At 62.6% G+C, this 112899-nt stretch carries 109 protein-coding genes and 3 pseudogenes (2 of these 112 cut by a window edge); 69 read left to right on the top strand and 43 right to left on the bottom strand.

Annotation, left to right across the window (positions count from 1 at the left end):
• Both AC1DPX_RS23010 and AC1DPX_RS23005 read right to left on the bottom strand, forming a co-directional pair.
• On the bottom strand, positions 1 to 1207 hold the start of the coding sequence (locus AC1DPX_RS23010; protein WP_477239739.1) for an RHS repeat-associated core domain-containing protein. Its footprint begins 4844 nt before the window's first position; 1207 of the gene's 6051 nt are visible here — the first part of the coding sequence; its start codon is at positions 1205 to 1207; its stop codon lies off the left edge, out of view.
• A gap of 423 nt (positions 1208 to 1630) precedes the next feature.
• Complete coding sequence (locus AC1DPX_RS23005; protein WP_477239738.1) at positions 1631 to 2263, bottom strand: MarR family winged helix-turn-helix transcriptional regulator; 633 nt, start codon at positions 2261 to 2263, stop codon at positions 1631 to 1633.
• 118 nt (positions 2264 to 2381) lie between these two features.
• On the opposite strand from AC1DPX_RS23005, the gene AC1DPX_RS23000 reads away from it, so the two are divergent.
• Positions 2382 to 3911: an MDR family MFS transporter gene (locus AC1DPX_RS23000; protein WP_477239737.1), complete on the top strand. Its 1530-nt coding sequence runs from the start codon at positions 2382 to 2384 to the stop codon at positions 3909 to 3911.
• Between the two features lie 97 nt (positions 3912 to 4008).
• On the opposite strand, the gene AC1DPX_RS22995 is transcribed toward AC1DPX_RS23000, so the two are convergent.
• Entirely contained in the window at positions 4009 to 5331 is a 1323-nt protein-coding gene (locus AC1DPX_RS22995) for an MFS transporter (RefSeq protein WP_202355908.1), read from the bottom strand.
• A 214-nt stretch (positions 5332 to 5545) separates the two neighbouring features.
• On the opposite strand from AC1DPX_RS22995, the gene cyoA reads away from it, so the two are divergent.
• From cyoA to AC1DPX_RS22950, 9 genes are all read left to right on the top strand, one after another.
• A complete protein-coding gene (cyoA, locus tag AC1DPX_RS22990) occupies positions 5546 to 6727 on the top strand; it encodes a ubiquinol oxidase subunit II (protein WP_477239736.1) in 1182 nt (393 codons plus the stop codon).
• Positions 6728 to 6737: 10 nt separating this feature from the next.
• Positions 6738 to 8741 carry a cytochrome o ubiquinol oxidase subunit I gene (gene cyoB, locus AC1DPX_RS22985; protein WP_477239735.1) on the top strand — a complete coding sequence of 668 codons (2004 nt, stop codon included), beginning with the start codon at positions 6738 to 6740 and terminating at the stop codon, positions 8739 to 8741.
• Between the two features lie 2 nt (positions 8742 to 8743).
• Positions 8744 to 9370, top strand: a complete 627-nt coding sequence (gene cyoC, locus AC1DPX_RS22980) for a cytochrome o ubiquinol oxidase subunit III (protein WP_477239734.1) — start codon at positions 8744 to 8746, stop codon at positions 9368 to 9370.
• Positions 9367 to 9744, top strand: a complete 378-nt coding sequence (locus AC1DPX_RS22975) for a cytochrome o ubiquinol oxidase subunit IV (protein WP_202355904.1) — start codon at positions 9367 to 9369, stop codon at positions 9742 to 9744. The genes cyoC and AC1DPX_RS22975 overlap by 4 nt, the downstream gene beginning before the upstream one ends.
• Positions 9741 to 10559 (top strand): SURF1 family protein, encoded by an 819-nt coding sequence (locus AC1DPX_RS22970; protein ID WP_477239733.1) that lies wholly within the window; start codon positions 9741 to 9743, stop codon positions 10557 to 10559. Before AC1DPX_RS22975 ends, AC1DPX_RS22970 begins: the two co-directional genes overlap by 4 nt.
• Positions 10556 to 11905 (top strand): ATP-binding protein, encoded by a 1350-nt coding sequence (locus AC1DPX_RS22965; protein WP_477239732.1) that lies wholly within the window; start codon positions 10556 to 10558, stop codon positions 11903 to 11905. Before AC1DPX_RS22970 ends, AC1DPX_RS22965 begins: the two co-directional genes overlap by 4 nt.
• Positions 11895 to 12431, top strand: coding sequence for a response regulator transcription factor (locus AC1DPX_RS22960; RefSeq protein ID WP_477239731.1), 537 nt, complete (start codon positions 11895 to 11897; stop codon positions 12429 to 12431). The genes AC1DPX_RS22965 and AC1DPX_RS22960 overlap by 11 nt, the downstream gene beginning before the upstream one ends.
• Before the next feature lie 301 nt (positions 12432 to 12732).
• Entirely contained in the window at positions 12733 to 13269 is a 537-nt protein-coding gene (locus AC1DPX_RS22955; protein WP_477239832.1) for a cysteine hydrolase family protein, read from the top strand.
• Between the two features lie 108 nt (positions 13270 to 13377).
• A complete protein-coding gene (locus tag AC1DPX_RS22950; RefSeq protein ID WP_477239831.1) occupies positions 13378 to 14640 on the top strand; it encodes a DUF763 domain-containing protein in 1263 nt (420 codons plus the stop codon).
• Positions 14641 to 14659: 19 nt separating this feature from the next.
• Here AC1DPX_RS22950 and AC1DPX_RS22945 read toward each other — a convergent pair whose 3' ends face one another.
• On the bottom strand, positions 14660 to 14860 hold the full coding sequence (locus AC1DPX_RS22945) for a KTSC domain-containing protein (protein ID WP_202355899.1): 201 nt from the start codon (positions 14858 to 14860) through the stop codon (positions 14660 to 14662).
• 137 nt (positions 14861 to 14997) lie between these two features.
• Here AC1DPX_RS22945 and AC1DPX_RS22940 point away from each other — a divergent pair, with 137 nt between their 5' ends.
• On the top strand, positions 14998 to 15612 hold the full coding sequence (locus AC1DPX_RS22940) for an alpha-ketoglutarate-dependent dioxygenase AlkB (protein ID WP_477239730.1): 615 nt from the start codon (positions 14998 to 15000) through the stop codon (positions 15610 to 15612).
• Between the two features lie 22 nt (positions 15613 to 15634).
• Here AC1DPX_RS22940 and AC1DPX_RS22935 read toward each other — a convergent pair whose 3' ends face one another.
• On the bottom strand, positions 15635 to 16420 hold the full coding sequence (locus tag AC1DPX_RS22935; RefSeq protein ID WP_477239729.1) for an SDR family NAD(P)-dependent oxidoreductase: 786 nt from the start codon (positions 16418 to 16420) through the stop codon (positions 15635 to 15637).
• Between the two features lie 101 nt (positions 16421 to 16521).
• On the opposite strand from AC1DPX_RS22935, the gene uxuA reads away from it, so the two are divergent.
• Positions 16522 to 17706 carry a mannonate dehydratase gene (uxuA, locus tag AC1DPX_RS22930; protein ID WP_477239728.1) on the top strand — a complete coding sequence of 395 codons (1185 nt, stop codon included), beginning with the start codon at positions 16522 to 16524 and terminating at the stop codon, positions 17704 to 17706.
• 12 nt (positions 17707 to 17718) lie between these two features.
• On the opposite strand, the gene AC1DPX_RS22925 is transcribed toward uxuA, so the two are convergent.
• Both AC1DPX_RS22925 and AC1DPX_RS22920 read right to left on the bottom strand, forming a co-directional pair.
• The gene (locus AC1DPX_RS22925; protein WP_477239727.1) at positions 17719 to 18576 is read right to left on the bottom strand and encodes a sigma-70 family RNA polymerase sigma factor; all 858 of its coding nucleotides are present in this window, start codon (positions 18574 to 18576) and stop codon (positions 17719 to 17721) included.
• Complete coding sequence (locus AC1DPX_RS22920) at positions 18576 to 19052, bottom strand: carboxymuconolactone decarboxylase family protein (protein WP_477239726.1); 477 nt, start codon at positions 19050 to 19052, stop codon at positions 18576 to 18578. The genes AC1DPX_RS22925 and AC1DPX_RS22920 overlap by 1 nt, the downstream gene beginning before the upstream one ends.
• Positions 19053 to 19335: 283 nt before the next feature.
• Here AC1DPX_RS22920 and AC1DPX_RS22915 point away from each other — a divergent pair, with 283 nt between their 5' ends.
• Positions 19336 to 20775, top strand: a complete 1440-nt coding sequence (locus tag AC1DPX_RS22915; RefSeq protein WP_202355893.1) for an FAD-binding oxidoreductase — start codon at positions 19336 to 19338, stop codon at positions 20773 to 20775.
• Between the two features lie 123 nt (positions 20776 to 20898).
• On the opposite strand, the gene AC1DPX_RS22910 is transcribed toward AC1DPX_RS22915, so the two are convergent.
• Genes AC1DPX_RS22910 through AC1DPX_RS22895 form a run of 4 tightly spaced genes read right to left on the bottom strand, consistent with a single transcriptional unit; the run spans position 20899 to position 24567 of the window.
• The gene (locus AC1DPX_RS22910) at positions 20899 to 21666 is read right to left on the bottom strand and encodes an N-formylglutamate amidohydrolase (RefSeq protein ID WP_477239725.1); all 768 of its coding nucleotides are present in this window, start codon (positions 21664 to 21666) and stop codon (positions 20899 to 20901) included.
• Entirely contained in the window at positions 21666 to 22988 is a 1323-nt protein-coding gene (locus AC1DPX_RS22905; RefSeq protein ID WP_477239724.1) for a type I glutamate--ammonia ligase, read from the bottom strand. The genes AC1DPX_RS22910 and AC1DPX_RS22905 overlap by 1 nt, the downstream gene beginning before the upstream one ends.
• Entirely contained in the window at positions 22985 to 23632 is a 648-nt protein-coding gene (locus AC1DPX_RS22900; RefSeq protein WP_202355890.1) for a cysteine hydrolase family protein, read from the bottom strand. Before AC1DPX_RS22900 ends, AC1DPX_RS22905 begins: the two co-directional genes overlap by 4 nt.
• Positions 23629 to 24567 carry a MurR/RpiR family transcriptional regulator gene (locus AC1DPX_RS22895; RefSeq protein WP_202355889.1) on the bottom strand — a complete coding sequence of 313 codons (939 nt, stop codon included), beginning with the start codon at positions 24565 to 24567 and terminating at the stop codon, positions 23629 to 23631. Before AC1DPX_RS22895 ends, AC1DPX_RS22900 begins: the two co-directional genes overlap by 4 nt.
• A 77-nt stretch (positions 24568 to 24644) precedes the next feature.
• Between AC1DPX_RS22895 and AC1DPX_RS22890 the strand changes: the two genes are divergently transcribed.
• A complete protein-coding gene (locus tag AC1DPX_RS22890) occupies positions 24645 to 24857 on the top strand; it encodes a hypothetical protein (protein ID WP_202355888.1) in 213 nt (70 codons plus the stop codon).
• Here AC1DPX_RS22890 and AC1DPX_RS22885 read toward each other — a convergent pair.
• Positions 24844 to 25095, bottom strand: a complete 252-nt coding sequence (locus AC1DPX_RS22885; protein ID WP_477239723.1) for a hypothetical protein — start codon at positions 25093 to 25095, stop codon at positions 24844 to 24846. The two genes, AC1DPX_RS22890 and AC1DPX_RS22885, sit on opposite strands and share 14 nt — an antisense overlap.
• A gap of 31 nt (positions 25096 to 25126) precedes the next feature.
• On the opposite strand from AC1DPX_RS22885, the gene AC1DPX_RS22880 reads away from it, so the two are divergent.
• Positions 25127 to 26146 (top strand): isopenicillin N synthase family dioxygenase, encoded by a 1020-nt coding sequence (locus AC1DPX_RS22880; RefSeq protein ID WP_477239722.1) that lies wholly within the window; start codon positions 25127 to 25129, stop codon positions 26144 to 26146.
• An 84-nt stretch (positions 26147 to 26230) separates the two neighbouring features.
• Here the strand turns inward: AC1DPX_RS22880 and AC1DPX_RS22875 are convergent, their stop codons facing one another.
• Positions 26231 to 26383, bottom strand: coding sequence for a hypothetical protein (locus AC1DPX_RS22875; protein ID WP_202355885.1), 153 nt, complete (start codon positions 26381 to 26383; stop codon positions 26231 to 26233).
• A 62-nt stretch (positions 26384 to 26445) separates the two neighbouring features.
• Between AC1DPX_RS22875 and AC1DPX_RS22870 the strand changes: the two genes are divergently transcribed.
• A complete protein-coding gene (locus tag AC1DPX_RS22870) occupies positions 26446 to 27135 on the top strand; it encodes an SDR family NAD(P)-dependent oxidoreductase (RefSeq protein WP_477239721.1) in 690 nt (229 codons plus the stop codon).
• Positions 27136 to 27547: 412 nt separating this feature from the next.
• Positions 27548 to 27799, top strand: a complete 252-nt coding sequence (locus tag AC1DPX_RS22865; RefSeq protein WP_032929020.1) for a DUF768 domain-containing protein — start codon at positions 27548 to 27550, stop codon at positions 27797 to 27799.
• Positions 27800 to 27857: 58 nt separating this feature from the next.
• Here the strand turns inward: AC1DPX_RS22865 and AC1DPX_RS22860 are convergent, their stop codons facing one another.
• Positions 27858 to 28994: a DmpA family aminopeptidase gene (locus AC1DPX_RS22860; RefSeq protein ID WP_477239720.1), complete on the bottom strand. Its 1137-nt coding sequence runs from the start codon at positions 28992 to 28994 to the stop codon at positions 27858 to 27860.
• Positions 28995 to 28996: 2 nt separating this feature from the next.
• The gene (gene xseA, locus AC1DPX_RS22855) at positions 28997 to 30562 is read right to left on the bottom strand and encodes an exodeoxyribonuclease VII large subunit (protein ID WP_202355882.1); all 1566 of its coding nucleotides are present in this window, start codon (positions 30560 to 30562) and stop codon (positions 28997 to 28999) included.
• A 156-nt stretch (positions 30563 to 30718) separates the two neighbouring features.
• Here xseA and AC1DPX_RS22850 point away from each other — a divergent pair, with 156 nt between their 5' ends.
• Positions 30719 to 32908, top strand: coding sequence for a bifunctional diguanylate cyclase/phosphodiesterase (locus tag AC1DPX_RS22850; protein WP_477239719.1), 2190 nt, complete (start codon positions 30719 to 30721; stop codon positions 32906 to 32908).
• 7 nt (positions 32909 to 32915) lie between these two features.
• Here the strand turns inward: AC1DPX_RS22850 and AC1DPX_RS22845 are convergent, their stop codons facing one another.
• Positions 32916 to 33872 (bottom strand): LysR substrate-binding domain-containing protein, encoded by a 957-nt coding sequence (locus AC1DPX_RS22845; RefSeq protein WP_202355880.1) that lies wholly within the window; start codon positions 33870 to 33872, stop codon positions 32916 to 32918.
• Positions 33873 to 34049: 177 nt separating this feature from the next.
• Between AC1DPX_RS22845 and AC1DPX_RS22840 the strand changes: the two genes are divergently transcribed.
• Positions 34050 to 34340, top strand: coding sequence for a DUF1127 domain-containing protein (locus tag AC1DPX_RS22840; RefSeq protein ID WP_202355879.1), 291 nt, complete (start codon positions 34050 to 34052; stop codon positions 34338 to 34340).
• A 173-nt stretch (positions 34341 to 34513) separates the two neighbouring features.
• On the opposite strand, the gene AC1DPX_RS22835 is transcribed toward AC1DPX_RS22840, so the two are convergent.
• The 4 genes from AC1DPX_RS22835 to AC1DPX_RS22820 all read right to left on the bottom strand — a co-directional run bounded on the left by AC1DPX_RS22835 (position 34514) and on the right by AC1DPX_RS22820 (position 38551).
• Positions 34514 to 35530 carry a DUF937 domain-containing protein gene (locus AC1DPX_RS22835; RefSeq protein WP_477239718.1) on the bottom strand — a complete coding sequence of 339 codons (1017 nt, stop codon included), beginning with the start codon at positions 35528 to 35530 and terminating at the stop codon, positions 34514 to 34516.
• A gap of 90 nt (positions 35531 to 35620) precedes the next feature.
• Positions 35621 to 36994, bottom strand: a complete 1374-nt coding sequence (locus tag AC1DPX_RS22830; protein WP_477239717.1) for a glutamate--cysteine ligase — start codon at positions 36992 to 36994, stop codon at positions 35621 to 35623.
• A 143-nt stretch (positions 36995 to 37137) separates the two neighbouring features.
• Complete coding sequence (locus AC1DPX_RS22825) at positions 37138 to 37872, bottom strand: 16S rRNA (uracil(1498)-N(3))-methyltransferase (protein ID WP_477239716.1); 735 nt, start codon at positions 37870 to 37872, stop codon at positions 37138 to 37140.
• Positions 37873 to 37903: 31 nt separating this feature from the next.
• A complete protein-coding gene (locus AC1DPX_RS22820) occupies positions 37904 to 38551 on the bottom strand; it encodes a hypothetical protein (RefSeq protein WP_477239715.1) in 648 nt (215 codons plus the stop codon).
• Positions 38552 to 38639: 88 nt separating this feature from the next.
• Here AC1DPX_RS22820 and AC1DPX_RS22815 point away from each other — a divergent pair, with 88 nt between their 5' ends.
• Together AC1DPX_RS22815 and AC1DPX_RS22810 are read left to right on the top strand one after the other, a co-directional pair.
• A complete protein-coding gene (locus tag AC1DPX_RS22815) occupies positions 38640 to 39338 on the top strand; it encodes a type 1 glutamine amidotransferase (protein WP_477239830.1) in 699 nt (232 codons plus the stop codon).
• 291 nt (positions 39339 to 39629) lie between these two features.
• Complete coding sequence (locus tag AC1DPX_RS22810) at positions 39630 to 39761, top strand: hypothetical protein (protein WP_257784452.1); 132 nt, start codon at positions 39630 to 39632, stop codon at positions 39759 to 39761.
• Between the two features lie 42 nt (positions 39762 to 39803).
• On the opposite strand, the gene AC1DPX_RS22805 is transcribed toward AC1DPX_RS22810, so the two are convergent.
• From AC1DPX_RS22805 to AC1DPX_RS22795, 3 genes are read right to left on the bottom strand one after another with little or no spacing between them, the layout of a single operon-like run.
• Positions 39804 to 40571, bottom strand: a complete 768-nt coding sequence (locus tag AC1DPX_RS22805; RefSeq protein ID WP_477239714.1) for a metallophosphoesterase — start codon at positions 40569 to 40571, stop codon at positions 39804 to 39806.
• Between the two features lie 37 nt (positions 40572 to 40608).
• Positions 40609 to 41745: an alpha-hydroxy acid oxidase gene (locus AC1DPX_RS22800; protein WP_477239713.1), complete on the bottom strand. Its 1137-nt coding sequence runs from the start codon at positions 41743 to 41745 to the stop codon at positions 40609 to 40611.
• A gap of 24 nt (positions 41746 to 41769) precedes the next feature.
• Positions 41770 to 42573, bottom strand: coding sequence for a FadR/GntR family transcriptional regulator (locus AC1DPX_RS22795; RefSeq protein WP_010914418.1), 804 nt, complete (start codon positions 42571 to 42573; stop codon positions 41770 to 41772).
• 224 nt (positions 42574 to 42797) lie between these two features.
• On the opposite strand from AC1DPX_RS22795, the gene AC1DPX_RS22790 reads away from it, so the two are divergent.
• The 5 genes from AC1DPX_RS22790 to glcF all read left to right on the top strand — a co-directional run bounded on the left by AC1DPX_RS22790 (position 42798) and on the right by glcF (position 48862).
• A complete protein-coding gene (locus AC1DPX_RS22790; RefSeq protein WP_477239712.1) occupies positions 42798 to 44120 on the top strand; it encodes a DUF3422 family protein in 1323 nt (440 codons plus the stop codon).
• Positions 44121 to 44245: 125 nt separating this feature from the next.
• Positions 44246 to 45742 carry an FAD-linked oxidase C-terminal domain-containing protein gene (locus AC1DPX_RS22785; RefSeq protein WP_202355870.1) on the top strand — a complete coding sequence of 499 codons (1497 nt, stop codon included), beginning with the start codon at positions 44246 to 44248 and terminating at the stop codon, positions 45740 to 45742.
• A 4-nt stretch (positions 45743 to 45746) separates the two neighbouring features.
• Positions 45747 to 46331: an ASCH domain-containing protein gene (locus AC1DPX_RS22780; protein WP_477239711.1), complete on the top strand. Its 585-nt coding sequence runs from the start codon at positions 45747 to 45749 to the stop codon at positions 46329 to 46331.
• Complete coding sequence (locus tag AC1DPX_RS22775) at positions 46328 to 47533, top strand: FAD-binding protein (protein ID WP_477239710.1); 1206 nt, start codon at positions 46328 to 46330, stop codon at positions 47531 to 47533. The genes AC1DPX_RS22780 and AC1DPX_RS22775 overlap by 4 nt, the downstream gene beginning before the upstream one ends.
• Before the next feature lie 9 nt (positions 47534 to 47542).
• Positions 47543 to 48862 (top strand): glycolate oxidase subunit GlcF, encoded by a 1320-nt coding sequence (gene glcF / locus AC1DPX_RS22770; RefSeq protein WP_477239709.1) that lies wholly within the window; start codon positions 47543 to 47545, stop codon positions 48860 to 48862.
• A gap of 182 nt (positions 48863 to 49044) precedes the next feature.
• Here the strand turns inward: glcF and AC1DPX_RS22765 are convergent, their stop codons facing one another.
• Positions 49045 to 49965, bottom strand: a complete 921-nt coding sequence (locus tag AC1DPX_RS22765) for a bifunctional 5,10-methylenetetrahydrofolate dehydrogenase/5,10-methenyltetrahydrofolate cyclohydrolase (protein WP_202355866.1) — start codon at positions 49963 to 49965, stop codon at positions 49045 to 49047.
• Positions 49966 to 50230: 265 nt separating this feature from the next.
• Positions 50231 to 50971 carry a L,D-transpeptidase gene (locus AC1DPX_RS22760; RefSeq protein WP_202355865.1) on the bottom strand — a complete coding sequence of 247 codons (741 nt, stop codon included), beginning with the start codon at positions 50969 to 50971 and terminating at the stop codon, positions 50231 to 50233.
• A gap of 215 nt (positions 50972 to 51186) precedes the next feature.
• Between AC1DPX_RS22760 and AC1DPX_RS22755 the strand changes: the two genes are divergently transcribed.
• Positions 51187 to 51825 carry a DNA-3-methyladenine glycosylase I gene (locus AC1DPX_RS22755; RefSeq protein ID WP_095786844.1) on the top strand — a complete coding sequence of 213 codons (639 nt, stop codon included), beginning with the start codon at positions 51187 to 51189 and terminating at the stop codon, positions 51823 to 51825.
• A 3-nt stretch (positions 51826 to 51828) separates the two neighbouring features.
• Here the strand turns inward: AC1DPX_RS22755 and AC1DPX_RS22750 are convergent, their stop codons facing one another.
• On the bottom strand, positions 51829 to 52218 hold the full coding sequence (locus AC1DPX_RS22750) for a hypothetical protein (protein WP_477239708.1): 390 nt from the start codon (positions 52216 to 52218) through the stop codon (positions 51829 to 51831).
• A gap of 47 nt (positions 52219 to 52265) precedes the next feature.
• Positions 52266 to 52517, bottom strand: a complete 252-nt coding sequence (locus AC1DPX_RS22745) for a hypothetical protein (RefSeq protein WP_477239707.1) — start codon at positions 52515 to 52517, stop codon at positions 52266 to 52268.
• 248 nt (positions 52518 to 52765) lie between these two features.
• Between AC1DPX_RS22745 and hisS the strand changes: the two genes are divergently transcribed.
• The 5 genes from hisS (at position 52766) to AC1DPX_RS22720 (ending at position 59173) form a co-directional block, all read left to right on the top strand.
• Complete coding sequence (gene hisS / locus AC1DPX_RS22740; protein WP_477239706.1) at positions 52766 to 54262, top strand: histidine--tRNA ligase; 1497 nt, start codon at positions 52766 to 52768, stop codon at positions 54260 to 54262.
• A gap of 11 nt (positions 54263 to 54273) precedes the next feature.
• On the top strand, positions 54274 to 55395 hold the full coding sequence (locus AC1DPX_RS22735) for an ATP phosphoribosyltransferase regulatory subunit (protein ID WP_477239705.1): 1122 nt from the start codon (positions 54274 to 54276) through the stop codon (positions 55393 to 55395).
• Entirely contained in the window at positions 55392 to 56090 is a 699-nt protein-coding gene (gene hisG / locus AC1DPX_RS22730; RefSeq protein ID WP_477239704.1) for an ATP phosphoribosyltransferase, read from the top strand. The genes AC1DPX_RS22735 and hisG overlap by 4 nt, the downstream gene beginning before the upstream one ends.
• Positions 56091 to 56229: 139 nt before the next feature.
• Positions 56230 to 58002: an AMP-binding protein gene (locus AC1DPX_RS22725; RefSeq protein WP_477239703.1), complete on the top strand. Its 1773-nt coding sequence runs from the start codon at positions 56230 to 56232 to the stop codon at positions 58000 to 58002.
• A gap of 67 nt (positions 58003 to 58069) precedes the next feature.
• Positions 58070 to 59173, top strand: coding sequence for a calcium:cation antiporter (locus tag AC1DPX_RS22720; protein WP_202355858.1), 1104 nt, complete (start codon positions 58070 to 58072; stop codon positions 59171 to 59173).
• A gap of 46 nt (positions 59174 to 59219) precedes the next feature.
• On the opposite strand, the gene AC1DPX_RS22715 is transcribed toward AC1DPX_RS22720, so the two are convergent.
• Entirely contained in the window at positions 59220 to 60128 is a 909-nt protein-coding gene (locus AC1DPX_RS22715) for a LysR family transcriptional regulator (protein WP_477239702.1), read from the bottom strand.
• A gap of 99 nt (positions 60129 to 60227) precedes the next feature.
• Between AC1DPX_RS22715 and AC1DPX_RS22710 the strand changes: the two genes are divergently transcribed.
• Positions 60228 to 60752 carry a hypothetical protein gene (locus AC1DPX_RS22710; protein WP_202355856.1) on the top strand — a complete coding sequence of 175 codons (525 nt, stop codon included), beginning with the start codon at positions 60228 to 60230 and terminating at the stop codon, positions 60750 to 60752.
• 44 nt (positions 60753 to 60796) lie between these two features.
• Here AC1DPX_RS22710 and AC1DPX_RS22705 read toward each other — a convergent pair whose 3' ends face one another.
• Entirely contained in the window at positions 60797 to 61471 is a 675-nt protein-coding gene (locus AC1DPX_RS22705) for a TetR/AcrR family transcriptional regulator (RefSeq protein WP_477239701.1), read from the bottom strand.
• A gap of 103 nt (positions 61472 to 61574) precedes the next feature.
• Positions 61575 to 62519 carry a nucleoside hydrolase gene (locus AC1DPX_RS22700; RefSeq protein WP_477239700.1) on the bottom strand — a complete coding sequence of 315 codons (945 nt, stop codon included), beginning with the start codon at positions 62517 to 62519 and terminating at the stop codon, positions 61575 to 61577.
• Positions 62520 to 62622: 103 nt separating this feature from the next.
• Here AC1DPX_RS22700 and AC1DPX_RS22695 point away from each other — a divergent pair, with 103 nt between their 5' ends.
• The 4 genes from AC1DPX_RS22695 to AC1DPX_RS22680 are packed head-to-tail and all read left to right on the top strand — an operon-like array spanning position 62623 to position 66327.
• On the top strand, positions 62623 to 63636 hold the full coding sequence (locus AC1DPX_RS22695) for an isopenicillin N synthase family dioxygenase (protein ID WP_477239699.1): 1014 nt from the start codon (positions 62623 to 62625) through the stop codon (positions 63634 to 63636).
• Positions 63637 to 63667: 31 nt separating this feature from the next.
• On the top strand, positions 63668 to 64525 hold the full coding sequence (locus AC1DPX_RS22690) for an ABC transporter substrate-binding protein (RefSeq protein WP_477239698.1): 858 nt from the start codon (positions 63668 to 63670) through the stop codon (positions 64523 to 64525).
• 57 nt (positions 64526 to 64582) lie between these two features.
• A complete protein-coding gene (locus tag AC1DPX_RS22685; protein WP_477239697.1) occupies positions 64583 to 65524 on the top strand; it encodes an amino acid ABC transporter permease in 942 nt (313 codons plus the stop codon).
• Positions 65525 to 65574: 50 nt separating this feature from the next.
• Complete coding sequence (locus tag AC1DPX_RS22680) at positions 65575 to 66327, top strand: amino acid ABC transporter ATP-binding protein (protein ID WP_477239829.1); 753 nt, start codon at positions 65575 to 65577, stop codon at positions 66325 to 66327.
• Between the two features lie 9 nt (positions 66328 to 66336).
• Here AC1DPX_RS22680 and AC1DPX_RS22675 read toward each other — a convergent pair whose 3' ends face one another.
• On the bottom strand, positions 66337 to 67245 hold the full coding sequence (locus AC1DPX_RS22675) for a hydrogen peroxide-inducible genes activator (protein ID WP_477239696.1): 909 nt from the start codon (positions 67243 to 67245) through the stop codon (positions 66337 to 66339).
• Positions 67246 to 67398: 153 nt separating this feature from the next.
• Here AC1DPX_RS22675 and katG point away from each other — a divergent pair, with 153 nt between their 5' ends.
• Positions 67399 to 69597 carry a catalase/peroxidase HPI gene (katG, locus tag AC1DPX_RS22670; protein WP_477239695.1) on the top strand — a complete coding sequence of 733 codons (2199 nt, stop codon included), beginning with the start codon at positions 67399 to 67401 and terminating at the stop codon, positions 69595 to 69597.
• Positions 69598 to 69668: 71 nt separating this feature from the next.
• On the opposite strand, the gene AC1DPX_RS22665 is transcribed toward katG, so the two are convergent.
• Entirely contained in the window at positions 69669 to 70346 is a 678-nt protein-coding gene (locus AC1DPX_RS22665) for an MIP family channel protein (protein ID WP_477239694.1), read from the bottom strand.
• A 302-nt stretch (positions 70347 to 70648) separates the two neighbouring features.
• Here AC1DPX_RS22665 and AC1DPX_RS22660 point away from each other — a divergent pair, with 302 nt between their 5' ends.
• The 7 genes from AC1DPX_RS22660 (at position 70649) to AC1DPX_RS22630 (ending at position 77552) form a co-directional block, all read left to right on the top strand.
• Positions 70649 to 71938 carry an RsmB/NOP family class I SAM-dependent RNA methyltransferase gene (locus tag AC1DPX_RS22660; RefSeq protein WP_477239693.1) on the top strand — a complete coding sequence of 430 codons (1290 nt, stop codon included), beginning with the start codon at positions 70649 to 70651 and terminating at the stop codon, positions 71936 to 71938.
• Between the two features lie 74 nt (positions 71939 to 72012).
• Positions 72013 to 72471, top strand: a complete 459-nt coding sequence (locus tag AC1DPX_RS22655) for a TspO/MBR family protein (RefSeq protein WP_477239692.1) — start codon at positions 72013 to 72015, stop codon at positions 72469 to 72471.
• Positions 72472 to 72567: 96 nt separating this feature from the next.
• Entirely contained in the window at positions 72568 to 73026 is a 459-nt protein-coding gene (locus tag AC1DPX_RS22650; protein ID WP_023686843.1) for a PaaI family thioesterase, read from the top strand.
• Positions 73026 to 73691, top strand: a complete 666-nt coding sequence (locus AC1DPX_RS22645; RefSeq protein ID WP_477239691.1) for a 5'-methylthioadenosine/S-adenosylhomocysteine nucleosidase — start codon at positions 73026 to 73028, stop codon at positions 73689 to 73691. The genes AC1DPX_RS22650 and AC1DPX_RS22645 overlap by 1 nt, the downstream gene beginning before the upstream one ends.
• Positions 73692 to 73746: 55 nt before the next feature.
• Positions 73747 to 75309, top strand: coding sequence for a glutamine-hydrolyzing GMP synthase (gene guaA / locus AC1DPX_RS22640; RefSeq protein ID WP_202355845.1), 1563 nt, complete (start codon positions 73747 to 73749; stop codon positions 75307 to 75309).
• 292 nt (positions 75310 to 75601) lie between these two features.
• A complete protein-coding gene (locus AC1DPX_RS22635; RefSeq protein ID WP_477239690.1) occupies positions 75602 to 76858 on the top strand; it encodes a tyrosine-type recombinase/integrase in 1257 nt (418 codons plus the stop codon).
• 175 nt (positions 76859 to 77033) lie between these two features.
• Positions 77034 to 77552: a hypothetical protein gene (locus AC1DPX_RS22630; RefSeq protein WP_477239689.1), complete on the top strand. Its 519-nt coding sequence runs from the start codon at positions 77034 to 77036 to the stop codon at positions 77550 to 77552.
• Between the two features lie 383 nt (positions 77553 to 77935).
• Here the strand turns inward: AC1DPX_RS22630 and AC1DPX_RS22625 are convergent, their stop codons facing one another.
• Positions 77936 to 78208 (bottom strand): helix-turn-helix transcriptional regulator, encoded by a 273-nt coding sequence (locus AC1DPX_RS22625; protein WP_477239828.1) that lies wholly within the window; start codon positions 78206 to 78208, stop codon positions 77936 to 77938.
• Between the two features lie 543 nt (positions 78209 to 78751).
• Between AC1DPX_RS22625 and AC1DPX_RS22620 the strand changes: the two genes are divergently transcribed.
• Entirely contained in the window at positions 78752 to 79762 is a 1011-nt protein-coding gene (locus AC1DPX_RS22620) for a hypothetical protein (protein WP_477239688.1), read from the top strand.
• 8 nt (positions 79763 to 79770) lie between these two features.
• On the opposite strand, the gene AC1DPX_RS22615 is transcribed toward AC1DPX_RS22620, so the two are convergent.
• Entirely contained in the window at positions 79771 to 80430 is a 660-nt protein-coding gene (locus AC1DPX_RS22615) for a DUF2971 domain-containing protein (RefSeq protein WP_477239687.1), read from the bottom strand.
• 109 nt (positions 80431 to 80539) lie between these two features.
• Here AC1DPX_RS22615 and AC1DPX_RS22610 point away from each other — a divergent pair, with 109 nt between their 5' ends.
• Positions 80540 to 80956: a hypothetical protein gene (locus AC1DPX_RS22610; RefSeq protein WP_477239686.1), complete on the top strand. Its 417-nt coding sequence runs from the start codon at positions 80540 to 80542 to the stop codon at positions 80954 to 80956.
• A 103-nt stretch (positions 80957 to 81059) separates the two neighbouring features.
• Here the strand turns inward: AC1DPX_RS22610 and AC1DPX_RS22605 are convergent.
• Positions 81060 to 81427, bottom strand: a pseudogene (locus tag AC1DPX_RS22605) (SOS response-associated peptidase family protein).
• 259 nt (positions 81428 to 81686) lie between these two features.
• Between AC1DPX_RS22605 and AC1DPX_RS22600 the strand changes: the two are divergent.
• The 6 genes and pseudogenes from AC1DPX_RS22600 to mgrA all read left to right on the top strand — a co-directional run bounded on the left by AC1DPX_RS22600 (position 81687) and on the right by mgrA (position 88786).
• A pseudogene (locus tag AC1DPX_RS22600) lies at positions 81687 to 82603 on the top strand (ArdC family protein).
• A 182-nt stretch (positions 82604 to 82785) separates the two neighbouring features.
• Positions 82786 to 83592, top strand: a pseudogene (locus AC1DPX_RS22595) (ParB/RepB/Spo0J family partition protein); the annotation flags it as partial.
• A 204-nt stretch (positions 83593 to 83796) separates the two neighbouring features.
• Positions 83797 to 84879, top strand: coding sequence for a substrate-binding domain-containing protein (locus AC1DPX_RS22590; RefSeq protein WP_477239685.1), 1083 nt, complete (start codon positions 83797 to 83799; stop codon positions 84877 to 84879).
• Positions 84876 to 86429 (top strand): sugar ABC transporter ATP-binding protein, encoded by a 1554-nt coding sequence (locus AC1DPX_RS22585; protein WP_477239684.1) that lies wholly within the window; start codon positions 84876 to 84878, stop codon positions 86427 to 86429. The genes AC1DPX_RS22590 and AC1DPX_RS22585 overlap by 4 nt, the downstream gene beginning before the upstream one ends.
• An 84-nt stretch (positions 86430 to 86513) precedes the next feature.
• On the top strand, positions 86514 to 87707 hold the full coding sequence (locus AC1DPX_RS22580; protein ID WP_477239683.1) for a sugar ABC transporter permease: 1194 nt from the start codon (positions 86514 to 86516) through the stop codon (positions 87705 to 87707).
• A gap of 50 nt (positions 87708 to 87757) precedes the next feature.
• On the top strand, positions 87758 to 88786 hold the full coding sequence (gene mgrA / locus AC1DPX_RS22575; RefSeq protein ID WP_477239682.1) for an L-glyceraldehyde 3-phosphate reductase: 1029 nt from the start codon (positions 87758 to 87760) through the stop codon (positions 88784 to 88786).
• Positions 88787 to 88902: 116 nt separating this feature from the next.
• Here mgrA and AC1DPX_RS22570 read toward each other — a convergent pair whose 3' ends face one another.
• Together AC1DPX_RS22570 and AC1DPX_RS22565 are read right to left on the bottom strand one after the other, a co-directional pair.
• Positions 88903 to 89136 carry a DUF6894 family protein gene (locus AC1DPX_RS22570; RefSeq protein WP_477239681.1) on the bottom strand — a complete coding sequence of 78 codons (234 nt, stop codon included), beginning with the start codon at positions 89134 to 89136 and terminating at the stop codon, positions 88903 to 88905.
• Between the two features lie 4 nt (positions 89137 to 89140).
• Entirely contained in the window at positions 89141 to 89827 is a 687-nt protein-coding gene (locus tag AC1DPX_RS22565) for a GntR family transcriptional regulator (protein WP_477239680.1), read from the bottom strand.
• A gap of 161 nt (positions 89828 to 89988) precedes the next feature.
• On the opposite strand from AC1DPX_RS22565, the gene AC1DPX_RS22560 reads away from it, so the two are divergent.
• The 3 genes from AC1DPX_RS22560 (at position 89989) to AC1DPX_RS22550 (ending at position 92945) form a co-directional block, all read left to right on the top strand.
• Entirely contained in the window at positions 89989 to 90966 is a 978-nt protein-coding gene (locus AC1DPX_RS22560) for an ABC transporter substrate-binding protein (RefSeq protein WP_477239679.1), read from the top strand.
• A gap of 78 nt (positions 90967 to 91044) precedes the next feature.
• On the top strand, positions 91045 to 92178 hold the full coding sequence (locus AC1DPX_RS22555; RefSeq protein ID WP_477239678.1) for an ABC transporter permease: 1134 nt from the start codon (positions 91045 to 91047) through the stop codon (positions 92176 to 92178).
• The gene (locus tag AC1DPX_RS22550) at positions 92175 to 92945 is read left to right on the top strand and encodes an ATP-binding cassette domain-containing protein (RefSeq protein ID WP_477239677.1); all 771 of its coding nucleotides are present in this window, start codon (positions 92175 to 92177) and stop codon (positions 92943 to 92945) included. Before AC1DPX_RS22555 ends, AC1DPX_RS22550 begins: the two co-directional genes overlap by 4 nt.
• 44 nt (positions 92946 to 92989) lie before the next feature.
• Here the strand turns inward: AC1DPX_RS22550 and AC1DPX_RS22545 are convergent, their stop codons facing one another.
• Entirely contained in the window at positions 92990 to 93967 is a 978-nt protein-coding gene (locus AC1DPX_RS22545; RefSeq protein WP_477239676.1) for a quinone oxidoreductase family protein, read from the bottom strand.
• 22 nt (positions 93968 to 93989) lie between these two features.
• Positions 93990 to 94442 carry a RidA family protein gene (locus tag AC1DPX_RS22540; protein ID WP_477239675.1) on the bottom strand — a complete coding sequence of 151 codons (453 nt, stop codon included), beginning with the start codon at positions 94440 to 94442 and terminating at the stop codon, positions 93990 to 93992.
• 125 nt (positions 94443 to 94567) lie between these two features.
• Here AC1DPX_RS22540 and AC1DPX_RS22535 point away from each other — a divergent pair, with 125 nt between their 5' ends.
• From AC1DPX_RS22535 to AC1DPX_RS22515, 5 genes are all read left to right on the top strand, one after another.
• Complete coding sequence (locus tag AC1DPX_RS22535; protein ID WP_477239827.1) at positions 94568 to 95500, top strand: LysR family transcriptional regulator; 933 nt, start codon at positions 94568 to 94570, stop codon at positions 95498 to 95500.
• 313 nt (positions 95501 to 95813) lie between these two features.
• On the top strand, positions 95814 to 97751 hold the full coding sequence (locus AC1DPX_RS22530) for a branched-chain amino acid ABC transporter ATP-binding protein/permease (protein WP_477239674.1): 1938 nt from the start codon (positions 95814 to 95816) through the stop codon (positions 97749 to 97751).
• Positions 97744 to 98958 (top strand): ABC transporter substrate-binding protein, encoded by a 1215-nt coding sequence (locus AC1DPX_RS22525; RefSeq protein WP_477239673.1) that lies wholly within the window; start codon positions 97744 to 97746, stop codon positions 98956 to 98958. The genes AC1DPX_RS22530 and AC1DPX_RS22525 overlap by 8 nt, the downstream gene beginning before the upstream one ends.
• Before the next feature lie 10 nt (positions 98959 to 98968).
• Positions 98969 to 99691 (top strand): ABC transporter ATP-binding protein, encoded by a 723-nt coding sequence (locus tag AC1DPX_RS22520; protein ID WP_477239672.1) that lies wholly within the window; start codon positions 98969 to 98971, stop codon positions 99689 to 99691.
• A 9-nt stretch (positions 99692 to 99700) separates the two neighbouring features.
• On the top strand, positions 99701 to 100588 hold the full coding sequence (locus AC1DPX_RS22515) for a branched-chain amino acid ABC transporter permease (protein WP_477239671.1): 888 nt from the start codon (positions 99701 to 99703) through the stop codon (positions 100586 to 100588).
• An 89-nt stretch (positions 100589 to 100677) separates the two neighbouring features.
• Here AC1DPX_RS22515 and AC1DPX_RS22510 read toward each other — a convergent pair whose 3' ends face one another.
• Complete coding sequence (locus AC1DPX_RS22510; protein ID WP_477239670.1) at positions 100678 to 101235, bottom strand: helix-turn-helix domain-containing protein; 558 nt, start codon at positions 101233 to 101235, stop codon at positions 100678 to 100680.
• 418 nt (positions 101236 to 101653) lie between these two features.
• Between AC1DPX_RS22510 and AC1DPX_RS22505 the strand changes: the two genes are divergently transcribed.
• The 5 genes from AC1DPX_RS22505 to AC1DPX_RS22485 are packed head-to-tail and all read left to right on the top strand — an operon-like array spanning position 101654 to position 107562.
• A complete protein-coding gene (locus AC1DPX_RS22505) occupies positions 101654 to 102355 on the top strand; it encodes a type 1 glutamine amidotransferase (protein WP_477239669.1) in 702 nt (233 codons plus the stop codon).
• 21 nt (positions 102356 to 102376) lie between these two features.
• Complete coding sequence (locus tag AC1DPX_RS22500) at positions 102377 to 103459, top strand: ABC transporter ATP-binding protein (RefSeq protein ID WP_477239668.1); 1083 nt, start codon at positions 102377 to 102379, stop codon at positions 103457 to 103459.
• Positions 103414 to 104583, top strand: coding sequence for an ABC transporter substrate-binding protein (locus tag AC1DPX_RS22495; RefSeq protein ID WP_477239667.1), 1170 nt, complete (start codon positions 103414 to 103416; stop codon positions 104581 to 104583). Before AC1DPX_RS22500 ends, AC1DPX_RS22495 begins: the two co-directional genes overlap by 46 nt.
• Before the next feature lie 36 nt (positions 104584 to 104619).
• Positions 104620 to 106380: an ABC transporter permease subunit gene (locus AC1DPX_RS22490; protein ID WP_477239666.1), complete on the top strand. Its 1761-nt coding sequence runs from the start codon at positions 104620 to 104622 to the stop codon at positions 106378 to 106380.
• A gap of 54 nt (positions 106381 to 106434) precedes the next feature.
• Positions 106435 to 107562: a M24 family metallopeptidase gene (locus AC1DPX_RS22485; RefSeq protein WP_477239665.1), complete on the top strand. Its 1128-nt coding sequence runs from the start codon at positions 106435 to 106437 to the stop codon at positions 107560 to 107562.
• Between the two features lie 475 nt (positions 107563 to 108037).
• Here the strand turns inward: AC1DPX_RS22485 and AC1DPX_RS22480 are convergent, their stop codons facing one another.
• The 3 genes from AC1DPX_RS22480 to AC1DPX_RS22470 are packed head-to-tail and all read right to left on the bottom strand — an operon-like array spanning position 108038 to position 110838.
• Entirely contained in the window at positions 108038 to 108760 is a 723-nt protein-coding gene (locus AC1DPX_RS22480) for a ribonuclease activity regulator RraA (RefSeq protein ID WP_477239664.1), read from the bottom strand.
• A gap of 17 nt (positions 108761 to 108777) precedes the next feature.
• Complete coding sequence (locus AC1DPX_RS22475; RefSeq protein ID WP_477239663.1) at positions 108778 to 109563, bottom strand: SDR family oxidoreductase; 786 nt, start codon at positions 109561 to 109563, stop codon at positions 108778 to 108780.
• A gap of 30 nt (positions 109564 to 109593) precedes the next feature.
• Positions 109594 to 110838 carry a pyridoxal phosphate-dependent aminotransferase gene (locus AC1DPX_RS22470; protein ID WP_477239662.1) on the bottom strand — a complete coding sequence of 415 codons (1245 nt, stop codon included), beginning with the start codon at positions 110836 to 110838 and terminating at the stop codon, positions 109594 to 109596.
• 121 nt (positions 110839 to 110959) lie between these two features.
• Between AC1DPX_RS22470 and AC1DPX_RS22465 the strand changes: the two genes are divergently transcribed.
• From AC1DPX_RS22465 to AC1DPX_RS22455, 3 genes are all read left to right on the top strand, one after another.
• Complete coding sequence (locus AC1DPX_RS22465; RefSeq protein ID WP_477239661.1) at positions 110960 to 111817, top strand: LysR substrate-binding domain-containing protein; 858 nt, start codon at positions 110960 to 110962, stop codon at positions 111815 to 111817.
• A gap of 129 nt (positions 111818 to 111946) precedes the next feature.
• Entirely contained in the window at positions 111947 to 112426 is a 480-nt protein-coding gene (locus AC1DPX_RS22460; RefSeq protein ID WP_477239660.1) for a nuclear transport factor 2 family protein, read from the top strand.
• A 301-nt stretch (positions 112427 to 112727) separates the two neighbouring features.
• Positions 112728 to 112899, top strand: partial view of a TetR/AcrR family transcriptional regulator gene (locus AC1DPX_RS22455; protein WP_477239659.1) — the 5' end (the start) only. Its footprint extends 452 nt past the window's final position; only the first 172 of its 624 coding nucleotides appear in the window; its start codon is at positions 112728 to 112730; its stop codon lies off the right edge, out of view.

Here is a 112899-nt window from a genome sequence, read left to right as displayed (position 1 = left end):
GCTTGTAGGCGCCGCGCAGTGTTCCGCTCACTTTGACCGAGATCGTCTTGATGCGCTGGCTGGTCTCGGAGATATCGCGGCCATTGCCCATCAGGATCAGGTCGGGCCGCGTCTCATAGTAGAAGGTAATGCTGGTTCCGTTGTAGGTGACGGCCGCCGGATAGCACGTCGGGCTGGCCGGGCAGCTATAGCTGTAGGTGACGGTATTGCCGTTGGTGTCGGTCACCGAGGTCAGCAGCCACCGATAGTTCATGGCAAGATCATAGGCCGGTGTGCCGGCGGTGGGCGTCAAATTGGCAACCGCCGCCACCGAGCGGAAGGTCGAGACCGTGCCATCCCGGTCCGTCACCTTCCATTCATTGGTGGCGCTGTTCAACGCGATGCGGCGGTAGCTCTCATTCTCGGTCGCATGCGTGCCGCCGGTCGCGCAGGAGGGCGAGACCATGCCGGCAGTGCAGGCCACCATCGCCTGGCCGTCGAGCAGATAGATGTCGTTGGCGTCATAGGCAGGCATGCCATAGCCGGGTGTCGCCCGCTCGATGACGTCAAAACCGTCGAGACCCCAGCCATAACCGAGCCAGCCCTGATAGAGACCGCCGGTCTTGGTCTTGCGCGAGGAATTGTAGTTCAGCGCGATCTGCGGCTCGATGCCGTGGAAGGTGGGAACGTCGATGCCGATGGCATAGCCGAGATTGCCGTTGCCGGCGGCCTTTGGCAGATCCACCTTCGGCGTGCCGATCGCCTCGGGATCGCCGCTGTCGGTCGTCGTGGCCGCTGCCGCCATTGCCTGCGCCGCCGGCTCCTCGGGGGCGGCTTCGGTTTCGCTGGTCTTGGCCGCCTTGCCGGTTGCCTTCGTCGCGGCGGCAGTCTTGGTGCCATCTGGAGTGCTGGTGCCGTCGGCAGCTTTGGCATCGGCCGGCTTGGCGCCGACCTTGGCGGCGGCATCCGGGCCGCCGGTCGCAGATGAACCATTTTCGGTCGACTGCGAAGAACTGGGTGGGTTGCCCGCGGCCTGTCCGCCGGCTCCCAGCGCCGCTCCACCATTGCCGTAACCGGCGGCGGAGTTTCCTGCAGTCGCGGAAGAGCTTTGGCTCTCCTGCGCAAGTGCTGCAATCCCCGCGCTTTCTCTAATATAAGAGACAGCAGAAATATCCGCGCCAACGACACTCGCGGCAAGCACTGCCGCGCCAACAAGCAACCGTTTCATGAGTCCCCCGAGCCAAGTTGCTTATCGTTACTCACCTTTCATTTAGCCGATACGACAGGCTCTCGTCGCAGAGCCAATATCCACAGACATATTTTTGGAGGAGACAAAAGAACACTGCGCAAGGACAGTGAATGCTGGACGGATCGAGCATCTTTCGAATGATGCGATCCACGGTGCTGCATCGCCGGCATGGAAAGGTGGCGGAGAATTCATGGTGTCGAGGCACTGTACTCGGCATTAGCCGAGGGTGGGCACGAACAACTCTTCAACGGCTCCATCGCTTCGGGAGACGATGATCCATGCGCGCGTCAAAGGGTAGCGTGGTCATATGCGCCTCGAGCAATCGCGCGGCCGCTGCGATGTCCTGTCGTGCGCTTCATCGGTTCATGCAAGCTTCGGCTGGCGGTCGAAACAACCGGGCGCCTATACCGGTTCCGTCTCGTCCATCATCTGTTTGACGGCATCGGCGGCCCTGCTCATCCCCGCTTCGTCGATCGCCCAGCCGGCGAAGCGTTCCAGCAGGCGAGCGAACTCCACCAGTTCCTGCTCATCCCATTGCGCCAGCGCCCCGGCGAAAATCCGCCATTTGGTCTGGCGCACCGCCATCACCAGGCGCTCGCTCTTGGCGGTGGGTTTGAGACAAATGCGTCGGGCATCGAGCTGCGAGGCGACGCGGAAGGCGTAGCCACGCTCGACGAGGTCGGCCGAAATGCGGCTGGCGCGGGAGGGGTCGATCCCCATGCGCTCGGCGATGACGCCGACCGTCACCTCGTCCCTTGGGGTGTCGCCGACGACCGCGCTGAGCGCGATGATCGCGTCGAGATGGCTCACTTCCAGCGAGGGATCGATGCGCGCCAGAATCAAACGACCGAAATCCCTGCGCTGGACCGAACGGCGCACCTTGCTCATCACCGCATCGATGGCGGCGACGGCGTCGGCGGCCGCTTCGGACATGCCATTGCTGCGCGCCAGATCGGCAAGGTCCTGATCGCCATGCGTTTGGTGCAGGGCGGAAAATCGGTCGGGCTTGCCCGGCTCGGCATCGCTGCTTCTCATATTACAGCGCGCTAACAAAAATACATGCCGATGTCAATTGCATGCTGGTAGCATATATTTGATATTGACATATATCTGCCACTGGCACATAAACCGCGCCCAGCCTGCGGAGATCCCCATGACTCTCGACTCGACCCTTCCGGATGCGGCGCCCGCGGAGGCGGAAGCCAGGCCCGACCTTACGACGCTGATCGTCTATTCCGGTGCGCTGATCGCCATGTTCATGGCCACCATCGACATGCAGATCGTCGTCACGGCCTTGCCCACCATTGCCGGCGAACTCGGCAATCTGCATCTGTTCGGCTGGGTCGGCGCCGCCTATCTGCTGTCGACCGCCGCCGTCGCGCCCTTCTACGGCAAGCTCGGCGACATGTACGGCCGCAAGAACGTGGTGTTGACGGCGATCGCCCTGTTTCTGGTGGGTTCGCTGGTCTGCGGCATGGCCTGGTCGATGGAGAGCCTGATCGCGGCGCGCGTCCTGCAAGGCATCGGCGGCGGCGGCCTGATGGTCTCGGCCTTCGCCATGATCGGCGAACTGTTCGGGCCGCGCGACCGTGCCAAATACCAGGGTTACAGTTCGGCGGTGTTCGCGCTGTCGTCGGTCCTCGGGCCCTTGGCCGGGGGCTACATCACCAGCCTGTTCGGCTGGCGCTGGGTGTTCCTGGTCAATCTGCCGGTTGGCATCGTCGTGCTGGCGATCCTGGCATTCGCCATGCGCAGCCGGTTCAACGAGAAGCGGCATAGCATCGACTATCTGGGCGGCTTGCTTTTAGCCATCGGCACCACGGCAATCGTCTATTGGGGCTATCATCTGCTCGACCCCGCCGGGCCGGACTTGCTCACTTTCGCGCTGCCTGTCGTCGCGCTGGTGGCAATCGCCGCGTTCATCCTGGTCGAGCGGCGCGCCGAGGAGCCGATCGTGCCCTTGCGGCTGTTCGGCTCCTCGACGGTGCGCATCGTCTCGGGCGTGTCGGTGGTCGCCGGATCGGTGACGCTCGGCATGTTCTTCTATTTCGCGCTCTATATGCAGACGCTGACGGGGCTCAGTCCGGCCGAAGTCGGCTTCCTGTTCCTGCCGGCTTCCCTGACCTCGATGGTCATCTCTATCGTGGCCGGGCGGGTGATTGCCGCGACCGGCCGCTACAAATGGATGCCGGTGGTGGCGATGGGCATCGGCGGGCTGCTGATGATTGGCTTTGTCTTCATCAATTCGCACACGCCGATCTGGGTGCTGGCGGTGATGATGGGCCTGTTCGGCATCAGCATGGGCCTGCAGTTCCAGGTGCTGATCGTGGCGATCCAGGCGGCAGCACCCCTGCAGGATATCGGCGCGGTGACGTCGCTGATCACCCAGGCGCGGACCATCGGCGCGTCGCTGGGACTGGCGCTGAACGGCGCGGTGATGACCTGGGCCCTGAACGGGCAGACTTCGGAGCTTCCCGCCGATGCCGCCGCCCTGCTGCCGGAGGGCCTGACCGGGCTGAACCCGCATCTGGCGTCAAGCCTGCCGGCCGCGATCCGCGACGTGGTGCTCGCCCACTATTCCAGTGGTTTCAACGTGATGTTCATCTGGGTGGCGGCGCTCTATTTCGTCGCCATGGCGCTGACGCTTCTGCTGGAGGATGTCCAGATCCCGAAGCGGGGCTAGAGCAGTTCCAGGAAATGCGCGCGGCGCTTTCCCTTGGAAATTGCGTCAAATCAAAGAGTCGGAGCATTTCACCGTTTCCATGAAGCGGTGAAATGCTTTAGTCGGCCAGATGGTCGGCGGCCGGGCGGCGCCCGTCGATCCACAGCGCAAGCAATGTGCAGGCGGCACCTGACAGCAGATAGGCGCCGGCGGCGATGAGGCCGAAATTGCCGGCGAGCAGCAGGGCGGCGAGCGGCGCGAAGCCGGCGCCGAACATCCATGCCAGATCCGAGGTGATCGCCGAGCCGGTATAGCGATGCCGCCGGGAAAAGCTCGAGGCGACGACGCCCGACGATTGTCCGAAGCTGAGCCCCAGCAGGATGAAGCCCAGCACCATGAACAGCGCCTCTCCGACGGCGCCGCCGTCCAGAAGCTGCGGGGCAAAGCCGCTGAACGTCGCGATGGCGATCGCCGAACCGCCGAGCAGCGCACGGCGTCCGACGCGATCGGCCAGCGGGCCAGACGCAACGATGGCCGCGATACCGAACAGCGCGCTCACCGCCTCGATCATCAGGAAGCGCGCCGGCCCCTCATTGGTGAACAGGAACACCCAGGAAAGCGGAAACACCGTCACCATGTGGAACAGGGCGAAGCTCGCCAGCGGCGCGAAGGCGCCGATGACGACGTTGCGGCCCTCTGCCCGGATCGTGTCCCTTATGCGTGTCGGTTGCAGGTCGCCGCTCTCGTAAAGTTTCGAGAATTCAGGCGTGACGACAATGCGCAGCCGGGCGAACAGGGCCACGACATTGATGGCGAAGGCAACGAAGAAGGGATAGCGCCAGCCCCAGGAGAAGAAGTCGTCCGCCGACAGATTGGCAACGAAGAAGGCGAAAAGGGAACTCGCCACGATGAGGCCGATCGGCGCCCCGAGTTGCGGGATCATGGCATAGAAGCCGCGCCGGTTCTGCGGCGCGTTCAGCGCCAGCAGCGAGGGCAGTCCGTCCCATGTTCCGCCGAGCGCCAGCCCTTGGCCGATACGGGCAAGCGCCAAGAGCCACACCGCGATCGCACCGATGTCGCCATAGGCCGGCAGGAACGCAATGGCGACGGTCGACGTGCCGAGCAGGAACAGCGCGATCGTCAGTTTCGCGCCGCGGCCATAGGCGCGATCGATGGCCATGAACAGCACGGAGCCGAACGGCCGCGCGACGAAGGCCAGCGCGAAGATGCAGAAGGAATAGAGCGTGCCGACGAGCGGGTCGTGCGTCGGAAACACCAGCTTGGGAAACACGATGACCGACGCGATCGCATAGACGAAGAAGTCGAAGAATTCCGACGTCCTGCCGACGATCACGCCGACCGCGATATCGCCGGCGCTGACCTGGCCATGATGCGAGCCGATCAGCTCGCTGTTGGTTTCGGCAGTCGAAGTCTGAGCCATCTTATCCGTCGCCACCGCGTGGAATGAACTGTCCAGGACCCAATTCTGGGGATTCCCCAAGGGTTCCATTGTGCACTGCACACTGCGCCAAAGCCATGCCGGCTGGGCATTGGACAAATTGTCCAATGTTACCACAGCGTCGCGAGCAGTAGCCCTTGATCGATACCGCACTGCAACATGAATGGTTGCCGCGGTCCATCGAGGGCAGCGTTTGATGAAACGATTTGGAGCCTTGCTTCTGTTCCCCCTGGCCGGGCTGTTGAGCGGCTGCGATCTGGTCGTGCTGGCACCCGCCGGCGATGTCGCGGCCCAGCAGCGCGACCTGCTGGTGGTCTCGACCCTGTTGATGCTGGTCATCATCATCCCGGTCATGGCGCTGACCGTCTTTTTCGCCTGGCGCTATCGGCAGTCCAACGCCGCGGCGACCTATGCGCCGGACTGGGATCATTCGACGAAGCTGGAACTAGTGATCTGGGCGGCGCCGCTGCTGATCATCATCTGCCTCGGCGCGCTGACCTGGCTCGGCACGCATCTGCTCGACCCCTATCGCCGGATCGATCGCATCGAGCCCGGCCAGCCGGTCACTGAAGCGCACAAGCCGCTGCGGGTCGAGGTCGTGGCGCTCGATTGGAAATGGCTGTTCATCTATCCGGACTACGGCATCGCCTCGGTCAACGAACTGGCGGCGCCGGTCAACCAGCCGATCGACTTCCGCATCACCTCGTCGGCGGTGATGAATTCCTTCTACATCCCAGCCCTTGCCGGGCAGATCTATGCCATGCCGGCGATGGAGACGAAGCTGCACGCCGTCATCAACCGGCCGGGCACCTATAGCGGCTTCTCGGCCAATTACAGCGGCGCTGGTTTTTCCGGCATGCGCTTTGCCTTCCACGGCCTGTCCGGCCAGGCCTTCGACCAGTGGGTGGCGCAGGCCAGGAGCGCGACGGCGACGCTCAGCCGCGACAACTATCTCGAACTTGAAAAGCCGAGCGAGAACGAGCCGGTCCGCCACTATGCCTCCGTCGATCCCGACCTCTATGGCGCCATCCTCAACCTGTGCGTCGAGCGCGGCAAGATGTGCATGAACGAGATGATGTCGATCGACGCCAAGGGCGGCCTCGGTCTTGCGGGCGTGCGCAACACGCTGCCGCTGCAATACGACAAGCTCGCCCGGCGCGGCGCGGTGTTCGGCAACGATCCGTCCTACGTCGCCAGCATCTGCACGGCGGAGGAGGCGGCTGCCGCCGCGCGCGCGGCCAGCGCTGCCGCGCCGACCGATTGGCCGGCCAAAAATCTTTCCCCGCTGCGCGGAGCAGGGCTGCTCAGGCCCGGCACCGAGAGCCGTCGCGCCGAGGCGGATACGCCGTCGCTCGGCCTGCTGCGGCAAGAATTGTGAGTGACAGAAGATGCCCGATACGCTGACCAAATTCATCTTCGGCCGCCTCACCTTGGACTCGCTGCCGCTGCACGAACCGATCGTCGTGGCCACCTTCGTCGCGGTGGCTCTCGGCGGCATCGCCCTTCTCGCCGCCATCACCTATTTCAAGCTGTGGACCTATCTCTGGCGGGAGTGGTTCACCAGCGTCGACCACAAGAAGATCGGCATCATGTACATGGTGCTTGGCCTGGTCATGCTGCTGCGCGGGTTCTCCGACGCCATCATGATGCGCCTGCAGCAGGCCATCGCCTTCAACGGCTCGGAGGGCTATCTCAATTCGCATCACTACGACCAGATCTTCACCGCGCATGGTGTGATCATGATCTTCTTCGTGGCGATGCCCTTCGTCACCGGGCTGATGAACTTCGTCGTGCCGCTGCAGATCGGCGCGCGCGATGTGTCGTTCCCCTTCCTCAACAATTTCAGCTTTTGGATGACGGTCGGCGGCGCCATCCTGGTCATGGCCTCGCTGTTCGTCGGCGAATTCGCCCGCACCGGCTGGCTCGCCTATCCGCCGCTCTCCGGCATCGGCTACAGTCCCGATGTCGGCGTCGATTATTACATATGGGCGCTGCAGGTGGCGGGCGTCGGCACGACGCTGTCGGGCATCAACCTGATCTGCACCATCATCAAGATGCGCGCGCCCGGCATGACGATGATGCGCATGCCGGTCTTCACCTGGACGTCGCTCTGCACCAACGTGCTGATCGTCGCTTCCTTCCCGGTGCTGACGGCGGTGCTCTCGCTCCTGGCGCTCGACCGCTATGTCGGCACCAACTTCTTCACCAACGACTTCGGCGGCAACCCGATGATGTATGTGAACCTCATCTGGATTTGGGGTCACCCGGAAGTCTACATCCTGATCCTGCCGCTGTTCGGCGTCTTCTCCGAGGTCACCTCGACCTTCTCCGGCAAGCGCCTGTTCGGCTACACCTCGATGGTCTACGCCACGGTGGTCATCACCATCCTGTCCTACCTCGTCTGGCTGCACCACTTCTTCACCATGGGCTCCGGCGCCAGCGTCAATTCCTTCTTCGGCATCACCACGATGATCATCTCGATCCCGACGGGAGCGAAGATATTCAACTGGCTGTTCACCATGTATCGCGGCCGCATCCGTTTCGAACTGCCGATGATGTGGACAATGGCCTTCATGCTGACCTTCACCGTCGGCGGCATGACCGGCGTGCTGCTCGCCGTGCCGCCGGCGGACTTCGTGCTGCACAACAGCCTGTTCCTGATCGCGCATTTCCACAACGTCATCATCGGCGGCGTGCTGTTCGGCCTGTTCGCCGGCATTGCCTATTGGTGGCCCAAGGCCTTCGGCTTCAAGCTCGATCCGTTCTGGGGCAAGGTGTCGTTCTGGTGCTGGGTGGTCGGCTTCTGGTTCGCCTTCATGCCGCTCTACATACTCGGCCTGATGGGCGTGACGCGCCGCATGCGCGTCTTCGACGACCCTTCGCTGCAGATATGGTTCGTCATCGCCGCCTTCGGCGCGGTGCTGATCGCTGCCGGCATCGGCGCCTTCCTGATCCAGATCTTCGTCTCCATCCGCAAGCGCGAGGCCTTGACCGATCCGACCGGCGATCCCTGGGACGGCCGCACGCTCGAATGGTCGACCTCTTCGCCGCCGCCCGCCTATAACTTCGCCTTCACGCCGGTCGTGCGCGACAACGATGCCTGGTGGGACATGAAGAAGGCCGGCTACGTCAGGCCGCTTTCCGGCTTCAAGCCGATCCATATGCCTGAAAACACCGGAACCGGCGTCATCCTGGCGGCCTTCAGCGTGGCGCTCGGTTTCGGCCTGATCTGGTACATCTGGTGGCTGGCCGCGCTGAGCTTCGTCTGCCTCATCGCCACCGCGATCGGTCACACCTTCAACTATATCAGAGACTTCCACATTCCGGCTGCCGAGGTCACGCAGACGGAGGAGGCTAGGACGACGCTCCTCGCCGCCCAGGCTAGGGTATGAGCATGGCTACGACAGCAATCACGGCCGGCCCTGAGCCGGTCTTCCACCTGGAGGAAGAGCACGTGCACGCTGAAGGCAGCAGCACCATGCTCGGCTTCTGGCTCTATCTGATGAGCGACTGCCTGATCTTCGCCATGCTGTTCGCGGCCTATGGCGTGCTCGGCGGCAATTACGCGGCTGGACCCGCGCCGAAGGACCTGTTCGATCTCGACCTGGTGGCGATCAACACCACCATGCTGCTCCTCTCCTCGATCACCTATGGCTTTGCCATGCTGACCATGGACAAGGGCCGCGTCGCGGCGACGCAAGCCTGGCTTGCCGTAACCGGGCTGTTCGGCCTGGCCTTCCTGTCGATCGAACTCTACGAATTCACGCACATGATCCATGAAGGCGCCACGCCGCAGCGCAGCGCCTTTCTGTCGTCCTTCTTCACCCTGGTCGGCACGCACGGCCTGCATGTCACTTTCGGCATCGTCTGGCTGGTGACGCTGATGACGCAGGTCGCGCGGTTCGGCCTCACCGAGGCCAATCGCCGCCGGCTGATGTGCCTCTCGATGTTCTGGCATTTCCTCGACGTCGTCTGGATCGGCGTTTTCACCTTCGTCTATCTGATGGGGATGTTGCGATGAGCACTCATGATCACGCCGAAGGTCACGGCCACGCCCATGGCGGCGCGGCGCACGGATCGTTAAAGGGCTATCTGACCGGCTTCGTCCTGTCGGTGATCCTGACCGCCATCCCGTTCTGGCTGGTGATGAGCGGCGCCATCGACAACAAGCAGGTCACGGCCATCGTCATCATGGCCTTCGCGGTGGTGCAGATCGTCGTCCACATGGTCTTCTTCCTGCATATGAACACTGCCTCGGAAGGCGGATGGTCGATGCTGGCGCTGATCTTCACACTGATCCTGGTCGTCATCGTGCTGACCGGCTCGCTCTGGGTGATGTACCACCTCAACGCCAACATGATGCCGGGACTGCACGACATGCGCGAGATGCCATGAGCCCGGCGCCGGGCGCGGGGAGGGCTACTGTCGAAGCCCGGATCGGGCAGGCCGGCATTGATCTGTCCGCCGCGCCAGGAAAGGACGCCGACAGGTCGCCCGCGTCACGGCTTTTCCTCGTATTGCTCGGCCTCCTCGGCGTGCTGGTGTTTGTCGGGCTCGGCATCTGGCAGCTGGAAAGGCGGGTCTGGAAGCTCGACCTGATCGCCCGCGTCGAGCAGCGCGTTCATGCTCCCGTTGTCGATGCGCCCGGCCAAGTGGACTGGAGCGGCATGACCGCAGCCAGTAATGAATACCGCCATGTGCGACTGGCTGGGCAATTTCTGAGCGGCAAGAACACTCTGGTGCAGGCGGTGACGGAGCTTGGCGGCGGCTATTGGATGCTGACGCCGATGCGAACCGATCGCGGCTTCATCGCGCTGGTCAATCGCGGCTTCATTCCCCAGGAGCGCAAGCCCGAGTTCGAACAGGAGAGCGGCGGCTTCGGTTCGTCGACCGTCATTGACGGGCTGTTGCGCATGAGCGAGCCGGGTGGCGGCTTCCTGCGCAACAACGATGCGGCGGGCAACCGCTGGTATTCGCGCGACGTCGCCGCCATCGCCTCCACGCGCGGCCTGACGGACGTCGCCCCCTATTTCGTCGATGCGGAGGCATCCGGCGTTGACGGCTGGCCGCGCGGTGGCCTGACCGTCGTGACGTTCCGCAACAGCCACCTCGTCTATGCTTTGACCTGGTTCACGCTCGCTGCGATGCTTGCCGCGGCCCTGGCCGCGCCGATGATCGGCCGCCGCGGGCGGCGAGGACCGGCACGATGAGCGCCCCGACGCAAACGCTTCGCAACGACAAATCCTTCGCGGTATCCCTTGCGGGCAACGGCGGCACGGTCTCGGATCCCGACGCGGCGAACAGGAAGAACCTGCTTCTGCTCATCCAGCTGCGTTGGCTAGCGGTGGCGGGCCAGGTGCTCACCATTCTGGTGACGGAATACTGGTTCGATATCCCGCTGCCGCTGGCGGAGATGGCCGGCGTGGTGCTTTTCCTGGTCGGGCTGAACATCTTCAGCCTGCTCGCTTCGCGCGGCCAGCGCTCGATCAGCAATGCGCAGCTGTTCGTCGCGCTCATATTCGACATGGCGGCGCTGACCACCCAGCTTTACCTGAGCGGCGGTGCCTCGAACCCGTTCGTGTCGCTCTATCTCCTGCAGATCACCCTTGGCGCCGCGCTCTTGACACCCTGGTCCACCTGGATCCTGGTCGCCGCCGCGTCGGCCTGCTTCGTCTTCCTCACCTTCCAGTTCCAGCCGATCGCCATTCCGCATCACGGCGGCAGCGACCTTTTGGCCCTGCATATCAGGGGCATGTTCATCTGCTTCGTGCTGGCGGCCGGCCTGATTGTCATTTTCATGACGCGCATCAACCGAAATCTGCGCGAGCGTGACGCCTATCTCGCCGATCTGCGCCAGCACTCGGCAGAGGAGGACCACATCGTGCGGATGGGCCTGCTGGCGTCGGGCGCGGCACATGAACTGGGAACGCCGCTGTCGACCATCTCGGTCATCCTGTCCGACTGGCGCCAGATGCGCAGCGTCACCCGTAATCGCGAACTGGCCGGGGACGTGGCCGAAATGCAGGCGCAGATCGAACGCTGCAAAAGCATCGTGTCGGGCATCCTGATGTCATCGGGCCAAGCGCGGGGCGAGGGCACTATCCGCACCAGCATCCGCCATTTCCTCGACGATCTGGTCCAGGAGTGGCGTGTCAGCCGCCAGCCGCTCAATCTCGAGTACGAGAACGATTTCGAACCCGACGAGCAGATCGTCTCCGACACGGCGCTTAAGCAGGTCATCTTCAACGTCTTCGACAATGCGCTGGAGGCATCGCAGACTTGGGTCGGCGTCACCGCCGAGCGGCAGGACGACAAACTGGTGATTTCCGTGCGCGACCGCGGGGCGGGTTTTGACGAAGGTATTCTGGCGGCGCTCGGCCAGCCCTATATGTCGAGCAAGGGACGGCCTGGCGGCGGCCTAGGCCTTTTCCTCGTCGTCAACGTGGTTCGAAAGCTGGGAGGCGACTTTTCGGCGCGCAACATGGAGCAGGGCGCCTGTGTTACGCTCTCGCTGCCGCTCGCGGCGCTGACCGATGGAGATGATCATGAAGCCTGATCGATCCCTGTTTATCGTCGAGGACGACGCCACCTTCGCCAAGACGCTGAAGCGCTCCTTTGAAAAGCGCGACTACGACGTCGTGGTCTGCCACGGCAGGGAAGAATTGCTCCGCGCCCTCGAAACGACTGTTCCGGCCTACGCGGTCGTTGATCTCAAGCTTGGCGCCGGCGGCTCGGGGCTGGAATGCGTGAAGCTGCTCAGCGCGCGCGATGCTTCGATGAGGATCGTCGTGCTGACCGGCTTCGCAAGCATCGCCACGGCGGTCGAAGCGATCAAGCTTGGCGCCTGTCACTATTTGGCCAAGCCCGCCAACACCGATGACATCGAAATCGCCTTCGGCCGGACCGAGGGCGATGTTTCGGTTTCGGTCAGCAACCGGCCCACCTCGATCAAGAATCTCGAATGGGAGCGTATCCACGAGACGCTTGTCGAGACCGGTTTCAACATCTCCGAAACCGCGCGCCGGCTTGGCCTGCATCGGCGCACTCTGGCCCGCAAGCTCGAAAAACGCGTGGTGAGATAGCCAGGGTTCGGCGCGCGAAGCCGCAATGTCGGCGGGGGGTTCCACCATCGCTCCTTGGCATCATGACGCGGCAGGTCTGTTCCGCAGCCAACCCTCGGCGGCAGCCCTGAAAAATGCAACCCACGACCTCTCCGATGGTACTCCCTTCACCGCAGCGGAGCGTCGGCCGGTTGCGTCAGTCACCGCGGCCCAATCAGGAACGAGTCCCGGCTTGTGACGTTCCCGTGTCATGTCGGTGCCTGGCTTGGCATATGGGCCGTTGGGTCACGGGTGCATGCATGTCTGCGTGGATATGTAGCGGCTGTTTGCCGAACCGTCACCGTGGGCGACACCCTGGATCACGCGTGTCCTCCCTCGGATTGAGAGGCTGGTCGAAGCGCGGGCAAAACAGACGGTCTTCACGCGTTTCGTGCCCGCGCAGAAACCGGGGCGGGGTGTTGGCACATGGAAGCGCTACTATGAGCGCTGGGCCTCGATGGCGATCGACAATATCGGCCCGGAAATGGTCGAGCTGCTGCCGTCATTGGCCGCCTGCTGTCCCCCGGCGGCGGTCATCGACAAGCATATTTATTCGCCCTGGTTTGAAGGCCGTCTTCGAGCCTTCCTGATGGAACACGAGATCGATACGCTGGTCGTCACCGGAGGTGAAACCGACGTGTGCGTCCTGGCAACGGTGCTTGGCGCCATCGATTTTGGCTATCGTGTCGTTCTGGTCACGGACGCGCTGTGCAGTTCTTCCGATGCGACTCATGACGCGCTGCTCACCGTCTATCACCAACGTTTCGCGCAGCAGGTCGAAACGGTCGAGATGGAGACGGTTCTTTCGAACTGGACTTGATGTCACCAGGCGCCGAGGAGGCAAAGGCATCAGGTGCTTCTTCGCGCGAGCTGGGATACCTATCTGTCGAGACAAGACAGACACCAGACACCGGAACAGGCAACCGAATTGGCGCAACGATCGGGCAGTGCTGATCTTCCACTTCACGGCGGGCGCGTGCCGAAATGGCTGGGCGACCGCATGACGCGCCTTGGCGCGGTCATGTGCGAGGCGATCATCCATCATTATGGCCGCAACGAATTGCTGCGGCGGCTGGCGCATCCGTTTTGGTTCCAGTCGTTTGGCGCCGTCATGGGCATGGACTGGCACTCGTCCGGCATCACGACCAGCGTCGTCGGCGCCTTGAAACGCGGTCTGGCGCCGCTGTCGGGCGAACTCGGCATTCACGTCTGCGGCGGCCGCGGCGCGCATTCGCGCAAGACCCCGCATGAGCTTGCCGCTATCGGCGAGCGCATCGGCTTCGACGGGGAGCGCCTGGCAACCGTCAGCCGGCTTGTCGCCAAGGTGGACAGCGCCGCCGTTCAGGATGGCTTCGACCTCTATCTGCACGGCTTCATCGTCGCCGATGACGGCGACTGGGTGGTGGTGCAGCAAGGCATGAACGGCGACAGCAAGGTGGCGCGCCGCTACCATTGGCTGTCCGAAGGTCTGAAGAGTTTCGTCGATCAGCCGCACGCCGCCATCGAGGGCGCCAATCAGGGCGAGATCGTCAACCTGACCGACCGCCGCGCCGAGGCCTCGCGCCAGGGACAGCTGGACCTGCTTCAGGACCTTGGCCCGGACCGCATCCTGCGCGAATTCGCTGCCCTGGATGCCGGCAAGGCAACGGCTCCGGAGCAACCGCTGCTGCCGCATCTGGTGATGCCGGCCCACCATGATGTCCGCGAAAGCGATGTCGTCATGCGCCGCCTGCATGGCAACATGGCGGCGGCCGCCGAACGCGGTCCGGCGGATTTCTCCGAGCTTCTGCTCGTTCCCGGCGTTGGCGCGCGCACGGTGCGCGCATTGGCCCTCGTTGCCGAAGTGGTGCACGGCGCGCCGTGCCGTTTTTCCGATCCGGGCCGGTTCTCACTCGCCCATGGTGGCAAGGACAGGCACCCTTTCCCCGTTCCGCTCAAGGTCTATGACGAGACGATCGGCGTGCTGAAGTCCGCGGTGCAGAAAGCCAGGCTCGGCCGCGAAGGGGAAATCGGCGCGTTGAAGCGGCTCGACGATCAGTCGCGGCAGGTCGAGCGATACGTCACCGGACCCAGCCTGAAGGAAATCGTCGCCGGAGAATTCGACCAGTCGCACCTGCTTGGCGGCCGCAGTGTCTTTGGCTGGGAACCGGCGTCGGACCAGGCGCCGGCGGAGTCGGGCAAGAAAGCATGAAAGGCCGCCGACCTCCGCGTCATGCCACGCGGCGGTAGCTGTAGTGATCGCGGATGAATGCATTGAAGAAGCGGCCTTTCGAGGCAGCCTTCCTGAAAGCGGCATAGGTTGCCGGGGAAACGTCCGCATAGTCATAGTGATGGCCGCTCGGCACGAACCAGACGGAAAGGGTTCTGGTCGCGGGATCGTATTGGGTGTTTCGGATCGCGGTCGATGGCATGTTGGCAACCTGACTGCTCAGCCAGATAAATCCGCCAGAAATGGTCCGGTTCCCTGCCTTAGCGACCGCACGATCTGCCGCGCAAGCAAGCGCGGCTCGATATTGCCTTACCGTTCAGCCTTCACCATCTAGGCGGAATGTCGCACCTCAAACCGAAAACAACCGGCAGCACCTTGGCATTCCAGCATGATCTGTTTGGTGATCCCGAGGATTTGCCCGAAGGTTTTGCCTATCAGCCCGGATTGATCACCCCGCAGGAAGAGACCGAGCTCGCCCGGCAGCTTGAGGGACTGCCGTTCCAGGCGTTCGACTTCCATGGCCATCTGGCGAACCGGCGCGTCGTCGGGTTCGGTCTGCGCTATGATTATGACCGCCGCCAAGTGGTGGAGGCGGCGCCGATCCCCGACTTCCTGCTGTCCGTGCGCGAGAAGGTCGCGGCCTTTGCGCGCCGGCCTGTCGAGGCTTTCGCGCAGGTGCTGATCAATGAATACCAGCCGGGCGCCGGTATCGGCTGGCATCGCGACAAGCCTCATTTCGAAGACGTCGCCGGCGTTTCGCTGCTTGCGCCCTGCAGCTTCCGCCTGCGGCGAAACAGCGGCGACAAATGGGAGCGCCGGACCGTCGTCGTCGAGCCCAGGTCAGCCTATCTCATGACCGGGCCTTCGCGCACGGAGTGGGAGCACAGCATCCCGCCGCTCGCCGAGCATCGCTACTCGATCACCTTGCGGACGCTGCGCTCTCGAAATCCCTGAGGTCGAGCCGATCGCCTAGGCTCTACTTCACGCCGATGCCGGCGGTCAGGCCGCCGTCGATCTTGTAGTCGGCGCCGGTGCAGAAGCCGGCCTTGGACGAGCACAGGAAAGCGATGAGTTCGGCCACTTCCTCCGGCTCGCCGATGCGACCGAGCGGATGGGCCGCGCCAAAGCGTCTGTAGGCCTCCTCGACATCGGCATCGCTGCCACCGTCGCCGCGCGCGGCCTTCTCCAGGATCGGCGTGCGGATCGAGCCCGGGCTGACCGAATTCACTCGGATGCCTGATGCCGCATAGTCGAGCGCCAGCGAGCGTGTCAGCGTATGGATCGCACCCTTGGTCGTGGCATAGGCGGCGACGTTCTGCTGGCAGGCGAAGCCTTGCACCGAAGCGACGTTGACGATGGCGCCGCCGCCGCGCTTGATCATTTCCGGGATGCCGAAATGCGCGGTCAGGTAGATCGATCCGACATTGACCGTCATCGCCCGGTTCCAGGTTTCCCAGTCGGTCGTCGTCGCGGTTCCGTAGGGATGCACCGCGGCGGAATTGACGATGACGTCGATGCCGCCGAATTTCGCGACGCCGGCCGCGACCGCGTCGCGAACCTGATCGGAAACGGACACGTCTACCGTTTGCACCAATGCATCCGCTCCGGCCTTGGCAAGGCTTTCCTGCATGGCAGCATTGGCGGCCCAATCGATGCCGCAGGCGATGATCGCCGCACCACCCTGCGCCAGCCGCCTTGCGGTGGCGAGCGCGATGCCGGTCGTCCCCGTCACCAATGCCACCTTGCCGTCGAAATCCTTCATCGCGGAAGCTCCTTCATGCGCCATAAAAACGTGGTTCTGAGTTTGACACTCATTGGTGTCAAACAATAGGTTGCCGGTCTCTCGCAAAAAGGAAAGCGGTAATGGAACAGTGCTGGCGCTGGTATGGTCCCGATGATCCGGTGACGCTCGATCATGTCAAGCAGGCCGGCGCCACCGGCGTGGTCTCGGCGCTTCACCACATCTACGATGGCAGGGCCTGGCCCGAGGCCGATGTGCTCGAGCGCAAGCGCGTCATCGAGGCCGCCGGCCTGACATGGTCGGTGGTCGAAAGCATCCCGGTCCACAATTCCTTCAAGATCGGCGCGCCCGAACGCGAGCGCTACGCCGGCTACTATCGCGACAGCATCCGCACGCTCGCCAAGGCTGGCATCAAGACGATCTGCTACAATTTCATGCCGGTGGTGGACTGGACCCGCACCGACCTCATGTATCGCCTGCCGACAACCGGCTATGCCTTGCGTTTCGACGCCATCGATTTTGCCGCCTATGACCTTTTCGTGCTGCAGCGCAAGGATGGCGCGGCCAGCTATACGCCGGCGCGGATCGCCGAGGCCGAGAAGCGACTGAAGGCGTTGACGCCAGAGCAGGTCGACCAGATCGAGCGCAACCTCATCGCCGGCCTGCCGGCGACAGAGCGCAAGTATGACCGCGACAGTTTCCGCGAGGCTTTGGCGGACTATGACGGGATCGGGCCGAAGGAGTTGCGCGACAACCTCGCCTGGTTCCTGCGCGAGATCATTCCAGTTGCCGAAGAGGAAGGGGTGCGCATGTGCATCCATCCGGATGACCCGCCCTTTTCGCTCTATGGCCTGCCGCGCGTCGTGTCGACCGCGCAGGATGCCCGCTTCATCCTCGACGCCGTCGACAGCCCGGCCAATGGGCTGACCTTCTGCACCGGCTCCTACGGCACGCGCGCCGACAACGACATCGTCGCCATGGTCAAGGAATTCGCCGACCGCATCCATTTCGTCCATCTGCGCAACATCACCATCGAGGAGGACGGCTCGTTCTACGAAGCTGAGCATCTCGAGGGCGGCACCGACATGGCGCATGTCATCCTCGCTCTGATGCAGGAGGAGACGCGCCGCCGCAAGGAGGGCCGCGCCGACTGGCGCATCCCGATGCGGCCGGACCATGGCCACCTGCTCGCCGACGACATCGGCAAGAAGAAGATCAACCCCGGCTACTCGTTGATCGGCCGCCTGAAAGGCCTCGCCGAACTGCGTGGCATCATGCGCGCCGTGGAGCAGTTTGGGTTGGCTTGACGAGCCTGTCCCTCAGTGGAGATGCTTGAGCTTGTCGGGATTGCGCACGACATAGATGGCCACGATCTTGCCGTCCTCGATGTCGAGCGCGGTGGTCTGGAGTTCGCCATCGGCTTCCAGGGTGACAAACCCCGGCAAGCCGTTGATGAAGCCGAAGCGGACAAGCTTCGAGCCATGCGTGCGCAACCAGGCCGCCACACGTTCGTATTGCGTCATGACGGCATCGAAGCCGAGGGCCGGCTGCGTGGCCGCCGGACGCTTGCCGCCACCGTCGGCATGGGCGACGACGTCGGCGCTCAACATCGCGCCAAGCGCCTTCATATTGCCGCTGCGCGAGGCCGTGAAGAAAGCCTCGGCAAGCTCCAGACCGCGTTGCCGTTCCACCGTGAAGCGGGGCCGCGCCTCGCGGACATGGCCGCGCGCCCGGGCAGCGAGCTGGCGGCGGGCCGCCGGGTCGCGCTCGATGGCGGCCGCGACCTCGTCAAATCCCAGTCCGAACACATCGTGCAGCAGAAAGGCCGCCCGCTCGAGCGGAGACAGGCGCTCCAGCACCAGCATCAGGGGCAAGGTGACGTCTTCCACCTCGTCCTCTTCCACCACGGGATCGGGAAGCCAGGGGCCGACATAGGTCTCGCGTTTGTGCCGTGCGGATTTGAGCTGGTCGAGGCACAGACGCGTCACCGTGCGGCGCAGGAATGCTTCGGGTTCGCGCACCGAGGCGCGGTCGGCCTTCATCCAGCGGATGAAGGCCTCCTGCACGGCATCCTCGGCGTCCGACACTGAGCCCAGCATGCGGTAGGCGACGCGCATGAGCTTGGGACGCAGCGGGGCGAAGCCTGCTGCGTCGTCGTCGGTCGCCGTACTCGTCATCAGGCTGCGGCCACCCGGRCGGCCTTCACGGCAGCTGGGTCGGCATACAGGCCGAAACCGACGGCAATGCGGTTCCAGGCGTTGATGATGTTGATCGTCAAAGTGAGCTTGATCTGCTCTTCCTCCGTGAAGTGTGCCTTCAGCTCTTCATAGGCGCTTGCATGGCTGCTACCTTCCGAGAGCCGGGTCAAGGCCTCCGTCCAGGCCAGTGCGGCGCGTTCACGGTCGCTGTAGCAAGGGGCTTCGCGCCAGGCCGGTAGCAGATAGATGCGCTGCTCGGTTTCACCATTCTCGCGCGCCTCGGTGGCGTGGAGATTGATGCAGTTGGCGCAGCCATTGATCTGCGAGGCGCGCAGTTTCACCAGTTCGGTCAGGCTGTGCTCGAGGCTGGCGGCGGCGGAGAGCTCGATCGAGGAACGCTGCCAGTTCTTCATCAGGGAAGGGGCGGCGGCGAAGAGGTCGATTTTTGCGGTCATGATGGGCTTCCTTCTGTTGGTGCCGACCACATGACGAGACAACATCTGCCAGTGTGACATGCACGCCAGGATTTTTGTCCGCCATGCGCCGTTCCCTCAGCGGCTCCAGCACGCTTTGCGGCGTCGACCAGTCACCTTCGACCGTTCGCCACTGTCGATGCACGCCAAGCGGCGGCCACCCATCCGCTTCAAAGCGTCGTTACTTGCGCGATATCTAATATAAGAGCAGAATTGAAGGCGTTTGAAGGAGAACGGCTCATAAGCAACAAATTGGGAGGAAACCATGAATACCATGAGCCTCACCACGCTTGAAGGCGGCAAGGCGACAGTCGACGCCACAACCATAGAAGCGCTTTCGGCACAATTACGCGGCACTCTGCTTCAGCAGGGGGATGCTGCCTACAACGAAGTCCGTGCCATCTGGAATGCCACGGTCGACCGGCAGCCGGGGCTGATCGTGTGTTGCGTCGGCGCCTCCGACGTCATCCGTGCCGTGAATTTCGCCAGGGAAAACAGGCTTCTCGTCTCCGTGCGCGGCGGCGGCCATAACATTGCCGGCAGTGCCGTCTGCGATGGCGGCCTGATGATCGATCTGTCGCCGATGAAGTCGGTGCGGGTCGATCCCGCCGCAAGGCGGGCATGGGTCGGCCCCGGCGCCACGCTCGCCGATGTCGACCGGGAAACGCAGGCCTTTGGGTTGGCGGTGCCGACCGGTATCAATTCGACCACCGGCATATCAGGCCTGACCCTGGGCGGCGGCTTTGGCTGGATCACCCGGAAATTCGGCCTGACTATCGACAATCTTGTCTCCGCCGATGTGGTCACCGCCGACGGTAAGTTGCTGCGCGCCAGCCAGACGGAAAATCCGGACCTGTTCTGGGCGCTGCGTGGCGGCGGCGGCAATTTCGGCATTGTCACGGCATTCGAGTTTCAGCTCCATCAGGTGGGTCCGCAGGTTCTGTCGGGGCTTGTCGTCCATCCTTTCGCCGATGCCGAGAAGGTGCTCGAGGCGTATCGCAACGCGCTCGAAACGGCGCCCGACGAACTGACCTGCTGGGTGGTCATGCGGCAAGCGCCGCCGCTGCCCTTCCTGCCGGCCGAGTGGCACGGCAAGGATGTCCTGGTGCTGGCCATGTGCTATTGCGGCGATCTCCAGGCAGGTGAAAAGGCGACGAAGAAGCTTCGCGCTATCGGCTCGCCGATTGTCGATGTCGTCGGCCCCAACCCGTTCACCGGCTGGCAGCAGGCATTCGACCCATTGCTTACCCCCGGCGCCCGCAACTACTGGAAGAGTCATGACTTCACCAAGCTTCCCGACAGGGCAGTTGAGATACTCACCGAAGCGATACGTGAGCTGCCTGGCCCCGAATGCGAGATATTCATCGGCCATGTCGGTGGTGCGGCGGGCCGTGTGGCGCAGGACGCGACGGCGTTTCCGCAACGCAGCTCGCACTTCGTCATGAATGTCCATGCCCGCTGGCGCGAACCGTCAATGGACAGGGCCTGCATCGGTTGGGCGCGCAGCCTCTATGAGGCGGCCAAGCCCTATGCTGCCGGCACGGCCTATGTGAACTTCATGCCTGAGGACGAGGTCGACCGCGTCGAAGCGGCCTATGGCGGCAATTACCAGCGGCTTCTGGAGATCAAGCAGCGCTATGACCCGCTGAACCTGTTCCGCATGAACCAGAATTTGCGGCCTAAGCAAAGTCAGCGCGCGGCCTGAGCCGCCCGGGTGGCAGTGAAAAGCCCGCGCCTCCGCCAGGGGCGCGGGCTTTCGCGCGGCCATGGGGCAGTGCTCTTTCACGGCTCAGTTCAAATGGGCTGCCACAGCGTCAGGCGCCTGTGCTCACGAAACTGCCTCCGTCTCACGCGCGAGCAGTGCCGCCGCCAGCCGGTCGGCCCACTCCTCGATACCGGCCTGGTTCGCCAGCAGGTCCTGCCGGACCTCAATGAGGACGGCGGGGATGCCGCGATCGTCGCCATGGACAGGCACGGCGTAATCGGCGTCGCGGCTGATCACATAGGGCACGTTGGCCGCGACGTTGAGTGCCGCGTCGGTGCGCAGGCCCGAAAGGATCGCTTCGGCGAGATCGGCGGCACGGTCATGCAGCACGCCCGCGTGCCATGGCCTGGCGACACCGAGGAACACCGGCGTGAAGGAGTGGATCGTCACGATCCGCGTCGGCCGCCTCTCGGTCACGCGATGATCGAGATGCGCCGCCACGCGGTCATGGAACGGTGAAAACATGATCTTCTCGCGCCGGTCCCGCTCCGCAGCATCGACACCGACATTGCCGGGAATGTCGGTGTCTTCCGACAGCACCGGAATGCTGCCGGGGGTGCCCAGCGGCCTGTTCAGGTCGATCAGCAGCCGCGAATAGCCGCTGAGGAATGCCGGTGCATCGAGCCGTGCCGACAACAGCCGTGTCACCGCCGCGGCGCCGATATCCCAGGCGATGTGGCGCTGCAGATGGCTGGCGTCGAGGCCGAGCTGGCGATATTCCGCCGGCATGTGGTTGGAGGCATGCTCGCACAAAAGGACGATGTCGCTGCGGCCGCGCTCGTTGAGAACCTCGACAGCATCGGGCCAATCTTTTTCAGTCAGCACGGTCATCAATAAAGCGTCCGGTAGAGGTCGCAGATGGCGGCCGGATCGAGGCCGGCCAGCCGCTCGACCTCATGCCGCTTCAGACCCACGAAGGTCTCGATGAAGACCGGCGCGAACCATCCCGTCACGGTCTTGTCGGAAAGAAGCGCGTCCAGCGCCGCCGGCAAGGTTTCCGGCAGCCGCACCAGGCCGAGCTCCGCCCGTTCCGCCTCGCTCATCAGCGTCGGGTCGCCGGTGACCAGCGGCGGTGACGACAGGTCCGCCTTCAACCCTTCCAGTCCCGCGCGGATGATCGCCGCCAGCGACAGGTAAGGATTGCCGGTGGCGTCGGCGGCCCGGTATTCGACATTGTACTGCCGTGCCGGATCGCGTCCGCCGATCGTTACTGTCGGACAGATGCGCAGCGACGCTTCGCGATCGCGGTCGGCGAGCCAGGTGTAGGACGAACTCCAGCTGTGCGGCTTCAGCCGGTAGAAGGACGACACGCTCGACGCCGTCATGGCGGTGATCGCTGGCAGATGACGCAGCACGCCGGCACAGAAGGCGCCGGCCCTGGTGGAGAGACCACCAGGTTGCGCCGCATCGTAGGTCACCGGCTTGCCGGCCTCGTCGACGAAGCTGAAATGGATGTGCACGCCGTTGCCGACGGCATTGGGCGCGGTCTTGGGCGCGAAGCTCGCCCGCCAGCCGGCATTGCGCGCCACTTCGCGGGTGATTTCGCGGATGGCGACGGCGCGGTCGGCCGCCGTCAGCGCATAGGCCGGCTCATGCGTCACTTCGAACTGCTCGTCGCCGAACTCGGCGATGACCACTTCGGGGCCGACACCAGCTTCCTCCAGCGCCGCCATCAGATTGGGGGCGAAGGGATCGGTGCGGCGCAGCGCGGCGAAGGACATGGAATGCGCCGGCGCGAAACTGCCATCGGCGATGTGGAACTCATGTTCGAAGGCGGCGATGACGGAGAGGCCGGTCGCGGCCTTTAGCTCAGCCAGCGCATCCCTGAGCATGGTCCGCGTGCAGCCGAGCCAGGGGCTGCCGTCGAGCTCGACAATGTCGCCGGCGACCATATCGAACGGCGTCGCCGATCCAGTCCGCTCGGTGCGAAAGCGCGCCTTGAGATCGGGGATCAGCCGCAGATCGCCCGACGAGCCCCAGGGATTGGGCACGACGATGGAATTGAACGGCGTCATCGACAGATTGGCCTGCAGCCAGCCGACACCGGTCGTGGCGGTCTTCTGCAGTCTGCTTTCGACAACGAAGCGGCCCCGCGTGATGGCGCAGAGATCTGTTGTGACGACGGCAACGAGGGGCTCGACGGTCGATGTCATGCCGTTTTTCCCAGCGCGTTGAAACGGTCGACGACGGTGTCGGTATCAGTGACCCAGCAATAGCCGCCGAAGGCTTTCAGAGCGATGTCGTGGCGCTCCTGGGTGATGGTGGCGCAGGCGTCCGACACGCAGGTGACGAGATAGCCGCGATCGGCGCCGTCGCGCACGGTCATGTCGACGCACTGGTCGGTGAGCACGCCGACCACGACGAGGTAGCGGATGCCGAGGTTCTTCAGGAGGTAGTCGACATTGGTCGAGTTGAAGACGCCGGACGAGGTCTTCGGCAGCATGATCTCGTCGCCGACCGGCGCCAGCGATGCCACCGGCAAACCTTCGGGAAGGCTCGGCGCGATATGGATCGGCGTCAGCTTGTGGTCGAGCGAGCGGTCACGGCCGTCCTCGGTCAGGCTCTGGATGATGGTATGCAGCACTTCGACGCCATTGGCGCGCGCCGCCGCCAGCAGCCGCTCCTGGTTGGGGATCGTCTGTGAGGATGTCTGCCGGTAGAAATAATGGTCGGGGCCGCGCTCCGGATGCGAGGGGTCGGCGCCCGGCTCCAGCCAGATGCGCTGCATGTCGACCAGCAGCAGCGCCGTCTCGCCGGCACGGAAGGCTTCGTCTCGCTTCGGCAAGGCTTGGGTCATGCTTGGTCGTCCTGCTTTGCTAATTTGGGTCCGGGTGTCTTGCGTGGTCCAGCTGCCTGGGGCGCGCCGTTCGCTTGCGGATCGCTGTCGAGCGTCACCGCATTGGCGTGCCGCACCTTCTCGATCCTCTCGATGCGCGCCCGGGCATCGTCGCCCAGCGTCGAGACGATGTGGGCGGTCAGCGCTTCCATCTGCGCGATCGCCGGCGCCAGCGTGTCGTACGGCGACGCGACTTCCAGCGGGCTGACGATGGTGACTTCGGCGAGATCCGATACTGGCGACAGCCATTGGTCGGTGAAAAGCAGGATGCGCACGTCGAGCGCCGCCGCCTGGCTTGCATAGGCCATCACGTCGAGTTGGTAGCGGCGATAGTCGAAGACGACGAGAACGTCGCGGCGGCTAAGGTCGGCCAGGGTGTCGAATACCTGGGGGGAGAGCACGCCGAGGTCGCGGACCCCGGTGCGGAACTGCACGAGATACCCGGCCAGCATGCCGGCGATGTGGCGGCTGAACCGGCCGCCGACCAGCACGATCTCGCCCTTGGCCTCCATCAGCAGGCGGGCGGCCCGCTCGTAGGTCCGCGCCGGCGTCGCGGTAGCGGCTTTCTGCAGCGCGGCGGTGACGGAATCGAGATAGGCAAGCACGGCGCTGTCGCTGGAGCCGCTTTGGCGCTTCGCCTCCATCATCAACAGCGGCGAGTGCAACCTGGCCTCGACCTCGGCCAGCAGCTTTGCCTGGAAATCCGGAAAGCCTTCATAGCCAAGCTTGACGACCAGCCGGACCACGGTCGGATCGCTGACGCCGGCGCGCCGGGCAAGCGAAGAGGCCGTGCCGAGGCCGGAGGTCGGATAGTCCGTCAGGAGCAACCGGACGATCTTCTCTTCCGACGGCGTCAGCGCCAGATCCCCGCGCATCAGAACATCGCGTATCGCCATTGGCCTCCCCGAAACAGGTGTTGGGCTCTCCGCCTCTTGTGTAGAGTCTATTACAGTGATTTTAAATAAGGTCAACAATGAAGAGATATCGACATTGTGCGATCGGCGCGCTGCCGGCCCACAAAGCGCTGCTCGGCATCGACAAGCTCCGCTTTTACGACAGCGGTCGCGCCGCCGCCAGGAAAGACCCCCGCAACCTCGCCTGTCTCGGTTTCGACGTGACCGCCTCCGCCACCGCCCAGGAGGCCGCCGAGGGCGCCGACACCATCACCGCCGTCATATGCTGTTGAGGGCGGCCCAGCCGGGCTGCGGGCGATTGGGCGCGTCCAGCGCCGGTCCGATCGCGATCATCATCCACTTGCCCTCGTGAATGGAAAAATTGTTCGTCGCGGCCGCGCCGAAGGACCGATCGTTCCTTTCCCGGCAATCCGAAGTCGCGGAGACTTGCGCGCATGGATCGCGGCCATGGTCGCTGAAATGTGCCTGCATGTTCAATTGGCCGGGTTTTTCGGACGGAATTTCAAGCAACATCCGAAAAACACTGGGAAAGGAGCTTGATATGCCAAGAATTGTGCCCGTGCTCGATCTGAGCCGCCTTGAACAAGGCGCGTCTGAACGCCGGACATTTCTGGCGGATCTTCGTTCCGCTTCGCGCGACATCGGCTTCTTCTATCTCGCCGGACATGGCATCTCCTGGGCGGAGATCAGCGAGGTGCTCACCGCATCGCGTCGGTTCTTTGCCTTGCCTGAGGCCGACAAGCTGGCGATCGAAATGGTCAAGTCCTCGCAGTTTCGCGGCTATACGCGTGCCGGCGGCGAACTGACCAAGGGCAGGGAGGACTGGCGCGAACAGCTCGATATCGGCGTCGAGCGCCAGGCAATCGCGCAAGGGCCGGGAATTCCCGCCTGGACGCGGCTGCAGGGACCGAACCAGTGGCCCGCGGCGCTGCCGGATCTCAAACCGGCGCTGCTTGCCTGGCAGAGCAAGGTGACGGCCGTGGCGATACGGCTGCTGAAAGCCTTCGCGCAGTCGCTCGATCAGCCCGAGGATGCCTTCGACCCCATCTACAGCAGCGAGCCCAACCATCGCATGAAGATCGTGCGCTACCCCGGCCTTGACGCGGCCGGCGGCGATCAGGGTGTCGGCGCGCACAAGGATGGCGGCTTCCTGACGCTGCTGCTCCAGGATGACAATAAGGGGCTGCAGGTCGACTATGACGGCAGTTGGGTGGACGTGGACCCCATTCCCGGCACGCTCGTCGTCAACATCGGCGAATTGCTCGAACTGGCCTCCAACGGCTATCTGCGCGCGACCGTGCATCGCGTCGTGACGCCGCCCGCCGGCGTCGAGCGTATTTCCGTGCCGTTCTTCTTCGGCGCCAGGCTCGACGCGACGATACCGCTGCTTGGCCTTTCCGAGGAACTGGCGGCGCAGGCGCGCGGGCCGGCCAGCGATCCGGACAATCCGCTGTTTCGCGATGTCGGAACCAATGTGCTGAAAAGCCGGCTGCGCTCGCATCCCGACGTCGCCCAGCGCCATTATGCGGATCTGCTCGAGCCGGAGAGCCGCATTGGCTGAGCCCTTGCGGCAAGAAAGGACAGGATTTTTGCAGTTCTGGCCGATTTTTAGAAAACAGTTCGTCGTATCTGCCCACGAATCGGTTCAAAAGAGAAAAATCCGTTCGGTGTTTTCCTCCCATTTCGCCGAGCGGTGTTCCCCTCTGAAGGTTATGACCTTCTTTTTGGCCGGGCCGGTTTCGCGCCCGGCCTTTTTCTTGGCGTCTAGCGCGTTGCCGTCGCCGCGCCGATCCGGCAAGTTTCAACACTGCTCATTCGCCGGCCATCGACCGCGGTCCTGTGGAAACAAGGAGAGGTTTCATGACATCCAAAGTCGCAATCATTGCCGGTGCGGGCTCCGGCTTGAGCGCCTCGCTGGCGCGCCTGCTCGCGAAGGAAGGGTTCCGCGTCGTCCTGGCTGCCCGCAACGTCGAGAAACTCGCTGCCTTGCAGGCTGAGACCGGTGCGCAGGCCGTGGCGACTGATGTCTCCGATCCCGCATCGGTGGAGCGTCTGTTCGATGTCGCCGACAAGGTCGGTCCGCTCTCGCTGGTGGTCTTCAACGCCAGCGGACGCGCCCGCGGCCCGATAGCGGAACTCGATCCCGAGGCGGTCCGTCAGGCTTTGCTGGTTGGGGCTTACGGCGGATTCCTGGTCGGCCAGCAGGCCGCCCGCCGGCTGGTGGCTCTGGGTTCGGGTTCGATTCTCTTCACCGGGGCGACGGCCAGCGTGAAGGGGTTCGCTGGGTCCGCCGGTTTTGCGATGCCGAAATTCGGCTTGCGCGGGCTGGTGCAGTCCATGGCCCGTGAGTTGGCGCCGAAGAACGTCCACGTCGCGCATTTCATCATCGACGGCGCCATTGCTTCGGCCGCGTCCGGACAAGAGGCCGGGCCTCAGGATCGCCGGCTGTCTCCGGACGCGATCGCCGAGGCCTATCTCTCCATTCATCGCCAGCACCGCAGCGCCTGGACCTGGGAAATGGAGCTCAGGCCCTGGGTCGAGACCTTCTGATGGTGCTGGAGAGGTGCGACGTTCCGCATCCCTGCGCAAGATCGGCGGGAGTCGACATTGCGTGGGGATATCACTATATAGCGGCGGCTTCGACCGGCGCGCCCCAGTGCAGCCCTCCGGAGCGACTGTAAAAATGTGTTACGCATTGCGCCATCATTTGTGACGAAAAAACGGCTGGAAAACCGGAAAAGCAAATAGAAACAGTGGCGCGAGGCTGGGTTGATCCAGCTCACGGAAGCAACCCTCCAGAATCAGAAATGTGCTTGAACCCTCGATTTCCTTCGGCTCTGTGGACCCTGCACGGCATTGACTTGCCGGCTGGCCGCGACTCGGCTGGAATGGCAGGATGCATCCTTTGCGGGATGCCGACGTTTATGATTACCAACCGGCTTTGCCGCCAGGGAACAGCAGTATGAGTGAACACGCGATCGAGTTCTTGCGGGGATGGATCGGCGAAAAGGTCCATTGCCAGTCCCAGGCCAGGATCGACAAGCAGGCCGAGACCTTGGCCCGGGAATGCGCCGCCAAGGCTGCGGAAGTCGGTATTCCCTTGGAGGATATCCAGGAAGAAGTCGGCGACATCCAGGAACTCATTGCCTCCCGGCTCGAGGAGGCCGCCGAGGCCGACGAGCACCAGCAGGCGGCCAGCAAGGCCGCGGAATAGATTTTACCGGAACGTCTGTTTGTCTGAATGCGCGGGCTTCTTGGCCCGCGTTTTCGTCTCAGCCGAACTTTTCGTTCAGCCCAAACTTTTCTTTCAGCCAAACCTTCGGCAGCGCCGGCACGAAGTTGCCGTCGCGCCCGGTCATGTCGTCATTGGCGACCAGGGCGTTGAGGATCGATTCCTCCACCGCCTGGATCACGGCGTCGAAGAACGGATCGATGTCGGTATCGGGAATGAAATCGGCCTTGGCGATCCGGCCCGACGGCGCCAGTGCGGCGGCAGGATTGGCGGTCGAGAAGGCGAGAAAGATGTCGCCCGAGCTGTGATAACCGAAGCCGCCGGTCATGGCGACGCCGAGCGGCACGCGGCGAGCCAGCCGCTTCATCTGGTGCGGCAGGAATGGCGTGTCGGTGGCGACAACGGCGATGATGGAACCCTTTTCGGCGCGCGGCGTCCCCTCGCGGATCGCCGGCTCCGCGAGTTCGGACCCGGCACGCAGGCCACGCAGGGTAAAATTGCGCCGTTTGCCGAAATTCGACTGCACGAAGGCGCCGACCGTGTAGGAATGTCCCTGCCACGCGACCATGCGCGACGCCGTGCCCGAACCGGCCTTGAAGCCGAAGGTGATCATGCCGGTGCCGCCGCCGACGCTGCCTTCCTCGATCGGGCCGCCGGCCGCGCTGTCCAGCGCTTCAGCAACATGCTCCGATGTCAGATGGTGACCGTTTATGTCGTTGAGAAACCCGTCATAGGTTTCCGCCGCCACCGGCAGGCCCCAGGCGCTGTCGACCGCGGCCGGCAGCACCTGGTTCATCCAGCGCAGCGTGCCATCGCGTGAAACGCCGCAGGAATGCGTGTTGGTGATGGTGATCGGGAAGTTGAAAGCGCCGGTTTCCTCGATGATGTGCGAGCCGGTCAGCTCACCATTGCCGTTCTGGCTGAAAATGCCGGCGAAGACCGGCGTAGCCAGGTCGGCTAGCGGTCTTGGCAGGATCGCGGTGACACCGGTGCGCACCGGTCCCTTGCCGACGACCAGCGCGCCATCGCCTGAAATCAGCGTCGCATAGCCGACCGCGACGCCCGGCACGTCGGTGATCGCGTTGAACGGCCCGGGCGTTCCGTCGAAGCCGATGCCGAAGCTGCGCGCGCGAGGCTTGCCCGATGGCGTGGCCAGATGGTTCGGATTGTCGGTCATGGTCAGAACAGCGACCCCTGATTGCCGGGTTCCTTCGCCTTGGCCGCCGGCCTGGCAGCCGGCTTCGGCCTTGCCGCACCGCTGGTTGCCACCGCATCCGCCGTGCCGTCGGCGAACTCCAGCGAAAGCGCCATCCCCGATGCCACGTCGGCCGCCTGCTTGATGACGGCGCCGTCGGCATCCTTCACCAGCGCGAAGCCGCGCGCGAGCACGGCCTTGTGCGACAGCGTGGTCAAGAGCCGTTCGGCCTGGCTCAACTGGCCGCGCAGGCGCTCGAGCCGCAGCGAGATGACCCGATCCTGCCGCCTGGCGAGGGCCGCCAGAGCATCCCCTTGCAGTTTCTGCCGGCGTGCGATCGGCGCGGGCGACAGCCGCGTCGCGGTGCGCGCGAAGCGTGCGCGCCGTTCGCGCACAATGGCAAAGAACGCCGCCTGCGCGCGGGCAAGGTCACGCCCGGTCAGCGTGCGGGCCTCGTTGATGCGCCGCGACAGCGTCGCCGGCGTCAGCCTTTGGCCCTGGAGGCGCGCCCGCTTGCGATCGACGCTCACGGACAGGCCGCGGCCGAGCCTGGATGTCGCCTCGTCGAGGCGCCGGCGCGGTAGTGCCAGCAATTGATCGGGCGAGGGCAGTGCGCGCGCCGCCGCACGCGCGGCCTGCCGCTTGCGTTCGAAATTGCGCAGCACAGCGGCCTTGAGCCGCGCGCCGAGGCTGGCCAGCGTCGCTTCGAGGTCGGCCTTCACCGGCACGGCGATTTCGGCCGCGCCCGTCGGTGTCGGCGCCCGCACATCCGCGACGAGGTCGATCAATGTCCAGTCGGTTTCGTGACCGACAGCCGAAATCACCGGAATGCCGGAGGCCGCGACGGCGCGGGCCAGCGCTTCGTCGTTGAAGCCCCAGAGGTCCTCGAGGCTGCCGCCGCCGCGCGCGACGATCAAGAGATCGGGGCGCTGGATGGCGCCATCCCAGGCCAGCGCGTTGAAGCCGTTGACGGCATAGGTCACTTCCACGCCTGACGTCTCGCCCTGCACACGCACCGGCCAGACCAGCACATGCAGCGGAAAGCGGTCCTTGATACGGTGGATGATGTCGCGGATGACGGACCCGGTCGGCGAGGTGACGACGCCGATGACGCGCGGCATAAAGGGCAGCCGGCGCTTGCGGCCGGCGTCGAAAAGCCCTTCCGCCTGCAGCCGGCGCTTGCGCTCTTCCAGCAGCGCCATCAGCGCGCCGGCGCCGGCCGGCTCCAGATTGTCGATGACGATCTGGTAGTTGGACTTGCCGGGGTAGGTGGTGAGCTTGCCGGTAGCGATCACCTCCATCCCTTCCTCGGGGCGGAATTTCAGCCGGCTCATCGTGCCCTTCCACACCACGGCGTCGAGCCGGGCGCGGTCGTCCTTCAGCGCGAAATAGGCATGGCCGGAGGAATGCGGGCCGCGATAGCCGGAGATTTCGCCGCGCACCCGCACATTGCCGAAGACGTCCTCGACCGTGCGCTTCAGTGCGCCGGAGATCTCGCTCACCGTGTATTCGGTGGCGTTGGTGCGTGATTCGGATGCTGCTTCGCTCATCGGTCGATTGGGGGCCGGTTGGCGCCGCACGTCAAGGCGCCGGCGTCGCCCGCATGTCATAACGCAATCTTATCGCGATCTTAAGCCTAGTTTAGTTGACTGCCGCGCAACGCAGCTGGCCAAGGAAGCATGAGCACACGCGCACATCGGAGCCCATTGACGTATCAGGTCACGCTGACCGTGCTGGCGCTTGCCGCCTTCGCGCTTGTCATGTTCGTGGGATTTGGGTTCTACGCCGCCGTGCAGGCTGACCACGTTTCGCTTGAACGCCAAAAGGTATTCTTCGCCAATGGCTTGCAGGACCAGATCGCCGCCGTCGAACGCGAGCAGGAGAGTGTCTCGGTCTGGGACGATGCCGTCACCAATGCCAAATCAGGCAATCAGACGTGGATGGCCGAAAACCTCAGTGTCTGGATGTACTCCTACTACGGCCACAACCGCGTCTACGTGCTGGATGATGCCAACCGTCCCATCCACGTCATGCGTGAGGGAAAGGTGGTGGCGCCGGACCTCTATGCCGAGGACGAAACCGCCTTGCGATCCACCATCGAAAAGCTGCGTGGCCTGATCGCCCGGCCGCCGGAGGAGACTGGGGGCGGCGGTCCGGTCAAGATGGTTGCCGAGGATCTAATATCGCTCGGCGGCAAGCCGGCCATCCTCAGCATCATGCCGCTGATACCGAGCTCCGACCGCGTCACCCAGGCGCGGGGCAGCGAATATCTTCATGTCTCCGTCGAGTTCATCAACGACACGGTTATCGACAAGATCGCCCGAAAATATCTGCTGGATGGCGCGCATCTCCTGTCGCTGTCGCAACCGACAGGCTCGGCGGCCATTCCGCTGCTTGATTCGCGTGGCGTTATCCTGGGCTATATCGCTTGGGATCAGGAGCGACCCGGCCTGACGCTGATACGCAAGGCTGGCCCGGCCTTGATCGTCGCGATGCTCCTCGCGGCGGGCGTGCTGGCATTTCTACTGCGGCGTCTGCGCCGCGCATCCACGGCGCTGCAGACCAGCCGCAACGAAGCCCAGTATCTTGCCTTTCACGATACGCTTACAGGCCTGCCCAACCGAGCGCTGTTCGAGGACCGGCTGCGCCGCGCCCTGCTGATCGCCGGCCATGATGCCGCCAAGGTCGCGCTGCTCTACCTCGATATCGACCGCTTCAAACATGTCAACGATACACTCGGTCATCCGGCTGGCGACGAACTGGTGCGCCAGACCGCGGCCAGGCTGCAACGGACCATTCGCGATGTCGATACCGTGGCGCGGCTTGGCGGCGATGAGTTCGCCGTCATTCTCATCGACATCCACGGCGTGCGCGATGCCGAGGATGTGTCGGAGCGACTGCAGCAACGGTTGCGCGAACCGTTCAAACTGATGGACGACCAAGTCTTTGTCAGTGCCAGCATCGGCATCGCCTTGTCGACAGGGCCCGAGGCCGACGCCGACGATCTCTTGCGCAAGGCCGACATCGCGCTTTACGAGGCCAAGAAAAATGGTCGCGGCCGCTACCAGGTCTTTGCCGGCGACATGGACGATCTGCTGCTGCGCAAGCGCAAGGTCGAAAGCGAACTGCGCAAGGCGCTGATCGGCGGCACCGGTATCAAGCTCAACTATCAGCCTGTGTTTGCCGCTGACGGCCGGGCGATCCTTGGCGCGGAGGCACTGATCCGCTGGAGCCACGAAGTCCATGGCGCCCTACCGGCGGCGCAGTTCATTGCCATCGCCGAGGAACGCGGCATGATCGGCGAACTCGGCAAATGGGTGCTGCTGGAAGCCTGCAGGTTCGCCGTTCGCACGGCGCTACCATGGGTGGCGGTCAATGTGTCGCCGCTGCAACTGCGCGACGCCGGGTTTCCCGCAATGGTCGCGGCGATCCTTGCCGAGACCGGCCTCGCGCCGGCACGTCTGCAACTCGAGATCACCGAAAACGTCCTCCTGGAAAACAGCGATATGACCGCGGCGGCCCTGGCGGCTCTGCGCCAGGCCGGCATCGGCATCGTGCTCGACGATTTCGGCACCGGCTATTCGTCGCTGAGCTATCTGCGGCGCCATGCGATCGACAAGCTCAAGATCGACCGTTCCTTCGTGCGCCTGCTCGGCACCGAGGGCAATTCGACGGCAATCGTCAATGCGCTGATCGACCTTGCCATCGCGCTCGACGTCGATGTCACCGCCGAAGGCGTCGAGACCGAGGAGCAGAAGGCATTGCTCGTCGGCATGGGTTGCCATCAATTGCAAGGCTACCTGCTGTCACCGCCGCTCGAGCCGGTTCAGTTACTTGGCCTGCCGGGCCTGGCTTTGCCCGGCGAGCAGGGCGGTCAGGCCACTGCCCGCGCCTGAGACCCGCCTACCAGCCCGGCAGGATCTGGTTGGCCTTTGTCCGCCTGATCTTGGCGTAGGCAAGTGCCGCGAAATCGAACGTCCCGGCTTCTTCGACGAGCGGCACCGAGATGTTGTCCAGGCTCTCCGAGATGTGGCGGGCGAGCGCGTCGACGATCTCCGGCCGAGAGGTCTGGCCGCGCATGATGCCGATGCGGCAGTCGGGCAGGGCGCCGAAGCCGTCGGCCTCGCCCAGCACCCGCATGCCGGGCCGGAGCGCGCATTCCGGCAGCACCGAGATGGCCAGGCCCGAAAGCACCGCGGCGGTGATCACGGTCGCCGAGAAGCTGGTGAACAGGATGCGGTAGTCACGGTTCTGCTGGTCCAGCACATCGACGGCGGCGCGCCGCCAGATGCAATTCGGCCGGCCAAAGGCCATCGGCAGCGTTTCCTGTTCATGTGTCGCATGGTTGGCCGAGGTGACCCACAGCAGCGGCTCGCGCCGCACCACTTCCGACTGGCCGCGCACATCATTGTGCGTCACCAGCGCCAGGTCGAGATTGCCGCGCCTGATGTGCTCGACCAGCCCCGGCGTCGGCTCGCAGATGACGGTCAGTTCCACGCGCGGGTTGGAGCGCGTGAAGCGTGCCATGATCTCCGGCAGGAAGCGGTCGGCATAGTCGTCCGGCGTGCCGATGCGGATGGTCCCTTCGAGCCGCTGGTCGTCGAAGGCGGCGAGCGTTTCGCGGTTGAGGTAGAGCAGCCGCCTTGCGTAGGAGAGCAGCTTGTCGCCTTCCTCCGTCAGCTTGTTGTTGCGGCCCTCCTTCTCGAACAACGGCTTGCCGATCCGCTCCTCGAGCCGGCGCATCTGCATCGACACCGCCGACTGCGTGCGAAGCACCTCTTCGGCTGCCCGCGTGAAGCTGCCGGTATCGGCAATTGAAATGAAGGTTTGCAACTGATCGAGATCGAGTGGCGCTTTCATTGGTCCAATCCATCATTGATGTTGATGCCTAGGATTAAAAACATTCGTTGGATTAATCAATCGGCTGATGGCAAATTGCCGACATCCACATGAAGGCATGTGAATCGAAGCCGGAACGGACGCTGTCGCCAGCGCCGACCGCTTGGCTTTGTTCGTTCGAAACTGAAGGAGACCGACATGACCACGATCGATTTCGCCACCGAGACCTCGCGCATCACCTCGCGTCCGGCCGTTGCGATGCGCGTGGCCAATACCGTCTTCAATATCTACCGCGCCTGGAAAAACCGTCGCGCCTTCTACCGTCTTGGCGAGATGTCGGACGCCGAGCTCGCCGATATCGGCCTGACGCGCGCCGACCTCCACGTTGCCATCGACGTGCCGTTCGGCCGCGACCCGACGGCGATGCTGCGCGAAATCGCCAGCGATCGCGTGGAAACGATCGAGGACATCGCCCGCAAGGTGGCCTGATCGGTTGATTTTCGGTCCTGCTGAACCTTTTCAGGGTTCAGCGCGACCAAGGTTCTGCAGGCTCCCCACTCCCTGCCGGTTCCCCGCCGTCCTGCCTGCACGTTGCCCGGTCCTCCCAAGGACCGGGCTTTTCTTTTTCTGGTCCACTCGGAAATGGCCGTAGCCCAGTTGAATTACCGCCGATCCATGTCCCGCTTGAACTGGTCGAAGATGTTTTCGACGCCCTTCTGGTACTCGTCGCGCTGCTGGGCGCCGGTTTCGAACATCTTGCCAAACAGATCGTCGAACGGGTTTCTTGGCCGGCCGCTCGGATTGGTCTGTGACTGCGGGGCCTGGCGCTGCTGTGGTGCCTGCGGCTGCGGCGCCGGCTGTCCGCCGGGCATGCCGAAGCCGTCACCGCCGCGCAGCATCTCTTCGAAGATCTTCCCGAGCGGGTTGTCGCCGTAGGGGCTCTGCGTTTGCTGGGGCTGCGGCTGCGCCCCGCCTTGCGGCTGTGGGGTACCACCGCCGAACATGTCCTGCAGCACCTTCCCCAGCGGATTGTCGCCATAGGGATTGGGGGCCGGCTGGCTTTGCGGTTGCGGTGCGCCGCCGCCAAACATGTCCTGCAAGACCTTGCCGAGCGGGTTGTCCATCGGGTTCTGGGGCTGCGGTGCCTGGCGCTGCTGTGGCGCCGGCGCGCCCATGCCGCCGCCTTGCCGCATCATCTGCTCGATGATCTCGCCGAGCGGATTGTTGCCGCCGCCGAAACCGCCGGCGGCCTGCATCTGGCTTGTCGTCTGCTTGAACAGCCCGCCCATGACCATCGAGGCGATCGCCGGCAGCATCTGCTGCAGGATCTGCTGGCTCACGCCGCTCGCCTGCGCCGCCTGGCTGGCCACGGCGCGCGACAGGTCTTTCGAACCGAACAGGTGTCCGAGAATGCCATTGCCTTCGTCAACGCCTTGCGGCGAGAAGGCGCGGGTCGCATCCTCGAAATATTTGGCGTGCTGGCCGCTTGCCATCGCCGTCATGAAGGCGCCGAGCCCATAGGGATCGGCGGTGTTGCGTTGCAGCCCCTGCGAAAAGGCCGGCAGCAGCGCTCCGACCGCTGCCTGTGTCTGCTGCAGCGAAAGCCCATATTGCTGGGCAAGCGCCTGCATGCCGTTGCCGTTCTGGGCCTGCGTCAGCATGTCGAACAAGGTGGGCATCGGCGTCTCCTCCTGAATTCCTCGGGGAGGGAGCCTAATTCGTTTCAACGGTCGATTGAAGCGGCTTTTGCCGCTCCTTAACGCGCTGGGTTAATAGGCGTATTCCATGAACACCGGCTCGATCGAGCCACCCCAACGCGTGTGGTAGGCCGAAAGCATCTCCTCGGCGCTGGTCGTGCCGCGTGCGACCACCTCGTCCAAAGTGTTGAGGAACGAGGTTTCGTCGTAGCCGTCGCGGTTCTTCTTGCCGCGGTTCTTCAGCCCGGTGCGCGAAATGGCCAGCACGTCGCGTGCGATCTCGCGCAGCGTGGCGTTGCGGAAGGGCGCGGCAATGCCGAGTTCCGGCACGGCGTTGCGCATCGCCAGCACTTCCTTGTAGGTCCAGCTCGCGGTCAATGCCTCGGCCGCGTCGAGCGCCGCCTCGTCATAGAGTAGCCCCACCCAGAAGGCCGGCAGCGCGCATATGCGCCGCCACGGGCCGCCATCGGCGCCGCGCATTTCCAGGAAACGCTTCAGCCGCACGTCGGGGAACAGCGTCGACAGGTGGTTCGCCCAGTCGCCCATCGTCGGCAGCCCGTCCGGCACTTCGTTGCGCGCGGCGCCCGCCATGAACTGGCGGAAGGTTATGTGCGTCATGTCGTGATAGTGGCCGTCGCGGATGACGAAATACATCGGCACGTCGAGCGCCCATTCGACATAGTCGGCGAAACCGAACTCGGGCGAGAAGCAGAATTCGAGCAGGCCCGAGCGCTGGTTGTCGGTGTCGCGCCAGATGTCGCCGCGCCAGCTCTGCAAGCCGTTCGGCCTGCTTTCAGTGAAGGGCGAGTTGGCGAACAGCGCCGTCGACAGCGGCTGCAGCTTCAGCGAGACCTGCATCTTGCGGCGCATGTCGGCCTCGCTCTCGAAGTCGAGGTTCACCTGGATCGTGCAGGTGCGGTACATCATGTCGAGGCCCTTGGTGCCGACCTTGGGCATGTAACGCGTCATGATCTCATAGCGCGACTTCGGCATTTTCGGCGTTTCGGCCAGCGACCATTTCGGGCTGCCCCCGAGGCCGAGGAAGCGGATGCCCATCGGCTCGGCGATCTCGCGCACCTGCGCCAGATGCGCATTGCCCTCGCGGCAGGTCTGATGGATCGTCTCCAGCGGCGCGCCGGAAAGCTCGAACTGGCCGCCCGGTTCCAGTGAAATCGCGCCCTGGCCTGTCGGTTCGACCAGGCCGATGATGCGGCCGTCGTCGATGATCGGGTCCCAGCCAAGCTTTGACTGCATGCCTTCGAGGATGGCGCGGATGCCGCGCTCGCCGCCATAGGGCACCGGCGCGTTGCCATCGACATAGAAGGGGAATTTCTCGTGCTCCGTGCCGATGCGCCACTTGTCGCGCGGCTTGTTGCCTTCGGCCAGGTGCTCGACGAGTTCGTCGATGCCTTCGATCGGCCGGAAATCGGTTGTGTCGCGCGCCATGATCAAGCCCTCAGAGGCGGTCGGGCGACCGCCGGCGGTAAATGGACGAAATGTCAGTAGCCGATCAAGCGAAAAATCCTGAGCCACAGGTCAAGAGGAATTGAAGGCCACGATCCGGGCGGCCTCTTGCAAGACGTGACGTCCTACCAGTCTCCAACAGTTGCCTGCATCACCGCAAGTGCGGCCACGGCCGCCGTATCGGCGCGCAGGATGCGCGGGCCGAGCGGAATGGCGGTCACGAAGGGCAGGGCGCGCAGCATCTTGCGCTCCTCATCCGAAAAGCCGCCTTCCGGCCCGACCAGCAGCGCAAGCTGCTTTTCCTTTACCGCTTGTAAGGCAAGCAGCGGATTGTTGGTCGAAGCGTCCTCGTCGCAGAAGACCAGCCGCCGCTCCTTGTCCCAGCCGGTCAGCAGGCGTTCGAATTTTTCCGCTTCGCGCACTTCCGGAACCGCCAGTATGCCGCATTGTTCGGCGGCCTCGACGACATTGGCACGCAGCCGGTCGATGGACGGCTTGGCCACTTGCGTGTGCTGGGTGATGACGGGTTGCAGGATGCCGGCGCCCATCTCGACCGCTTTCTGCACGAGATAGTCGAGCCGCCCCTGTTTCAGCGGCGCGAAACAATAGATGAGATCGGGCAGGGGCGGCTGCGGCCGTTGCAGCGCCAAAACCTTGAGTTTGACCGCTTTCTTCGACTTTGCCGCGATGGCCGCCGACCATTCGCCGTCCCGGCCATTGAAGACCAGGATCTCGGCGCCTTCGCCAAGCCGCAGCACATGCATGAGATAATGGCTCTGCTGCCGGTCGGCATCGAACTCGGCATCCGGCCCGAGGTCGTCAGGCACGAACAGACGTTGCATCTTGTAATTGGCGCGCATCGCCGAGGAATGAGCGAGCCGGCCGCCTCCGTCAAGCCTCGGCGGACGGATGCCACACCGGTCGAAAGCCACGCCTCAGGACGGCAAGCGTTGTCTCCGGGGTCAGCAGCATAAGCGCCGTGTCTTCCAGTTGGCCAAGGCCGGCGGGTGGACCATATCCGGCAAAGGACCATCGCAACGCCTTGCCGTGACGCAAGGCATAGGCGTTGCCGCCAGTAGCGACCACCGCGCCGTCGGGCAGGCCGGCCAGATCGTGCATTGCCACAGCAGGGCGTTTGCCACCCGACGCCAGCCGCTCCTTGTGCAGCCTTTTGTCGACCTGCGGCGCGCGCGGCTCGGCAATGCCGAAGGCTTCGCCGAAGCGGCCGACAAAATCCCTGGCCCGTTCTCGCTGGCAAAAGAAACAGGGGCGATGACCGGCGGCCAGCGCCGTCACCTCGTCGAGGAAGAACAGCTCGGTCCAGCCGGCTTTGCCGCCAGGACGGTTGCGGCCCATCGGCTCGCGCCGCACATTGCGGAATTGGCACACGCAGATGATCCAGGCCTGAAGCGCCCAGCGCTTCTTCAGCAATGTTCTGGTCGCGGGGTCGTGGATGATGCCGCGATTGCCGGTGAACAGGCCGCGCTCGGGCACGGCGTGGATGGCGCCGAACGGATCGACCCGGTTCTGCAGTGGCATAGTTTTCTCTCCGAACACGCTTCTTGGCTGCGATACGGATGGCATGATATCGCTCGTGCCATCATTTTCATGTCAGCAGGGTTTTGCGATGCGGGTGCTGGTGGTCCAGAACTACGACAATACCGGCCTCGGCCAGGTCGGTGCGGCTCTTGCGGAAGCCGGCGCCGATCTCGATGTGCGCCTGCCCTACAAGGGCGATCCGCTGCCGGAAGACGCGACCGGGCACGATGCGATGGTGGTGCTCGGCGGTGGCCAGAATGCGCTGGCCGATGACGAATATCCTTATTTCCCGGCGCTGCTCGAACTGACCCGCGATTTTGCCGGCAAGGACCGCGCCGTGCTCGGCATCTGCCTCGGCAGCCAGTTGGTCGCCCGCGCCTTCGGCGGCGAGAACCGCATCGGCGGCGCCAATGAATTCGGCTGGCGCGGCGTGTCGCTGACGCCGGACGCCAAGGCCGATCCGGTGCTGGGCGCCCTGCCGGAAAAGTTCCCGATCTTCCAGTGGCACGACGACACGTTCGAACTGCCGCAAGATGCCGTCCGGCTCGCCGGCAACGAAGTCGCCGAAAACCAGGCCTTTCGTGTCGGCCGCGCCATCTATGGCTTCCAGTTCCATTTCGAGGCCGACCGGCCGATGGTGAAGGACTGGAGCACCTCCTTCGCCTCGACCATCGCCTCGCGGCATCCCGACTGGGCCGACAGGCTCGATGGCGAAATGGCGCTTAACGGACCCGACGCCGATGCCGCCGGTATTGCCATTGCCCGCGCCTGGGTCGCCACGATCTAAGCGTCTGCCCCCGGGTCATCGCGTGACATAATTGGCACGCCGCCGTGAAACCGGCTGGGGAAAACCCCTTTCATCCTTGGCTTGTGTCCGACCGCCATCCTAGAAGGCGCGCGCTCTGCATCGGCTGTGCAACCGGGAATGAACCTTTTGTGTGGCCCGTGCGACACACCACCGATACAGAACGCGCCTAGAAGCGCGAAATCGTCGAAACTTTGAAGCGAATTCTCCGTTTCAACGCATTGGTAACCGCCTGGTGCACAGATGCACGAAGCTCAACAAGAGATGACGTCCGTGAAAGCAGCGCTTCTGTCCTTTGCCATGTTGTCCGCCATCGTGCTGTGCGGTCTGGGCATCTATTCCGCCGATGCCGCCAACAACCACAACGCCGTCGACGGCTACGGCGTCACCGCCTCGCTTCGCTAAAAGCCGGCTCGCTCGCGACGCATTCCTGCGACGCGGCTGGGCTCAGGCTCCCTTTATCGCCATTTCCAGGATGCGTTTGTCCGCGCCGTCGACGACGAGCGCGGTCAGCATGCCTGATTGCCAGGCAAGCGTGTCGACATTGACGCGGTTGGCCATCACTTCCGCCTCGGGCACGGGTGTGTGGCCATGCACCACGATCTTTGGGAACAGGCCGGTGTGATCGTGGAAAACGTCGCGGATCCAGATCAGGTCCTGCGGGTTTTGCTTGTCCAGCGCAATGCCTGGCCTGATGCCGGCATGGCAGAAGAAGAAATCGCCTGAGGTCACCGAGAACGGCAGCGAGCGCAGGAAGTCGACATGGCCGGGCGGCATTGCCTCGAGCAGGGCCTGATGTCCGCGTCTCATCGTCTCCATCTTGCCGAACCAGCTGGCGTCGGCGGTGAGGGAAACGCCATAGGACAACGCCGTCTGGACGCCGCCAAAGCGCATGAAAAGCCCCTCCGGTTCGGGGGTTCTGAGAAAATCGAGAAAGCCGATGTCGTGGTTGCCGGCCAGCATCAGATGGCGCGGATCGCGTTCGCGCGCCGCGATCAGGAAATCGATGACGCCCTTGGAGTCCGGTCCGCGGTCGACATAGTCTCCGAGGTGGATCACCCGCCAGTCCCGAACCTGGTCTCTCGCGATCTCGGCCTCGATCTGCCCGTGCATGGCGGCCAGCAGGTCGAGCCGGCCATGCACGTCGCCGATCGCGTAAAGACGCACACCCTCCGGCCCATGCGCGTCGAGAAAATGGATGCCGGGTTCCGCCAACGCCTCGTGGTCTCCGTGGTCAGGCTGTCACCGGACGCTAGCGCCGGAGCTGGTCCTTGCCCATGTCGGTGACCAGACGCTTTCCGCACAGARCCAGCGTGATGTCCATCTCCTTGCGGATGATTTCCAACGCTTTGGTAACCCCTTCCTTGCCGAGCGCGCCCAAGCCGTAAAGAAACGGCCGGCCGATATAGGTGCCCTTGGCGCCGAGGCAGAGCGCCTTCAGCACATCCTGGCCRGAGCGTATGCCGCCATCCATGTGCACTTCTATCCTGTCGCCGACCGCGTCCGCGATTTCCTCCAGCACCATGATCGAGGACGATGCGCCGTCGAGCTGGCGTCCGCCATGGTTGGAAACCACGATCGCGTCGGCGCCGGTCTTGGCCGCCATCAGCGCGTCTTCCTTGTCGAGGATACCTTTCAGGATCAGCTTGCCGCCCCAGCGCTCCTTGATCCAGGCGACGTCCTTCCACGACAGCTGGGGATCGAACTGCTCGTTTGTCCAGGACGACAGCGAAGAGACGTCGCCGACACCCTTGGCGTGGCCGACGATGTTGCGGAAGGTGCGGCGCTTGGTGCCGGCGATGCCCAGGCACCAGCGCGGCTTGCTGGCCAGGTCGATAATGTTGGCCAGCGTCATCTTGGGTGGCGCCGAAAGCCCGTTGCGCACGTCCTTGTGGCGCTGGCCGAGAACCTGCAGGTCGAGCGTCAGGACCAGCGCCGAGCATTTCGCCGCCTTGGCGCGGTCGATCAAATCGCACACGAAATCCTTGTCGCGCAGCACGTAGAGCTGGAACCAGAACGGTTTCGTCGTCACCGAGGCGACATCCTCGATCGAGCAGATGCTCATCGTCGACAGGGTGAAAGGCACGCCGAATTCCTCGGCGGCCTGCGCCGCCAGCATCTCGCCATCGGCGTGCTGCATGCCGGTCAGGCCGGTGGGCGCCAGCGCCACGGGCATCGACACTTTCTGGCCGATCATGGTCGATTCCAGCGAGCGGTTGCTCATGTCGACCAGCACGCGCTGGCGGAACTTGATCTTCTGGAAGTCTTCCTCGTTGGCCCGGTAGGTGCTCTCGGTCCAGGCGCCGGAATCGGCATAGTCGAAGAACATCTTGGGCACGCGCCGGCGGGCGAGATCCTTGAGGTCTGCGATGGTGAGAATGTCGCTCATGCTGGTCCCCGCTTGATCTTGCTACTAGGAGCGCCTGCGCGCCGGTTCGGTATCGCCGGCTTCCGAACGCTGCCGCAGCCGCAGCCGTGACACGCGTTGCCAGTCGCCGCTGCGCTCGGCTTCGGCCATCGACCGCTCGACATAGGTCATGTGATCCATTGCCGCGTGCCGGGCAGCGTTGGGATCGCCGGCCTTCACCGCGGCATGGATTGCCTTGTGCTGCGCCAGCAGCGCCTCGCGCGCGCCGGGCACGGTGAAGACCAGCAGCCGGTTCTGGAAGACGCCTTCCGACAAAAGCCGGTAGCACGAGCGCAGCGTGTGCAAGAGCAGGATGTTGTGCGCGCATTCGCAGATCGCCTGATGGAACTCGACGTCGATCTCGGCCTCGTCGTCGAAATCGCCGGTGCGATGCGCCTCGTCCATGCGCGCCATGATGCGGTCGAGCAGCGCCAGATCTTCCGGGGTCGCGCGCCGCGCCGCATATTCGGCGGCTATGCCTTCGATCTCGCGGCGGTATTCCAGATAGTCGGTCACCGCCTTGCGATGCATCGAGATCAGGTCGGCCACCGGCTTGGTGAACAGCTGGCCGATAATGTCGGCGACATGCGTGCCGCCGCCGGCCTTGGTCGTCAGCAGCCCGCGTCCTTCCAGCGCCTTAAGCGCGTCGCGCAGGATCGGCCGCGACACGTCGAACTGGCGTGCCAGCTCGCGCTCGCCCGGCAGCCGGTCACCGGTGCGCAGCACGCCTTCGAGGATGAGGCTCTCGATCTGCTGCACCACCTCGTCAGCGGTGCGCGAATGCTCGATCCTGGAAAAAATGTCGCTCAACAGCTGTGCCTGGGAATTGAACCGGTGTCGCGCAGGATAAAGCCTGGGTCGCCAACTGGTCAAATTATTTATCCAATTGGTCGAAGCACGTCGGTTTCGCCACGCGATGCCATATCACCTTCGGCTAAACTTTGCTGTTTGCGTCATCCGCCTATTGGCTCTAGAGGGACGCGACTGCCAAAAGGTCAGAGAAAGAGGGTCCAGAGAACCCCGGGGGACAAGCCGTGTCAGACGACCCGTCCAATCTCGAATTCCAGCCGCGCGCCAAGGGCAGCGTCATGGGTTTCCCCGCGCATGAGGGCCGGCCCGGTGCGCTGGGCGAGGTCCATGCCAGGCCGCATCCGCTGATCGAGAAGCCGCGCGTCCTGGTGCAGCTCGCCTTCATGACCGAGGGCGGCTCCGGCGTCGACCATGCCGTGCTTTCCGAACTGTCGCGGCGTCTCGGCATCGCCGCGCCCGACCGCCAGGCCCGCCATCACGCCATGAAATGGGGCAAGGGTTCGCTGCGCTGGGAACGGCATACGGAATTCTCGACCTATCTCTGGGAAGGCCCGCTTTCCGAAAGCGGCAGGGCGCAGGAGGATACGCCCTTCGGCAACGGCTTTTCGCCGCCGGGCACCGTCATCTCGGGGATCCGGCTGGAGATCCGCAAATGGACGCAGGCGAGCGAGCGGCTGATCGCGGCTTTCGACCCGACCAGCCTGTGCTACTCGCTGGTCGAGCGCGGCAATGCGGCCATCGTCACCGATTTCCGCCAGGATGGCGACGGCATGACCCGCATACTGGTGCTCGACCGCGGCCTGACGGCGGCGCGCACCGGGGCGCTGTCACAGCGGCTGATCGACATCGAAACCTACCGGACGCTCGCCATGCTCGGCCTGCCGCTGGCGCTGACCTTGTCGGGCCGCACCCGCCGCATCGAGGACAGGCTGGCGCAGACCACCCTGGAAATGAAGGTCGCCGAAACCCGCGACAGCCAGACTTTGCTCGCCGACCTGACCGAACTTGCCGCCGAACTGGAGGCCGACGCTGCCTCCAGCCTCTACCGCTTCGGCGCCAGCCGCGCCTATGACGGCATTGTCGTCGAGCGGCTGGAAGCACTCGAGGAAGAGGCCGTGCCGGGCTACGACACCTGGGGCGGGTTCCTGCAGCGCCGCGTTGCGCCGGCCATGCGCACCTGCCGCTCGGTCGAAGAGCGGCAAGCCAATCTGTCGCGCAAACTGACCCGCGCCACGACGCTGCTGCGCACCTGGGTCGATGTCGAGGTCGAAAAGCAGAACCGCGACCTGCTCGCCTCGATGAACAATCGCGCCCGCCTGCAACTGCGCCTGCAGCAGACCGTCGAAGGCCTCTCGGTCGCCGCCGTCTCCTACTATGTCGTCGGCCTCATCGGCTACGTTGCCAAGGGCGCCTCGATCTTCGGCCACACCTTCGCGCCGGAAGTCGTCACCGCCGCCTCGGTGCCGGTCGCCATCCTGCTGGTCTGGTGGGGCGTGCGCCGCGTGCGCCGGATGCATTCCGAACCGGCGAAGCATCCCGGCGGATAGCGGCAGATTGCCGCTGCGGAAGCTTGTCCCAACCTTGATGTCGGAGGCTGCATCACCGTAGCGTTTGCAAAGAATGCGCCTCACTGGTAAAAGATTTTGACCAGTCAAGCAAAGTGAGGCTGCAGATGTCCGGCCTGGCCATGCCGAAACCAGACGACGCCACGATGCGCCGGCGCGACGAGATCGTCGCCGACATGCGCATCATCGTGCCGGGCGAGGGCGTGGTCGACGCGGCCAATGCCATGCGCGCCTTCGAGAGCGATGGCCTGACCGCCTATCGGCAATTGCCTCTGGTCGTCGTTCTGCCCGAGACGGTGGCGCAGGTCTCCCGCGTGATGAAATACTGCAACGACCGCAACATCCGCGTCGTGCCGCGCGGTTCCGGCACCTCGCTGTCGGGTGGCGCGCTGCCGCTGGAAGACGCGGTGCTTTTGGTCATGAGCCGCTTCAACCGCATCCTGGCGATCGATTTTCCCAACCGCATCGTCGTCGCCCAGCCGGGCGTCACCAATCTCGGCATCACGTCAGCCGTCGAGCAGGAGGGCTTTTATTACGCCCCCGATCCATCCTCCCAGATCGCCTGCTCGATCGGCGGCAACGTCGCGGAGAATTCCGGCGGCGTGCACTGCCTGAAATACGGCCTCACCGCCAACAATGTGCTCGGCATCGAGATGGTGCTGATGAATGGCGAGGTGGTGCGGCTGGGCGGCAGCCATCTCGATGCGGAAGGCTACGACCTGCTCGGCGTCATGACCGGTTCGGAAGGACTGCTCGGCGTCGTCACCGAGGTCACGGTCCGCATCCTGAAGAAGCCGGAAACGGCGCGCGCCCTGCTGATCGGCTTCCCAACCAGCGAGCAAGGCGGCCAGTGCGTCGCCGACATTATCGGCGCCGGCATCATTCCCGGCGGCATGGAAATGATGGATCGGCCGGCGATTCATGCGGCGGAGGATTTCGTCCACGCCGGCTATCCCCTCGATGTCGAGGCGTTGCTGATCGTCGAGCTCGATGGGCCGGGCGTCGAGGTCGATCATCTCATCACCGCCGTCGAGGCGATCGCCATAAGCAACGGCTCGACCACCTGCCGAATCTCGCAGTCCGAGGCGGAGCGGCTGAGCTTTTGGGCCGGCCGCAAGGCGGCTTTCCCGGCGGTCGGCCGCATCTCGCCCGACTATTACTGCATGGACGGCACCATCCCGCGCAAGGAACTGCCGCGCGTGCTCGCCGGCATGCGCGAACTGTCGGAGAAATACGGTCTCGGCGTCGCCAATGTCTTTCATGCCGGCGACGGCAATCTGCATCCGCTGATCCTCTACGATGCCAATGTTCCCGGCGAACTCGACAAGGCCGAGAGTTTTGGCGCCGACATATTGCGCCTCTGCGTCAAGGTTGGCGGCGTGCTGACAGGCGAACACGGGGTCGGGGTCGAGAAGCGCGACCTGATGCCGGAAATGTTCAACCAGGTCGATCTCGACCAGCAGATGCGCGTCAAATGTGCCTTCGACCCCAACCATCTGCTCAACCCGGGCAAAGTCTTCCCGCAACTGCGCCGCTGCGCCGAGCTTGGACGCATGCATGTGCACCGGGGGCAGGTGGCGTTTCCGGACATTCCGAGGTTTTGAGGGGATGCTGTTCCGGAGCCAGATCCTTGCGGCCATTGCGTCGGGCGAAGTGACGCTCGCCTTTCGCCGCTGGAGGCGGCCGACGGTGAAGGCCGGCGGGCGGGTGAGGACGGCGTCGGGCGTCGTGCTGATTGGCCACATTGCGGTCGTGGATATGCACGCACTGACCGAAAAGGACGCGAGCGCGGCCGGCTTTCCGACACTCGCAGCCCTGAGTGAAATGCTTGGGTCTGATGACGGCACCCCGGTCTACCGCATCGAACTCAACGGCATCGAAAGCGACGAACGGGTTGGCTTGCGCGGCGAAGCCTCGCTTTCCGATGCGGATTGGCATGCCCTGACTCTGCGCTTTGCCCGCTGGGACAAGGCGGCGCCCGGCTATTTCCCGTCGATCCTGCAAGCAATAGGCGCCCATCCGGAAATGCGGGCAGCTGAGCTGGCTGCGGCGGCCGGTGTCGAAACGCTGAAGTTCAAGCAGGATGTCCGCAAGCTCAAGGAACTCGGCCTGACCGAGAGCCTCGATGTCGGCTACCGGCTGTCGCCGAGGGGCGAAGCCGTGCTCGAAAAGCTCAGGGAGCACAGGCTTTGACGACTTTCACCCCGGCCACGTCAGACGAGGTTCTGTCCACCGTCGCCTGGGCGGTGGGAGAAGAGACACCGCTCGAGATCCTCGGTCACGGCTCCAAGCGCGGCATTGGCCGGCCGCTGCAGACGGAGCACACGCTCGACCTGTCGAAACTCACCGGCGTCACCCTCTACGAACCTGCGGAACTGGTGCTGTCGGCAAAAGCCGGCACGCCCTTGACCGAGATCGAGAAGCTGCTGGCGGACAACGGCCAGCAACTGGCCTTCGAGCCGATGGATTACGGCCTATTGCTTGGCGGCGAGCCCGGCAGAGGCACGATCGGCGGCGTGCTCGCCGCGAACCTCTCCGGTCCGCGCCGGCTGAAGGCGGGTGCGGCGCGCGATCATATACTGGGCATCAACGTCGTGTCCGGCCGCGGCGAGGCCTTCAAGTCGGGCGGCCGCGTGGTCAAGAACGTCACCGGCTACGACATGTCGAAGCTGATGGCCAACAGCTGGGGCACATTGGCCGTTTTCACCGACGTGACCTTCAAGGTGCTGCCATCAGCCGAGACCGAGGTGACGCTCGCCATTCGAGGTTTGCTCGACGATGCCGCGGCAAGCGCCATGGCGTTGGCGCTCGGCTCCAGCGCGGAAGTGTCGAGTGCTGCCCATTTGCCGGAACGCATGGCCGCGCGCGTTGCCGGCGGCGCGCTCGGCAGCGATGCCGCCACGCTGCTGCGTGTCGAGGGCTTTGGCCCGTCCGTTGCCTATCGCATCGCCGCGTTGAAGATGCTGCTCGGCAAGGCCGGGCGGCTGGAGGAGATTGGCGGCGAGGTTTCGCAACTGATCTGGCGCGATGTCCGCGATGTCAGGCCTTTCGCCGACGGCACCGAGAAACCGGTCTGGCGCGTGTCGATGGCTCCCTTTCACGCGCATCAGATGGTCCTGACCTTGCGCATGCAGGCTGCCGTCAGCGCTTTCTACGACTGGCAGGGCGGGCTGGTGTGGCTGCGCATGGAAGAGGGCGATCCGGAAGCCGCCCTGCTGCGCGGGCTGTTGCGCAAACATGGCGGCGGCCATGCGACGCTGGTGCGCGCCGCCCCCGCCCATCGTGCCGCCCTGCCTGTCTTCGAGCCGCAGCCGCCGGCATTGGCCGCGCTCAGCCAGCGGCTGAAGCGGGAATTCGACCCGAAGAACATCCTCAATCCCGGCCGTATGGCTTAGGACTTCAAGATGCAGACGAATTTCTCATCCGCCCAGCTTGCCGACCCGCATGTCGCGGAATCGGAGAAGATCCTGCGCAAGTGCGTGCATTGCGGCTTCTGCACCGCCACTTGCCCGACTTATGTGACGCTCGGCAACGAACTCGATTCGCCGCGCGGGCGCATTTATCTGATCAAGGACATGCTGGAGAACGGCCGTCCGGCCGACAAGGAGATCGTCACCCATATCGACCGCTGCCTTTCATGCCTTGCCTGCATGACCACATGCCCCTCGGGCGTGAACTACATGCATCTGGTCGATCATGCCCGCGCGCACATCCAGGAGACCTATAAGCGGCCGTTGCTCGACCGCCTGACCCGCGCCATGCTGGCCTTCGTGCTGCCCTATCCCCAGCGCTTTCGCGCCGCGCTCAAACTGGCGAAGCTGGGAAAGCCCTTCATCGGCCTGTTCGAAAAAGTTCCGGCATTGAAACCGCTCGCCGCCATGCTCAAGCTCGCGCCGGCCTCGATCCCGGTAGCCTCGCCGAATGCGTTGCCGGGCGTTCATGCCGGGCAGGGCGCCAAAAAGGGCCGCGTCGCCATCCTCACCGGCTGTGCGCAATCGGTGCTCGATCCCGCCATCAACGACACGACGATTTCACTGCTGACACGCCTCGGCGTCGAGGTCGTGGTGCCGCCGGGCGAGGGCTGCTGCGGCGCGCTGGTCCATCATATGGGGCGCGAAGAGGCAGCCCTTGCCTCGGCAAGGCAGAATGTCGATGCCTGGACGGGCGCCATGGACCAGGGCGGGCTCGACGCCATCATCGTCACCGCGTCCGGTTGCGGCACGACGATCAAGGACTATGGCTTCATGCTGCGGCTCGACCAGGCCTATGCCGACAAGGCCGCGCGCGTCTCGGCGCTGGCCAAGGATATCACAGAATATCTGGCCGCTCTTGATATGCCGGAGCCGGTGCGCAAGCCGGGCACGGTCGTCGCCTATCACTCGGCCTGCTCCATGCAGCACGGCCAGAAGATCATCCGACAGCCGAAGGAGTTGCTGGCCAAGGCCGGCTTCGTCGTGCGCGAGCCGCGCGAAGGCCATCTGTGCTGCGGCTCCGCCGGCACCTACAACATCCTGCAATCCGAGATTTCGGCCAGGCTGCGCGACCGCAAGGTGAAAAACATCGAGGCCACTGGCGCTTCGATCGTGGCCACCGGCAACATCGGCTGCATCACGCAGATCGCCTCCGCGGCGAAGCTGCCGGTGGTGCACACGATCAAGCTGTTGGACTGGGCCTATGGCGGGCCGAAGCCGGATGGTGTTCCTGAAGAGAGAGGTCGCGGCTGAGTAAGGTCCGCGTTGCCGCCCTGAGATCGGCGGCGGTCCCCCTCATCCGGCGGCTGCGCGGCCACCTTCTCCCCGAGGGGAGAAGAGGAAGCGCGCCGGCGTTGACAATCTCCTCTCCCCTCGGGGGAGAGGTCAGCCGAGCGAAGCGGAGGCTGGGTGAGGGGGCTTGGCGCCGCCCTGTCCTATTCCGCCGCGAGCCGGTCCGCCGTGCCGTAGGTCGCCTCATAGAGCGCACGCTGGCGGCTGAGCGCCACCATGGTGTTGCGCAGCAGGATCGCCACCGTGATCGGGCCGACGCCACCCGGCACCGGCGTGATCCAGGAGGCCACGTCTTTCACGCTGTCGGTGTCGACGTCGCCGACGATGCGGCTCGTCCCATCGGGTCCGATCTCGGAATTGATGCCGATATCGATGACGGCAGCTCCTGGCTTCACCATGTCGGCCTTGATCAGCCGAGGCTTGCCCACCGCGACGAACAGCGCGTCGGCGCGGCGCGCGTGTGCTGCGACCGAGCGCGTCATGTGGTGGCAGACCGTCACCGTCGCGCCTTCGCTCATCAACAGGAAAGCAATCGGCTTGCCGACGATTTCCGAATGGCCGACGACAACCACTTCCAGTCCCTTGAGGTCGAGCCCGGTTTCCTTGAGCAATTCGACGGAGGCGGCCGCCGTGCAGGGCGCCAGATCGAGCTGGTTGTAGACGATGTTGCCGATAGAGGCCGGGTGCATCCCCTCGACATCCTTGAGCGGATGCACCGCCGCCTGCAGCGTCTTGACCGAAATATGCGCCGGAACCGGCCGCTGGATGATGATGCCGGTGACGCGCGGATCGGCGTTCAGGCCATGGATGGCCGCTTCCAGTTCACCCGAGGTGATGGTGGCGGGAAAACGCCGCTCCTCGAAATCGATGCCGGCAAGCTGGGCCTTGGCGCGCTGGTTGCGCACGTAAACGTCAACCGCATCGGTATCGCCGACGGTGATCGAGATCAGCTTTGGTGGAAAACCCTCGGCCTTGGCAATCGCCGCATCCTCGCGCACGGCGGCGATGATGCGCTGGGCAACCGGGCCGCCCTTCAGATAGCGGCTGTCGTCGGGCAGGGACATGGGGATGGGCTCTTTTCTTGCGTTGGCGCCGACATAGCAAAAGACCGTCGAAAATGGCAGTATGAAAGCGAAGCGCCATGCCTTCTGCGCGACGCAACGACGCGGGCTTTGTCGCAGCTACGGGACGCCGATCAAAAAAGAAGGGCAGCGCGGTTTCCCGCGCTGCCCTTCTTGACCGACCGCATCCCCATACGGCCCGTCCCCCGTTATTCCTTCCGGCTTCAGGAAACGATGTGTTTCCTGACCAAGTGATTCGCTGACGCTATTATATCACCTCGACCGTGGTTCCGACATTGACCCGCTCGTAGAGGTCGACAACGTCCTCGTTGCGCATGCGGATGCAGCCCGACGACACCGCGCCGCCGATCGTCCATGGCTGGTTGGTGCCGTGGATGCGATATTCGGTCGTGCCGAGATAGAGCGCCCGGGCGCCGAGCGGGTTCTCGATACCGCCGGCCAGATAGGTCGGCAGATAACGGCCCTTGGCGGCCTCGCGCTTGATCATCTGCGCCGGCGGGCGCCAGTCAGGCCACTCGCGCTTATTGGTGATCTTGTGCGTGCCCGACCATTCGAAGCCGGGCTTGCCAGTGCCGACGCCGTAGCGCCGTGCCTTGCCGTTCTTCTCGACCAGATAGAGGAAATTCTGCGTCGTATCGATGACGATGGTACCCGGCTTCTGCGGGCCGTCATAGGCGACTTCCTGCGGCAGGTAGATCGGGTTGATCTGCGGGCGCATCGCCATGCGCTTTGCCGGCTGCTGCACGGCCGCCGTCTGCACACGGTCTGGCTGCGCCGGTTGCGCATAGCGCAGGCGCGGCTGCTGCACGGCCTGGCGGTTCTGCCGCACGATGCCGGGCGCATTGCCAAGCTGCAGCACCCAGGGGGCGGAAAGGTCCGGGCTCACCATCACCGGCGGCCTGTCGGCATAGCGGTCGCCAGCGGCCGCGGGTGTGACGCCGGCAAACAGAGCCGCGGCGCCGAGCACGGAAAACAAAACTCTCTTCATCGGGAACGCACCTTGATCGTCTGATACAACCGGGTGGAAACGCTCCCCGGCTCGGGGGATCATTGGCGCGCAAGCAGCAACCGAAACATGAATCGGAATGCGTAAAATGCGGTTCTGTCAGTAAACCTTTTGGTGTGGTTACCGCCGGGTTCAGGAATCTGGTAAAGCCGCGGTAAAGGCAGCGCAAAAGCGCGTTAACGGATGGATTTTTCGCTATGAGCAATGAAAACACCGGCCTGCTTGCCGGTCCCGACGGGGTCGCCCGCTGCTTCTGGCACGGCAACCTGCCCGACTATCTGCACTATCATGATCATGAATGGGGCCGGCCGGTGGCCGACGACCGCAGGTTGTTCGAAAAGATCTGCCTTGAAGGTTTCCAGTCGGGCCTGTCGTGGCTGACCATCCTGCGCAAGCGCGAGAATTTCCGCGAGGCCTTCGCCGGTTTCGATTTCGACAAGGTCGCTGCCTTCACCGACAAGGATGTCGAGCGCCTGCTCGGCAATGCCGGCATCATCCGCCATCGCGGCAAGATCGTCTCGACCATCAACAACGCCAAACGCGCTCGCGAAATGGTCGACGAGTTCGGCTCGCTCGCCGCCTGGTTCTGGAAGTTCGAACCCGGCAAGGCGGAGCGGCCTGAAATTGTCGACCTCGCCCATCTGCGCGCCAATCCGACGACGGCGGTCTCGGTGCGGATCTCGAAGGAACTGAAGAAGCGCGGCTGGAGTTTTGTCGGGCCGACCACGGTCTATGCCTTCATGCAGGCCATGGGGCTGGTCAACGACCATCTCGAAGGGTGTGTCTGCCGCAAGCAGGTCGAGAAGGAACGCAAGGCCTTCAAACGGCCGACGTAGGGTTCACCTCTCGAACCGTCCCTTATGCCCGCTGCCATTGATGTCCCACACCAGGCTGCCGCCGGAAATGGTCAGCACCAGGCCGCTGAAGCCGCTGTCGTCGGGCGTGTGATGTGTCGATGCCGAACTGCGGCCGGCCGGGATGACCTCGACGGTCGATCCCTTCTTGACCCAGCAGCCCTTGCCGTATTGGTCATTGGCGCCATAGGCGAGCATGAATTCGAAGCTGCCGTCCTTCTTGAGCAGCAGTTCGGAGCCGACCTCCATGACGCCACGCAGATAATAGTGGCCGGCACGGCCCGCATCGCCRGGCTTGCAGCCAGCGGCACCGGCCGGGTTGGCCACCGCGAGTAAAAATGCGCAGCCAAGTGCGTATGCGTAGCCCAGTCGCATGCTCAATCCCCCGATCAGAAATATGGTACCCGGCGAGGCGGGCAGTTTCAGGTGCCGTTGACGCTGGCCAGGAACAGCCCGGCAACGATCGCCACCACCGTTGCAACCGTCGGATAGATCACCAGCAGGCCAGTCACCAATGCGTCGCGCATCGAGGGCCCCTTGCCGGTGTCGGCCGGCACGTCGAACGGCCCGGCAGCCTGGCCAATCATTTTCGGCGCATGGGTGCCGGCCGGGCGCAGCCGCGCCGGCAATTCGCTGGCGTCGCTGTTGGCATGGAATTTCACTGCGCTGGTCATGTCCCGAACCCTTTGAGTCCTGCGCTATATCGGCTCCGATTGTGTCGGCACGATGCCGCGCCCATGGCGGGATTGTTTCATTTTCGGTGCGTTTCTGTTTCAGAGAGGTTCGACTTCTCCCGATCCTCGTCGGGCGTCATGCGAGGTGCCTACCCTTGCCGCTATCGGCAGCATCGGTTAGGAAACGCGCGCTGCGGAATAGGAATTTCCTGTCGACGCAATGCTACGAAACACCGGGTGCCCATCTCATGGCCGATAAATCCGAAAAGACGAAAGCGCGGCTGCCACGCGGTTTTGCCGACCGCAGCGCCGAGGACATCCGCGCCGTCGAGAAGATGATGGCGACGATCCGCTCGGTCTATGAGCTCTACGGTTTCGAACCCGCCGACCAGCCGCTGATCGAATACACCGATGCGCTCGGCAAATTCCTGCCCGACCAGGATCGGCCGAACGAGGGCGTGTTCTCCTTTCAGGACGATGACGACCAGTGGCTGTCGCTGCGCTACGACCTGACCGCGCCGACGGCGCGTTTTGTCGCCGAGAATTACGAGCGCCTGGCAAAACCCTACCGCACCTACCGCTCCGGCTGGGTGTTCCGCAACGAGAAGCCAGGCCCCGGCCGCTTCCGCCAGTTCATGCAGTTCGACGCCGACACGATCGGCACGCCGGGCGTCGCCGCTGACGCCGAAATGGCGATGATGATGGCCGATGTCATGGAAGCGCTCGGCATCAAGCGCGGCGACTACGTCATCCGCGTCAACAACCGCAAGGTGCTCGACGGTGTGCTCGAGGCGAYCGGCCTTGGCGGCGAGGAGAATGCCGGCCGCCGGCTGACCGTGCTGCGCGCCATCGACAAGCTGGACAAGCTCGGGCCGGATGGCGTGAAGCTTCTGCTCGGCCCGGGGCGCTGGGATGGCGGCAAGGAAGGCGAGGGCGATTTCGCCAAGGGTGCCGGGCTGAACAACGGGCAAGCCGAGGCAGTTCTCCAGGCAACCGCGAGAAACGCGCAAGCCGGCCAGGATTCCATGGTCAATTCGAACGCGACCTATCAGGAGGGCGTCGGCGAACTCGCGACCATCGAAGCCCTGGTCAGGGCGGCGGGGTATGGCGAAGACCGCATCGCGATGGACCGCTCGGTGGTGCGCGGGCTGGAATATTACACCGGCCCGGTCTTCGAGGCCGAGCTGTTGGCCGAAATCCCCAACGAGGACGGCCAGATCGTGCGCTTTGGCTCGGTCGGCGGCGGTGGCCGCTATGATGGCCTGGTTTCGCGCTTCCGCGGCGAGCCGGTGCCCGCGACCGGCTTTTCGATCGGCGTGTCGCGGCTGATGACGGCGCTGAAGAACCTAGGCAAGCTCGACAGCGCCGATGTTATCGCACCGGTCGTCGTCCTGGTCATGGACAAGGACACCGAAAGCCTCGGCCGCTACCAGAAGATGGTGAGCGAATTGCGCGCCGCCGGTATCCGTTCCGAAATGTATCTCGGCGGCGCCGGCATGAAGGCGCAGCTGAAATATGCCGACCGGCGTGGTTGCCCAGTCGCCATCATCCAGGGCGGCGACGAGCGCGCCAAGGGCGAGCTGCAGATCAAGGACCTGATCGAAGGCGCGCGCATGTCCGCCGAAATCACCGACAACGCCGAATGGCGCGCCGCGCGCCCGGCGCAGGTGACGGTGGCGGAAGGTGAATTGGTTGCGGAGGTGAAGAAGATCCTGGCGGCGCAGGCTGCCGACCGCGCGAAATAAGAGCGCGGCCAGTGACCTCCCGCTTCCCCGCCATCGCAGCCGACATCTCAAACCTCTTCGCGGCGCGCAACACGCATGCGGTCGAGGTCGCCGTCCTGCAGCCGGCGGACCCTTTCCTCGACATGGCCGGCGAGGATTTGCGCCGCCGCATCTTCCTCACCGAAAGCGAGACCGGGCAGACATTGTGCCTGCGGCCGGAATTCACCATTCCGGTCTGTCTCGACCACATAAGCTCGCAGGCCGGCACGCCGCGCCGCTATTCCTATCTGGGCGAAGTGTTTCGCCAGCGCCGCGAAGGTGGCAACGAGTTTTTCCAGGCCGGCATTGAGGATCTCGGCGACCGCGATACTGCGCAAGCCGATGCCCGCTCCGTGGCCGACGCGCATGCGCTGCTTTCGCTGGTTCTGCCCGGTCGGTCGCTGGCGGTCACACTGGGCGATCAGGGCATCTTCGAAGCGGTGCTTGCCGCACTCGGCCTGCCGCGCGGCTGGCGCATGCGGCTGGCCCGTGCCTTCGGATCGGCGCCGATGCTGCAGGCGGCACTCGCCGATCTCGCCAACCCGCCGCGCAACGGCCAGCTTTCCGGCGAAGTCGCCGCCCTTGTCCTCGACGGTGATCTCGAAGGTCTTTCGGCGCACATCGCCGGCGGCATGGAACAGGCCGGCCTGTCGGCATCGGCCGGACGCTCGCCCACGGACATTGCGCGGCGGTTGATCGAGAAAGCCGAATTGCGCAGCGTGCGGYTGTCGAACGAGGCCTTCGCGGCGCTGAAGAATTTTCTGGCGATCGACGTGCCGCTCGATGGCGCGGCTGGGGCGCTGGAAAGCTTTGCCGCCGGCGCCGGGCTGTTGCTGGGCGCCGCGCTGGAGAAATTCGCCGCCCGTGCCAAGGCGATCGAGGCGCATGGCTTGCCGGCTGAAAAAATCCGCTACGACGCCGCCTTCGGCCGTCCGCTCGATTATTACACCGGCGTGGTTTTCGAAATCGCGGCGCAAGGCGGCGATCGTCCCCTGGCCGGCGGCGGCCGCTATGACCGGCTGCTGACGCTGCTTGGCGCCAGGACGGCGATCCCCGGCGTCGGCTTTTCCGTCTGGCTCGACCGCATCGAGGCGCTGCGGGAGACGGCACCATGATCACGCTGGCGATCCCATCGAAGGGCAGGCTCAAGGAACAGGCGCTGGACGTGCTGGCCAAGGCCGGCCTCGCCATCAGCCTGCCCGGCGACCAGCGCAAGTATCACGCCCGCGTCGAAGGCTTGGACAATGTCGAGGTCGCTTTCCTGTCGGCTTCCGAGATTGCAGGCGAAATCGGCCAGGGCGCCGTCGATCTCGGCATCACCGGCGAGGATCTGGTGCGCGAAAATCTCGCCGACTGGGAGGCCCGCGCCGAAATCGTAGCCCGACTCGGCTTCGGCCACGCCGATGTCGTGGTGGCGGTGCCCGAGATCTGGCTTGATGTCGATACCATGGCCGATCTCGACGATGTCGCCGCCGATTTCCGCCAGCGCCACGGCCGGCGGCTGCGCATCGCCACCAAATACTGGCGGCTGACGCAGCAGTTCTTTTCGCAGAAACACGGCATCCAGGTCTATCGCATCGTCGAAAGCCTGGGCGCCACCGAAGGCGCGCCTGCGGCCGGGCTGGCCGACGTCATCGTCGACATCACCACCACCGGCTCGACGCTGCGCGCCAACCATCTCAAGGTGCTGGGCGACGGTGTCGTGCTGAAGTCGCAGGCCTGTCTGGTCGCATCGAGCAAAGATCGTTCGACGGCGGATGAGTCGCTCCTGCGCGAGATCGCTGCGAAGATGGCTTCCATAGCCGCGTAACGTCGGCGCCATCCCCTCTGCAGAGCAGTCGAGTGAATCGGGGACGGAGGCGGTTCCTCCGTGTCTTCACGACCATCGACAGGATTTCCACTGCCGTGCCGGGCTGATAGACTCGGGCGCGGCCTGGGAGGAAACAGCGATGCCGGTCAATCTCGACGAGCTGAAGAACGCCACCAATCTGCGCGGCCGCGGCGCGCGCGCCGGCAGCGTTTTCATCGCACCTGTCGACGGCAGGGCGCATGTGTCGGGCGAGCGCAAGGTGCCGCTGCTCGACAAGACCATTCCAGCCCTTTTCTCCGACACCGCCAGCAGATACGCCACGCAGGATGCCGCCGTCTTCGTCGGCCAGGACAAGCGCTTCACCTGGAGCGAGCTGTCGGACACGGTGGATGCGCTCGCCGCCGGCTTCCTGGCGTTGGGCCTCGAGAAAGGCGAGCGCGTCGGCATCTGGTCGCCCAACCGTTGGGAATGGCTGGTGACGCAGTTCGCCACCGCCCGCGTCGGCCTGATCCTGGTCAACATCAACCCGGCCTACCGGCTGACCGAACTCGAATATGCGCTGAACAAGGTCGGCTGCAAGGCGCTCGTCACCGCGGCCAGCTTCAAGACCTCGGACTATCTCGGCATGATCGAGACGCTGGCACCGGAAATCGCCAAGGCCACGCCGGGCAAGCTGAAGGCGCAAAAATTGCCGGCGCTGAAAATCGTCATCCGCATGGGCGAGGACAATTCGCCGGGCATGTTCAATTTCGCCGACGTGCTGGCCATGGCCGGCCGCGACGAGCATGACAGCCTCGACCGCATTTCCGAAGGGCTGAAACCAAACGATGCGATCAACATCCAGTTCACCTCGGGCACGACGGGCGCCCCCAAGGGCGCGACGCTGACGCACCACAACATCGTCAACAACGGCAATTTCGTCACCTCGGCGATCAAACTCACCGTCGACGACCGGCTCTGCATCCCGGTGCCGCTCTATCATTGCTTCGGCATGTCGATGGGCACGATGGGCTGCGTCACCAAGGGCGCGACCATGGTGTTTCCGGGCGAGGGTTTCGACCCCGGCGGCACGCTGAAGGCCGTGGCGCAGGAACGCTGCACGGGTCTCTATGGCGTGCCGACCATGTTCGTCGGCATGCTGGACCATGCGGATTTCCCGACCTTCGATCTCTCCAGCCTGCGCACCGGCATCATGGCCGGCTCGCCATGCCCGATCGAGGTGATGAAGAAGGTGGTGTCGCTGATGCATATGTCGGAGGTGACCATCGCCTACGGCATGACCGAGACCAGCCCGGTCTCCTTCCAGAGCGGCGTCGACGACCCGCTGGAAAAGCGCGTCTCGACCGTCGGGCGCATCCATCCCCATGTCGAGGTCAAGGCCATCGATGCCGATGGCGCCACTGTCGCGGTCGGCGCGCCGGGCGAACTCTGCACGCGCGGCTATTCGGTGATGAAGGGCTATTGGGACGACGCCGAAAAGACCCGCGAGTCGATCGACGCCGACGGCTGGATGCACACCGGCGACCTCGCGACCATCGACGCGGAGGGCTATTGCAACATCGTCGGCCGGGTCAAGGACATGGTCATCCGCGGCGGCGAGAACGTCTATCCCAGGGAGGTCGAGGAATTCCTCTACCGCCATCCCAAGGTCAGGGAGGTGCAGGTGTTCGGCATTCCCGACCCAAAATATGGCGAGGAGCTGTGCGCCTGGATCGTGCTGAAGCCCGGCCAGATCGCCACGGAACAGGAGATCAGGAACTTCTGCGCCGGCCAGATCGCCCACTACAAGATCCCGCGCCACATACGCTTCCGCACCGAATTGCCGATGACGGTGACCGGCAAGCCGCAGAAGTTCCTGATGCGCCAGGCGATGGTGGAGGAATTGGGGCTGGTGACGCAGAAGACGGCGTGAGGGGTGGGCGCCTTGATCTGTCGGTGCGTGAATGCCGCCAAGGTCGCAGAAGCGCACAGGGGCTTGAATGACTGGTTTCGGACGATCGGCGATTTCCTACGCGATGCCCCTCGCCGCGCTGGCGATGGCTGTCGCGGTCAGAGCCAGCGGGCTGTCGGTGGACCAGGGTGCGCTGAACGCCAGGATCCTTGTCGGCGCGCTGTCGTGTGCGATCATGTTCGTCACCATTTTCGTGGTGCTAGACCACGCCGAGGCGGTAGCTCGGCGGGTAGGGGAGCCGTACGGCACGCTGGTGCTGACGTTTGCCGTCACGGCAATCGAAGTGTCGATCATTGTTTCCATGATGCTGCATGGAGAGAACAACCCGACGCTGGCGCGGGAGTCCGTCTTCTCGACGGTGATGATCGCATCCACCGGCGTTGTCGGCATGTGTCTCGCGCTTGGCGGCTGGCGTCATCGCAAGCAGGCCATCGTGCGGCAAGGGACCAGTGCCTATCTGGCGGTTCTGATCGCGCTGACCGTCATGACGCTTATTCTGCCGACCTACACCCAGGCCACGGATCCCGGCACGTTTTCGGCGGCCCAACTTGGTTTCGTCAGCGTCCTCTCAGTGCTGCTCTATGCAAGCTTCGTGTTCGCGCAGACCGTCCGACACCGGGAAGACTTTATCCAGGGGCAGCCACACGACGTCTCTGTGCGCGCCGCGCCTCACGAGAACATCTCCGCCAGCGCTCTGCTGCTGATGGCCGGGCTGATCGGAATTGTCATGCTCGCCGAGCAAGTCGCGGCAAGTGTCGAAGATACGCTCGTTGCCTATCAGGTTACCCAGGCTGACAGCATTGTGGGGGCGATGATCGCGGGGCTGGTGTTGATGCCGGAGGCCATTTCGGCGGTGCGCGCTTCACTCAACAACGAGCTGCAGCGCGGTTTGAATGTCGCGATGGGTTCGGCTTGCGCCACGATCGGCCTGACCATACCGGGAGTCGCGGCCGCCAGCCTGCTGACGGGGAGGGGACTGACCCTGGGGCTGCCGGCTGCCGATGCGGTCCTTTTGGTCCTGGCGCTTTTCATATGCAACGTAAGCTTCAGCACTGAAAGAACGACGTTTCTGACCGGAATGGTCCATCTTGTCGTCTTTTTTACCTATGTGTTTCTGATATTTATACCGTGAGAGCCTGGTACAAGTGACCAATCGGGCTCCGGCATCCTTCGCTATCTCAGATCCCGGATTTCAGGTGGTCGATGAAGGCGCGCAGCTTCGGCAGGATCTGGCGCTTGCCGGGATGATAGAGGAAGACTCCCGGCGTCGTCGCGGCGAGGGTGTCCAGCACCGGCTCGAGTGTTCCCTGGCCTATCGGACCCCCGGCGACCGGTCGAGGGATCTGCGCCAGCCCAATCCCACGCATCGCGGCCCCGAGCAATGTCGGGTAGTCATGCGCGATCAGCGGACCTGAGACCATCGCTTCGATCGCCTCGTTGCCGTCGACGAACGTCCAGGGCGCGATCGCGCCGTTCGAACGGCGCAGGCGCAGGCAGGCGTGGTGACGCAAATCATCGACACGCTCGGGGCGGCCATGGCGCTCGAAATAGTCGGGACTGCCGACGACGACAAACGAGAAGGACGGGGTCAGCCGCACCGCCACCATGTCGGTTGCGATGAACTGGCCAAGGCGAATGCCGGCATCGAAGCCGCCGGTCGCCAGATCAACCATCTCGTCGCTCGCGGCGATCTCCAGTTCGACTTCGGGATAGGCCTGGCAGAACGATGCGATCACCGGCTCGAGGATCAACGGCACGACGGCGCGCGGCACCGACAGGCGCAGCAGGCCGGTCGGCCGCTGGCCGACATCCCGCGCGGCCTCGCCGGCCGCGACGATCTCCTCGAAGGCGGGGCCGGCACGGTCGAGGAAACGCTGACCGGCCTCGGTCAGACCGACGCTGCGCGTCGTGCGGACAAACAGCGCCGCACCGATGCGGGCTTCCAGCGCGCGCACCGCCTGGCTCACGGCCGACGGCGTCACACCGAGATCGGCGGCGGCGCGGCGGAAATTGCGGCGCCTGGCGACAGCCAGGAACACCTCGACGCCCTCCAGCGCCCCGTGCCGCATTGTGTAGTTCTGCTTCATGGCTTGTTGTGATTACAGCGGATAGTCGAACGATGGAAGCGGGTCTAGATAATCAGAAGAAGCCAGGGGCCGCGCGTCAGCTGCCGACAGGAGGTCAAAATGCCTACGGAAATACTGTTCCAGACCCATCTCGTTCTAGGCTATATCGCATGGCTGCTCTGCTTCGGCGCGTATGGCCTGCCATGGCTCAACTCGATGGATCGGATGGCGGCGCAACGCGCTATCGCCACGCTGCACAGTTTCCGCTTCTTCGGACTGGTCTTCATGCTTCCGGGCGTCGTCAGCCCCGATCTGCCGGCCAGATTCGCCACCTTTGCCGCCTATGGCGACTTCGCAACCGGGGTGCTGGCCATGCTGGCGTTGCTCTCGGTGCGGATACGCCAGCTCTTCTGGCCGTTCGTCGTCGCCTTCAATGTCGTGGGGATGGTCGACCTCATCGTCGATTATTACCACGCCATCCAGGCCGACCTTCCTGCCCATGCAGGATTGTTTGGCGCCACCTACGCCATCCCGGTCATCTACGTGCCGCTGTTGATGATCACGCACGTCGCCGCGTTCTATTTTCTGCTACGTCCCCACCAGGAAGCCACTCGCGCCATGGCAGGTGATGCGGCTGCTTCCTAGATCATCGGAGGTCCGATGGACGCGCCGCAGCCCGCCATTGCTTGCTAACGCCGTCCGCTCTGCATCTCCGATGGCCGCGGGGCCGAGCCCGGCTCCTGCACGAGCGGTCCGAGCAGCACCTCTCCGAACAGCGGCTGGTAGCTCCTGCGCACCGCCGGATCCTCCTTGAAGGACAGCGCATATTGGCCGATCTGGTGGAAGTAGGTGATACGCGCCCTGACCAGGCTTTCGTCCTCGGGATAGCCCATGGCGCGGAAGGAGCGGATCAACAGCGCGATGCGCAGATCGTCCATGTCCTTGACCTCCTGCGCCAGCTTCTTCGACGTTCGCGACCAGTCGCGTATGGCGAGATCAAGCAGCGGGCTGAACGGCGCCTCATCGACCCAGACATGCACGATGTCGGTGAAGAACTGCAGGCCGTCTATGTCGTGGATGTCGCGCATCGCCCAGAAGGGTGCACAATTGGTGTTTCGCCATTCCTGCAGCAGGCCGTCGCGAAGGTCGGCCAGGCTGGCGAAGTGGAAGTAGAAGCTGCCGCGCGTCACCTTGAACTGGTGCGCCAGGCGGTCGATCTTGACCTCGCCGATGCCGCGCTTCTCCAGCACCTTGCGCGCGGCCGTGATCCAGGCCTCGCGGCTGAGCGTCTGTCGCGCCGGCTTCGCAGGCGGAGCGGCCTTGGTCGGTCTTTTGGCCCGGGCCGGGGCAGGGTCCGCTTTCATCTGATCAAGACCTTCATCGCCATATGCGACGCCTGCAACCCGTTCGCCGGCTTCGATGCGCTTCGCGATTCTTCAAGCGCTCATCTATCGCGGAAGGCGCAGCTCAGGGCAATGCGCTGATCCGCTCCAGCATGAGTTCGAAGAACGGCGCCGGATCGATGCGTCGCAGGACGTTGCAGTTCTTCCGCCGGCCGGTGACATGCCACCAGTCGACGACGGTCATGCCGATCGTCTCCGGCGAGACGATGTCGACCGTCACCGCGCACTGGCGCTGCTCATAGATCTGCGGCGCCAGCAGATAGCCGGTGACGCAGGCATCATGGATGGGGCGCGCCGGCGTTTCGAATTTGTGCGTGCCGTACTGGCGATAGAAGTCGGCCAGATTGGCGGCCTCGATCGCCGCCCGGCTGCCGGTGGCGCGCAGGCGGTCGAGCCATTCGGGCGTCATCAGCGCGGTGTAGGTGCAGTCTATGCCGGCCATGGTCACTGGCACGCCGCTGTCGAACACTTTGTGCGCTGCATGCGGGTCGACGAAGATGTTGAACTCGGCGGCCGGCGTGGCGTTGCCGCCCTGGAAGAAGCCGCCACCCATCAGCACGACTTCGCGCAGGCGGGGCACGATCCTCGGCTCCATGGTCATGGCCATTGCGAGATTGGTCATTGGCCCGAGTGTGCAGACGGTCAACTCACCCTCCGGCGCGTCCATTATCGCGCGCACGAGATAATTGACCGCGTGTTCGTCCTGCAGCGGCGTCACCGGTTCGGGAAGGTCGGCGCCGTCGAGGCCGGTTTCGCCGTGGACATATTCGGCCGTGATCAGCTTACGCACCATCGGCGCCGGACATCCCGCGTGGACCGGCACATCGGGCCGCCCGGCAAGCTCCACCACCTTCAGCGCGTTCTTCGACGTCAGGGCAAGCGGCACATTGCCGCCGACCGTGGTGATGCCGACCACGTCGAGTTCGGCCGGCGAGCCCAGCGCGAAGAGGATGGCGAAGGCGTCGTCCTGGCCCGGATCGGTGTCGATGATGATCTTGCGTGGTGCCATGTTTCAGCGCTCTTCCTTTTGCGATCGAAAGCCTATTGATGAGGCCGTTCGGATGTGTAGAAATACAGTACTGTATCTTATGTTCAAGACAGGGTGTTCGAAAATGGATGCACAAGAGCGCGGCGATTTTTCCGAAATTCCGATCCTCGACGTTTCGGCGCTCTATGGCGACGATGAGGGGGCGATCCGGGCGACGGCGGCGACGCTGCGCCGCTATCTCGAGACGGTCGGCTTCCTCTATGTCACCGGGCATCCCATTCCGCGCGCCGATGTCGAAGCCGTGCGCGAAGCCAGCAAGCGCTTCTTTGCCTTGCCCGAGGAGGAAAAGGCGAAGCTGAAGATCGACAAGAATTTCCGAGGCTTCCTGCCCTTTGCCGGCTCGACCATCGTGACCTCGTCGGTGGCCACCGTCAGCAAGCCCAACCAGAGCGAATCGATCTTCTTCATGCACGAGGTCGGCGCCGACGATCCTCGGGCCCTGGCCGACAAACCCTTGCAAGGCCCCAACCAGTGGCCGGACGAGACGGCGCTTGCCGGCTTCAGGGAAACGATCGAGCGCTATGTCCAGGAGATGGGCACGCTCGCCCGCAAGATGGTCCGCGCCATCGCGCTCTCGCTCGGGCTGCCCCCGGACAGCCTCGACCGCTATTTCGAGCAGCCGACGACATTCCTGCGGCTGCTGCACTATCCGACGCAGCCCCAGGAAGAGGGGCTCTTCGGTTCGGCGCCGCACACCGATTACGGCTTCATCACCTTGCTGGCGCAGGACAATGTCGGCGGCCTCGAGGTCAAGAACAAGGCCGGCGACTGGGTTCCGGCACCGCCGGTCCCGGATTCCTTCGTGATGAATGTCGGTGACATACTGGCGCGCTGGTCGAACGACCAGTTCGTCTCGACGCCGCACCGGGTCATCAACCGCTCGGGACGCGAGCGCTATTCGCAGCCCTTCTTCTTCGATCCGTCCATGGACGAGACGATCGAGGCGCTGCCGGTCTGCGTGCCGGCCGGCACGCAGCCGAAATACGGGCCGGTGCTCTACGGCGACTATCTGATGGAGCGCATCGACAAGAACTATCACTACCGCAAGAAGAAGGCGGCGGAAGCCGCCGGCGCATAACGGCAAGCAAGCAAAAGAAAGGGGAACAGCAATGAATGCATATCTGCGAATGACCGGCCTTGCGCTGGCGATATCCACCATGGCCTGGGGCGGGATTTCCCGGGCCGCCGAGGTGCCAAAATCCTCCGACGTCAAGCAGAGCGGGACGCTCGCCGTCGCCAACACGCTGGACTATGCGCCGTTCGAATATCTCGATGCCGACGGCAAGCAGACCGGCATCATCATCGAGCTGGCCGGCGAGGTGGCCAAGCTCGTCGACGCCAAGCTCGACGTGCAGCGCACGCCGTTTCCCTCGATGATCCCCGGCCTTGCCGCCGGCCGCTTCAAGATCGCCTGGGAGACGTTCTCGGCCACGCCCGAGCGGCTGAAGCAGGTCGATTTCGTCATGTTCCTCAAGGCGGGTCTCGCCGTCTCGACGTCGCCGGACAAGAAGGCGAGCTTCAGCGGCGACACCCCGCTCTGCGGCAAGCGCATCGGCGTCTCGGCCGGCAGCGCCTCCGACTTCCTGGTCGACAAGCTAAGCAAGGAGTGCACCGACAAGGGCCAGGCGGCCATCGCGAAGTCGGTCTTCAACTCCTCGACGGATATCGTCCAGGCCGTGCTGTCGGATCGTGTCGACGCCCGCATGGACGATGCAACCGCTTCGAGCTATTTCGAGGTGACGAGCAAGGGCCAACTGGTGGTGCTGCCGACGCTTTACGATGTCGCGCCGCTCGGCATGGCGATCGCCAAGGACGACAAGGAGACCGCCGACATGATGGTGGCAGCGCTCGCCGAACTGTTCAAGAACGGCACCTACAAGGCTATCCTGGAAAAGTACGGCATGGGCGCCTACGCGATCAAGGAACCCTACTTCGTCGGCACCATGGACGCACTGCGCGCCGAATAAAAAATTCCCCGGCGCCTGGTCCAGGATCAGGCGCCGGCCACAACCAGGAGACCATTGATGGGCATGGCCCACCAAACCGAGATCGGCGTCGAGCCGAGCGTTGCCGCCGCCGTGTCACGGCTGACCGTCGTGCCGCAGCGCCGCTATGGCATCTGGATCGGCACGGCGTTCGCCTTGCTGCTGGCCTTCCTGATCATCCGCGCCTTCGCCGGCAACCCGGCCTTCGCCTGGGGCACGGCCGCCGGTTATCTCTTTCACCCCTCGATCATGCGCGGCCTAGGCAACACGCTGGTGCTCACTGTCATCATCATGCTGCTGGCGATCGTGGTCGGCACCGTCATTGCCATCATGCGTGTGTCGCCAAGCCCGGTGTTGCGTGGCTTCGCGGGCGTCTATGTCTGGTTCTTCCGGGGTGTCCCGGCGCTGATCCAGCTGATCTTCTGGTTCAACCTGTCTCTGCTGGTGCGCGAAATCTCGCTCACCCTGCCTTTCCTGGGCACGCTGTTTTCCGTGCGCACCAATGATTTCATGACGCCGTTCTTCTCCGCGGTCGTCGCGCTTTCGCTGTGCGAGGCCGGCTACATGGCCGAGATCATCCGCGCCGGCATCAAGTCGGTGCCCTCGGGCCAGTCGGAAGCGGCGAGCGCGCTCGGCATGCCCTACCGCATGATCCTGAAGCGCATCACCCTGCCGCAGGCCATGCGCTTCGTGCTGCCGCCGACCGGCAACGAGGCGATCAACCTCTTGAAGATGACGTCGCTGGTGACCTTCATTGCGGTCGATGACCTGTTCTATACCGCGCAAAGCATCTATGCGCGCACCTTCGAGACGATCCCGCTCCTGATCGTGGTCGCCTTCTGGTACCTCGCCGTGGTCAGCATCATGTCGGTGGGGCAGCATTTCCTGGAGCGCCATTTCGGCCGCAGCGACACGCGCCGCGAACCCGTGACGATGCGCGCCTTGCGCAATCTGATCAGCCTGCGCGGCGTTGCCCGATGAGCGATGTGAAGTCCGAAAATCGCGCCCGCTTCGGCGTGCCGGCCGATTCCATGGTGTTCGCACGCGGCGTGCGCAAAACCTATGGGTCGCTCGAGGTTCTCAAGGGCGTCGACTTCGACGTGCCCGAAGGCTCGGTGGCCTGCATCATCGGCCCATCAGGATCCGGCAAGAGCACGTTCCTGCGCTGCATCAACCATCTGGAAAAACTCAGCGGCGGCATCCTGCTGGTGGACAGCCAGTTCGTCGGCTACGACCTCCGGGGCGACAAGCTCTACGAGGTCAACGACGATCTCCTGTGTCAGCGCCGGGCCGAGATCGGCATGCTGTTCCAGTCGTTCAACCTGTTCTCGCACATGACGGTGATGGAGAACCTGATCGAGGCGCCGACGCAGGTGCGGCGCACCCCGGTCGACCAGGCCAAGGCCGAGGCGGAAGTCCTGCTGCGCCGCGTCGGCCTCGCCGACAAGGTCGACCGCTATCCGCGCGAACTGTCCGGCGGCCAGCAGCAGCGCGTGGCGATCGCGCGTGCCATGGCGATGAAGCCGAAGGTGCTTTTGTTCGACGAGCCGACATCGGCACTCGACCCGGAACTGGTCGGCGAGGTTCTGCAGGTGATGCGCGATCTGGCGGAGAGCGGCATGACGATGGTCGTCGTCACCCACGAGATCGGCTTTGCCCGCGAGATCGGCGATCAGCTGGTCTTCATGGATGGCGGTGTGATCGTCGAACGCGGCGCGCCGCGCGAGATGATCGCCAACCCGCAATCGCCGCGCACCCGCGAGTTCCTGTCCCGGGTTCTCTGATGCTTGGCTTCAAGCTGCCAGCATTGCCGCGCCCAGCCCGCGGATGATCTTGGCGAGTTCGACGCATTCGCCATGCCTTGCACTGTTCCGCCGCCAGGCGAGGCAGATCATGCGCTGCGGCATCGGCTCCTGGAACGGCACGATCTTGAGGTCGGGGATGGTGCCGGCGGGCCCGGTCGCCATTTCCGGGATGAGCGTGACGCCGAGCCCATGCGCCACCATCTGCAGGAGCGTGGTCAGGCTGGTGGCGCCGTAGCTGGCCATGGCCACCGGCCGCACATTGCCGCAGACGGCGAGCGCCTGTTCGCGCAGGCAATGGCCTTCCTCCAGCAGCATCAGCCGTTCCAGCGCCGGACTTTCGGGCGGAACCGGCGGCGAGGCGAAGGCCGGATCGCCGGCCGGCACGGCAAGGAAGAACCGGTCGGGAAACAGTGCCTCGGTGACCAGGCCGGGATGGTCGAGCGGAAGGGCCGCGATGAAAGCGTCGAGCTTGCGCGAGGCGATGTCCTCGACCAGCGAGGCGGTGACCGCCTCGCGCAATTCGAGCAGCAAGGCCGGGAAATGCTGTTTCAGCCCGGGCAGGGCGCGCGGCAGGAGATAGGGCGCGACGGTCGGAATGATGCCCAGCCGGAAGCGCCCTTCCATGGCGGTGCGGCCGCGCCTGGCCGTCGTTTCGACATCGCGTATGTCGGCCAGGATGCGTTCGATGCGCGGCAAAAGCGCGATCGCTTCGTCGGTCATGCGCACCGATTTGCCGCCACGTTCGAACAGCCGGCAGTTCAGCCTCTGTTCCATCTCCGCGATCTGCGAGGACAGCGCCGGCTGGCTGACACCGGCCAGTTTTGCCGCACGCCCGAAATGCAGCGTCTGCGCCAGCGCCTCGAAATAATGCATCTGGCGAACTGTCAATCCTATCATAAGAAAATCCTATCGAAATGAACAGGAAAGGCAATTTGTTTTTATCAACAATGCGGCCTAGTCTGGAATCATTCCAGTTTGGTGCGGTCGCTGGCCGGCCCCAAAATCCTGGCAAAAAATCAAATCAAACCTCGGCAAAATCGGAGACTGAAGATGGACGCGAACACCGATGACAAAAGCGCGGGCAAATGCCCGGTCGCGCACGGAGCCGTTGGCAGGACCAACCGTGACTGGTGGCCGAACCAGCTGAACGTCCAGATCCTGCACCAGCAGTCGTCCCTGTCCGACCCGATGGGCGAAGCGTTCGACTATGCCGAGGAATTCAAGAGCCTCGACCTCGACGCCGTCATCAAGGACCTGCATGCGCTGATGACGGATTCGCAGGAATGGTGGCCGGCCGATTTCGGCCATTACGGGCCGCTGTTCATCCGCATGGCGTGGCACAGCGCCGGCACCTACCGCATCGCCGACGGCCGCGGCGGCGCCGGGGCCGGCCAGCAGCGTTTCGCGCCGCTGAACAGCTGGCCTGACAACGTCAACCTCGACAAGGCACGCCGGCTCTTGTGGCCGATCAAGCAGAAATATGGCCGCAAGATCTCCTGGGCCGACCTTCTGATTCTCACCGGCAACGTCGCGCTGGAATCGATGGGCTTCAAGACTTTCGGTTTCGCCGGCGGCCGCGCCGATGTCTGGGAGCCCGAGCAGGACGTCTATTGGGGCCCCGAAGGCAAGTGGCTGGCCGACGAGCGCTACAGCGGCGACCGTGACCTGCAGAACCCGCTCGGCGCCGTGCAGATGGGCCTGATCTACGTCAATCCGGAAGGSCCGAACGGCAATCCGGATCCGCTGGCCGCGGCGCGCGACATCAGGGACACATTCGCGCGCATGGCGATGAACGACGAGGAGACGGTAGCCCTCATCGCCGGTGGCCATACGTTCGGCAAGACCCATGGTGCGGGCGATGCGAGCCTTGTCGGTGTCGAGCCGGAAGGCGCCGATATCGAACAGCAGGGCCTTGGCTGGGCGAGCAAATTCGGCACCGGCAAGGGCGGTGACGCCATTGGCAGCGGTCTGGAAGTCATCTGGACGACGACGCCGACCAAATGGAGCAACAACTTCTTCGACAATCTGTTCGGCTTCGATTGGGARCTGACCAAGAGCCCGGCAGGCGCGCATCAGTGGACGCCGAAGGGTGGCGCCGGCGCCGGCACGGTGCCGGACGCACACAACGCGGCCAAGCGCCACGCACCCTCCATGCTGACCACCGACCTCGCGCTGCGTTTCGATCCCTCCTACGCAACGATCTCGAAGCGCTTCCATGAGAATCCGGATCAGTTCGCCGACGCTTTCGCCCGCGCCTGGTACAAGCTGACCCACCGTGACATGGGCCCGGTCGCCCGCTATCTCGGCCCGTTGGTTCCCAAGGAAGAGCTGCCCTGGCAGGACATCATCCCGGCGGTCGATCATGTGCTGATCGACGAGCAGGATGCCGAAGCGCTCAAGGCCAAGATCCTGGCTTCCGGCCTGTCCGTGTCGCAGCTGGTTTCGACGGCGTGGGCTTCGGCCTCGACCTTCCGTGGTTCCGACAAGCGCGGCGGCGCCAATGGCGCGCGCATCCGCCTCAGCCCGCAGAAGGACTGGGCCGTCAACCAGCCGGCCGAACTCGCCAAGGTTCTCGGCAAGCTCGAGGCGATCGCCAAGGACTTCAACGCTTCGCAGACCGGCAGCAAGAAGGTCTCGCTTGCCGACCTGATCGTTCTCGGCGGCAACGCGGCAATCGAGAAGGCCGCAAAGGCCGCCGGCCACAGCGTCGACGTTCCGTTCTGGCCAGGCCGCATGGACGCCTCGCAGGAGCAGACCGACATCCACTCCTTCGCGCCGCTGGAGCCGACTGTTGACGGCTTCCGCAACTATGTCAGCGGCAAGCAGCGGCTGACCGTCGAGGAGGCGCTGGTCGACCGGGCGCAATTGCTGACGCTGACGGCGCCGGAACTGACCGTCCTCGTCGGCGGCCTGCGCGTCCTCGGCGCCAATGCCGGGCAGTCGAAGCACGGCGTGTTCACCAAACAGCCGGAAACGCTGAGCAACGACTTCTTCGTCAACCTGCTGGACATGAGCACGGAGTGGAAGGCGACGTCGGATGCCAAGGACGTGTTCGAAGGCCGCGACCGCAAGACCGGCGAAGTCAAATGGACCGGCACCCGTGCCGACCTGATCTTCGGCTCGCACTCGCAGCTGCGCGCGCTGGCCGAAGTCTATGCGACGGCGGACGCCAAGGCGAAGTTCGCGAAAGACTTCGTCGTGGCCTGGACCAAGGTGATGAACGCCGACCGTTTCGACATCGCCGGCTGATCCAGACAAAGCTCTATCCAATAAAAAAGGCGCGGGCCATGGCCCGCGCCTTTTCGTTCAGGCTTTCGAGATCAGTCCTTCTCGAAGACGCGTGCCTTGGCGACGACGCCGGCGATGGCGCCGCCGATCAGCGGGGCGACGATGAACAGCCAGAGCTGGCTGAGCGCAGCGCCGCCGGTGAACAGCGCCGGGCCGATGGAGCGGGCCGGATTGACCGAGGTGCCGGTGACCGGGATCATGGCGAAGTGAATGCCCGCCAGTGTCAGGCCGATGACCAGGCCGGCAAACGCCGTCGAGTGCTTTTCAGCGGTCACGCCCAGGATCACCGTGACGAAGGTGAAGGTGCCGATCAGCTCCCACAAGAAGGCCGAACTCATGCCCCATTTCGTTTCGTCCCAGCCATTGGCGCCGAAGCCGGTGGTGTGACCGCCGGCCTGGCCGGAAACGATGACCCACAGCGCCAGCGAAGCCAGGATGGCGCCGATGATCTGGGCGATCCAATAGGGGATGACGTCCTTGGCCGGCAGCCGTCCGGCAAGGAAGACGCCGAGCGTCACCGCCGGATTGAGATGCGCGCCCGAAATCGGGCCGATCGCATAGGCTGCTGCGATGAGGCCGATGCCGAATGCCAGACCAATACCTTCCTGGCCGAGCGGCAGCGCGCCGCCGAAGCCGCCCGTCACCACCGACGCCGTGCCGATGAACACCAACAGAAATGTGCCTAGAACTTCCGCCAGATAAGTTTTCATTGCCCTCTCCTCGTAGCGATCCGCCGGTCCGCGTTTTCCACGCCGCGAATCATGGTGTGAAGAGTATTCCCAACGGAAAAACTTGGAAAGCAGAGCGGTTGCGCCACAGGCCGTGCTTGCGTTCGCCAGTTACGAACATTAGAGACCTTGCATCTATTAATCGATGTGCTGTCGCCAGCCCGCGATATTTATGGATCGGACAGATTTCAGGCTGCCTCTTCGTCGCTGGATGGACCGGGGTTCAATCCGGAAGCGAAAGGCTCTAAGAGCAGGCGATAGATCTCGATTTGATGGAATGACCGATGCGACTGGGCGGACGGCTGGCTGCGGCCATCGAAGTGCTGGAGGACATTGGCCGGCGTCACCGGCCGGTGGCCGATGCGCTGAAGGATTGGGGCCTGTCGCATCGCTTCGCCGGCGGCGGCGATCGCGCGGCCATCGGCAACATCGTCTATGACGCGCTGCGCCACAAGCGCTCGGCCGGCTGGCTGCTCGGCGAGGACACGCCACGCGCTATCGGCTTAGGTGCATTGCTGCTCGAATGGGGCCAGACGGCGCAGTCGCTCAACGACGCGCTCGACGGCGACAAGTTCGCGCCGCCGCTGCTCAGCGCCACCGAATTGCAAACGGTCGCCGGTCGCCGGCTTGCCGACGCGCCGCCCGCGGTGCGCGCCGACATCCCCGACTGGTGCGAACCGCTTTTCGAACGGGCCTTTGGCGAGGCATGGGTCGGCGAGGGGGCGGCACTTGCGACCCGCCCGCCGCTCGACATCAGGGTCAACACGCTGCAGGCCGATCGTGCCAAGGTGCTCAAGGAACTGGCCGATACGGGCGCGCAGCCCGCGCGGATCGCGCCGCTCGGCATTCGCATTCCGCCCATCGACGGCGACGGCAGGCATCCGAACGTGCAGGCCGAGCCGGCCTTCCAGAAAGGCTGGTTCGAAGTCCAGGACGAGGGCTCGCAAATAGCGGCGACACTTGCCGGCGCCGAGGCCGGCATGCAGGTGCTCGACTTCTGCGCCGGCGCCGGTGGCAAGACGCTGGCGCTGTCGGCCGCGATGGACAATCGCGGCCAGATCTTCGCCCATGATGCCGAAAAGGCCCGCCTCGCGCCGATCTTCGACCGCATCCGCCGCTCCGAAAACCGCAATGTGCAGGTCGTCACCAAGCCGGCCGAACTCGCTCCGCTGGCCAATCACATGGACATCGTGCTGGTCGACGCGCCCTGCACCGGCAGCGGCACCTGGCGCCGCCGTCCCGATGCCAAATGGCGACTGACGCAAAGGCAGCTCGACGCCCGCAAGGGTGAGCAGTCGGCGATCCTCGATGCGGCACAAGCCTATGTCAAACCCGGCGGCCTGCTGGTCTACATCACCTGTTCGGTTTTCGACGAGGAGAATGGCGAGCAGATCGCGGCGTTCCGCAAGCGCAGCAGCGGCTTTGCTCCGGTCGAACACCGCGCGTTGTGGGATCGCCATTTTCCGGGTCATGAGGCGGCCGTGCGGATCGGCGCTGGCGGAGATATATCGCTGTCCCCGGCACTGAGCGGCACGGACGGGTTCTATTTCTGCGCCATGCGCAAGGCGCGTTGACCGCTGCCGTTGACAGGCAGCGATCGTGCCCCAGTTCCAGTTGCGCGGCGCCGTGCCGCTATGGGGTGGGATTCTTGAAGAAATATCTGTCGCTGTCGCTGTTGCTTTTCCTTGTCCTGGTGCTCGGTGGAGGCCTGCTGATCGGCTACGCAACGTTGCCGGGCGCCTGGTATGCATCGCTGGTCAAGCCGCCCTTCAATCCGCCCAACTGGGTCTTCGCGCCTGCATGGACACTGCTCTATGTGCTGATCGCGGTGGCCGGCTGGCGGACTTGGGTGCGCGAGCCGACGGGTAAGGCGATGCAGATCTGGGGCGTGCAGCTCGTGCTGAATTTCGTGTGGTCGCCAACCTTCTTCGGCGCAAAGATGATGGGATCCGCCTTGGTCGTCATCATGCTTCTTCTTGCCAGCATCGTAGCGTTCATCGCCAGCGTCTGGAACCGTGACAGGCTTTCCGGCTGGCTGTTCGTGCCTTACGCGGCATGGGTAGCCTTCGCCACCGTGCTCAACGCTTCGCTTCTCCTGCTGAACTAGGACCCCAATGTCGTTTTGTTGCAGTGCAGCAAAAGCATTTGCCTGCCGCCCGTGCCTCTGCGATAAGCTTTCCCGGCAAAACTGAAGGCAATTGCGATGGCAGCAAAGATCGTACCGGCTCCGGATTATGAGGATCGCGTCAGGGCGTCCTTCGCGCGCCAGCAGGCAATGGCGACGATCGGCGCCGAACTGACGCTGGTGACGCCCGGCATCATCGAGATCGAGATGCCCTATTCGGCGGCGCTGACCCAGCAGCACGGCTTCCTGCATGCCGGCGTCATCTCGACGGCGCTGGATTCGGCCTGCGGCTATGCCGCCTTTTCCCTGATGCCGGAGAATTCCGGCGTGCTGACCATCGAATTCAAGGTGAACCTCCTGGCGCCGGGCAGGGGCGAGCGGTTCCTGTTCCGGGGCTCGGTGACCAAGCCCGGCCGCACCATCATCGTCGCCGACGGCCAAGCCTATGCCTTCGCCGCCGATGGCGAGGCCAAGCTCATCGCCACCATGACGGGCACAATGATGACGGTTGTTGGCCGGGATGGGATTGCTGGCTGATGGCAAACACGACTCGAATTGGCGGCAAGGATGTCCTCTTCGTCATGGCGGCGCACGCCGAATATGGCCCGCATCTGCAAAAACTGTTCACGCCGCTGATGACGGGTGTCGGACCGGTCGAAGCCGGTGTCCGGCTCGGCGCCGAACTCTCCTGGCTGAAGTCGGAAAAGGCGCTGCCGGACCTCATCGTCTCGCTCGGCTCAGCCGGCAGCCGGACCCTGGAACAGACGGAAATCTATCAGGCCGTCTCGATCAGCTATCGCGACATCGATGCCTCGCCCCTGGGTTTCGAGAAAGGCGCGACGCCGTTTCTCGACCTGCCGGTCACCGTGCCGCTGCCGTTTCGTATTCCCGAAATCAAGCAGGCCACGCTGTCGACCGGCGGCGCCGTCATCACCGGCGCGGCCTATGACACTATCGCGGCCGACATGGTCGACATGGAAACCTTTGCCTGCCTGCGCGCCTGCCAGCTGTTCGATGTGCCCCTGATCGGGCTGCGCGGCATTTCCGACGGCGCCGCCGATCTCAGGCATGTCGGCGACTGGACCGAATATCTCCATGTCATCGATGAAAGGCTGGCCGACGCCGTCATGCGCCTCGAACAGGCGATCGGCACGGGCCTGCTGCGGACCGCTCCGTCCAATGACCAGCCCAGGCCAGTCTGAAAGTCAGGCTACTCAACCCATTGCGTCGACTCATTTCTTTCTCTAAACGCTCGCCATGAAAACAGCCAATCATCCCGACACCGTCCTGATTGTCGATTTCGGCAGCCAGTTTACGCAGCTCATCGCCCGCCGCATCCGTGAGGCCGGCGTGTTTTCCGAGATCGTGCCGTTCCAATCGGCCGAAGCCGCCTTCAAGCGCATCAATCCCAAAGCCGTCATCCTGTCGGGTGGTCCGGCCTCGACATCGGATATCGGCAGCCCGCGCGCGCCGCAGATCGTCTTCGATGCCGGCGTGCCGGTGCTCGGCATCTGCTACGGCCAGATGGCCATGTGCGTGCAGATGGGTGGTGTCGCTGAAAGCTCCAACCACCGTGAGTTCGGCCGCGCTTTCGTCGAGATCGAGAAGGACAGTCCGCTGTTCGACGGCCTGTGGGCCACCGGCCAGCGCCATCAGGTCTGGATGAGCCATGGCGACCGCGTCATCGCCCTGCCGCCGGGTTTTCAGGTTTTCGGCAAGTCGGAAAGCTCGCCCTTCGCCATTTTCGGCAATGTCGAGCGCAAGATGTACGGCATCATGTTCCACCCCGAGGTGGTGCACACGCCCGACGGCGCCAGGCTGCTCAGGAATTTCGTCCACAACATCGCCGGCATCGAGGGCGACTGGACGATGCGTGCCTACCGCGAGCACGCGGTCGAGGCGATCCGCAAGCAGGTCGGCAAGGGCAAGGTCATCTGCGCGCTGTCGGGGGGCGTGGATTCCTCGGTCGCGGCGCTTTTGATCCACGAGGCGGTCGGCGACCAGCTCACCTGCATCCTCGTCGACCATGGCCTGATGCGCAAGGATGAGGCGGCGGGCGTGGTGGCGATGTTCCGCCAGCACTACAATCTGCCGCTGATCCTGGTCGATGCCTCGGAAAAATTCATCTCGGCGCTGGAAGGCGAGGTTGACCCGGAGAAGAAGCGCAAGACCATCGGCCGGCTGTTCATCGAAGTGTTCGAGGAAGAGGCCAAGAAACTCGGTGGCGCCGACTTCCTGGCACAGGGCACGCTCTATCCCGACGTGATCGAAAGCGTCTCCTTCACCGGCGGTCCGTCGGTGACCATCAAGTCGCACCACAATGTCGGCGGCCTGCCCGAGCGCATGAACATGCAGTTGGTCGAGCCGCTGCGCGAACTGTTCAAGGACGAGGTGCGGGCGCTCGGCAAGGAACTCGGCCTGCCCGAAAGCTTCATCGGCCGCCATCCGTTCCCGGGTCCGGGTCTCGCCATACGCTGCCCGGGCGGCATCACCCGCGAGAAGCTCGAGATCCTGCGCGAGGCCGACGCCATCTATCTCGACGAGATCCGCAAGGCCGGCCTCTATGACGCCATCTGGCAGGCCTTCGCCGTGCTCTTGCCTGTACAGACAGTCGGCGTGATGGGCGACGGCCGCACTTACGAATTCGTCTGCGCGCTGCGCGCCGTCACTTCGGTCGACGGCATGACGGCGGATTTCTACCACTACGACATGGCCTTCCTGGGCGCCGCCGCTACCCGCATCATCAACGAGGTCCGCGGCATCAACCGCGTCGTCTACGACGTAACGTCGAAGCCGCCTGGTACAATCGAGTGGGAATGATTCAGGCCCACTCAGACGCCGCCGAAAATACGCCAATCTGCGACGTAACATACTGAAAACAAAAATAAATCCTTTCAGGGACAATCAGCGACAATCGGTGCGCTAGGATTTGCTTTGACGGACCCCCTGACGGACCTTCCGCATATTGCCCGCCCGATTTTTTCTGAGTACCGTCAGAGTCAATGGGCTCGTGACGGTACTTTTTTGTGCCTTAAGGCATTGAAGAAAAAGGGAATTTCCTGCCGCGAAGCCTCTAAATTGTCCTGACGGTACTTTTCAGGAGGCAATGGGAATGTTGACGGACATCGCTCTTAAAGCGCTGAAACCAAAAGATAAAATCTACAAGATTGCTGATCGTGACGGCATGTACGTCCGCGTCATGCCCAGTGGCGCGATCTCGTTTCGGCTGGATTACAGGCTGAATGGACGCCGCGAGACGGTCTATCTAGGCAGATATGGGAGAGATGGAATCTCGCTCGCGTTGGCGCGAGAAAAGTGCCTCGACGCAAAGCGCGCTATTGGCGATGGCCGATCGCCGGCGATCGAGAAGCAGCGCGACAAGCGTCGCCTGAAAGAGGCGAAGAGCTTTGGCGAGTTCGGGGAGAAGTGGCTCACTGCCGCACCGATGGCCGACAGCACCCGCGCCATGCGGCGCGCCATCTTCGAGCGGGAGCTTCTTCCGATCTGGCGCAATCGCCTGCTGACGGAGATTACGCCGGATGACCTGCGGGCCCATTGCGGCGCTATCGTTGAGCGTGGCGCCCCGGCGACCGCCATCCATGTTCGAGACATCCTGAAGCAGATCTACGGCTTCGCGATTTTGCACGGGGAGAAGGTGGCCAATCCGGCTGATGAAGTTGGGCCCGCGTCAATTGCTACTTTCGTGCCGAAGGACCGCTCGCTTTCGCCCTCGGAAATTCGCGTGATGCTGAAGCAGCTGGAGCACGTCGCCACAATTCCCACGATCCGTTTGGGAATGCGGCTTTATCTGCTCACCATGGTGCGCAAGAGCGAGCTGCAGGACGCGGTGTGGGACGAGGTCGATTTCGAGAATGCGGTCTGGACGATCCCGAAGGAGCGGATGAAGCGCTCGAAGGCGCATAACGTCTACCTATCGCGTCAGGCTCTCGACATCATGATTGCCCTGAAGACTTGTGCGGGAAATTCGAGATACCTTCTTCCATCGCGGTACRACGCGGACGCCCCCATGTCGCGCGCTACGTTTAATCGGATCACTTACGCGGTCGTCGAACGGGCGAAGGCGAACGGGCTGCCTCTGGAGCCGTTTACGGTTCACGACCTGCGGCGAACGGGCTCGACCCTATTGAATGAACTTGGCTTCAACAGCGATTGGATCGAGAAATGCCTGGCCCACGAGGACGGGCGCTCGTCGCGTGGTGTCTACAACAAAGCCGAATATGAAATGCAGCGCCGCCACATGATGCAGGAATGGTCAGACATCATCGATGCCTGGGTCGGCGGCAAGAAGTTCGTCCCGACGCTTATCCCGCCGATGATGCCACTGCTGGAGCCTGATCCGGCTCTCTGAGCGGTCGAACTCGGCGCTGCTTAAATTGGTCCTGGGCGGCGGGCCGCGTGTCTGGCCAAACTCGCAAACGTCTCTTGGCACTTTGGCGAGTAAACTGCGGGTGCAACGCTTGGAGTGCTGCGGCATACCGAGTACCAAATATGTACGAGCATGATGATAGCAGGAGGAGCAGAACTTGAAGCGAGCGATAGGGAGTTGGAGACCCGGCTATCATGCACTTGTGCGTAAGTTCATCGCCCTTCACTTCGGTGACGCGGGCGGTATTACCGGCCTTTTTCCCTACATGAAACGGGATTTCAAATGGAGAGACGACTCTGTCACACCCATTGATGCGCGCACGATCTTAAAGAACAACATCGAATATCACGGCCTCGAAAGGCATGCGCGTCAATATCACACGACAGCACAATATGAATACGCCTATCACCACTGGCTTATCGCAGCGACTTGGCGACGCGAGACTATGGAGGCCAATCTCTTCGAAGATGAACGGCATCAGGCAGCTGTCGAATTCGACCTGCGAAACGCTGAATATAACAAGGCTCTCGATCGCTGGCAGAAGCACAGGCGCAAGGGCATGCCCACACCTGAAGAATTCGGCTTGGATCCTGAAAAGGTAGAAAGAATGGTACGCACTGCTCAGGCCGAAATCGACGCCGTTTATGCCGAGATCTCCTCCGAGGTAGAAGAATAGCTGCTTCACGAATTCGCTTCTGCAAAGCCGTGAATGCAGCATGCGTGGGGCCTGGCCGGCCTTTCGTGATGTAGCGGAGGCGTGCCTTGGGCTCGAACTTCAGCGCCCTACAAATCGTAATAGTTCCGCCGGTCGGACGTAGGCCGCTTCATCGCGGGATTCACTTTGGCGGAGTGTTCTTCTTCTGTCACCGGCATGCAACCCGACAGCAAGTCACGATCAATCCCTACGAGGTCGAAACTCACGCCTCGTGCGAAAGGTGGAGCTGCTTGCAGCGGTCCCGCGTCGATATCGCGCAGTGATGTGCAAGGCTGCCGGATGACGCAGAAATGGTCGGATATCGTCGAGACCTTGGGTCGGCGGCAAGACCTGCCTCCCGACGATCATCCCACCGTTGATGCTGATCCTGCAGCCCGATCTGGCTCTCTGACTAGACTTGCTCGGCGCTGCTTCAGGTCGGGTTTGGGCGCGCGGAGTATCGGCTTTGAGCGGCGCGCCGCAAGCCAGGCTTGAACCTCGCTCAGATCCCAAACGACGCAGCGCGGGGTCAAGGCGAAGCGTCGAGGAAATGCCCCCCGCTGCTCCATCTCGTAGATTGTGCTGTCGGCCAGAGGCACGATGTTCCGCAATTCCTTACGCCGAATGGCCCGACTCATTGTCGCGTCTTTCTTTGAAATCATGAAAACCTCCTGTCCGAGCGTTCGAAGAGTCTGGATTCAATCGATCATTAAGAAAAGGCGCATTTGGGAGACGTCGTGGAAATGGCGAAAATTGAGTACAGACAGGACATACACGCGTCACCGAGCACTCCGCTGCGTCCTCTTCCTGGTGGTCGAAATGCATGGACTGGCCGCGCATTATCGCCAATGTCAGGCAATTGCCGGAGCGGACCGCCGCGGTCGGGGACAGTCGGTCCCGCGTCCCGGCCTGCGGCCGTCGCTATGCTGACGCTCCTACGGCTGTCCCGTTAACCGCCCGCGGCGGGGGCGAATTTCCTCCGTCCAACGCGCGACAATTGTCCGCTATTGCGGACGCGCGCAGGACTGCGGTTTATACGCCACTTTTGTTGGGCGCCGACTGTCGTCGGCGCGGATCGCAAGAACGCTGGCCAGCCTGTCAGAGCAAGCGGACCCGAGATCGATCCTCTTGTGGTACCTCCAGCCAGGACGTGCTTACGTTGTCGAAAATGGGAGGACGACATGCTCAGGCTCGTACATGAAATGAAAGCCAAGAAGGCGGCCCAGAAAATGCTGGCCCAGATCGTGAAGAATTCCGTCCCCTCTCAGGGTGCGGTGAACGTCGGCTTCAGAGGTGGCAACGTAGATCGCGAGGTGTTCTCGCATGGCGAAGGTGAACTTTGGGCTTCGATCAGCCGGACACCGGACAATGCCGAGATTCCGAAATTCTGGAATGCGTTTGGTATCCTCGCCGAACGGCCCGTGCAGCACATCACCGTCGAGATAAATGTCCCCGCCCCAAGCAATAGCTGGCAAGTCGCCGGAGCCTTTGCCGAAGACGAAGAGACAGGCGACATCTACCTGATGCATGACGGCGCGGTTGGCGGAGGCCGAAAGGGGATCGGAAAGAACGCCTTTCTCCTCTGGTCACGGATAAGAATGGTCGACGTCCTCTGCGAAGACGGAAGAGTGCGCGAGGCAATTCCGGTTGGAAACATGGCCGACGACGACTTCGTTGGGCGACTGTCGCGCTTCGCCACCAAAGTTGCGGACTTCAAGGCTGCGGTGAAAAGCGGCGAGCTCAGCACCCCCGCATTCAAAAAGAGGATAGAGGAGGACGATCGGTACAACAGAGAATTCTCAGGCACGAAGCGCGGCAGCCGAGGTCGGACGCTCACTTACGAGACGTACCACGGCGACATTGTGGATAAGGTAGTTGCCGAACGAAGAGCCGCCTGCCGGCCCGGTGAGGAAGTCTTCAACACCAAACTGATCGACTGCTACGTAAAGCTAGCAGGGCGGGTGATCGAGGTTTACGAGATCAAGACGGGTGTCGGACGACAACAACTCTATACCGCGATTGGACAACTTGTGACCCATGCCGCGACCAGCGGTGCCACTAAGATACTTGTTATCCCCGCAGGTGAGGACATACCGAGTGGCTTCGACAAAGCTATCGAGACACTTGGCGTCAAGGTTCGCCGTTTCAAGCTATCCGGAAGCAAACGAAGGCGGGTGATCGAACTGGTTTGATCATGGCGTCACTTCCAGGCGGAGTACAGCGCGTTCTCGACTACTTCGAACCTTTGGAAACCCGGCCTCGCCATAAACGAACTCACCGTTGCCACGTGGTCTCCTAGCGTTCGTGTCAACTCTGCTCGGGTAACGGTACAGCGGTGTCCAAGAATGACTTGTGCCAACTTCATGCGTTCCGAAAACGGCAGGAAATGGAGACCCGTCGCCGGGTCTTTCTCCTCGAGTTCGCAGAAGGTCCGATACTCGGTTTCGTAGCACCAAGCGTCGAACTTTCGGTACAGAAGGCGGGTCTTCAACTCCTCTTCGGTGAAGTCGTCCAGACTGGTCCGCCCGAGATCAGCCAACTTGGGACGAAGCGCATCGTATTCGACTACCCGGAGCGACCCATCATCGACGACATCGAACCCGAGAGCCATTCCCTTGTATTTATCTGCGTAGTGGCCCCAAAGAAGAGGGTGGGTCCAGTCGACACTCATGCAGACGATGCCATGGCGCGCATCCATCTGCTTTTTCCGCGCATTCAGCACCCTCCGGTCAGACCGCTCGACATCAAGGCCGAGAAATTCAAACGGGTCATTAAGTTGGCTGATACGCGCGATTTTCAGGCGGCTATCGCGGATCGCTGCGAGGCCGTACTTCTGTGACGTGAAATAGTACAGTCTCATGGTGATCTCCTCCCGGAAGTGGTCATCATATGGGATTACCGCAACCAATACCCTTGCATGCCCAGTTTGATGTAGTCTCCGCGAATCGATAGCCATTTGCAGAGCAACGATGACCAAAATGCCCTTGCCACCCCTGCGCCGAGTGTCTGAAGCCACGCAAAAGACAATTGAGGCGTTGAAGGAACACCGAAAAGCGAACCCGACACCCTTGTCGCCGTGCGTCGGCCAAACAGTGGCCGACATAGAGTCCTACTACCGCAACCAGCCGGAGGGGGCCCTTGCCGTTGTACGCCAAACACAGGGTGGCATGCTCCTCTACACATTGTCGACGATCGAGCTTCGCAGGACACGCAGCGGCCGCATTAATGTCCCAGGGTTCGGCGACTTCACGATGAAATCCGGCGTGAACTGCTACTACCCAAAGGGCCAAACGACGCTAGTCGTGCCGACGGACGAGGTCGTGGCCTGGGCCAAGGAGCATCCGCGCGGCGAACTTGGCTATTCGATCTACCCCGCGAGAGACTGAATCGATCTCAGCCAGCCAGTTCCCGCGAATCCGATGTGGTTGTGCCGCCTTTGTAGAGTCCCCAGAAGCCCTTGCCCCTATTCTGGCGCCGTCGAACTCGGGGTCAATCGCTCCCTTTCCGCATTGTCTCGACAGTGAGCGCCCCCTCGGGAAGTGACCGGAGCAGTTCCGCCTCTTGTTTCGTCAAATTAATCCAGGCCGCCCAATCCGATGGCTGCAGGACGACTATTTGACGATCGTGAATCGGGGGCGACGTCTGGGCCGGGTTCGGTCGTCAGCATCGTGAAGGCGGGCGGATGATTGCCTTGGCCCTCACGCCAAAGGCCCGCGATCTCCATGAATGGGGCACCCGTCAAAGTGAACCGGTGCTTGGCTTTTGGGTATTTCTTGCCAGTGAATTCGAAGAAAGCGCTGAGGCAGGTCGAGTTCTGTCTGTTGCGCGGGGATGCCGAGTTCCAAGTCCTGCATCATCTAGCAGTATTCGGCCCACCGGATGTGTTGCTCATAGTCGTTACACATGACCTTCAGCTTAGCGACTTTTCGTCGTTTTCGAAGGCCTATCAGGGCGACCCCGAGGGGCTGGGCAGCCGGCAAAGCTGAAGCCTCGCCCGCGACGGGTCTTCACCCATACAACGAGACGTGGCGACGAGAGAGAGAGTGCGGACCGGGTTTGCCGTGACGGGTTGAAGGTCGGGAGAGAGGCTCCTGGCGCCCGTCGCGGAGAACCGCGATGCCCAGAACCGCTAGCGCCCGTTCCGGCAATGACCGGCCAGGCCTCTATCAGGAAATCACCGACAAGATCATCGCCGAGTTGGAAGCCGGACGTATCCCGTGGGTACAGCCCTGGGGGACGGCGGCGGCAAATGCGCCGCTCGCCATGCCGGAAAACGCGTCGACCCGCCGGCGCTACTCCGGCATCAACGTCCTGATCCTGTGGGGCGCGGTCATCGAGCACGGATTTACCGGCCAGAGCTGACTTACATTCCGCCAGGCGCTCGCCCTCGGCGGTAACGTCAAGAAGGCGAGCATGGCACGACCGTCGTCTACGCCGATCGCTTCGTGCCCGACGATGAGCGCCAGCGAGCCCTTGAGAGCGGGGACGAGGCACAGGCGATTCCATTCCTCAAACGCTTCACAGTCTTCAATACCGATCAATGCGAGAACCTTCCGGAGGACATCGCCGCCGTCGCACCATCGCCTCCGCCCGACATGATCGAACCGCAAGCAGAGGCGCTGATCCGGGCCACAGGCGCGGATTTTCGGATAGGAGGCAGCCGCGCCTTCTACAGCCCAGCGTGCGACTTCGTGCAGGTCCCTCCGCCAGCCGCCTATTTCGAACCGATCAATTGGCACCGCACCGCATTCCATGAACTGGGGCATTGGTCGGGCCATTCCTCCCGGCTCGGCCGTGACATGGCCGGTTCCTTCGGCTCCAAATCCTATGCGCGGGAGGAACTGGTGGCAGAGATGGTGGGGGCCTTTGTCTGCGCTTCTCTCGCCATCGTGCCGACGGTGCGCCATGCCGACTATATCGGTTCATGGCTCGACGTTCTGCGCGAGGACAATCGCGCCATTGTCCGTGCCGCCGGCGCCGCGTCGAAGGCCGCCGAGTTCATCCTCGGTTTCCAGCCTGGCGTCGACCAGTAGGCGACCGCGGCAGCAGCGAATGACAAACGGGAGGCCGCGTGATGGGCCACACCGAGCCGGAGTAGGACCGCGCTTCGCCGGCTTCCCGGTTTGGCGGCCAGGAGAGTGAGAGGGGTGCCGGTATTTCATGACGGGTTTGGGTCGAGAGAGAGGCTCTCGGCGACCGTCGCGGAGAAAACACCATGGCTACTGCCGTCCAAAAGATCACCTTGTCGTCCTCGCGCGACATTCCTTTCAACAAGCTGGTGCTCGCCCAGACCAATGTCCGGCGCATCAAGGCCGGCGTCTCGATCGAGGATCTGGCAGCTTCGATCACCCGCCGGGGCCTGATCCAGAGCCTTCATGTTCGTCCCGTGCTCGATGCCGGCGGCGAGGAGACGGGCATGTTCGAGGTGCCGGCCGGCGGCCGCCGCTACCGCGCTCTCGAAATGCTCGTGAACCAGAGGCGGCTAGCCAAGACCGCACCCGTTCCTTGTGTCATGGGCAGCAACGCCGTCCTGGCGGAGGAAGTTTCGCTGGCCGAGAACATCGATCGCGCTCCACTTCATCCGTTGGATGCCTATCGCGCGTTCAAGGACATGCGCGACAAAGGCATGTCGGAGGATGAGATTGCCGCCGCTTTCTTCATCTCCGTCACCATCGTCAAGCAGCGCCTCAAGCTCACCGCCGTGTCGCCGGCGCTGCTCGATGTCTATGCCGACGACGGCATGACGATCGCCCAGCTCGAAGCGTTCTCGGTTAGTGACGATCACGCGAGACAGGAGCAAGTGTGGGAGGCGATCAAGAACAGCTGGTCGAAAGAGCCATACCAGATTCGCCGCATGTTGACGGAGAACACTGTCCGCGCTTCCGACAAGCGTTCCGTGTTCGTTGGGCTCGATGCCTACGAGGCAGCTGGCGGCCAGGTGCTGCGTGACCTCTTCCAGTCCGATGACGGCGGATGGCTCCAAGACGCGCTGCTGCTCGACCGTCTTGTCACCGAAAAGCTCTACTGGCTGAAGGTCGACGAGGTCTACAAGAACGCGGCCGACAAGAAGCCGGACTGCTGAGCCCCGCGAGGTTGCCGGTCGGCCATCGCCTGCCGGCAGCCCGGGAATGTACTGCCCCGGCTGCGCTTGCGCAGCCTGGACCCAACAGGAACTGATCAATCAAGCAAGCCGGGGCGCCGCCACCGGCGCAGGGAGGTTTTTGCCATGAACACCGTAAGGATCGGAAACGTGCGGCTGGCATTCGCCGGCGCGACGGCATTGCTCGCCATTGCCGTCGCCATGCCGGCACAGGCTGCAGACGGCCAGTGCAAGCCGGGCACCACCAAGCGCATCGCCTTCATGATGAAACAACAAACGGCGTTCCGCTACCTGCATGCCGACATGCCCTTCTTCAAGAAGACCGCGGAGGCGGCGGGCTACGAAGTTTTGGTGCAGTCGGCCGAGAACGATGCCCAGGCGCAGGTGTCGCAGGCCGAAAACATCATCACCCAGGGTGTCGACGCCATCGTCATCAACCCGGTCGACTTCAACGTCGCCGCGCAGATCGCCGAGATGGCGTCCACCGCCCACATCCCGCTCGCCTCCTACAACGACCTGATCACCGGCGCCGATCAGGTCGCCTATATCGGTCGCGACGCCAAGGAGGGCGGAATGATCGCCGCCAAGGCGATCCTGGCCAAGGTGCCGAAGGGCAACTACGCGCTGATCGGCGGCGACCCGGGCCAGACCGGCGCCACCGATATGCAGGCCGGCTACCACGAGATCATCGATCCATCGGTAACCAAAGGCGACATCAAGATCGTCATGGACCAGTTCGCCAAGGGCTGGAAGGCCGAGCCGGCGCAGGCTTTTGCCGAGAACGCGCTGACACAGACCGACAACAAGGTGCATGCCTTTCTCGTCTCCTATGATGGCGAGTCCCTCGGTGTCATGCAGGCGATCGAAGGCGCCGGCCTTGCCACGGGCTCGATCCCGGTGACCGGTCAGGACATGGAGCTTGCAGCGATGCAGGCCATCGTCGACGGCAAGATGGATGGCAGCGTCTGGCCGGCGCCCGACGAGATGGGCACCGCCGCCGCCCAGGTTGCCATCGCCATGGCCCAGTGCCAGCCCATCGACGCCAAGGACACTATCAACAACGGTGTGCGTGACATGCCTTGGGTGAAGACGCCGATCTACTATGTGGATCAGGCCTCTATCGCTGATTTCGTCTGCAAGCACGACTACTGGCTGTCGTCGGACGAGGTTTACAAGAACGCTCCGGACAAGAAGCCGAGCTGCAAATGATCGCAGCGGCACATCCGAAGGCGCGGGCTAACGATGCCATGTCGGCTGAAGTCAGGCTCCTCGATGTGCGCGGGTTGACCAAATTATTTCCGGGGGTGGTGGCGGTCGACAACGTCGATCTCGACATCGCCCCCGGCGAGATTGTCGCCCTGCTGGGCCAGAATGGCGCCGGCAAGTCGACGCTGATCCAGGTGCTCTCCGGCCTCTATCCGTTTGGATCCTACAGCGGCGAGGTGATGCTGGACGGTTCGCCGTTGCGGTGCCATTCGGTGGCCGAGGCAGAAGCGGCCGGCGTCGCGTTCCTGGCGCAAGAGATCAATGTCGCGGCGGACCTGACCGTTGAGGAAGGGCTTTTCCTCAACAACGAACCGGAGCGGTTCGGTCTGATAGACCGGCCGCTCCGGCGCGCCCGTGCCAAGGCGGCCTTGGCTGACTTCGGTCTCGACATCGAACCGACCCTGCCGCTCGGCGACCTCGATCTCGCCTCCCAGCAACTGGTGCTGATCGTGCGCGCGCTGTCGAAGAATGCACGGTTGCTGATTCTCGACGAGCCAACGGCGGCTCTTACCGACCGAGAGACGCAGCGTCTGTTCGACAGCATGCGCAGGCTCAGCGCGCGCGGCGTCGCCATCATCTTCGTCTCGCATCGGCTGGCTGAAGTGTTCGAGGTATCCGACCGCATCGTCATCATGCGCGACGGCCGCATCAGCGGTGCGTTGCGCACCGCCGAAACCTCGCGCGACCAAGTGGTCGACCTTATGATCGGCCGCAGTGTCTCGCGCCACCACCGGAGCCGCGGAGGTGCTCTTGGCGAGGTAGCGATCGAGGCGCGCGACCTGGTGGTGCGTGATCCCGCCGGCAGGGAACTGGTCAGCCACCTCGATATCGCCGTGCGGCGCGGCGAGGTCGTTGGCCTGTTCGGCCTGCTCGGTTCCGGCGTCGTCGAAGCCACCATGGCACTGTTCGGCGCCTGGCGCGGCGAAACGGCGGGCACCGTCCTGGTGGCTGGCGAGAAGGCTTCGATCAACCAGCCGGCGGATGCCGTGCGGCTGGGTATCGGCTTGATCGCCCAGGACCGGCGCGACGGACTTTCAGGCGAACATTCGATCTACGACAATGCTGTGCTGGCCGATCTCGAGGCTCTCAGCCGGCACGGCTTCGTCGATCGGCCTGTAGCGCGGCGCAAGGTCATCGATTTGTTCGACAGGTTGAAGATCAAGGCCGGCGATATCGATGTCCTGGTCGGCACGCTCAGTGGCGGCAACCAGCAGAAGGTTCAGGTGGCGCGCTGGCTGGCCGCCGGCGTGCGCATCCTGCTGCTGGTCGACCCGACGCGCGGCGTTGATGTCGGTGCGCGCACCGAGATCACACAGATCTGGAGCGAGCTGGCGGCTGCCGGCTGCGCCATCCTCCTGGTGTCCTCGGATGCCGAGGAGATCGTCGAAATCTGCGATCGGGCAGTGGTGCTGCGCAATGGCCGCATCGCCGGAACCGTCACCAGGAACGAACTGAGCGAAGCGCAGCTGCTGAAACTGGCAGCCGGTGTCTAGAGCGATTCCAGGAAAAGTGTGAAGCGGTTTTCCGTCCGGAATTGCGTCAAACCAAGAGACAGAGCGGTCAACAGGAAGAGAGTGATGAGCCAACCTTCGCAAACCATCGCGGCGCCCGTCGCGGCCTCATCGGCCGTGGCACGGCTGTTGTCGAACCGGTCGCTCAGGGACTCCACACTGTTGCTGGTGCTGGCTGCAATCTGGCTGTTTTTCTACTTCGCCACCAACGGCACCTTTCTCACGCAACGCAACCTGATCCTGCTGGCGCTGCAGACGGCAATCGTCGGCCTGGCGGCGATCAGCGCGGTGATGCTGATCGTCACCCGCAACTTCGATCTCTCGGTGGGATCCGCCGTCGCATTGATCGGCGTTGTCGTGGCTCTGCTGACGGTAAAATTCAATGTCGATCCGATCATCGCCGTGCTTGTCTGCATCGGCGTTGGCCTGCTGATGGGCGCCTGGCAAGGCTGGTGGGTCACCAGGATGAAGGTCTCCTCCTTCATCGTCACCCTTGCGGGCATGCTCTATTTCCGCGGCATCTCGATGATCGCCACCAATGGCGCCACCGTTGCGCCATTGCCACCTGCGCTCAAGCAGATCGCCACCGGCTTCCTGCCGCCGGATGTATCCATCGTGCTGATCGTCGCGGCATTCGGCCTGTTTGCGGCGTTCAACATCTTCGAGCTGCGGCGCGGCCTGGCGCTTGGCATCGTCAAGAACCCGAAGGGCGAGTTGGTCCGTGCGCAGCTACCGGCACTCGTCGCGGCCACCGCCGCCATCTGGCTGGCCTCCTCCAAGGGCGTTCCCTATCTCATCGTGCTGGTCGCGGTCTGCGCCATCGCTGCCGACGTTCTGATGCGCCGGACCCGCTTTGGCGTGCAACTCTATGCCATAGGCGGCAATCCGGAGGCAGCCCGGCTGTCCGGCATCAATGTCGATCGCATGATCTTCATCAACTTCCTCATCGCCGGGCTCGGTTACGCCATCACCGGCGTGGCGCTGACGGCCAGGGTCAGCGGCGCGATCGCCGGCAGCGCCGGTCTGTTCCTCGAGCTCGACGCCATCGCCGCTGCCATCATCGGCGGCACGTCGCTCAGCGGCGGGCGCGGCCGCGTCTTCGGCGCGCTGGTCGGGGCGCTGTTGATGGGCAGCCTCAACAACGGCATGAGCCTCATGAACGTGCCGACCTTCTACCAGGATACGGCGCGCGGCATCGTCCTGCTTCTGGCCGTCGCCATCGACCAGCTCAGCCGGCGCCGATCGACGGTGGTGCGCTAGCCCGTCGCTGCCCCTCAGTCAAAAGAACTCCATTCGTGAGGCATATCTCCATGCCCTATATCCCTGCCGAAAACCGTTACGAAAAAATGATCTACAATCGCTGTGGTCGCTCCGGCCTGAAGCTGCCGGCCATCTCGCTCGGGCTATGGCACAATTTCGGCAACGACACGCCGCACAAGACCAAGCAGGCGATCGCACGCAAGGCCTTCGATCTAGGCATCACCCATTTCGACCTCGCCAACAATTACGGTCCGCCGCCCGGCTCAGCCGAGACCGCCTTCGGCGAGATCCTGCGGACGGACTTTGCCGGTTATCGCGACGAGCTGATCATCTCGACCAAGGCCGGCTACGAAATGTGGGCCGGACCCTATGGCGAATGGGGCGGGCGCAAATATGTGCTGGCCAGCCTCGACCAGAGCCTGAAGCGGATGGGTCTCGACTATGTCGACATCTTCTATTCGCACCGCTTCGATCCCGACACGCCGCTGGAAGAGACGATGGGCGCGCTCGACCATGCGGTGCGCTCGGGCAAGGCACTCTATGCTGGCATCTCGTCCTACAATTCGCAGCGCACGCGTGAGGCCGCAGACATCCTGCAGCGGCTTGGCACGCCTTGCGTCATCCACCAGCCGAGCTATTCGATGCTCAATCGCTGGGTCGAGGAGGACGGGCTGCTAGATACGCTGGAAGGGCTCGGCGTCGGCTCGATCGTGTTCTCGCCGCTGGCGCAGGGCATGCTGACCGACAAATATCTCGGCGGCATTCCGCAGGGCAGCCGGGCATCACAGGGCAAGTCGCTGCGTCCCGCCTTCATCAATGACAAGACCATCGCCAACATCCAGGCGCTGAATGCGATCGCCGGCAAGCGTGGCCAGACGCTGGCGCAGGTGGCTTTGGCCTGGGTGCTGCGCAAGGGCCGGGTGACCTCGGCGCTGATCGGCGCCAGTCGGCCGGAACAAGTCGAGGACTGTGTAGGGGCGCTGAAGGTGCTCGAGTTCAGCGACGCCGAACTGGCCGAGATCGACACTTACGCACGTGAGTCCGACATCAATTTGTGGGCAGCCTCGGCAGAGAGGTAACCGCTAGAAGGATGGTAAGGGCCAATGATTGTTTATAGAGACCACTATGCTGTGATGACTCTGGCGCGTGAATTTCGCGGTAGCGAAAAAGCGGTCAGACAGAAGAGGCCCTTATTCTAGTCCGCCAGCATTTCAAGGTTGAGTACCATTTGCAAAAGCGGCTTGCCGCTCTCATCCCTGACCTTGAATGCCAGTTCACGGTAATCCTGGTCGTGCAAAGCGACTCTCGCAATCTCAATGAGCGCCATTGCTGTTTCTATTTTTGCAGACTCACAATCCGGAAGCTCTGTTCCATAACAGTCTGGGTATGCTTCGCCAGTGTCCATGAAGTCGAAGAAATAGCGTGGCATCGACCTAAGTTCGCGCGCTTGCAAGAAATTCCGGGTTTGTATCCATCACCTGCATGATTGAGGAGATTGAAAGATCAAGGTGGTTTTTCATTGCCACTGCCGCCTTCTGGGGGTCGCCGGAGCGAAGCCCGGCGACGATTGCTTTATGTTCCTTGATCGGCTCTCGCAGCCGCCCCGGCAATTTTATCGACAGGTGCCTGGCGCGAATGATCTCGCCCATGACGCGCTGCAGCATTTCGGCCATTGTGGAAAAGCCACTGGTCTTGTGGATGAGCCTATGGAACTCACTGTCAACGCTAATGTTGCGCATGCCGTCGTCCATATTGATTGTCTCGTCCTGCTCAGCGATGAGCTGTTCGAGCTGTCGGCCGATCACCGGGGTAAAATGTCTGGTTGCCTCGGCTACCGCAGCGCACTCGAGCGCCAGTCGTATCTGGCAGGCCTCATAGACCCGTCGGGGATCGACGAGCGCCACTGAGGTGCCGACATGCGGCACGATCTCGATCAAGCCATCTCCTGCCAGCCGCCGGATCGCCTCGCGGATCGGAGTTCGCGACACCCCCAGCCATTCGCTGAGGCGACGTTCATTGATCGATTCGCCGGGCCTCAGTTGTGCCGTCTGAATTCGATCACGCAACAGTTCGTAGACCTGCCGTGGCACGCTTTGAAAGCGATCAAACTCAATCGTCACCTAATCCTCCGTTCAAGGTCAATGCGCGGATAGCATTGTGTGGAGCTTGAAACCTCTGTCCGGCCTCTTGCAAGAGCGTTGCCTGTCCTTTACTGGTTCTGTGGTATACCAGCAAGCCACAAAAGGTGGCAGCTACCATAGGGGCTAGGGAGGCCCATGACATGAACAAGCACATTCTATCGCTCGTCGCCGCCAGTCTCTTGGCACTCTCGCCGATGGCCGCTGATGCTGCAGACAAGATCAAGATCGGGTTTATTCCTGGCACCGTCGACCCGTTCTACCAGGTTATGCAACTCGGCGTGGAACAGGCAGCCAAGGATCTTGGCGTCGATGTCGTCACGCAGATTCCAGCGACCTGGGGTGTTGAAGCGCAGACCCCGATCCTCGATGCGATGGTCGCCCGCGGCGATCTCAACTACATCATCACTGCCGCCGTAGACAGCCAGCAGATGATTGCCCCTCTCCAGGCCGCTTATGAAGCCGGGATCAAGATCGTTGGCGTTGATACCTTCATCGGCGACGGCGACTACGCCAATGGACCGGTCAAGTTCCCGATGACCTATATCGGTTCGGACAACAAGGCGGGTGGCGCCTTTGCGGCCCGTGGACTCGCGAAAGCGATAGGCGACAAGGGAACCGTCTATATGAACTCGGTGAGTCCGAACATCGCGTCCGTCGAACTGCGCATCAAAGGCTTCCAGGAGGAGATGGCCAAGCACCCAGGCATCAAGGTGATCGGGCCAGATTATAATGATGACGACCTCAACAAAGCGACGCAGCAGACAGCGGCGGTGATTGAGCAGCACCCCGATCTTGCCGGTGTCTTCGGGTCTAATGTTTTTAGTGCCCAGGGAGCGGGCAACGCTGTGATAAACGCAGGACTCGGCGGCCACGTCCAGGTCGTCGCCTATGATGCGACCAAAGACGCCGTCGAAATGATGAACCAGGGCGCCGTTTCGATGGCCCTGGCCCAGAAGCCCTTCGACATGGGCTACCTCGCGGTAGAATTCGCGGTTGCCGATCGTGCCGGGGTCACGAGCCTGCCCAAGCGGCTTGAGACCGGATTCGCGATTATCGACAAGACCAATGTCACCGATCCGAACTTCTCACGCTTCGTTTACAAGGTCCCCGGACAATAGGGCTGCTTTTCCCAGAGGCAGCTCGGATGGGAGCGCTTCAGGGCGTTCCCATCCCATCTCAACGGGGTAAATCTTAGCATGTCTGGGGTTCGTTCTTCCGCTGCATTGGGCTTTGTGCAGGCCACGCTTCTCAGGTTTGCGGTAGCAGCCAGTCGATTGTGGGCGTGGGGTTTTCTCGCGCTGATGATAGCGTTTTTCGTCATCACCGTACCGCTGTTTGGCGGCGCTACGTTCTTCACGATCCGTAACTCCCAGAATATTCTGGTCGCCATCACACCCATCATTCTTCTGGGTCTTGGACAGACTTTTGTTGTCATTTCCTCCGGCATCGACCTTTCTGTCGGCTGGGTCATGAGCCTCGGCTCGGTACTCGCCGCCCTCGCCATACGCGCGGCATTTGACGCAGGCGCCCCGCTGCCCATCGCGGTCATTGCCGGCTTCCTTGCTGGCCTCATTGGCTGCGGTTGCGTTGGGCTGCTAAACGGCCTCGTCATTGCCAAGCTGAAGGTCCCGGCCTTCATCGTGACGCTCGGCTCGTCGTTTATCGTTCGTGGGTTGGCACTCCTGTTTAGCGAGAACACCACAGTAATCGGACTCCCGCCGGGTCTCCGTGATTACGGCAATGAGTCCCTGCTGTACCTGATTGGTGGTGCCGACGGCGGTATCTACTTCCTGCAGAAACCCGACATTGCCGGCGACGCCTTGCGCCAGCTTAACCGCATTTTGCCTTGGCCGGTTGTGATCACCGCCATCGTTGTGGTGCTAGCCATGTTCCTGCTGAGACGGACCCAGTTTGGACGGCACACATACGCAATAGGTGGCAATCTCCAGGCGGCGCAACGTACCGGCATTCCAGTCGACAGCCACATAGTCAAGCTCTACATCCTGTCAGCCGCGACCGCCGGCATTGCCGGGTTCCTGTCGACGCTACGGTTCACAGCGGGCTCTGCCGTTATCGGCGATCCGCTTCTGCTGTCCTCGATCGCGGCCGTGATCATCGGCGGCGTCAGTCTGTCCGGCGGTGCCGGAACCATCGTGGGAACCGTGATCGGCTCGCTCATAATAGCCGTGCTGACAACCGGCCTCGTCATGCTCAACGTTCCCGCATTTTGGCAATTCATCGTGGTCGGTGTCGTTGTCATCCTTGCCGTTCTGATCGATCAGTCACGAGATCTGTTCCTTGGCCGTATTCGATCCGGGAGAGGCACATGAGCGAACCCGTGCTTTCTATCCGTCATCTGGCTAAGCGCTTCGGTGGCCTGACTGCGGTCGATGATGTCAGCTTCGATATCGCGGCGGGCGAAGTGGTTGCCTTGCTGGGCGACAATGGCGCCGGCAAGTCGACATTGATAAAATGTGTCTCTGGCGTTTATCAGCCTGACGGCGGCGAGCTCTGGTTCGGCGGCAAGCCACAGATTTTCTCAAGCCCGATTGCCGCCCGCGACGAAGGCATTGAGACCATCTACCAGGATCTCGCCCTTGCCCAGAACCTTGATGTGCCGGCAAATATTTTCCTCGGCCGTGAGGCAAAACGCCAGCACCTCGGCGGTTTGATCGCGACGCTCAATGAGAAGAGGATGCTAACCGAGGCGAAAGCTGGCCTGGAGGCTTTGGACATCCGCTTCCCCAGTCTGACGCAGCCGATCGAGAGCTTGTCGGGAGGGCAGCGGCAGGCAGTCGCTATCGCTCGCGCCATCTACTGGAAGGCGCGGTTGATGATAATGGATGAGCCCACCAACAACCTTGGTGTGCCCGAGCAGCACAAGGTGCTCGAACTGATCGGCAGACTGCGCGACCAAAATGTGCCAGTTATCCTAATCACGCACACGATGCCGGACGTGTTCGCGGTCTCCGATAGGCTGATTGTCATGCATCGCGGCCGCAAGGTTACAGAGAAGCGTACCGCTGATACGACTCCAAGCGAGCTCGTCCAATACATGGTCGGCGCGCTCAATGATTTCCCGAGAGTTGATGCATGACGACGAGCAAGGTTCGCCAAAGGTCGAGCGCGGAGCCCTTCCCATCACGGGATGAGTACGATTGATCCCGAGGTCGCCCGGCTTTCGAGTGCGTGATGGGCTTGAGCTGCCTCGTTCAGGGCGAAGCGTGCGCCGATCTCTACGTTGACTGCGCCTGCGCCTACAACTGTCATCAGGTCCTCGACATTCTCCGCCAAGGCCTCTCGTGTGGCTATGTGTGTGGCAAGCGTCGGACGGGTCAGATAGAGCGATCCTTTTTTGGCGAGCAAGGCGACATCGAAAGGCTCGATCGCCCCGCTGGCATTGCCGTAGCTGACCATAGTGCCACGCGGCCGCAAGCAATCGAGCGATCTGGCGAAGGTTGCCTTGCCCACCCCGTCATAGACAACGTCCACGCCGTACCCCTTGGTGATGTCGCGGACGCGCGCGGCAAAGTCCTCCTCTTTGTAGAGGATCACCTGATCGCATCCATTGGCAGTCGCGATCGCCACCTTCTCCAGGCTGCCGACGGTGCCGATCACCTTGGCGCCAAGGTGCTTTGCCCATTGCGAGAGGATCGAGCCAACGCCGCCAGCCGCCGCGTGGATCAGGATGGTGTCACCTGGCCCCACGCGATAGGTCTGGCGAAGCAGATAGCGTGCCGTCACCCCCTTGTTCAGCATAGCGGCCGCGGTCTCGTCAGAAATCTCATCCGGCAGGGCGAACAGCGCGCTGGCCGACACCGTGCGCAGGTCGGCGTAAGCACCAGGGCTGACGGCATAGGCGACACGCTGGCCAACCCGCAGGCCGTTGATGCCAGATCCGAGCGCCTCGACGATGCCGGCTGCCTCAATCCCCAAGGTCGCCGGCAGGCCGCCTGGTGCGGGATAGAAGCCAGTTCGCGTGTAGATGTCGACGAAGTTGACTCCGATAGCGGTCTGACGAACAAGCACGTCGCCCGCGCCGGGCTGCCCCGGATCATAGTTCTCAACGCGTAGCACTTCTGGGCCACCAAGCTCGTGGATGCGCACTCTCCTGGCCATGCTCAGTCTCCTTTCCTGCGGCTCACGCCACCTCGAAGATTGCTTCGATCTCGAGACTGATGCCGAAGGGCAGGCTGCCCATGCCTACTGCCGAGCGGGCATGCTTGGCTCCGAACACCGCTTCGAAGAGATCCGAGCAGCCATTGACGACCTTCGAATGCTCGAGAAAATCCGGTATAGCGTTCACCATCGCGAGGATTTTTACCACGCGGCGCACGCGGTCGAGGTCGCCAACTTCTTCCTTGACGATGGCTAGGAGATGCAGGGCTACCAGCCGGGCGTGCTCGGCTGCCTGCTCGGTCGTGAAGTCGCGCCCCACTTTACCCTTCGGGACTTCCCCATCGAGCGTGACGGGTACGGCTCCTGAGCAGTAGATGAGATTGCCGACACGCACGGCGTTGGCGTAGTTCGCCGCAGGCGCCTTGACAGCCGGAAGCTTGAGACCGAGTTCGTCTATGCGCTGTGTGATCGACATCGTGCGTCATCCTCCGAAAGAAGGGCGGACCACGGGGCGCTCGCTGATTGCTGCTCTCGTGGCCGCCGGATTTCTATTGCCTTCTCAGAATGAGGGGAGGATGCTTATTAGTCCAATCGATGGAGATGATATTGGATATCGATCATGTCAATCTTGGTCGCATCGACCTGAACCTTCTGAATTCCTTTGACGCACTCTTCATCGAGCGCAGCGTCACAAGGGCAGCTGAACGTATCGGCATAGGTCAATCTTCGATGAGCCACGCATTGGGTCGATTGCGCCGGTTGATCGGGGATGACCTGTTCGTGCGCATCCCGGACGGGGTGAAGCCTACGCCCCGCGCATTGGCGCTGGCGCCAAAAATCAGGGAGGCGCTCGACCTTGTGCAGCAGACACTGCTGAGAGCGCCGGAATTCGACCCGCGGAATGCTGACCGGACGTTCTTCCTCGGCATGCCTGACGCCATCGAGGTGCCGTTGTTGCCGAAACTGATGGCCTTTCTCCAGCAAGCCGCTCCGAGTATTCGGCTTCGCACACGCGGTATCGATCGCTATGATGTCCTTGAGCAACTCGACCGTGACCGGTTGCACCTGGGAATTGCCGGCCTGCTAACCGAAGGAGGCTTACAGCACAAGCGGCGCAAGCTCTATCAGACGGGGTATGTCTGCCTTTACGACCCCATTCATCTCAAAATCGAGCCGCCTCTCAGCCTGGAAGACTACCTGTCGGTCCCCCACGTCCTTGGTTCGCCGCGCGGCGACGCTCACGGCGTCGTTGATGATGCACTTGCAGCCGCCGGCGGGCTGAGCCGGACCATCGCGGTCGTGACGCCGCATTTTGCTGCCATACCATTCCTTCTGAAAGGCTCGCGGCTCATATCCACCATACCGGACAGACCTGCGCGGATGTTTGCGCGCCAGTTCGGCCTGGCGACATGTCCCGTTCCTGTTCCTCTCCCGGACTCGGACGTCGCCATGATATGGCATGCATCCTATGACAGCGACCCTGCCCACAGATGGCTGCGTGAATCTGTGCTGCGGCTTGCTGCTGATCTTTGATCGCTCGGCCATCACCGTTGAAGTTAAATTAGACGCCTGACGCTGCGGCGTCTGTTTGCGCATGATTTGCCAAAGCGTAGGCGAGTCATGGTCGTCGCAACAATCGATCGATCCTGAGCAGGGGTCCTGGTGCGGTGGCATATCCTCCGAGATCAATCAGACAATCTGTCAAAATCTGATTGACGGCGTCGAGCTGAATCTGTAGCGTTTGTTACAAAGGCCGAGGGAACAGGCCGACAACAAGGTCAAATGGGCGCAGTGACGAACGCCTTCGCTTTGTCGGCCTTACTGGCCTTAAATGGAAGGGGTGAATATGCCGCGTGCTCAGCATTCGGTCGAGTCAATGCATGGCGCGGCTCCCGCCGAGCGGTCATTGACAAGGCTTGCGAATGAAAAGCGGTTGCGTCGGGCGGCCGGATCAGCTGTCCTTCTCTTCGCACTGGTCGTCATCCTGACGCTCCCCTTTGCCTTGGTGAGCGCGTCAGCGGAACGCGTAGTCATGCTTCTGCTGATTGATATGTGCGCTGTTGTTGGCTTGTCCATCTATACGGGCAATTCAGGTATCCTGACGGTCGGCCACGTTGGCTTCTTTGCGGTGGGGGCGTACGCAACGGGCATCTTGACGACCCCGCCCGACCTGAAGTCGGATATGCTGCGCCATCTTCCCGGCTTCCTGATGCAGATCGATTTGGGGCTGCCGTCCTCCCTGGTCGTCGTTGCGGGGGTTTCGCTGCTCTTGGGGATAGTGACCGGATTGCCGCTGTCGCGCTTGCGTGACACGTCCGCAATTCTGGCGACCTTTGGTTTGCTAGTGATTGCCGACAATGTGCTGAAGGGTGCAACCAACATCACCAACGGCACCAAGGGTTTCTATGGCGTTCCGTTGCTCGTGAATCTGCCGATTGCCTACCTCTTCGTATTCCTGATCCTTGCAATAGCTTTTGCATTCAAGGAATCGCATTGGGGCCTTCAGCTCAGGGCCTTTCAGGACAACGAAGTTGCGGCCGCATCTTGCGGTATCGAGAGCAACAAACGTCTCCTGCAGAGCTGGTCGGTCAGCGCCATGGTCATGGGACTGACAGGCGCATTGTTTGCGCATGTGATCGGCGCGTTCCAGCCCCATGATTTCTATCTCGACCTGACGTTTGCGTTGGTCGCAATGCTGGTCGTCGGCGGCAAGCGGTCGATCACCGGGGCGGTCATCGGCACCATCATCGTCTCGGCGCTGGTCGAATTTGTCAAACCGTTCGAGAGCGGCATTTCGATCGGATCCTTTCGGTCTCCGCCAATCTGGGGCGCGACACAGATCCTTCTGAGCCTGATGATCCTTCTGGTGATGTACAGGCGCCCGGCAGGCATCATGGGTAGCCAGGAGCTGACATTCGATCGCTTTCAGCGACACGCGCACCTTGCCGATACTTCGGTCGACCAAACCGGCTTGGAAACGCCTGCTTGGCACCCCACCAAGACGACGCTCAAAGCTGAGGCCCTTAGCATCCAATTCGGCGGGCTGCGGGCACTCAACAACGTCTCGATCAGTGTGGCTTCCGCGAAGATCGTCGGCTTGATCGGGCCCAATGGCGCCGGAAAGACCACCCTGATCAACGCCTTGACGGGCGTGCACCGCCCGAGCCGGGGGACTGTGTGGTTGGGTGAAAGCGATGTCGTTGGTTGGTCCCCGAGCCGCATCGCTCGAGCAGGCCTGGCGCGAACCTTCCAGAACATCCGTTTGTTCGGCGAGATGACCGTTCTTGAGAACGTTGTAGCCGCCGCCGCCGCCCGAGGCCACGGCGTGGCGGGTATCGAGACCTATGCCAAGGGTCTGCTCGCCCAGTTCGCCCTTCTGGATGACGCGCAGCGGCTGGCTTCGACCCTCTCTTACGGCAGCCAGCGGCGCCTGGAAATTGCCCGTGCGCTCGCGCTGGAGCCAAACTTCCTGCTCTTGGACGAGCCTGCCGCCGGGATGAACCCAAAGGAGTCCGAGCAGCTGATCGCGGCTATCCTGGACATCCGCAGGAAGTATGGGCTCGGCATCCTCATCGTCGAGCACGACCTCCACCTGATCATGCGGCTTTGCGACGAGGTCTTTGTCCTCAACAAGGGCGAGTTGATCGCATCGGGAACCGCCGCCCACGTTCAGAACGATCCATTGGTCATCGAGGCTTACCTCGGGACCCGTGACGTATTGGCAAAACGTCCGGCGCGCCGGGCGTCGGAAGCATCAAACAACAAAGGAGAGGGAAATGTCTGATATCGCTAAGAGCCTGCTGCAATACGGTGTGTCCCGCCGCAGCGTGATTACGACCATGCTTGGCGCTGCCCTGGCAGGGGCCGGTGGCTTGCGGCCGGTGTTCGCGGCTGAAGGAAAGGTTCGCGTTGGATTGGCGCTGGCGCATACTGGGTGGGCGGCGGCCTATGATGTCCCGTTCGCTCACGGAATGCAGATGGCATTCGATGCTGCGAACGCCGAARGAGGCGTATCGGGCAAGTTCAAGATCGAAGTTGCCGAAGGTATCGACACGGCCTCCAGCTCCGTAGAGTCGATCAAATCCGCCGATGCCTTGATCGAGCAGGGCGTCGACGTCCTTTATCTGAGCTGCGACGCCACCAGCGCAACCGCTGCCGGACGCAGCGGCCAGCAAAAGGGCGTCCTCATGTTCGCGGGAACTTCGACACAGCCCGATGTCACCGAAAAGGTGGGTGACTGGATGTACCTCGCCAATTTCAGCGACAATGTCAGTGCGGGCTCCACCGGCGTATTCGCTGCAAAAGATCTGGGCATCAAAACAGCTTATCTGCTGAAGTCTTCCGACAACACATACACGGAGAACGTGCCGGAATACTTTGCGGCAACGTTCGAGAAGTATGGCGGAAAGGTTGTAGGCAAGGGGAATTTTACCTTCAACCAATCGGACTTTGGCAACATTATTGCCGAGATCAAGTCTCTGCCCCAGGAGCCAGACGCAATCATGACCGCGGCGTTCGAGCCGGATCTTCCAGCGTTCCTGCGCCAGGCCCGGGCCGCCGGCATCAAGTCGAAGATCGTCGGGGCCGATGGTATCGATTCTCCGTCCTTCTTCGCCATGGGAGACCTCGTCGAAGGGGTGATCGTCATTTCCAACCGCTTGCCGCAGCCGGGAAGCAAATATGACGAACTCGCGGCCGTTTTCGGTGCCAAGTACCCCGACGAGGTGGGCAATTCCGCTTGGATCGTGGGATACGATGCCGGTCTGGCGCTGATTGAGGCCGTCAAGGTCGCTGGCGCCAGCGACTCCAGTTCAATTCGTGCCGGTATGGACAAGATCAAGGATTTTGAAGCCCCGAATGGAAAGATCACATATGCGGGATTCAATCGTCGCCCGCTGGTGCCGATTTCGTTCCTTGAACTTCGTGGCGGCAAGGGCGTCTATCTGAAGGCGGCGACGATCGACCCGGCTGACATCCCGGCTCCGCTCTGAGGTGATGGTCATGCTCCGCGTCGACAATCTCGTTATCCGCTACGGACCGATCGAAGCCGTCAAAGGCATCAGTTTCGAGGTGCGGCAAGGCGAGATCGTCTCTCTCCTTGGTCCCAATGGCGCCGGCAAAACATCGACACTGTCAGCGCTGATGGGCCTGACAACTGCACGATCGGGTACGGTTGAATTGGATGGAGAGATGATTTCCGGCCAAGGGACGGCGCAGATTGTTCAGCGGGGCATGACCCTCTCGCCTGAAGGGAGGCGCGTGTTCCCTAGGCTCAGTGTGGAAAAGAATCTGCTTCTAGGCGGGATAACCCAGAAGGATTGGCGCAATCCGGTTGTCCTTGGACGAATGTATGAGCGGTTTCCGATCCTGGCGGAACGGCGAAACCAACTTGCCGGCACATTGTCTGGTGGCGAGCAGCAGATGCTCGCCATTGCCCGGGCGCTTATGGCCTCGCCGAAAATGCTGTTGCTTGACGAACCTTCTTTGGGCATCGCCCCGAAGATCGTCGCCGAGAACTTCGAACTGATTGAACAACTGAGAGACGAAGGGCTGACGATCCTGCTCGTCGAGCAGAACGTCTTTCAGTCGCTCTCGATATCCGATCGTGCCTACGTGCTCGAAAACGGGCGCATAGCCGCCAGCGGCAATTCTTTTGACATGTTGAACAGCGAACTGGTCAGGCACTCCTATCTCGGAGTCTCCGATCCGCTGGCCGCAGCCTAGGAGGCGAGGGTGGAACTTACGATCCAATACATCATCAACGCCTTGAGTCTCGGCGGCGTTTACGCCCTCATCGCGCTCGGGCTGGCAATCGTCTTCAGCATCTTCGGGTTCATCAACTTCGCCCATGGCGAGCTTCTGACGCTGTTTGGCTACGTCCTGTTCTATGCCCTCTCGGCAGGTCTGCCGTTTGGCGTGGCTGTTGTCCTTGGGCTGATGTGCGCAATGGCATGCGCGGTGTTGATGGAGCGGGTGGCCTTTCGTCCGCTTCGTGGTGCCAATCCGATGACACTTCTGGTAACCAGTCTTGCGATTTCAGGTGCTTTGCAAGTGATTTTCCAGATCGGTTTCGGGTCGCGACCCAAGCCGCTGAACTTGCCGGGTTTCCTGACAGGCGCTTTCAACATCGGAACGATCTACATAGGCTCCGCGCAGATCATCTCGATCGTGGCTGTAGCTGTACTGGCGATCGGATTGAATCTCTTCCTCAATCGCACGCGATTCGGGCTTGCCCTGTTGGCGTCGGCGCAGGATTTCGATGTAGCCAAGCTGATGGGCATTCGCGTCAACGCGATCTATGCGACCGCATTTGCAATCTCGGGTCTGCTGGCCGGCGTCGCTGCATTGCTGTGGATTTCCATGCGCGGCTCTGTCGAGCCCACCATGGGGTTCACTCCGCTGGTCAAGGCGTTTGTGGCCACCATCGTTGGTGGCATGGGAAGTCTGACCGGCGCCGTTGTGGGTGGCTTCTTTCTTGGCGCATTCGAAGTGGTGCTGCAGATCATTCTTCCGCCCGACTATCAGGTCTTCCGCGATGCGATCATTCTCGCAACGCTGATCGGATTTCTGCTCTTCCGTCCGCGAGGATTGATCCCTGCCGCGGCGATGCCAACGAAATAGCCGCCGTTCGTCAGGTTGAGGCCAGGATCTCGGATTTTGCGCAGATGCCGACAACGCTTTTTGATCTGCTGATCTGAAGCGCAGTACCATCAGGCGTTTTCAGCGACGCTGTTCATCATCAGCATCTCGGCGTCTCCGCCGAGAGCAACATACGCATGCGGCTGGTCGGCATCGAAAAGTATGCTGTCGCCTTCATCCAGTGCCAGCGGCTCATAGTACATCGTATGGAGTTCCAAGTGTCCTGAAAGAATGTGCAGAAACTCCTGACCCGGGTGCTGCCGCCAGCCGCCGTTTTCTTCAAAGCTGCGTGCTGTAATGCGAACCTTCCAGAAAAGGTTCTGCTTCTCCTTGAACTCCGAGCAAAGGACCTCCATCCGCATGCCAGGATTTTCGTAGATGTCGGCGGCCCCTTTTTTGGTGATTGACCGTCTTGCTTTGGGTAGTGGGGCCCGCTCTGTGAGAAACACCGCAGCGGGCACCTTAAGGACGCCGGCGATCTTGATCGCGGTTTCGACGTTCAATTTCGCCTTGCCGGATTCAATTTTCGAAAGCTGAGAAGGAGACATTTCCAGCCGTTTCGCGAGTTCTCGCAAGCTGATCTTCTGAAGCGTGCGGTAGTGCCGGATTTGTAAATTCGCAGACGTCACACCCAACTCCCGAGCAAAAGAATCGCCCGCTTTCGTAGCGGATTTGGCAACATGTGTCCATTTGGCAGGCTTTCGGGCTTCCACATACTGGCTCAAGCTGATGAAAAAGCAGGCAAAAAACAGCTACTTGCCGGGTTTGGGGATGCTACTGGTTCTGAATTACCCTTCTGTTCGTTTCCAAAATGGTTCTAAAAACGAAACAAATGTCAAAATATGACTTGTTAAGCCACCCCTGTCATGAAATCATCTGATTTAGGAAACGGTTGAACATCCATTGCCAACCTGGAGGGCCTAGCCGTGAAGGGTTGCGACTTCGGCGATGAATGAGCACTCAAGGGCACAAACCGGGTTGCCCCTGTCCTTGGTGACGACAGGCGAGCGCCGACGATCAGCGCATTTCAAATTACGGACTGACCACATGAAACTCGGTATCCTGCAGTGCGACCATGTCCCCGACGAGCTGGTCGGCAAGCATGGCGACTACAACCAGTTCTTCATCGATTTGCTGGCGGACGATCGGCTTGAATTCATCACATTTCCGGTGGTCGACGGGATTTTTCCGGAAGATCCCAATGCTGCGGACGGCTGGGTCATCACGGGCGGACGTTCCTCGGTATCGGACCCTGATGACTGGATAGCGCGCCTCAAGCAGTTCGTTCGCGATGCCTATCGCGCGAATGCGCCAATGCTCGGCGTCTGCTTCGGGCATCAGCTTATCGCGACTGCCTTGGGCGGCGCGGTAGGCAAATCGCGAGCCGGTATGACAGCAGGCCCGGTCGAATATCAAAGAGCTGACACGCAAACGGGTCATGTTGCGCTCACCTGGCATGAGGAGGAGGTCATATCCCTTCCCGATTCCGCCAGGGTCGTTGGTGCGTCCGAAAGTTGCGACTATGCAATCCTGCGCTACGGCGACACTGTTCTTAGTTACCAGGGCCACCCGGAGATAAAGCCGGACTTTCTGATCGATCTTTTGGCGGTCATGGGCGACAGGCTTCCCGGGGCCGCTCGAGAGAATGTGCTCCGCTCGAACCATTACCAGCCGAGCACCAATGCCTTTGCTCATGAGATCAAGGAACTGTTCCTCGACGGCAAGACTGTCAAGACGGCAGCCTGTTGACGTCTGGAGAGGATCGGGTCGATGTCGGGAGTGGCGATAGAAATCCAGGGTTTATCGAAATCCTATGGGGCAATTCGCGTCGTCGATGACGTCTCATTGAATATCATGCCCGGCGAGTTCATCGCGCTGCTCGGCCCGAGCGGTTCCGGGAAAAGTACTCTGTTGATGAGTGTCGCTGGCTTCGTCCGGCCCTCGTCGGGGTCGATCAAAATCGGTGGCAAGGACGTAACGCACATAGCGCCCAGGCAGCGCAACATCGGCATGGTGTTTCAGAAGTACGCGCTTTTCCCTCATATGACAGTCAGGGAGAACATTGCGTTTCCACTTCTGCAGCGGCGCTTGGCCAAGGATGAAATCGCCAGACGGATTGCGTCGATAACAGAACTGGTCGGTCTCGGCGATTTCGAGGGGCGGCTGATACCGGACCTTTCCGGCGGACAGCAGCAGCGTGTGGCCCTGGCCCGGGCCCTGGTTTACCAACCCCCGGTCCTGTTGATGGACGAGCCGCTCGGTGCGCTCGACAAGAAGCTTCGGGAGCATCTCCAGCAGGAGATCAAACAGATACAGCGGATAACGGGCACGACCGTCATTTTCGTCACGCACGATCAGACGGAAGCCTTGGCAATGGCGGACCGGCTCGTTGTCTTCAGGAAGGGACGGATCGAGCAAATCGGGACGCCGAGCGATCTGTACGACGCACCGCAAACGGCTTTCGTCGCCGACTTTATCGGCGAAGCAAACATTCTGAAGGGCACCGTTCGCGAGATCAATGCCCAACACTGCCAGGTGCAGTTGGAGAGTGGCTGCGTGATCGCCGGAAAGCATGTGGGGGACCCCGCACCTGTTGTCGGCAATCCGGTCGATATCGTCGTGCGGCCCGCCCATATTTTCACCGGTCCCTGCGACGGGTCGGGTCTACACGGCACAGTCATCGCAAGATCCTATCTCGGCGAATCCGTAAACCTCCGTGTTGCCCTCAAATGCGGGGACACGCTTGCCGTAAAGGAGCCGCCCGGATCTTCCCGCCAGCCAGGGGAAGAGGTTTCGCTCAACTGGCATTGCCAGCACGCGAGAGTGTTCAAAACAAACGAAAGGGGAACATGACAATGACGAACGACCAAGTCACGCGACGCTCAACGCTGAAACTGATTGCCAGTGCGGCCGCCACCGGCATGATGACAACTGCCTGGAAAGGGAGCGCCTGGGCGCAGGAGAACCTGAAGGGCAGCGGCCAGGTCGTGGTGTTTGACGGCGGGGGCGCTTTCGGCGCCGCCCTCCACGGCGCATATTTCGAGCCATTCAAGAAGGCCACTGGGATCAAGGTTGTTCCGGCCGCCAACATGCCTCCCGGTGCCGTCAGGGCAAGCATCCTCGCTGGAGCCCCAGCGTTCGATGTCATGGATTTTTCGGGTGGTCAGATCGACGCACTGATCGAGGATGGTCTTGTCGAGAAGATCGATTACAGCCTGTTCCCACCCAAGGACTTGCTAGCCTACTCGCCCATCAAGCCGAACGACTACATGCTCCCGTCGCTGTTCTTCTGCTTGGCGCTGGCCTATGACAAGGAAGCGTTCGGCGCTAAGCCGCCGCAGACCTGGGCTGACATGTGGGATGTCCAGAAGTTTCCGGGCAAGCGCTCCCTGCACAATGCCGGTGACGATGTGCTGGCGGGCTGTGTCTTCGAGATCGCCATGCTCGCCGATGGCGCCGATCCGAAGAATGTTTACCCGATTGATTTCGATCGGGCCTTCAAGTCACTCGACAAACTCAAGCCGGATATTCTTCGATTCTGGTCGGCTGGCGCCGAGCCGGGCCAGATGCTGTCGGATGGCAGCGTAACCATCGCATCAGCCTGGAATGGCCGTATCTCGGCCTTGAAGGAAAAGAGCGTTCCGGTCGATCTCAGCTGGAACCAGGCTATCCTTCAATGGGACTGCTGGGCTGTCCTCAAGGGCACGAAGAACAAGGAAAATGCCATGAAGTTCCTGGCCTTTGTTGCCCAGAAGGAAGCGCAGGCGAAGTTCTCCGAACTGATCGAATATGGCCCAACGAATTCAGAGGCGTTCAAGCTGATCGCTCCCGATCGTGCGGCGCGGCTTCCGGGCAATCCAACCAGCGTCCAGACCCAGGTGGTCCAGGATTACAAATGGTGGGACGAGAAAGACGCCGCGGGAAAAACCAACGTCCAGAAGGCCACGGAGCTCTGGCAGAAATGGGTCACGAAGTAGCGTGGGGCCTAGTTTAGAGTCATAGGAATGCGGAACATGCGTAACCGGTTTTCTCTCCGTTACGGCACCGAACAGGATTCGCTCGGCATGCTGACGGTTCCGCTTTCCTTTCTGACGCTGTTTTACATTCTACCTCTCTTGGGGGTCGTCGCCGCAAGCTTCCTGCCCGGCGGCTCCCCCTCGATGAGTGCCTATTCCGCTCTTTTCGAGAGCGATACATTTCTCTCCATTGTGTGGCGTACCATTCGCCTCAGCCTCGAAGTCGCGATTGTCAGCCTGGTTCTCGGCTATCCCTACGCTTATTTGCTGAACAAGGTGCATGGCTGGAAGCGTCAGCTACTGACGGTGGCCGTCATCATGCCCTTCTTCACCAGCGTCTTGATCAGAAGCTATGCCTGGGTCGCCATACTGGGAACGCGCGGCATCGTGAACAAGGGACTGATTGCCGCCGGGATAATCGATCAACCGCTCATGCTCGTCTACAACGAGATCGGGGCGATGGTCGGCATGACACAAGTCCAACTCCCGCTGATGGTCCTCACGCTCTACGGATCGATGCGAAGGATCGACACGCAGCTCGTTCGTGCCGCGGAGGGGCTTGGCGCCCATCGTCTCGTTGCCTTCTCGAAGGTGTTCCTGCCACTGTCATTGCCTGGCATCGTCGCTGGGTTCGGTCTCGTCTTCACAAGCACATTGGGCTTCTATGTCACCCCCGCGCTGCTTGGCGGTCCGAGCGAATACATGGTGACACAATCAATATATGTGCAGCTCAACAACTTGAACGATTTCAGCGGCGCCGCTGCGCAAGCGACCGTCCTGCTGGTGATCGTCGTGATACTGCTATCATTGCTTCGAAATGCAATCGGAGCCGACGGCGGATCCGGCACCAAGGCGAACGCGCAAGGGACACGGATCCTTGCCGGGATGCCCGAGAGGCTTGTGAGCATCCTCGGTGCCGCTGCGGATCCAATCTGTACGTTGCTTTCCGGTCTCGTCTATCTCGTCGTCGCCGTCGACGTTGTTTTCCTGATGATCACGATGGTTACCGTCATTCCGCTTGGCTTCAGTTCGGATGAGTATTTGAGATTTCCGCCGTCGGGCTTTTCCCTTCAATGGATGCGGAGCTATGTCGGCAGTGCGGATTGGCTGGAGTCGACTTGGTTCAGCCTGTGGATCAGTGCCTGTGGCGCGGCGGTGGCCACGTTCTTCGCGTCGATCGCCGCCTATGCAGTGACGCGGCTGCAGAGCGCGCGCGCGAAGCCGATCCTCGAGCTAATTTTCATTTCTCCGATGATCGTGCCGCAGTTCGTGGTGGCGCTGGCGCTGTACTTCATCTTCATCAAGCTTGGATTGGTTGGAAGTGCGCTCCCCTACATCATTTGCTATGGGGTGTTCGCCTTCCCTTACGTGTTCCTGGTCATGCGCGCGGCGTTTCAGCGTTTCGATGTATCCGTCATGCAGGCGGCAGCTGGTCTGGGCGCGCGTTCAACCACGATCTGGCGAACGATCGTCATTCCACTTTTGTTGCCATCGTTTGTGAGCGCCGCCGGCTTTGCCTTCCTCACCGCGTTTGATGACCTGGTAGTGGCTCTCTTTTTCAGCAGCGCCGGGCAATATACTTTGTCGATGCGCATGTGGGCGGACATCAGAAATGAGATCAGTCCGCAGATCGCCGCGGTAGCCGTCGTATTCTTCTCTTGCACTCTATTGGCCGTCGCAGGCGGCAGGATTGCGCGCAAGGTCACCGTTGGCCGCAGCCTGTTACAAACGCGACTCGTGCCGAGTTCGCAGACCTAGCAGAGCGTCATTGGCTCTACAGATACCGTTCCTCTGTTGACGATGGGAACCACCGTGCAATTTCCACTCTCTGAATACGAAAATCGACTCGTGCGTCTTCGAAATGAAATGCGCTTGCGAGGCTTGGATGCGGTGCTTTTGGACGACTCAGAAGCCATCGCGTACTTCTTTGGGTTCGACACGTCTTTGTCCTACTATCGGGCTGGCGTCATAACTGCATCGGGTGAAGCCTTCTTTGTGCTCAGGTCACTGGATGGCGGACCGATGAAAGAGCGAACCTGGGCTACGGATGTTGTGGGCTACGCCGATTGGGAAGACGCGGTCGGCGTGCTTGTCGCAAAAATCAAAAGCTCCGGATTGGCAAAAGCGCGTCTCGGCGTGGACTTTGCCAGCCATGCCATGACTGTCCAAACCTATCAGCGCCTCAAGCAGGCTTTGCCCGCAGCCGCCTTGTCAGACCTCAATGGCCTTCCCTGGCTGATGCGCCTCATCAAATCGTCGGCCGAAGTGGAGAAGATTCGCAAGGCCAGCGCTATCGGTGATGCGACGATAAGTGAGATCGTGGCCAAGACGCGCCCGGGAATGACCGAGCGTGATCTCGCGCGATTGGCTGGCGAGGTATATGTCCGCGAGGGTGGAGATCCCGGGCATCCCGGCATTTTCGGAACCAGGAAGAACAGTGATCTGGATTTCCTCCATGGACACCTCCATGACACCGGCTTCGGCCTCCCAGAGGTTCTGCACCTTGAGATCAATCCGCGTTTCGAGGGCTACGGCGCGCGAATGATGCGAACCCTTTCCCTTGGAGAACCGCCGCAAGATCTCAATCAGATCATATGCAGGATGGTCGAACTGCAAGATCGACAGATGATGGCCATGAAGCCAGGCGCTCTGGCCAGTGACGTCGATCGAATAGCGCGAGAGGGAGCTATAAATGCCGGTTTGAGAAAAGACTACACAAACGTCACCGGCTATACCATGGGCTACTATCCGGACTACATGGTGCGTGCGAGTGACTTCACCCGGGTCTTTCTTCCAACGTCGAACTGGCTTCTGGAGGAGGGTATGGTTTTCCACCTCTACATGTCCGCAGCCGGCGTTGGAATTAGCGAGACAGTTCTAGTTGCCAAGGATGGATGCGAACGCTTGACCAAAACCGACAGGATTTTGTTACGAACTTAGCACTGGCGGCCGATCTGGGACTGGAAGTCTCCGAGGGCATTTCAAAAGCGAAGACACGGACGAAGCCCGACGAGCCCTACCTGTCGACTACACAGCGCTTTGTGTTATTCGGATTGACCAATATCGAGATCCTGTCACCCGGAGAGATGGTCTCCACGTCAGTCCGCCCTGACGCCAGATGTCTCGCGCTCCTTTCATGATTTCCGTCAAAGTAGGAGACGTCAACGAGCGCGAACACGTTCTTGCCGGAGGTTTCATAATACGCCGCGTCCACGCGAGCATCTAACTTCACCCACTTTGCGCGCCGCCATCGATGAAGACAAAACGGCGCCAAAGCGGCTGCGAACGCAACAGCGAAAAACAAGGCAAGTGGGAGATAGTCTTCCATCGTCGCCTCACATCCGGATATTGGCGCCTGTCGATGCCATCGCGGTTACGACGTGCACATTCGTCACAGAGTGGTCGAGCGCAAATCTCACTTGCCTTCCTTGAAGGCCTCATAGCGAGCCTTGTTTTCCGCATTCGGTGGGTAGAGCCCGGGAAGAGCCGTTCCTTTTTCGACTTCGCCCATGATCCAGCCCTCAAGCCTCTCCTGTTCGATGCCCTGTTCGACCACCTCATCGACAAGCTTGGCGGGGATCAGCACGGCGCCGTCGTCATCGATTACGATCAGGTCGTCCGGGAAAACCGCCACGCCGCCGCAGGCGATGGGCTCCTGCCAATTGACGAAAGTGAGACCCGCCACCGAGGGCGGCGCCGCGACACCGTTGCACCATACAGGCAGGCCGGTCGCCAAAACACCGTGCACGTCGCGCACCACACCGTCGCTCACGAGCGCGGCCACGCCTCGCTTGACCATGCGCGCACAGAGAATGTCGCCAAAGATGCCAGCATCGGTTACGCCCATGGCGTCGACCACGGCGATGCAGCCTTCAGGCATCGCCTCGATTGCCGCGCGAGTGGAGATCGGCGAGGACCAGCTTTCCGGCGTTGCGAGATCTTCACGCGCCGGCACGAAACGGAGCGTGAAGGCACGGCCGACAATACGCGGTTGGCCGGTCCTGATTGGCTTCGCGCCGCGGACCCAGACATTGCGCAGCCCCTTCTTCAGAAGGATAGTGGTCAGCGTCGCTGTGGTTACGCCCTTGAGCGCTGCGATGGCTTTCTTCTCGTCATAGGGTAGCGTCTTGTCGGTCATGTTCGTTCTCCAAGGGATCAGATGCTGGCGATCAGTCCGCCATCCACACGGATGACGCTGCCGGTGATGTAGGCCGCGCGGGCGCTTGCCAGGAATGTCGCAGCGTCTCCATATTCCTCCAGTTCGCCATAGCGACCCACGGGAATCGTTGCGATGCTCTCCGCCGAGACGTCTTCGACGTCGCGGCCCTCGCGCTTGGCTTTCTGTTGGTCGAGAAACGTGATGCGTGGGGTGGCGATGCGGCCGGGAACGATGACGTTGGCCGTGATTCCGTCGCGCCCGATCTCGCGCGCCAGCGTTTTCGACCAGCCAACCAGCGACAGCCTTAGCGCATTGGAAATGCCCAGGTTCGCGATCGGCGCCACCACGCCCGATGAGGTCGAGGTGATGATGCGACCCCATTTCTTCTCGCGCATGGCAGGCAGGACACGATCGGTGAGAGAGATCACGGACAGGACCATTGATTGGAAATGGCTCGACCACAGGCTGTGATCCTGGCCCGCCGCGGTCGACGGCGGTGGCCCGCCCGTGTTGTTGACGAGGATATCGATCGAGCCAAAGGCCCGCTCGGCCTGCGACACGCGGCTCTCGATGGCTGAGAGATCGCCGAGATCCCAGGCTAGCGGCAGTGCCTCTCCGCCGGCCTTGCGGATTTCATCTGCCGTCCGCTCTGCCCCTTCGGCAGAACGATTGCCGACCACGACGCGCACGCCCTCCCGCGCAAGCGACTTCGCGATTGCGCCTCCAAGTCCGCCGCCAGCGCCTAGAACCAGCGCCGTTTTCCCTTTGATGCCAAGATCCAAGATGCTTATCCTTCCGCCAGTATGGCGCTATCAGCGGCTCAACTTGCCGCAGGCTTCCTCGATGCGCTCACAGGCTGAGCGCAGCTTGTCGGTTGCCGTGGCGAATGAAATCCGAAAATACGGCGCGAGCCCAAAGGCTGATCCCGGCACGACCGCGACACCCGCGTCCTCGAGCAGGAAAGTCGCGAAATCGACGTCGGTCTCTATGGCTCGACCATCTGGCCGCTTGCGGTCGATCATTCCGGCGCAGGACGGGAACAGGTAGAAGGCACCGTCCGGCGTTCGGCAACTCAGGCCCTCGATGCCGTTGAACGCGGCAAGGCACAGATCGCGCCTGGTCTTGAACACGGCATTGCGCTCGGTGAGGAAGTCCAAGGGGCCGGTAAGCGCGGCCACGGCCGCGGCCTGGCTGATCGAACTGGGATTGGTGGTGCTTTGCGACTGCAGCGTCGCCATCGCCCGAATAAGTTTTTCAGGCCCGCCGGCATAGCCGATGCGCCAGCCCGTCATGGCGTATGCCTTGGAGACGCCATTGCATGTCAGCGTGCGGTCGAGGAGCCTTGGCTCGATGGCGGCGATTGTCGAGAACGCCCAGCCGTCATAGCGGATATGCTCGTACATGTCGTCGGTCATCACCATCACATGAGGATGGTCCAACAGAACATTGGCGAGTGCCCTCAGGTCGGTGGCGGAATAACCGGCGCCGGTCGGGTTGCTCGGAGAATTGAGCACCAGCCATCTTGTCCGGGGCGTGATCGCTTCACGCAGACGCTCCGCCGTCAATTTGAACCCGTCTCCTTCGCCACAGGCGACGATGACTGGTTTGCCGCCTGCCAGACGGACCATGTCGGGATAGGAAACCCAATACGGCGCCGGAATGATCACCTCGTCGCCATCATCGAGCGTGGCGCAGAACGCATTGTAGAGCACCTGCTTGCCGCCTGTACCGACGCTGATCTGCGAGATATCGTAGGAAAGGCCGTTTTCACGAGCGAACTTGCCGACAATGGCCCGCTTGATCTCCGGCGTGCCATCGACATCCGTATATTTGGTCTGGCCGGTATCGATCGCGGCCTTGGCCGCTTCCTTCACATGCTCCGGCGTGTCGAAATCGGGCTCACCTTGCGACAGGCCGATAATGTCCCGTCCCTGGCGTCTTAGCTCGTTCGCCAGCCTGGTGATGGCAATTGTCGGTGAGGGCTGCACTGTCATCATGCGTCGGGACAGGGAAAAGTCTCGATTGGAGCTGGTCGAATAAGCCGCCGGCATGTTCATGAGATACATCCTCTCGACCCCAGCATCGGGTAGGGGCAACTGTGTCCGGGCTATACAACACCAAGCGCACCCCTTAAGAGAATATGTGTTTCTTCGCTTTCATTATTCAGGAAAACTGTCGATGGAAACGCGCTTTCTCAGCACCTTTCTGAGCGTGGTCAAAACGGGCTCTATCGCGGAAACTGCGCGTCGGCTCAACATCACGCCGTCAGCCGTCACCCAGAGGATGAGAGCCCTGGAAGACGAGATCGGCCAGCCGCTGGTCCGTCGTTCCGGCCAGGCGATGCAGCCGACCTCTGCAGCCAACGCTATTGTCCGGGATGCCGAACGCATCCTTGCCCTGGAAAATGATCTCAAAGCGGCCGCGTCAGCCGATCAGGAGACGGGGCTGTTGAGGATCGGTGTGATCCAGACCGCTTTGACCGGCCTGCTCCCCGATATCCTGCTTCGGCTTCGCCAAAATCGCCCAGGTATTGAACTCTACCTTGTTCCGGGCACATCGGGGGATCTGTATGCGCTGGTGACTGAAGGCGGCCTTGACGCAGCCTTTGTCGTGAAGCCGCACTTCGTCCTTCCGAAATCGCTTRATTGGGCCCAACTGCGTAAAGAACGTTTGCTGCTTATCACAGCGTCTCGCCAGGAAGTCCGAGACCCGCAATCGATCCTGCGGCGCGAGCCCTTCCTTCGCTATGACCGCAACCATTGGGGTGGACGCATCGTCGATCAGTATCTTCGCCGGCAACGCATCCGCCCAAACGAGCAATATGAACTCGATTCCCTCGAGGCCATCGTCATCATGGTTTCTCGCGGACTGGGGGTCGCCATCGTGCCGGACTGGGCTCCGCCTTGGCCGCAGGGCGTGTCGGTGGAGCGCGTCCCGCTCCCGGATGCCCCGATGCGCGAGATAGGCGTCATCTGGCAGCGAACATCTGTTCGTCTGCCACTCATCCGCGCATTTGTCTCGGAGGTGGTGCCGTAGCCGTTGCCCGTATGACGGCACTGACAGCTCACGACGCGATTCTAGTCGCAATGGTAAGATTGTCTGCGTGCACGTCAGAAAACCCTTGACGCCTCACACAACTGTCAGCAGATTACGATTCTGTAGCGGATGCTACAAACCGACTTGCGGATCGCGAACAGCCGGCAACCCGCGCTTTCGGTCAAGTATCTCATGGTTGGACGGAGGAATCTAATGACTGCAGTGACCAAGAATATCAAGACCGTGCCGACGAGCGATTATGACGCCGTCGTTTCGCAGGTCATGAAATATGTCGACGGCCTGGAAATCGGCAGCTCGAAGGATGTTGCGGAGGGCTTCCACAAAGAAGCGGTGATGTACGGTTTTACCAACGGTCAGCTGCTTGGCGGGCCGATCAAGAATCTCTACGACTTTGTCGATTCAAACGGCAAGGCACCGGACATCAAGGTTCGCCTGGACATTCTGTCGATCACGCCATCGACCGCCGTTGTCCGGGTGGACATGGAAAAGGACGCGATCGGCGCCGACTACACCGATTTCCACACCCTTCTCAAGCAGAACGGAGAATGGAAAATCATTGCCAAGGTCTTCCATATGTATGAAGGCTGATCCCACCGGCCGCAAGGTTGACCGGGTGTTGTGGCAGAACCCGAACCTCATGCGGACGCGGCGAGCATGCCGCTCCGTATGAAGGCGAAGCGGACTGGCAGCGCCGGGGCTTTCAACGGAATCCGTTGGTCGGCACGATGTGGATTGGCATCCGTGACCGGGGGCGGCACTCACCAAACAGGGCAAGTCTTGAGCGGTCCTGGTCGTCGATCTGATCACTATTGGCGATAATTTCGACGTTGCAGCCTAACAGAGCATCCTTTAGATCGGAGTTTCGGCGGAATCGACAGCGTGTAATCATATGGCAACCATTGTTCCTCACCGCAGCAAGGGACGGCCGCGAAGCTTCGATCGCGACGCAGCTCTCGACCGGGCTTTAAGTGTGTTCTGGCAGCGGGGCTATGAGCCGGCGACGATCGCTGATCTTTGCACTGCCATGGAGATCAATCCGCCAAGCCTGTACGCGGCCTTTG

The sequence above is a fragment of the Mesorhizobium sp. 01N446 genome (genome assembly GCF_056399285.1).
This window is presented reverse-complemented; position numbering and strand designations above follow the sequence as displayed.

Bases quoted from the DNA above. Each gene is read 5' to 3' on its own strand.
- AC1DPX_RS23005 (WP_477239738.1), bottom strand. From the start codon at position 2,263: ATGAGAAGCAGCGATGCCGAGCCGGGCAAGCCCGACCGATTTTCCGCC.
- AC1DPX_RS23000 (WP_477239737.1), top strand. From the start codon at position 2,382: ATGACTCTCGACTCGACCCTTCCGGATGCGGCGCCCGCGGAGGCGGAA.
- AC1DPX_RS22995 (WP_202355908.1), bottom strand. From the start codon at position 5,331: ATGGCTCAGACTTCGACTGCCGAAACCAACAGCGAGCTGATCGGCTCG.
- cyoA (WP_477239736.1), top strand. From the start codon at position 5,546: ATGAAACGATTTGGAGCCTTGCTTCTGTTCCCCCTGGCCGGGCTGTTG.
- cyoB (WP_477239735.1), top strand. From the start codon at position 6,738: ATGCCCGATACGCTGACCAAATTCATCTTCGGCCGCCTCACCTTGGAC.
- cyoC (WP_477239734.1), top strand. From the start codon at position 8,744: ATGGCTACGACAGCAATCACGGCCGGCCCTGAGCCGGTCTTCCACCTG.
- AC1DPX_RS22975 (WP_202355904.1), top strand. From the start codon at position 9,367: ATGAGCACTCATGATCACGCCGAAGGTCACGGCCACGCCCATGGCGGC.
- AC1DPX_RS22970 (WP_477239733.1), top strand. From the start codon at position 9,741: ATGAGCCCGGCGCCGGGCGCGGGGAGGGCTACTGTCGAAGCCCGGATC.
- AC1DPX_RS22965 (WP_477239732.1), top strand. From the start codon at position 10,556: ATGAGCGCCCCGACGCAAACGCTTCGCAACGACAAATCCTTCGCGGTA.
- AC1DPX_RS22960 (WP_477239731.1), top strand. From the start codon at position 11,895: ATGAAGCCTGATCGATCCCTGTTTATCGTCGAGGACGACGCCACCTTC.
- AC1DPX_RS22945 (WP_202355899.1), bottom strand. From the start codon at position 14,860: ATGCCATCGACCGCGATCCGAAACACCCAATACGATCCCGCGACCAGA.
- AC1DPX_RS22940 (WP_477239730.1), top strand. From the start codon at position 14,998: ATGTCGCACCTCAAACCGAAAACAACCGGCAGCACCTTGGCATTCCAG.
- AC1DPX_RS22935 (WP_477239729.1), bottom strand. From the start codon at position 16,420: ATGAAGGATTTCGACGGCAAGGTGGCATTGGTGACGGGGACGACCGGC.
- uxuA (WP_477239728.1), top strand. From the start codon at position 16,522: ATGGAACAGTGCTGGCGCTGGTATGGTCCCGATGATCCGGTGACGCTC.
- AC1DPX_RS22925 (WP_477239727.1), bottom strand. From the start codon at position 18,576: ATGACGAGTACGGCGACCGACGACGACGCAGCAGGCTTCGCCCCGCTG.
- AC1DPX_RS22915 (WP_202355893.1), top strand. From the start codon at position 19,336: ATGAATACCATGAGCCTCACCACGCTTGAAGGCGGCAAGGCGACAGTC.
- AC1DPX_RS22910 (WP_477239725.1), bottom strand. From the start codon at position 21,666: ATGACCGTGCTGACTGAAAAAGATTGGCCCGATGCTGTCGAGGTTCTC.
- AC1DPX_RS22905 (WP_477239724.1), bottom strand. From the start codon at position 22,988: ATGACATCGACCGTCGAGCCCCTCGTTGCCGTCGTCACAACAGATCTC.
- AC1DPX_RS22900 (WP_202355890.1), bottom strand. From the start codon at position 23,632: ATGACCCAAGCCTTGCCGAAGCGAGACGAAGCCTTCCGTGCCGGCGAG.
- AC1DPX_RS22895 (WP_202355889.1), bottom strand. From the start codon at position 24,567: ATGGCGATACGCGATGTTCTGATGCGCGGGGATCTGGCGCTGACGCCG.
- AC1DPX_RS22890 (WP_202355888.1), top strand. From the start codon at position 24,645: ATGAAGAGATATCGACATTGTGCGATCGGCGCGCTGCCGGCCCACAAA.
- AC1DPX_RS22880 (WP_477239722.1), top strand. From the start codon at position 25,127: ATGCCAAGAATTGTGCCCGTGCTCGATCTGAGCCGCCTTGAACAAGGC.
- AC1DPX_RS22870 (WP_477239721.1), top strand. From the start codon at position 26,446: ATGACATCCAAAGTCGCAATCATTGCCGGTGCGGGCTCCGGCTTGAGC.
- AC1DPX_RS22865 (WP_032929020.1), top strand. From the start codon at position 27,548: ATGAGTGAACACGCGATCGAGTTCTTGCGGGGATGGATCGGCGAAAAG.
- AC1DPX_RS22860 (WP_477239720.1), bottom strand. From the start codon at position 28,994: ATGACCGACAATCCGAACCATCTGGCCACGCCATCGGGCAAGCCTCGC.
- xseA (WP_202355882.1), bottom strand. From the start codon at position 30,562: ATGAGCGAAGCAGCATCCGAATCACGCACCAACGCCACCGAATACACG.
- AC1DPX_RS22845 (WP_202355880.1), bottom strand. From the start codon at position 33,872: ATGAAAGCGCCACTCGATCTCGATCAGTTGCAAACCTTCATTTCAATT.
- AC1DPX_RS22840 (WP_202355879.1), top strand. From the start codon at position 34,050: ATGACCACGATCGATTTCGCCACCGAGACCTCGCGCATCACCTCGCGT.
- AC1DPX_RS22835 (WP_477239718.1), bottom strand. From the start codon at position 35,530: ATGCCCACCTTGTTCGACATGCTGACGCAGGCCCAGAACGGCAACGGC.
- AC1DPX_RS22830 (WP_477239717.1), bottom strand. From the start codon at position 36,994: ATGGCGCGCGACACAACCGATTTCCGGCCGATCGAAGGCATCGACGAA.
- AC1DPX_RS22825 (WP_477239716.1), bottom strand. From the start codon at position 37,872: ATGCGCGCCAATTACAAGATGCAACGTCTGTTCGTGCCTGACGACCTC.
- AC1DPX_RS22820 (WP_477239715.1), bottom strand. From the start codon at position 38,551: ATGCCACTGCAGAACCGGGTCGATCCGTTCGGCGCCATCCACGCCGTG.
- AC1DPX_RS22815 (WP_477239830.1), top strand. From the start codon at position 38,640: ATGCGGGTGCTGGTGGTCCAGAACTACGACAATACCGGCCTCGGCCAG.
- AC1DPX_RS22785 (WP_202355870.1), top strand. From the start codon at position 44,246: ATGTCCGGCCTGGCCATGCCGAAACCAGACGACGCCACGATGCGCCGG.
- AC1DPX_RS22780 (WP_477239711.1), top strand. From the start codon at position 45,747: ATGCTGTTCCGGAGCCAGATCCTTGCGGCCATTGCGTCGGGCGAAGTG.
- glcF (WP_477239709.1), top strand. From the start codon at position 47,543: ATGCAGACGAATTTCTCATCCGCCCAGCTTGCCGACCCGCATGTCGCG.
- AC1DPX_RS22765 (WP_202355866.1), bottom strand. From the start codon at position 49,965: ATGTCCCTGCCCGACGACAGCCGCTATCTGAAGGGCGGCCCGGTTGCC.
- AC1DPX_RS22760 (WP_202355865.1), bottom strand. From the start codon at position 50,971: ATGAAGAGAGTTTTGTTTTCCGTGCTCGGCGCCGCGGCTCTGTTTGCC.
- AC1DPX_RS22755 (WP_095786844.1), top strand. From the start codon at position 51,187: ATGAGCAATGAAAACACCGGCCTGCTTGCCGGTCCCGACGGGGTCGCC.
- AC1DPX_RS22745 (WP_477239707.1), bottom strand. From the start codon at position 52,517: ATGACCAGCGCAGTGAAATTCCATGCCAACAGCGACGCCAGCGAATTG.
- hisG (WP_477239704.1), top strand. From the start codon at position 55,392: ATGATCACGCTGGCGATCCCATCGAAGGGCAGGCTCAAGGAACAGGCG.
- AC1DPX_RS22725 (WP_477239703.1), top strand. From the start codon at position 56,230: ATGCCGGTCAATCTCGACGAGCTGAAGAACGCCACCAATCTGCGCGGC.
- AC1DPX_RS22720 (WP_202355858.1), top strand. From the start codon at position 58,070: ATGACTGGTTTCGGACGATCGGCGATTTCCTACGCGATGCCCCTCGCC.
- AC1DPX_RS22715 (WP_477239702.1), bottom strand. From the start codon at position 60,128: ATGAAGCAGAACTACACAATGCGGCACGGGGCGCTGGAGGGCGTCGAG.
- AC1DPX_RS22710 (WP_202355856.1), top strand. From the start codon at position 60,228: ATGCCTACGGAAATACTGTTCCAGACCCATCTCGTTCTAGGCTATATC.
- AC1DPX_RS22705 (WP_477239701.1), bottom strand. From the start codon at position 61,471: ATGAAAGCGGACCCTGCCCCGGCCCGGGCCAAAAGACCGACCAAGGCC.
- AC1DPX_RS22700 (WP_477239700.1), bottom strand. From the start codon at position 62,519: ATGGCACCACGCAAGATCATCATCGACACCGATCCGGGCCAGGACGAC.
- AC1DPX_RS22695 (WP_477239699.1), top strand. From the start codon at position 62,623: ATGGATGCACAAGAGCGCGGCGATTTTTCCGAAATTCCGATCCTCGAC.
- AC1DPX_RS22690 (WP_477239698.1), top strand. From the start codon at position 63,668: ATGAATGCATATCTGCGAATGACCGGCCTTGCGCTGGCGATATCCACC.
- AC1DPX_RS22685 (WP_477239697.1), top strand. From the start codon at position 64,583: ATGGGCATGGCCCACCAAACCGAGATCGGCGTCGAGCCGAGCGTTGCC.
- AC1DPX_RS22680 (WP_477239829.1), top strand. From the start codon at position 65,575: ATGGTGTTCGCACGCGGCGTGCGCAAAACCTATGGGTCGCTCGAGGTT.
- AC1DPX_RS22675 (WP_477239696.1), bottom strand. From the start codon at position 67,245: ATGATAGGATTGACAGTTCGCCAGATGCATTATTTCGAGGCGCTGGCG.
- AC1DPX_RS22665 (WP_477239694.1), bottom strand. From the start codon at position 70,346: ATGAAAACTTATCTGGCGGAAGTTCTAGGCACATTTCTGTTGGTGTTC.
- AC1DPX_RS22660 (WP_477239693.1), top strand. From the start codon at position 70,649: ATGCGACTGGGCGGACGGCTGGCTGCGGCCATCGAAGTGCTGGAGGAC.
- AC1DPX_RS22650 (WP_023686843.1), top strand. From the start codon at position 72,568: ATGGCAGCAAAGATCGTACCGGCTCCGGATTATGAGGATCGCGTCAGG.
- AC1DPX_RS22645 (WP_477239691.1), top strand. From the start codon at position 73,026: ATGGCAAACACGACTCGAATTGGCGGCAAGGATGTCCTCTTCGTCATG.
- guaA (WP_202355845.1), top strand. From the start codon at position 73,747: ATGAAAACAGCCAATCATCCCGACACCGTCCTGATTGTCGATTTCGGC.
- AC1DPX_RS22625 (WP_477239828.1), bottom strand. From the start codon at position 78,208: ATGAGTCGGGCCATTCGGCGTAAGGAATTGCGGAACATCGTGCCTCTG.
- AC1DPX_RS22620 (WP_477239688.1), top strand. From the start codon at position 78,752: ATGCTCAGGCTCGTACATGAAATGAAAGCCAAGAAGGCGGCCCAGAAA.
- AC1DPX_RS22615 (WP_477239687.1), bottom strand. From the start codon at position 80,430: ATGAGACTGTACTATTTCACGTCACAGAAGTACGGCCTCGCAGCGATC.
- AC1DPX_RS22610 (WP_477239686.1), top strand. From the start codon at position 80,540: ATGACCAAAATGCCCTTGCCACCCCTGCGCCGAGTGTCTGAAGCCACG.
- AC1DPX_RS22590 (WP_477239685.1), top strand. From the start codon at position 83,797: ATGAACACCGTAAGGATCGGAAACGTGCGGCTGGCATTCGCCGGCGCG.
- AC1DPX_RS22585 (WP_477239684.1), top strand. From the start codon at position 84,876: ATGATCGCAGCGGCACATCCGAAGGCGCGGGCTAACGATGCCATGTCG.
- AC1DPX_RS22580 (WP_477239683.1), top strand. From the start codon at position 86,514: ATGAGCCAACCTTCGCAAACCATCGCGGCGCCCGTCGCGGCCTCATCG.
- mgrA (WP_477239682.1), top strand. From the start codon at position 87,758: ATGCCCTATATCCCTGCCGAAAACCGTTACGAAAAAATGATCTACAAT.
- AC1DPX_RS22570 (WP_477239681.1), bottom strand. From the start codon at position 89,136: ATGCCACGCTATTTCTTCGACTTCATGGACACTGGCGAAGCATACCCA.
- AC1DPX_RS22560 (WP_477239679.1), top strand. From the start codon at position 89,989: ATGAACAAGCACATTCTATCGCTCGTCGCCGCCAGTCTCTTGGCACTC.
- AC1DPX_RS22555 (WP_477239678.1), top strand. From the start codon at position 91,045: ATGTCTGGGGTTCGTTCTTCCGCTGCATTGGGCTTTGTGCAGGCCACG.
- AC1DPX_RS22550 (WP_477239677.1), top strand. From the start codon at position 92,175: ATGAGCGAACCCGTGCTTTCTATCCGTCATCTGGCTAAGCGCTTCGGT.
- AC1DPX_RS22545 (WP_477239676.1), bottom strand. From the start codon at position 93,967: ATGGCCAGGAGAGTGCGCATCCACGAGCTTGGTGGCCCAGAAGTGCTA.
- AC1DPX_RS22540 (WP_477239675.1), bottom strand. From the start codon at position 94,442: ATGTCGATCACACAGCGCATAGACGAACTCGGTCTCAAGCTTCCGGCT.
- AC1DPX_RS22535 (WP_477239827.1), top strand. From the start codon at position 94,568: ATGATATTGGATATCGATCATGTCAATCTTGGTCGCATCGACCTGAAC.
- AC1DPX_RS22530 (WP_477239674.1), top strand. From the start codon at position 95,814: ATGCCGCGTGCTCAGCATTCGGTCGAGTCAATGCATGGCGCGGCTCCC.
- AC1DPX_RS22520 (WP_477239672.1), top strand. From the start codon at position 98,969: ATGCTCCGCGTCGACAATCTCGTTATCCGCTACGGACCGATCGAAGCC.
- AC1DPX_RS22505 (WP_477239669.1), top strand. From the start codon at position 101,654: ATGAAACTCGGTATCCTGCAGTGCGACCATGTCCCCGACGAGCTGGTC.
- AC1DPX_RS22500 (WP_477239668.1), top strand. From the start codon at position 102,377: ATGTCGGGAGTGGCGATAGAAATCCAGGGTTTATCGAAATCCTATGGG.
- AC1DPX_RS22490 (WP_477239666.1), top strand. From the start codon at position 104,620: ATGCGTAACCGGTTTTCTCTCCGTTACGGCACCGAACAGGATTCGCTC.
- AC1DPX_RS22480 (WP_477239664.1), bottom strand. From the start codon at position 108,760: ATGACCGACAAGACGCTACCCTATGACGAGAAGAAAGCCATCGCAGCG.
- AC1DPX_RS22470 (WP_477239662.1), bottom strand. From the start codon at position 110,838: ATGAACATGCCGGCGGCTTATTCGACCAGCTCCAATCGAGACTTTTCC.
- AC1DPX_RS22460 (WP_477239660.1), top strand. From the start codon at position 111,947: ATGCTACAAACCGACTTGCGGATCGCGAACAGCCGGCAACCCGCGCTT.